This window comes from Cupriavidus sp. 2KB_3 (genome assembly GCF_052115685.1).
In the GTDB taxonomy this organism is placed as follows: domain Bacteria; phylum Pseudomonadota; class Gammaproteobacteria; order Burkholderiales; family Burkholderiaceae; genus Cupriavidus; species Cupriavidus campinensis.
Genome location: NZ_JBFRHD010000018.1, coordinates 56,955 through 150,941, shown reverse-complemented (window position 1 = coordinate 150,941; position 93,987 = coordinate 56,955). Strand labels below are relative to the sequence as shown.

General features: G+C 67.6%; 78 protein-coding genes and 2 pseudogenes (1 of these 80 cut by a window edge). 43 read left to right on the top strand and 37 right to left on the bottom strand.

Annotation, left to right across the window (positions count from 1 at the left end; translation table 11 throughout):
- Both AB4120_RS19885 and AB4120_RS19880 read right to left on the bottom strand, forming a co-directional pair.
- Nucleotides 1–131 (bottom strand): annotated as a pseudogene (locus AB4120_RS19885) (hydrolase); the annotation flags it as partial.
- 218 nt (nucleotides 132–349) lie between these two features.
- Nucleotides 350–1,372, bottom strand: a complete 1,023-nt coding sequence (locus tag AB4120_RS19880) for a DUF1338 domain-containing protein (RefSeq protein WP_149138495.1) — start codon at nucleotides 1,370–1,372, stop codon at nucleotides 350–352.
- A 167-nt stretch (nucleotides 1,373–1,539) separates the two neighbouring features.
- Here AB4120_RS19880 and AB4120_RS19875 point away from each other — a divergent pair, with 167 nt between their 5' ends.
- The 5 genes from AB4120_RS19875 to AB4120_RS19855 all read left to right on the top strand — a co-directional run bounded on the left by AB4120_RS19875 (nucleotide 1,540) and on the right by AB4120_RS19855 (nucleotide 7,844).
- Entirely contained in the window at nucleotides 1,540–2,448 is a 909-nt protein-coding gene (locus tag AB4120_RS19875) for a LysR substrate-binding domain-containing protein (protein ID WP_149138496.1), read from the top strand.
- A 362-nt stretch (nucleotides 2,449–2,810) separates the two neighbouring features.
- Nucleotides 2,811–3,713 (top strand): amidohydrolase family protein, encoded by a 903-nt coding sequence (locus tag AB4120_RS19870; RefSeq protein ID WP_092293967.1) that lies wholly within the window; start codon nucleotides 2,811–2,813, stop codon nucleotides 3,711–3,713.
- A 20-nt stretch (nucleotides 3,714–3,733) separates the two neighbouring features.
- On the top strand, nucleotides 3,734–4,648 hold the full coding sequence (locus AB4120_RS19865) for an amidohydrolase family protein (RefSeq protein WP_092293969.1): 915 nt from the start codon (nucleotides 3,734–3,736) through the stop codon (nucleotides 4,646–4,648).
- A gap of 124 nt (nucleotides 4,649–4,772) precedes the next feature.
- On the top strand, nucleotides 4,773–6,203 hold the full coding sequence (locus AB4120_RS19860; RefSeq protein WP_149138497.1) for a UbiD family decarboxylase: 1,431 nt from the start codon (nucleotides 4,773–4,775) through the stop codon (nucleotides 6,201–6,203).
- A 249-nt stretch (nucleotides 6,204–6,452) separates the two neighbouring features.
- Nucleotides 6,453–7,844 (top strand): nucleobase:cation symporter-2 family protein, encoded by a 1,392-nt coding sequence (locus AB4120_RS19855; protein WP_149138498.1) that lies wholly within the window; start codon nucleotides 6,453–6,455, stop codon nucleotides 7,842–7,844.
- A 19-nt stretch (nucleotides 7,845–7,863) separates the two neighbouring features.
- Here AB4120_RS19855 and AB4120_RS19850 read toward each other — a convergent pair whose 3' ends face one another.
- Nucleotides 7,864–8,781 (bottom strand): LysR family transcriptional regulator, encoded by a 918-nt coding sequence (locus tag AB4120_RS19850; RefSeq protein ID WP_149138499.1) that lies wholly within the window; start codon nucleotides 8,779–8,781, stop codon nucleotides 7,864–7,866.
- 145 nt (nucleotides 8,782–8,926) lie between these two features.
- Between AB4120_RS19850 and AB4120_RS19845 the strand changes: the two genes are divergently transcribed.
- From AB4120_RS19845 to AB4120_RS19815, 7 genes are all read left to right on the top strand, one after another.
- Entirely contained in the window at nucleotides 8,927–9,796 is an 870-nt protein-coding gene (locus AB4120_RS19845) for an FAD binding domain-containing protein (RefSeq protein WP_149138500.1), read from the top strand.
- Nucleotides 9,796–10,287, top strand: a complete 492-nt coding sequence (locus tag AB4120_RS19840) for a (2Fe-2S)-binding protein (RefSeq protein ID WP_149138501.1) — start codon at nucleotides 9,796–9,798, stop codon at nucleotides 10,285–10,287. Before AB4120_RS19845 ends, AB4120_RS19840 begins: the two co-directional genes overlap by 1 nt.
- Nucleotides 10,284–12,575: a xanthine dehydrogenase family protein molybdopterin-binding subunit gene (locus AB4120_RS19835; protein ID WP_441642728.1), complete on the top strand. Its 2,292-nt coding sequence runs from the start codon at nucleotides 10,284–10,286 to the stop codon at nucleotides 12,573–12,575. The genes AB4120_RS19840 and AB4120_RS19835 overlap by 4 nt, the downstream gene beginning before the upstream one ends.
- Nucleotides 12,572–13,198: a UbiX family flavin prenyltransferase gene (locus AB4120_RS19830; RefSeq protein ID WP_149138503.1), complete on the top strand. Its 627-nt coding sequence runs from the start codon at nucleotides 12,572–12,574 to the stop codon at nucleotides 13,196–13,198. The genes AB4120_RS19835 and AB4120_RS19830 overlap by 4 nt, the downstream gene beginning before the upstream one ends.
- Nucleotides 13,195–14,307 (top strand): CobW family GTP-binding protein, encoded by a 1,113-nt coding sequence (locus AB4120_RS19825; protein WP_441642727.1) that lies wholly within the window; start codon nucleotides 13,195–13,197, stop codon nucleotides 14,305–14,307. Before AB4120_RS19830 ends, AB4120_RS19825 begins: the two co-directional genes overlap by 4 nt.
- Before the next feature lie 267 nt (nucleotides 14,308–14,574).
- Nucleotides 14,575–15,918, top strand: a complete 1,344-nt coding sequence (locus tag AB4120_RS19820; RefSeq protein WP_149138504.1) for an epoxide hydrolase family protein — start codon at nucleotides 14,575–14,577, stop codon at nucleotides 15,916–15,918.
- 194 nt (nucleotides 15,919–16,112) lie between these two features.
- Nucleotides 16,113–16,763, top strand: a complete 651-nt coding sequence (locus tag AB4120_RS19815) for a DsbA family protein (protein ID WP_149138505.1) — start codon at nucleotides 16,113–16,115, stop codon at nucleotides 16,761–16,763.
- Nucleotides 16,764–16,806: 43 nt separating this feature from the next.
- Here AB4120_RS19815 and AB4120_RS19810 read toward each other — a convergent pair whose 3' ends face one another.
- Nucleotides 16,807–17,808 carry an AraC family transcriptional regulator gene (locus tag AB4120_RS19810; RefSeq protein WP_149138506.1) on the bottom strand — a complete coding sequence of 334 codons (1,002 nt, stop codon included), beginning with the start codon at nucleotides 17,806–17,808 and terminating at the stop codon, nucleotides 16,807–16,809.
- Between the two features lie 233 nt (nucleotides 17,809–18,041).
- Here AB4120_RS19810 and AB4120_RS19805 point away from each other — a divergent pair, with 233 nt between their 5' ends.
- Together AB4120_RS19805 and AB4120_RS19800 are read left to right on the top strand one after the other, a co-directional pair.
- On the top strand, nucleotides 18,042–19,394 hold the full coding sequence (locus AB4120_RS19805) for a nucleobase:cation symporter-2 family protein (protein ID WP_149138507.1): 1,353 nt from the start codon (nucleotides 18,042–18,044) through the stop codon (nucleotides 19,392–19,394).
- A gap of 3 nt (nucleotides 19,395–19,397) precedes the next feature.
- Nucleotides 19,398–20,807 (top strand): amidohydrolase family protein, encoded by a 1,410-nt coding sequence (locus AB4120_RS19800; RefSeq protein WP_149138508.1) that lies wholly within the window; start codon nucleotides 19,398–19,400, stop codon nucleotides 20,805–20,807.
- 37 nt (nucleotides 20,808–20,844) lie between these two features.
- Here the strand turns inward: AB4120_RS19800 and AB4120_RS19795 are convergent, their stop codons facing one another.
- Nucleotides 20,845–21,621: a DUF899 domain-containing protein gene (locus AB4120_RS19795; protein ID WP_149138509.1), complete on the bottom strand. Its 777-nt coding sequence runs from the start codon at nucleotides 21,619–21,621 to the stop codon at nucleotides 20,845–20,847.
- Nucleotides 21,622–22,024: 403 nt separating this feature from the next.
- Here AB4120_RS19795 and AB4120_RS19790 point away from each other — a divergent pair, with 403 nt between their 5' ends.
- The 3 genes from AB4120_RS19790 to AB4120_RS19780 are packed head-to-tail and all read left to right on the top strand — an operon-like array spanning nucleotide 22,025 to nucleotide 24,850.
- Entirely contained in the window at nucleotides 22,025–22,768 is a 744-nt protein-coding gene (locus AB4120_RS19790) for an acetoacetate decarboxylase (protein ID WP_441642726.1), read from the top strand.
- A gap of 58 nt (nucleotides 22,769–22,826) precedes the next feature.
- Nucleotides 22,827–23,609, top strand: coding sequence for a 3-hydroxybutyrate dehydrogenase (locus AB4120_RS19785; protein ID WP_144200966.1), 783 nt, complete (start codon nucleotides 22,827–22,829; stop codon nucleotides 23,607–23,609).
- A 38-nt stretch (nucleotides 23,610–23,647) separates the two neighbouring features.
- Nucleotides 23,648–24,850, top strand: a complete 1,203-nt coding sequence (locus AB4120_RS19780; RefSeq protein ID WP_149138511.1) for a DUF3734 domain-containing protein — start codon at nucleotides 23,648–23,650, stop codon at nucleotides 24,848–24,850.
- Between the two features lie 9 nt (nucleotides 24,851–24,859).
- Here the strand turns inward: AB4120_RS19780 and AB4120_RS19775 are convergent, their stop codons facing one another.
- The 6 genes from AB4120_RS19775 to AB4120_RS19750 all read right to left on the bottom strand — a co-directional run bounded on the left by AB4120_RS19775 (nucleotide 24,860) and on the right by AB4120_RS19750 (nucleotide 30,197).
- A complete protein-coding gene (locus AB4120_RS19775; protein WP_316248511.1) occupies nucleotides 24,860–25,579 on the bottom strand; it encodes a response regulator transcription factor in 720 nt (239 codons plus the stop codon).
- Nucleotides 25,580–25,811: 232 nt separating this feature from the next.
- Nucleotides 25,812–27,017: an NAD(P)/FAD-dependent oxidoreductase gene (locus tag AB4120_RS19770; protein ID WP_149138512.1), complete on the bottom strand. Its 1,206-nt coding sequence runs from the start codon at nucleotides 27,015–27,017 to the stop codon at nucleotides 25,812–25,814.
- Nucleotides 27,018–27,247: 230 nt separating this feature from the next.
- A complete protein-coding gene (locus AB4120_RS19765) occupies nucleotides 27,248–27,748 on the bottom strand; it encodes an Ohr family peroxiredoxin (RefSeq protein WP_149138513.1) in 501 nt (166 codons plus the stop codon).
- Between the two features lie 19 nt (nucleotides 27,749–27,767).
- Entirely contained in the window at nucleotides 27,768–28,508 is a 741-nt protein-coding gene (locus tag AB4120_RS19760; protein WP_149138514.1) for an SDR family oxidoreductase, read from the bottom strand.
- Nucleotides 28,509–28,657: 149 nt separating this feature from the next.
- A complete protein-coding gene (locus tag AB4120_RS19755; protein WP_262389709.1) occupies nucleotides 28,658–29,629 on the bottom strand; it encodes a GlxA family transcriptional regulator in 972 nt (323 codons plus the stop codon).
- A 4-nt stretch (nucleotides 29,630–29,633) separates the two neighbouring features.
- Nucleotides 29,634–30,197 (bottom strand): hypothetical protein, encoded by a 564-nt coding sequence (locus AB4120_RS19750; RefSeq protein ID WP_441642725.1) that lies wholly within the window; start codon nucleotides 30,195–30,197, stop codon nucleotides 29,634–29,636.
- 286 nt (nucleotides 30,198–30,483) lie between these two features.
- On the opposite strand from AB4120_RS19750, the gene AB4120_RS19745 reads away from it, so the two are divergent.
- On the top strand, nucleotides 30,484–31,098 hold the full coding sequence (locus AB4120_RS19745; protein WP_144200981.1) for a flavodoxin family protein: 615 nt from the start codon (nucleotides 30,484–30,486) through the stop codon (nucleotides 31,096–31,098).
- Nucleotides 31,099–31,151: 53 nt separating this feature from the next.
- Here AB4120_RS19745 and AB4120_RS19740 read toward each other — a convergent pair whose 3' ends face one another.
- On the bottom strand, nucleotides 31,152–32,855 hold the full coding sequence (locus AB4120_RS19740; RefSeq protein WP_149138516.1) for an FAD-dependent oxidoreductase: 1,704 nt from the start codon (nucleotides 32,853–32,855) through the stop codon (nucleotides 31,152–31,154).
- A gap of 213 nt (nucleotides 32,856–33,068) precedes the next feature.
- Here AB4120_RS19740 and AB4120_RS19735 point away from each other — a divergent pair, with 213 nt between their 5' ends.
- Nucleotides 33,069–34,091 carry a LysR family transcriptional regulator gene (locus tag AB4120_RS19735; RefSeq protein ID WP_149139346.1) on the top strand — a complete coding sequence of 341 codons (1,023 nt, stop codon included), beginning with the start codon at nucleotides 33,069–33,071 and terminating at the stop codon, nucleotides 34,089–34,091.
- Here AB4120_RS19735 and AB4120_RS19730 read toward each other — a convergent pair.
- Entirely contained in the window at nucleotides 34,051–34,959 is a 909-nt protein-coding gene (locus AB4120_RS19730; RefSeq protein ID WP_149138517.1) for a LysR family transcriptional regulator, read from the bottom strand. The two genes, AB4120_RS19735 and AB4120_RS19730, sit on opposite strands and share 41 nt — an antisense overlap.
- A 106-nt stretch (nucleotides 34,960–35,065) precedes the next feature.
- On the opposite strand from AB4120_RS19730, the gene AB4120_RS19725 reads away from it, so the two are divergent.
- On the top strand, nucleotides 35,066–35,815 hold the full coding sequence (locus tag AB4120_RS19725; protein ID WP_149138518.1) for an SDR family NAD(P)-dependent oxidoreductase: 750 nt from the start codon (nucleotides 35,066–35,068) through the stop codon (nucleotides 35,813–35,815).
- A gap of 109 nt (nucleotides 35,816–35,924) precedes the next feature.
- Here AB4120_RS19725 and AB4120_RS19720 read toward each other — a convergent pair whose 3' ends face one another.
- Entirely contained in the window at nucleotides 35,925–37,469 is a 1,545-nt protein-coding gene (locus AB4120_RS19720; RefSeq protein ID WP_441642724.1) for a hypothetical protein, read from the bottom strand.
- Between the two features lie 325 nt (nucleotides 37,470–37,794).
- Nucleotides 37,795–38,232 carry an Lrp/AsnC family transcriptional regulator gene (locus tag AB4120_RS19715; protein WP_149138520.1) on the bottom strand — a complete coding sequence of 146 codons (438 nt, stop codon included), beginning with the start codon at nucleotides 38,230–38,232 and terminating at the stop codon, nucleotides 37,795–37,797.
- 118 nt (nucleotides 38,233–38,350) lie between these two features.
- On the opposite strand from AB4120_RS19715, the gene AB4120_RS19710 reads away from it, so the two are divergent.
- A complete protein-coding gene (locus AB4120_RS19710) occupies nucleotides 38,351–39,280 on the top strand; it encodes a DMT family transporter (RefSeq protein ID WP_441642723.1) in 930 nt (309 codons plus the stop codon).
- On the opposite strand, the gene AB4120_RS19705 is transcribed toward AB4120_RS19710, so the two are convergent.
- Nucleotides 39,272–40,156 (bottom strand): aldo/keto reductase family oxidoreductase, encoded by an 885-nt coding sequence (locus AB4120_RS19705; RefSeq protein ID WP_149138521.1) that lies wholly within the window; start codon nucleotides 40,154–40,156, stop codon nucleotides 39,272–39,274. The genes AB4120_RS19710 and AB4120_RS19705 overlap by 9 nt on opposite strands.
- Nucleotides 40,157–40,270: 114 nt before the next feature.
- Between AB4120_RS19705 and AB4120_RS19700 the strand changes: the two genes are divergently transcribed.
- Nucleotides 40,271–41,164, top strand: coding sequence for a LysR family transcriptional regulator (locus tag AB4120_RS19700; RefSeq protein ID WP_441642722.1), 894 nt, complete (start codon nucleotides 40,271–40,273; stop codon nucleotides 41,162–41,164).
- Between the two features lie 46 nt (nucleotides 41,165–41,210).
- Here the strand turns inward: AB4120_RS19700 and AB4120_RS19695 are convergent, their stop codons facing one another.
- From AB4120_RS19695 to AB4120_RS19685, 3 genes are read right to left on the bottom strand one after another with little or no spacing between them, the layout of a single operon-like run.
- Nucleotides 41,211–42,599, bottom strand: a complete 1,389-nt coding sequence (locus AB4120_RS19695) for an efflux transporter outer membrane subunit (RefSeq protein ID WP_262389710.1) — start codon at nucleotides 42,597–42,599, stop codon at nucleotides 41,211–41,213.
- Nucleotides 42,596–43,801, bottom strand: a complete 1,206-nt coding sequence (locus AB4120_RS19690) for an efflux RND transporter periplasmic adaptor subunit (RefSeq protein WP_149138522.1) — start codon at nucleotides 43,799–43,801, stop codon at nucleotides 42,596–42,598. The genes AB4120_RS19695 and AB4120_RS19690 overlap by 4 nt, the downstream gene beginning before the upstream one ends.
- Nucleotides 43,798–47,010 carry an efflux RND transporter permease subunit gene (locus AB4120_RS19685; RefSeq protein WP_441642721.1) on the bottom strand — a complete coding sequence of 1,071 codons (3,213 nt, stop codon included), beginning with the start codon at nucleotides 47,008–47,010 and terminating at the stop codon, nucleotides 43,798–43,800. Before AB4120_RS19685 ends, AB4120_RS19690 begins: the two co-directional genes overlap by 4 nt.
- Before the next feature lie 178 nt (nucleotides 47,011–47,188).
- Here AB4120_RS19685 and AB4120_RS19680 point away from each other — a divergent pair, with 178 nt between their 5' ends.
- From AB4120_RS19680 to AB4120_RS19665, 4 genes are all read left to right on the top strand, one after another.
- A complete protein-coding gene (locus AB4120_RS19680; protein ID WP_144201001.1) occupies nucleotides 47,189–47,866 on the top strand; it encodes a heavy metal response regulator transcription factor in 678 nt (225 codons plus the stop codon).
- Nucleotides 47,863–49,278 (top strand): heavy metal sensor histidine kinase, encoded by a 1,416-nt coding sequence (locus AB4120_RS19675; RefSeq protein WP_149138523.1) that lies wholly within the window; start codon nucleotides 47,863–47,865, stop codon nucleotides 49,276–49,278. The genes AB4120_RS19680 and AB4120_RS19675 overlap by 4 nt, the downstream gene beginning before the upstream one ends.
- Nucleotides 49,279–49,739: 461 nt before the next feature.
- On the top strand, nucleotides 49,740–50,195 hold the full coding sequence (fur, locus tag AB4120_RS19670; protein WP_149138524.1) for a ferric iron uptake transcriptional regulator: 456 nt from the start codon (nucleotides 49,740–49,742) through the stop codon (nucleotides 50,193–50,195).
- 116 nt (nucleotides 50,196–50,311) lie between these two features.
- The gene (locus AB4120_RS19665; RefSeq protein WP_149138525.1) at nucleotides 50,312–50,722 is read left to right on the top strand and encodes a PXPV repeat protein; all 411 of its coding nucleotides are present in this window, start codon (nucleotides 50,312–50,314) and stop codon (nucleotides 50,720–50,722) included.
- Between the two features lie 8 nt (nucleotides 50,723–50,730).
- On the opposite strand, the gene AB4120_RS19660 is transcribed toward AB4120_RS19665, so the two are convergent.
- Nucleotides 50,731–51,642: a DMT family transporter gene (locus AB4120_RS19660; RefSeq protein WP_149138526.1), complete on the bottom strand. Its 912-nt coding sequence runs from the start codon at nucleotides 51,640–51,642 to the stop codon at nucleotides 50,731–50,733.
- Between the two features lie 560 nt (nucleotides 51,643–52,202).
- Here AB4120_RS19660 and AB4120_RS19655 point away from each other — a divergent pair.
- Nucleotides 52,203–52,529 carry a PadR family transcriptional regulator gene (locus tag AB4120_RS19655; protein ID WP_144201011.1) on the top strand — a complete coding sequence of 109 codons (327 nt, stop codon included), beginning with the start codon at nucleotides 52,203–52,205 and terminating at the stop codon, nucleotides 52,527–52,529.
- A 139-nt stretch (nucleotides 52,530–52,668) separates the two neighbouring features.
- Here AB4120_RS19655 and AB4120_RS19650 read toward each other — a convergent pair whose 3' ends face one another.
- Complete coding sequence (locus tag AB4120_RS19650) at nucleotides 52,669–54,162, bottom strand: putative bifunctional diguanylate cyclase/phosphodiesterase (RefSeq protein ID WP_149138527.1); 1,494 nt, start codon at nucleotides 54,160–54,162, stop codon at nucleotides 52,669–52,671.
- Nucleotides 54,163–54,513: 351 nt separating this feature from the next.
- On the opposite strand from AB4120_RS19650, the pseudogene AB4120_RS19645 reads away from it, so the two are divergent.
- Nucleotides 54,514–56,501, top strand: a pseudogene (locus AB4120_RS19645) (diguanylate cyclase domain-containing protein).
- Between the two features lie 64 nt (nucleotides 56,502–56,565).
- Here the strand turns inward: AB4120_RS19645 and AB4120_RS19640 are convergent.
- Nucleotides 56,566–56,937 carry a hypothetical protein gene (locus AB4120_RS19640; RefSeq protein WP_092294150.1) on the bottom strand — a complete coding sequence of 124 codons (372 nt, stop codon included), beginning with the start codon at nucleotides 56,935–56,937 and terminating at the stop codon, nucleotides 56,566–56,568.
- 218 nt (nucleotides 56,938–57,155) lie between these two features.
- Here AB4120_RS19640 and AB4120_RS19635 point away from each other — a divergent pair, with 218 nt between their 5' ends.
- Nucleotides 57,156–57,506, top strand: a complete 351-nt coding sequence (locus tag AB4120_RS19635) for a four-helix bundle copper-binding protein (RefSeq protein WP_149138528.1) — start codon at nucleotides 57,156–57,158, stop codon at nucleotides 57,504–57,506.
- Nucleotides 57,507–57,641: 135 nt separating this feature from the next.
- Complete coding sequence (fumC, locus tag AB4120_RS19630; protein ID WP_149138529.1) at nucleotides 57,642–59,057, top strand: class II fumarate hydratase; 1,416 nt, start codon at nucleotides 57,642–57,644, stop codon at nucleotides 59,055–59,057.
- A gap of 7 nt (nucleotides 59,058–59,064) precedes the next feature.
- Here fumC and AB4120_RS19625 read toward each other — a convergent pair whose 3' ends face one another.
- Nucleotides 59,065–60,882 (bottom strand): OPT/YSL family transporter, encoded by a 1,818-nt coding sequence (locus tag AB4120_RS19625; RefSeq protein WP_149138530.1) that lies wholly within the window; start codon nucleotides 60,880–60,882, stop codon nucleotides 59,065–59,067.
- 228 nt (nucleotides 60,883–61,110) lie between these two features.
- On the opposite strand from AB4120_RS19625, the gene AB4120_RS19620 reads away from it, so the two are divergent.
- Nucleotides 61,111–62,055 (top strand): 2-hydroxyacid dehydrogenase, encoded by a 945-nt coding sequence (locus tag AB4120_RS19620; RefSeq protein WP_149138531.1) that lies wholly within the window; start codon nucleotides 61,111–61,113, stop codon nucleotides 62,053–62,055.
- 34 nt (nucleotides 62,056–62,089) lie between these two features.
- Here the strand turns inward: AB4120_RS19620 and AB4120_RS19615 are convergent, their stop codons facing one another.
- Genes AB4120_RS19615 through zwf form a run of 5 tightly spaced genes read right to left on the bottom strand, consistent with a single transcriptional unit; the run spans nucleotide 62,090 to nucleotide 67,422 of the window.
- A complete protein-coding gene (locus AB4120_RS19615) occupies nucleotides 62,090–63,454 on the bottom strand; it encodes a sensor histidine kinase (RefSeq protein WP_149138532.1) in 1,365 nt (454 codons plus the stop codon).
- Nucleotides 63,454–64,161 carry a response regulator transcription factor gene (locus AB4120_RS19610; protein WP_149138533.1) on the bottom strand — a complete coding sequence of 236 codons (708 nt, stop codon included), beginning with the start codon at nucleotides 64,159–64,161 and terminating at the stop codon, nucleotides 63,454–63,456. The genes AB4120_RS19615 and AB4120_RS19610 overlap by 1 nt, the downstream gene beginning before the upstream one ends.
- A 15-nt stretch (nucleotides 64,162–64,176) precedes the next feature.
- Nucleotides 64,177–65,199 carry a glucokinase gene (locus AB4120_RS19605; protein ID WP_149138534.1) on the bottom strand — a complete coding sequence of 341 codons (1,023 nt, stop codon included), beginning with the start codon at nucleotides 65,197–65,199 and terminating at the stop codon, nucleotides 64,177–64,179.
- A gap of 60 nt (nucleotides 65,200–65,259) precedes the next feature.
- On the bottom strand, nucleotides 65,260–65,940 hold the full coding sequence (gene pgl / locus AB4120_RS19600; RefSeq protein ID WP_149138535.1) for a 6-phosphogluconolactonase: 681 nt from the start codon (nucleotides 65,938–65,940) through the stop codon (nucleotides 65,260–65,262).
- 33 nt (nucleotides 65,941–65,973) lie between these two features.
- Entirely contained in the window at nucleotides 65,974–67,422 is a 1,449-nt protein-coding gene (zwf, locus tag AB4120_RS19595; protein WP_149138536.1) for a glucose-6-phosphate dehydrogenase, read from the bottom strand.
- Between the two features lie 329 nt (nucleotides 67,423–67,751).
- Between zwf and edd the strand changes: the two genes are divergently transcribed.
- The gene (gene edd / locus AB4120_RS19590) at nucleotides 67,752–69,590 is read left to right on the top strand and encodes a phosphogluconate dehydratase (protein ID WP_149138537.1); all 1,839 of its coding nucleotides are present in this window, start codon (nucleotides 67,752–67,754) and stop codon (nucleotides 69,588–69,590) included.
- On the opposite strand, the gene AB4120_RS19585 is transcribed toward edd, so the two are convergent.
- On the bottom strand, nucleotides 69,587–70,531 hold the full coding sequence (locus tag AB4120_RS19585; protein ID WP_149138538.1) for a mechanosensitive ion channel family protein: 945 nt from the start codon (nucleotides 70,529–70,531) through the stop codon (nucleotides 69,587–69,589). The two genes, edd and AB4120_RS19585, sit on opposite strands and share 4 nt — an antisense overlap.
- A gap of 303 nt (nucleotides 70,532–70,834) precedes the next feature.
- Nucleotides 70,835–72,115 carry an MFS transporter gene (locus AB4120_RS19580; RefSeq protein WP_149138539.1) on the bottom strand — a complete coding sequence of 427 codons (1,281 nt, stop codon included), beginning with the start codon at nucleotides 72,113–72,115 and terminating at the stop codon, nucleotides 70,835–70,837.
- A 202-nt stretch (nucleotides 72,116–72,317) separates the two neighbouring features.
- On the opposite strand from AB4120_RS19580, the gene AB4120_RS19575 reads away from it, so the two are divergent.
- Complete coding sequence (locus AB4120_RS19575; RefSeq protein WP_149138540.1) at nucleotides 72,318–74,456, top strand: TonB-dependent receptor family protein; 2,139 nt, start codon at nucleotides 72,318–72,320, stop codon at nucleotides 74,454–74,456.
- Between the two features lie 12 nt (nucleotides 74,457–74,468).
- Here the strand turns inward: AB4120_RS19575 and AB4120_RS19570 are convergent, their stop codons facing one another.
- On the bottom strand, nucleotides 74,469–76,061 hold the full coding sequence (locus AB4120_RS19570) for a peptide chain release factor 3 (RefSeq protein WP_149138541.1): 1,593 nt from the start codon (nucleotides 76,059–76,061) through the stop codon (nucleotides 74,469–74,471).
- A gap of 76 nt (nucleotides 76,062–76,137) precedes the next feature.
- Complete coding sequence (locus AB4120_RS19565) at nucleotides 76,138–77,145, bottom strand: YihY/virulence factor BrkB family protein (RefSeq protein ID WP_149138542.1); 1,008 nt, start codon at nucleotides 77,143–77,145, stop codon at nucleotides 76,138–76,140.
- Between the two features lie 1,275 nt (nucleotides 77,146–78,420).
- Between AB4120_RS19565 and AB4120_RS19560 the strand changes: the two genes are divergently transcribed.
- Nucleotides 78,421–78,741 carry a hypothetical protein gene (locus tag AB4120_RS19560; protein ID WP_149138543.1) on the top strand — a complete coding sequence of 107 codons (321 nt, stop codon included), beginning with the start codon at nucleotides 78,421–78,423 and terminating at the stop codon, nucleotides 78,739–78,741.
- A 202-nt stretch (nucleotides 78,742–78,943) separates the two neighbouring features.
- Here AB4120_RS19560 and AB4120_RS19555 read toward each other — a convergent pair whose 3' ends face one another.
- From AB4120_RS19555 to AB4120_RS19545, 3 genes are all read right to left on the bottom strand, one after another.
- On the bottom strand, nucleotides 78,944–80,317 hold the full coding sequence (locus tag AB4120_RS19555; protein ID WP_144201198.1) for a sigma-54-dependent transcriptional regulator: 1,374 nt from the start codon (nucleotides 80,315–80,317) through the stop codon (nucleotides 78,944–78,946).
- 122 nt (nucleotides 80,318–80,439) lie between these two features.
- The gene (locus AB4120_RS19550; RefSeq protein WP_149138544.1) at nucleotides 80,440–80,895 is read right to left on the bottom strand and encodes a hypothetical protein; all 456 of its coding nucleotides are present in this window, start codon (nucleotides 80,893–80,895) and stop codon (nucleotides 80,440–80,442) included.
- A gap of 435 nt (nucleotides 80,896–81,330) precedes the next feature.
- A complete protein-coding gene (locus tag AB4120_RS19545) occupies nucleotides 81,331–82,704 on the bottom strand; it encodes an NCS2 family permease (RefSeq protein WP_149138545.1) in 1,374 nt (457 codons plus the stop codon).
- A 331-nt stretch (nucleotides 82,705–83,035) separates the two neighbouring features.
- On the opposite strand from AB4120_RS19545, the gene AB4120_RS19540 reads away from it, so the two are divergent.
- Both AB4120_RS19540 and AB4120_RS19535 read left to right on the top strand, forming a co-directional pair.
- A complete protein-coding gene (locus AB4120_RS19540; RefSeq protein ID WP_008646365.1) occupies nucleotides 83,036–83,239 on the top strand; it encodes a cold-shock protein in 204 nt (67 codons plus the stop codon).
- A gap of 1,488 nt (nucleotides 83,240–84,727) precedes the next feature.
- The gene (locus AB4120_RS19535; RefSeq protein WP_144201054.1) at nucleotides 84,728–85,822 is read left to right on the top strand and encodes a replication protein RepA; all 1,095 of its coding nucleotides are present in this window, start codon (nucleotides 84,728–84,730) and stop codon (nucleotides 85,820–85,822) included.
- 104 nt (nucleotides 85,823–85,926) lie between these two features.
- Here AB4120_RS19535 and AB4120_RS19530 read toward each other — a convergent pair whose 3' ends face one another.
- Nucleotides 85,927–86,130 carry a cold-shock protein gene (locus tag AB4120_RS19530; protein WP_006159056.1) on the bottom strand — a complete coding sequence of 68 codons (204 nt, stop codon included), beginning with the start codon at nucleotides 86,128–86,130 and terminating at the stop codon, nucleotides 85,927–85,929.
- Between the two features lie 391 nt (nucleotides 86,131–86,521).
- Between AB4120_RS19530 and AB4120_RS19525 the strand changes: the two genes are divergently transcribed.
- Both AB4120_RS19525 and AB4120_RS19520 read left to right on the top strand, forming a co-directional pair.
- Entirely contained in the window at nucleotides 86,522–87,178 is a 657-nt protein-coding gene (locus AB4120_RS19525; RefSeq protein ID WP_144201200.1) for an AAA family ATPase, read from the top strand.
- A gap of 6 nt (nucleotides 87,179–87,184) precedes the next feature.
- Nucleotides 87,185–88,213, top strand: a complete 1,029-nt coding sequence (locus tag AB4120_RS19520; protein WP_149138546.1) for a ParB/RepB/Spo0J family partition protein — start codon at nucleotides 87,185–87,187, stop codon at nucleotides 88,211–88,213.
- Nucleotides 88,214–88,285: 72 nt separating this feature from the next.
- Here the strand turns inward: AB4120_RS19520 and AB4120_RS19515 are convergent, their stop codons facing one another.
- On the bottom strand, nucleotides 88,286–89,881 hold the full coding sequence (locus tag AB4120_RS19515) for a phage integrase family protein (RefSeq protein WP_149138547.1): 1,596 nt from the start codon (nucleotides 89,879–89,881) through the stop codon (nucleotides 88,286–88,288).
- 589 nt (nucleotides 89,882–90,470) lie between these two features.
- Between AB4120_RS19515 and AB4120_RS19510 the strand changes: the two genes are divergently transcribed.
- From AB4120_RS19510 to AB4120_RS19490, 5 genes are all read left to right on the top strand, one after another.
- A complete protein-coding gene (locus AB4120_RS19510) occupies nucleotides 90,471–91,361 on the top strand; it encodes a helix-turn-helix transcriptional regulator (RefSeq protein ID WP_149138548.1) in 891 nt (296 codons plus the stop codon).
- 324 nt (nucleotides 91,362–91,685) lie between these two features.
- Complete coding sequence (locus tag AB4120_RS19505) at nucleotides 91,686–92,222, top strand: DNA-binding response regulator (RefSeq protein ID WP_441642720.1); 537 nt, start codon at nucleotides 91,686–91,688, stop codon at nucleotides 92,220–92,222.
- 98 nt (nucleotides 92,223–92,320) lie between these two features.
- Nucleotides 92,321–92,623, top strand: coding sequence for a hypothetical protein (locus tag AB4120_RS19500; RefSeq protein ID WP_262389712.1), 303 nt, complete (start codon nucleotides 92,321–92,323; stop codon nucleotides 92,621–92,623).
- A gap of 302 nt (nucleotides 92,624–92,925) precedes the next feature.
- Nucleotides 92,926–93,654, top strand: a complete 729-nt coding sequence (locus AB4120_RS19495) for a phosphatase PAP2 family protein (protein WP_149138549.1) — start codon at nucleotides 92,926–92,928, stop codon at nucleotides 93,652–93,654.
- A 36-nt stretch (nucleotides 93,655–93,690) separates the two neighbouring features.
- Nucleotides 93,691–93,987 carry the beginning of an undecaprenyl-phosphate glucose phosphotransferase gene (locus AB4120_RS19490; protein WP_149138550.1) on the top strand. It continues 1,110 nt past the right edge of the window, so only the first 297 of its 1,407 coding nucleotides appear in the window; the start codon lies at nucleotides 93,691–93,693; its stop codon lies off the right edge, out of view.

Below are 93,987 nucleotides of genomic sequence, written 5' to 3'. Positions count from 1 at the left end.
ACGTTGTTCTTCATGGTCTGGCGGTCCATCGACTGCACACCGAAGGCCATCTGCGGCTGGTGGTCGATGATGATCAGCTGGCTGTTGCGCGGGGTCAGGACTTGCAGCTTGGCGTTGTTGGCGTTCGACATGGTGGTTTCTCCGGTAAAAAGATATTCAATAAGTTTGAGGTTTTCTTGGTCAGCACGCTGTTCGCTTCTTGGCGTTGCTGCGCTGTCCATGTGCTGAACTATAGCGATCAACCCGCCACCGGAAGCGGGCTATCGCTGTCATAGTTATTCAAATTTATTGAATTATCGAAACCGGCGCCTTGCGGCGCCTTCCTGCCGTCGCCTCCACCTAGAGCCCCCTAGGCTGCCGCCGTCATCTTGAAGATGCCCTGCGCGTTCCCGGCGTCAAACCCGAGATCCACACGGCGACGGGCCGCGGCTTCGTCCTCGAAGCTATCCCGCGTGATGAACTCGTAGAACGACCCCGGCACCTGGCGCGTGACGGTCTCGCCGTTGGCGCCCACGAACTCGCGCGTCACGGGGTCGGCGCGGAAGGCGGTTTGCTTGACGCGGCCGCTGCCGGAGACCTCGACCTTGTCCTTCATCGGCCGGCCCAGCGCCTTCTGGGCATCGGCCAGGGCGAAGACGTCGGCCACGCGGTCCGTGGCGTGGTTGAAAGCGTTGCCTTCGGTGGAGATCCACGCCATTTCGGCCGATTCCTTGAGCAGCGTCTCGTAGTCTTCCAGACGCGGCACCGGGTGCTGGCGGGCAAAGCAACGCGCCAGCAGGCCGACCAGTTCGGCGCCATCCGCCACGGCCAGCAGGCCGTCGCGTTCCAGTTGCCACAGCAATGTCTGGGCGCGCGGGGTCAGCGGGTCGGCGGACGCTTCGGTCACACGGGTCACGGCGGCGCGAAAGGCGTCGCTGTAGCGCTCGCGCTCCGGGTGGAACTCGCTCAGGAAGAACTGCGCGATCTGCTCGGGGGCGTCGGCATGTGCGTACGAGCGGCCGGTCATGCCGATGCGGTCGAGCGGGTAGGTACCGTTCAGCACGTAGCCGAGCGGGCGCAGGATGCGCGTGAAGGCGGCCTCGCCTTCGGGCAGCGCGCCGCTCGCCCACTTCACCGTGCGCAGTGCGCCATGGTCGAAGGTGACCTTGCCGCCGGCGCGGGCCACGTCGTCGGTGTAGGCGCGGCCGGTGGGCACGCGGTCCAGGATGTCGCCGAACAGCACGACATTGAGCGCCTGGGCGATCTCGGCACGCGTGGCACGGCCTTCGATATCGGCCGGCAGCCCTTCGGGCATGGTGACCAGGGTCAGCAGATGGGCGGCACGGGCGGCGCCCAGGTTGGCGTTGAGCAGCTTGGCGATATTCGGATTCATGGGAACGTAGTCACGGTAGGGTTGCGCCGCAGCATAGCGGCACCGCCGGAGGTGTCACAAGCGACGAATGCTCACAACGTTGTGCGCCGCGCGCACGATGTCCGTCTCGCTATACTCTCCCCCTGCCGCCCCCAAGTCGCCCCAACCTGCTGTCGCCCCCGCCCGCCATGAGAAAGGACATCCCCAACCTGAACGCGCTGCTCGCGTTCGAGGCCGCCGCCCGGCTGGGCAGCTTCACCCGTGCCGCCGACGAACTCGCGCTCACCCAGAGTGCCGTCGGCCGGCAGGTGGCGCTGCTGGAGCAGCGGCTCGGCGTGGCGCTGTTCACCCGGGTACGGCGCCGGCTGGAGCTGACCGAAACAGGCCGGGAGTACGCGGCGCGCGTGCGGCGCCATCTGGACCATATCGAACGGGACACCCAGGAGATCAGCGCCGGCCGCACCCAGGGCTACACGCTGGAACTGGCCGTGGTGCCGACCTTCGCCACCCAATGGCTGATTCCCCGCCTGCCGGACTTTGCCCGGCTGCACCCCGAGATCACGGTCAACCTGAGCGCGCGCTCGCAGCCCTTTTCGTTCCAGGATTGCGCCTACGACGCGGCGATCTACTTCGGCGACCAGTTCTGGCCCGGCACGCGCGGCCGGGTGATCTTCCGGGAAGGCGGCATGGTGCCGGTGTGCAGCCCGGCCTTCCGGGCGGCGCACGCACTGGCCGATGCCGAGGGCTTCGCCCAGTGCCGCCACCTGCACCTGAGCACGCGCCCGCAGGCGTGGCGCGACTGGTATGCGGTGCAGGGCTGGGACTACAGCGTGGCGGCGGCGCGCGGGCCACGCTATGAGCTGTTTACGATGATGACGGCCGCGGCGGCGGCCGGGCTGGGTGTCGGCCTGGCGCCGCGCCTGCTGATCGAGCGCGAGCTGGAAACCGGCCAGCTGGTGATTCCGGTGGAACGGGTGCTCGACGTGAGCCAGGGCTACTACTTCGCCTATCCGGAAGACGGCCCCCACGCGCCCGCGCTGGACGCCTTCCGCGACTGGGTACTGGGCCTCTCTCCGGACGCGGCGCGCGAGCCCTGAACCGCCGGACCCGGCTACGGCTGGCCGGCCCCATCCAAAGAAAGCGTTCCCGGCGCCCGAACGCATTGTTCCGCATAGGCTTCATCGGCCCCGCCGATATATGGATCTGCGTTCCAGATCAATGCCGCCGCGGCGCCGGCTATCCTGTATAACGAACGCGTGGGTATAAGCGGTCGATTGGACACCAGCGGCGCAACGCCGCCCCGTTCAACTGGAGATTGCTCACTGACGGAGTCGTTCGTCAGTGGCGCCATGCATCCAGCCGCACCCGCCCCCTGACACGACTCCCGCAAGCGGCATGACCAGCGTCCCCGAACGCCGGCATGCACGTCTTCCACCTGAGTCATCGTTAGGGGATCTCAATGATCATCGACACCAGTTGCTATCCGACGAACCTGGTCGACCTGGCCTGGCGGCATGACGGCGACCCGTTCACGGGCGAACGCCTGATCCGCATGATGGACGGTCCGTTCACCATCAACGGCAAGCCGCGCCGCATCGACAAGGCCTTCATCCAGCCGCCTCAGGGCAACACCATCTACACGTACACCGACGGCGAGCGCAGCGGCGCGGAGTCCATCGACATGTACATGGGCTACACGCGCGAGATGGTGGAGAAATACCCGGAGCGCTTCATTGGCTGCTACGTCTATAACCCGCGCTGCGGCGTGGAGAACGGCGTGAATGCGATGGAGCACTACGTGAAGCGGCTCGGCTTCAAGATGGTGCAGTTCCAGGCCAACATGCACGCCTACCGGCCCGACCGCGCGCTGGACTGGCTGCGCCCGGCGCTGCAGAAGTGCGCGGAGCTGGGCGTGCTGGTCAAGCTCCACACCGGCGACGGCCCGTACAGCATTCCCACCGAGTGGGTGCCGATGATGAAGGAGTTCCCGACCGTGAACTTCATCATGGCCCACTTTGGCGTGCAGACCGGTGGGGTGTACTGCTTCGAGCCGTTCCAGATGGCCATGGACATGCCGAACGTGTATTGCGAGTCCGGCTGGTGCCTGCAGTCGCGCATCGTCGAGTTCGCCAAGGTGCTGCCCAAGCACAAGATCCTGTTCGGCTCCGACACCCCGCCCAACGAGCCCGGCATGTGGCTGCGCCTGCTGGAGGTGCTCTGCTTCGAGCCGCCGCAGGGGCTGAACCTCGACGAAGACACGCTCGAGGACTACCTCGGCAACAACGTCGCCCGCATGATCGGACTGGAGCCCACGCCCGTGCCGCGCACGCTGGAAGAAGCCCGCGCCCGCCTGGCCGCCTGATTCCGCACCCGGAGCCACACATGATTATCGATACCCACCTGCACCCGACCAACCTCGTCGACGAAGCCTGGCGCCATACCGGCGAGCCCTTCACCGGCGAGCGCCTGCTCAAGATGATGGACGGCCCCTACATGATCAACGGCAAGCCGCGCCGCATCGACATGGGCTTTATCCAGCCGCCGCCCGGCAACACCGGCTACCGCGACGGCAACCGCCGCGGCCGCGAAGGCATCCGCGATTACATGGCCTACGTGGCCAGCCTGTGCCAGAAGTACCCGGACCGCTTCATCGGCAATTTCACCTTCAACCCGCGCTGGGGCCCGGAGGAAGGCGCGCAGGAGCTGGAGTTCCACATCAAGGAGTACGGCTTCAAGATGCTCAAGCTGCACGCCAACATGCACGGCTACCGGCCTGACCGTGCGCTGGACTGGCTGCGCCCGGCGATGAAGGTCTGCGCGAAGTACAACATCGTGGTGCTGATCCATACCGGCGACGGCCCCTACACGATCCCGACCATGTTCTACCCGGTGATCCGCGAGTTCCCGATGGTGAATTTCATCATCGGGCACTTCGGCATCCAGACCGGCGGCAACTACTCGTTCGAGGCGTTCTGGATGGCAATGGACACGCCTAACGTGTATTGCGAGTCTGGCTGGTGCTTCCAGTCGCGCATCGTCGAGTTCGCCCGGCAGCTGCCGCGCAACAAGATCGTGTTCGGCACGGATACGCCGCCCAACGAGCCCGGCATGTGGCTGCGCGAGCTGGAAATGCTGTGCGGGCCCGCCCCGCAGGGCATGGACCTGGACGAGGACGGCCTGGAGGGCTACATGGGCAACAACATCGCCCGGCTGGTCGGTATCGAGCCGACCGCACCGCCCAAGACCCAGGAGGAAGCGCAGGCGCGGCTCAAGGACACCTACGCCAGCACGCGCTGATCTCGCTCATCGCTCAAGCCTGACATCCGTCTGGTCACGCGCGGGCCGCCCTCCCCGGCCCCACCCGCGCGCGGCAACGGACTCCCGATGGTTGTACCAGCCTGTACCCAAGCGGAGCCATGCCATGACTGCCTCACCGACATCATCCACGCCATCGGCCTCGCCGCCGGCGGGGTTCGATGACACCTCGCAGGACTTCCACACCTTTCTGGCCGCGTACCGCGCGGCGTATCCCGACGACGTCCTGACCGTGCGCGAGCCCGTGGCCGCCGACCAGGACCCGACCGCGCTGGTCTGGACGCTGGCCGCGCAGAACCGCCATCCGGCCATCGTGTTCGAGAACGTGGCGGGCCTGGCCACGCCGCTGGTCACCAACCTGTTCGCCTCGCGCGAGCGCGTGGGGCGCATGCTCGGCGGGGTTTCGCCGGCCGGCATCCATGCCGAGTACCAGGCGCGCAGCCGCCGCATGCAGCCGCCGCGCGTGCTGGCGAGCGGCGCGGTGACGGACATCGTGCAGGAGCAGGTCGATCTGTCGACGATTCCCGCGATCCGCCACTTCGCCACGGACCGGGGTCCGTACATCACCAATGCGATCCTGATTGCCGAAGACCCCGAGACCGGCATCGGCAACGCCAGCTATCACCGGTCGATGCTGCACTCGCCCACCGAGATCGCCACCAGCCTGCATTCGCGCGGGCACCTGTGGCGCATGCTCCAGCGCGCCACGGAGGCCGGCAAGCCACTGCCGGTGGCGATGGTGATCGGCGCCCATCCGCTGTTCATGCTGGCCGGCGCGGCACGCCTGCCGTACGGCGTGGACGAGCGCCACGTGGCCGGCGGGCTGTTCGGCGCGCCGCTCGAGGTGGTGCGCACGCCGCACTACGGCATCGCCGTGCCGGCGCATGCCGAGATCGTGCTGGAAGGGGTGATCGACCCGGCGGCGCGCGTGGAGGAAGGGCCGTTCGGCGAGTTCACCGGCTATTCGTCCGATCGCTCCACCAACAACCTGCTGCGCGTGGAGACGGTGATGCGCCGCCGCGATGCGTGGCTGGTCGATGTGGTCGGCGGCAATTCGGCCGAGCACCTGAACCTCGGGCGCATTCCGCGCGAGTCGGAGATGGTGGAAAAGCTGCGCGAGCGCTTTCCCGGCGTCACGGCAGTGCACTATCCGAGTTCCGGCACGCACTTCCACGCCTACGTGGCGCTGCGCCAGTCGCGCCCCGGGGAGGCGCGGCAGGTCATGCTCGGCCTGCTCGGCTGGGACCCCTACCTGAAGACCGTGGTGGCCGTGGACGAGGATGTGGACATCACGCGCGACGAGGAGGTGCTGTGGGCCATCGCCACCCACCTGCAGCCGCATCTGGACGTGGTGGTGGTGGACGGCCTGCCCGGCAGCGCGCTCGACCCCTCGGCGTCCGGCGTGGGCACCACCTCGCGCATGGGGCTGGACGCCACGCGCGGCCCGGCCTTCGACGGCATCCGTGCCCGCATCGACCCCGCCGCCATGGCCCGTGCCACGGCACTGCTGGCGCGGCTCGATACGGGAAAACACTGACCCGCCGCCTTAACAAGCCCAACCAGCACCCACCAGCCCCTAGATAGCGCGCCGTAGGGGCAGATTGATCGGCTTTGCCGATCGATTCATCCGTGGCGCCTGTTTACCCACTGACCGGTGGCTGGCATGCTGCCCTGACAACGACAACGCAGGTGGCGGAAGACGTGGCAACAGACCACGGGGGGCGGCTACAGCGACTCCCTTCCCGCCAATCATGCGGCGACCGGCCTGGAAGACCAAGGAGACAGCATGACCCCCCACCACGCCCCCCACGGGAAACCGCCCGTGCATCCGGTCGATGAAGTCCTGCCCCCGCTGCGCCTGGCCGCGCTCGGGCTGCAACACGTGCTCGTGATGTACGCGGGCGCCATTGCCGTGCCGCTGATCATCGGCGGCGCGCTGAAGCTGCCCAAGGACCAGATTGCCTTCCTGATCGCCGCCGACCTGTTCTGCTGCGGGCTGGTGACGATGATCCAGAGCGTCGGCATCTGGAAGATCGGCATCCGCCTGCCGGTGATGATGGGCGTCACCTTCACCGCCATCGCGCCGATCATCGCCACCGGATCGAACCCCGCGCTCGGCCTGCCCGCCGTGTTCGGCGCGGTGATGGTGGCCGGCGTGTTCACCTACGTGGCGGCGCCCTACGTGAGCCGGCTGATCCGCTGGTTCCCGCCCGTGGTCACCGGCACCGTGGTGCTCATCATCGGCATCTCGCTGATGCGGGTGGGCATCAACTGGGCGGCGGGCGGCAACCCGACGATTGCCAGTCCGACCGGCCCGGTGCCGAACCCGGCCTATGGCCTGCCCGCCAACCTGGGCATCGCGGCGGCGGTGCTGCTGACCGTGCTGGTCATGATCGCCTTCTTCAAGGGCTTCCTGTGCAATATCGCGGTGCTGATCGGCATCACGGTGGGCTTTGTCATCGCGCTGTCGATGGGCAAGGTCAGCTTCGCGGGCGTACACACGGCGCACTGGGTGGAGCTGATCACGCCGTTCCATTTCGGCTGGCCGACCTTCGACGCCATGACCTCGGTCACGCTGTGCGTGGTGATGGCGGTGATCATGATCGAGGGCGTGGGGCAGTTCCTGGCGCTCGGGGAGATCGTGGAGCGGCCCGTCACGCCGGATGACCTGGCGCGCGGGCTGCGCGCCGATGGCGTGGGCGCGCTGGTGGGGGCGGTGTTCAACACCTTCACCTACACCTCCTACGCCCAGAACGTGGGGCTGGTGCAGGTGACCGGCGTGCGCAGCCGATGGGTGTGCGCCACGGCGGGCGGCATGCTGATCGTGCTGGGCTGCCTGCCCAAGCTGGCGTTCTTCGCGGCGTCCATCCCGCAGTACGTGCTGGGCGGGGCGGCGCTGGTGATGTTCGGCATGGTGGCGGCCACCGGCGTGCGCATCCTCGGCCATGTGGATTTCGTCGAGAACAAGAAGAACGCCTATATCGTGGCGGTCAGCATCGCCATGGGGATGATTCCGCTGGTGGCGGACAGGTTCTTCGTGCAGCTGCCGGAACTCGTCGCCAAGTTCTGCCAGAACGGCATCCTGCTCGGCACGCTCTGCGCGGTGCTGCTGAACCTGCTGTTCAACGCCCGGGCGGAGGCCGGGGCGCCGGAGATGCTGGCGAAGAAAATCGCCTGACACCGGAGCCTGCCCGGACTTACTCGCCCAGTTCCTTCCTGTGCTTCATCAGCAGGTCGCGGAAGGACTGGGCGGGCGGCGAAAGCGAGCGGTCGGCGTGGACCAGCAGCGAGATATCGCGGTGGATCGCCGGGTCGCGCGGCGCCACCGTGACCAGGCCCAGCGCCGAGGTCAGGCGGGTCACCGCCGTGCTCATCACGGCAATGCCCAGCCCCGCATCGACCATGCCGACCATCGTCAGCGGCAGGAAGACCTCGTGCACGCGTGACAGCGTGATGCCGCGCGCCGCCAGTGCCGCATCGAGGCAATCGCGGATCGGGTTGCCCCGGTGCGGGCCGATCACGGGCAGCTTCGCCACGTCCTCCCAGGTCAGTTCCCGGCGCCGCGCCAGCGGGTGATGCGGCGGCATCACGATCACGAAGGCATCCGACGAGAGCCGGTGCGCGGTCAGGTCCGGCTGGCCTTCCGGAATCGTGCCGATGCCGAAATCCACCTCGCCCGAGCTGACCATGCGCGGCACCTCGTGCTCGGACACATCGTGCAGCTCCACCTTAACGCCCGGGTGCCCGACGCAGAACTCGCGGATGAAGCGCGGCAGCATCAGCGCCGCCTGGATCGACGACGCCGCGATCGACACCCGCCCCCGGCCCAGCGAGCGCAGTTCGTTGGAGTTCTCCAGCACGCTGTCGATGTCGGCCACGGCCTTCTTGACCATCGGCAGCAGCTCGGCACCGGCCTGCGTGATCTGCATGAGCCGCGTGTGGCGGTCGAACAGCTTGAGGCCGAGGTTGCCTTCCAGCTCGTGGATCAGCGCGCTGACTGACGACTGCGACAGGTTCAGCTTCTCCGCCGCGCGCGTGAAATGCAGTTCCTCGGCAACGGCGATAAAGGCGCGCAGTTGCCGCAGCGAAACGTTCATGTTGCTGAGGTTGGCCATGTCTCCCCCGTGCTTTCTGTTGAAGCGTGGTGTGGTGGTCGATTCAGAGCGTAACACGATCAATAAATCCGGTTATGGGTATTTACCGATGATCGTGCGCCAACCATCATGGTTTCACCGACACGCCGCCCCCACAGGAGCCACGATGAGAGCGTTTGAATATCTCGAACCTGCCACGCTTGCCGAAGCGTCCGCGCTGCTCCACCGCTGCGGCGGTCGCGCCAGCGTATTGGCGGGGGGCACCGACCTGCTCGTGCAGATCAAGGAGTCGCACCGCCAGCCAGCGCAGGTCATCAACATCAAGAAGATTCCGGGCATGAACGTGCTGACGTTCGATGCCGTCGAGGGCCTGCGCATCGGCGCACTGGTCACCACGCGGGAGGTGGAAACCTCCGACATGGCCCGGCGCCACTACGCCGGCCTGGCCAAGGCCGTGACCGACTTCGCCTCGATCCAGGTGCGCAACCGCGCCACGGTGGTGGGCAATGTCTGCCGCGCGTCGCCATCGGCCGATACGCTGGCGCCGCTGATCGCCGACCGCGCGCAGGTGCACCTCTACGGCCTGTCTGGCTCGCGCTCGATGCCGGTGGAGGCCTTTGTCACCGGCGCCGGCAAGACCGCGCTGGCTGCCGACGAACTGGTCTCCCGCCTGAGCGTGCCGGCGCCCCGGCCCCACACCGGCAAGGCCTACCTCAAGCATGGCCGGCGCGTGCAGATGGAGCTGGCCACGGTGGGCGTGGCGGTGTCGATCACGGTGGAACGCGGGCAGTGCCTCGACGTCGGCATCTTGCTGGCGGCAGTCGGCCCTACCCCGATCCGCGCCGTGCATGCCGAAGCCATGCTGCGCGACCGCCCCATTTCAGCCGGGCTGGTCCTCCAGGCCGCCCACGCGGCGATGGCGGATGCCCGCCCGATCAGCGACGTGCGGGCCAGCGCCGACTACCGCCGCGAGATGGTGGGCGTGCTCACGCGCCGCGCCCTCGAACTGGCCCTGCAGGAAACGGAGACCCACTGATGCGCCAACTCATCGCACTCACCATCAACGGCGAGCCCCGCGAACTCGCGGTGGAGCCACACAGCACGCTGCTCGACGCGCTGCGCCATGACGCCGGCCTCACCGGCACCAAGAAGGGCTGCGACGTGGGCGAATGCGGCTCCTGCACGGTCCTCATGGACGGCAAACCGACCAACGCCTGCCTGGTGCTGGCGCCCGAGGCGCACGGCTGCACGCTGGTCACGATCGAAGGCATCCAGCCCGACCCGGACACCGTGCACCCGGTGCAGGACCAGTTCATGCGCTGCGGCGCGGCCCAGTGCGGCTTCTGCACGCCGGGCTTCGTGGTCATGGCCAAGGCGCTGCTGGACGAGAACCCCCAGCCCACGCGCGACGAGATCCGCTTCGCCATCGCCGGCAACATCTGCCGCTGCACCGGCTACACCAAGATCATCGAGGCCATCGAGCAGACGGCCGAAACCCTGCGCCACGCACCGGAGGCCACACGATGACCCACGCCGTGATCGGACACAGCGTCAAGCGCACAGACCTGCTCGACAAGGTCACCGGCAACGCGAAGTACGTCGCCGACATGCCGCTCGCCGGCCTGCTCCACGCGAAAATGAAGCGCAGCAATGTGGCCCATGCGCGCATCCGCCGCATCGACACCTCGGCCGCACTGGCGCTGCCCGGCGTGAAGGCCGTGCTCACCCATGAAAACGTGCCGCGCGTGCTACATGCCGGCTCGCCGCACCCGCGCTCGGCCTCGGTCACCTGCGACCAGTACATCCTCGACGACAAGGTGCGCTACTGGGGCGAAGGCGTGGCCGCCGTGGCCGCCATCAGCGAGGAAATCGCCGCGCGCGCCGTGGAGCTGATCGAGGTCGAATACGAGCCGCTGCCCGCCGTGTTCACCGTGGACGCCGCCGCCGCGCCCGGGGCCCCGCTGATCCACGACCGCGAACCCGGCGGCAACCTCGTGCTGCCGCCGGTGCGGATCGAGCGGGGCGATGTGGAGCGCGGCTTCGCCGAGGCCGACTTCATCCTCGAAGGCGTCTACGAGGGCGGGCGCCCCACGCCGGCCTACATGGAACCGAACGTGCTGACCTGCAAGTGGGACGGCAACGGCAACCTGACCGTGTGGATCTCCACGCAGACCGCCTTCATGGTGCGCGGGATCATGGCCGAGGTGCTGGGCCTGCCGCTGCACAAGGTGCGCGTGCTGGTAGACCACATGGGCGGTGGCTTCGGCGCCAAGCAGGACCTGTTCCAGAGCGAGTTCCTGTGCGCGCTGCTGGCCCGCGAGACGCGCCGCCCGGTGCGCATGGAATACACGCGCGAGGAGACCTTCCTTGGTGGCCGCACGCGCCACCCTGCCCGGATCTGGCTGCGCCAGGGCTTCCGCAACGACGGCACGATCACCGCACGCGAGGCCAGGGTGGTGTTCAACTCGGGCGCCTATGGCTCCCACGGCCCCGGCGTGACCAACGTGGGCACCGCCGCCATGGTCTCGCTCTACCGCTGCGAGAACGTGCGGCTGGAGGGGCGTTGCGTCTACACCAACAGCCCCATCGCCGGCGCCTTCCGGGGCTACGGCGTGGTGCAAACCTACTACGCGCTGGACATTCAGATGGACGAGGCCGCCGCCCATCTCGGCATCGACCCCGCCGAGCTGAAGCTGCGCAACGCCGTGCGCGAGGGCGACATCGCGCCCTCCAACCATCCGCTGATCGGCCACGGCCTGGAAGCCTGCCTGCGCAAGGGTATGGAGGCCACCGGCTGGGCGCAGCGGCGCGCGCAGACGCGCCAGCAGCAGGGCGTGATCCGGCGCGGCTGGGGCGTGGGGTGCGAGATGCACGGCAGCAGCGCCTACCCCGGTATCAAGGAGCAGGGCAACGCCATCGTCAAGATGAACGAGGACGGCACCGTGGTGCTGCTGACCGGCGCCGCCGGGCTGGGCACCGGCGCGCACACCGCGCTGGCGCAGATCGTGGCCGAGGAGCTGTGCATCCCGTTCGACTGCGTGAGCGTGGTCCATGGCGATACGGACGTGGTGCCGTGGGATATCGGCGCCTTTGCCAGCCACACCACCTATATGGTCGGCCGCGCGGCGCAGATGGCCGCCGGCGAGATCAAGACGCAGCTGCTGGCCCGCGCCGCCGCGCAGATGGAAGCCACGCCGGAGCAGCTGGTCATCGCCGACGGCGTGATTGCCGTGCGGGGCCGCCCCGGCCCCGCGCTGACCGTGCGCGAGGCCGTGATGCCCCGCAAGGGCCTGCCTGCCGCGCAGTTCGTCGGCACGGCCACCTATCACCCCACCAAGTCGTACTCGTTCGCCGCGCATTTCGTCGAGGTGGAGGTCGATACCGAGACCGGCTTTATCACCGTGGCGCAGGTGGTGCCGGTGCACGACATCGGCAAGGTCATCCACCCGGTGGCGGCGGCGGGCCAGATCGAGGGCGGCATCCAGCAGGGCATCGGCCATACGCTGTACGAGGACTACCAGATCGACATGCAGACCGGGCGCTCGCTCAATGCCAATTTCGTGGACTACAAGATGCCGCTGGCGATGGACATGCCGCCGATCCACACGATCCTGCTCGAAGCCGCGCCGGACCCCGGCGGGCCGTTCGGCGCCAAGGGGGTGGGCGAGGACCCGATCGTCGCCATTGGCCCGGCCATCGCCAACGCGGTGTATGACGCCATCGGGGTACGCTTCCGCCACTATCCGATCCGGCCCGAGCAGGTGCTGCAAGCGCTTGCCGCCAGGTCCGCCTTGCCCAGCGAGGCCCGGCCATGAACGCCCCGCGCAGGCTGGTCGTTGCCATCACCGGGGCCAGCGGCGCGGCCTACGGCGTGCGGCTGCTCCAGGCGCTCGGCACGGCGGAGGGCTGGGAGACGCATCTGGTCTGCTCGCCCTCCGGGCTGCTGACGATCCATCACGAACTCGGCATGCAGCGGCCCGAGGTGGAGCGGCTGGCGGATGTGGTGCACAACGTGCGCGATATCGGCGCCACCGTGGCGAGCGGCTCGTTCCGCTGCGACGGCATGGTGGTGGCGCCCTGCTCGATGCGCACGCTGGCCGCCATCGCCACCGGTGTAGCGGACAACCTCGTCACCCGCGCGGCAGACGTGATGCTCAAGGAGCGCCGCCGGCTGGTGCTGCTGGCGCGCGAGACGCCGCTGCACCTCGTCCACCTGCGCAACATGACCACGGTGACCGAGATGGGCGCCATCGTCATGCCGCCCGTGCCGGCGTTCTACGCCCATCCGCAGAGCGTGGACGACATTGTCGGCCACACCGTGGGCCGCGTGCTGGACCTGTTCGGCGTGGAGCACGCCGGGCTGGTCTCGCGCTGGCGCGGCATGCGCGCCACGCTGGCCGCCGTGCATTCGGACTTTCCCACCCAGGAGACACCATGACCCTCCCCCAAGCCACCCGGCAAGCCACCCCCGAGACGCTGCCGCCCGTGCCCGTGACCATCCTCACTGGCTTTCTCGGCGCCGGCAAGACCACGCTGCTCAACCACATCCTCACGCAGAAGCACGGCCACCGCATCGCGGTCATCGAGAACGAGTTTGGCGAGGTGGATGTCGATTCGGATCTGGTGATGACCTCGGACGAGGAGATCTACCAGATGACCAACGGCTGCATCTGCTGCGTGGTGGATGTGCGGACCGACCTCGTGCGCATTCTCCAGAAGCTGCTGGCCCAGCCGGAGCGCTTCGACCATATCCTCGTGGAAACCAGCGGGCTGGCCGACCCCACGCCGGTGGCGGCCACCTTCTTCATGGACAACGACGTGGCGAAGCAGGTGACGCTCGACGGCATCCTGACGCTGGTAGATGCCTTGCACATCGAGTCGCACCTGGACGACCCGCAGCTCTCCGGCTTCGACAACCAGGCGGTCGACCAGATCGTGGCGGCGGACCGCATCATCCTGAACAAGTCCGACCTGGTGAGCGCCGAACGGCTCGATGCGCTGGCGGCCCGGCTCCATCACCTGAACGAGGGCGCGCAGATCCTGCGCTCCAACCACGCCCAGGTGGATCTGTCCCGCATCCTCGGCATCGGCGGCTTCACGCCCGGCGTGGCCACGCTGCCCGCGGACGACCTGCATGCGGGACACGGGCACGAGCACGAGCACGATCACGAACATGTTTGCGACGAGACCTGCGAGCACGGCCACGCTGACGACGACGCCCACGCTCATCGCCACGATCCGTCGGTGACGTCGGTTTCCCTGCTGTTCGACACCCCCTTCGACCGCCAGCGCCTGGAGCACGCGCTCAAGGCCCTGCTGGCCGCACAGGGCGACGACGTCTTCCGCATGAAGGGCATCGTGGCCGTGCAGGACGACGACCGCCGCCACGTGTTGCAGGCGGTGCACCGGCTGATGGACTTCCATCCCGCCGACCCGTGGGACGCGCGCCCGCGCGAGAGCAAGTTCGTCTTTATCGGCCGCAACCTTGACCGCGCACGGCTCCAGACGCTGCTGCGCGTGTGCCAGCCCGCCCAGCTGGCGGCCTGATTGGTGGCCTGATTGGTGGCCTGATTGGCGGCCTGATTGGTAGTTTGATACCGCTCTGGGACCCGTCTGCCGGACAGTCGGGTGTTTGCCGGTGCAGTGCGGCGTGACGCCGCCTGCACCGTTTTTTTTGCGAAGGATTGTTCCTGCCCCGCACAAGAGTTGTACGCGGGCTACCGTTCAAGTCCTGCTCCGACTTTTCCATACTGCTGCCAAGACCTGGCGGCGTCTGCGCCGCCAACCGGACTCAATGGACAATCAGGAGCTTGTATGTCAAACGATGCACTTCCCCAGGCGCCATCGCGCCGCCGCTTTATCGGCTATTCCGTGGGTGCGGCAGCGGCAGCCGTCGCCAGCGGGTCCTTAAGCGAATTCGCCTTTGCCGGCGAGAGCCCGTCAGGCGCCGGGATCGCCAGCCCGTCCGGCAATCCAGCCGGCGGCACGGCCATCCGCCCGCTGCGCGTGCATGTGTCGGAGTCCCGTCTCGTCGATCTGCGCCGGCGCATCCGGGCGACGCAGTGGCCCGAGCGCGAGACGGTCACCGACGCCACGCAGGGCGTGCAACTTTCTACGGTGCGCAAGCTCGCGCAATACTGGGAGGCGCACTACGATTGGCGCAAGATCGAGTCCCGGCTCAACGCGACGCCGCAGTTCGTCACCGAGATCGACGGTCTCGACATTCATTTCATCCACGTGCGCTCGAAGCACAGCCACGCGCTGCCGATCATCATCACGCATGGATGGCCCGGCTCGATCATCGAGCAGCTGAAGGTCATCGGCCCGCTCACGGACCCCACCGCGTATGGTGGTTCGGCGGCCGACGCCTTTGACGTGGTGATTCCGTCGCTGCCGGGTCACGGCTTCTCGGGCAAGCCGACCACCACCGGCTGGGATCCCGCGCGCATCGCACGCGCGTGGGTCACCCTGATGCAGCGGCTCGGCTATACGCGCTTTGCGGCACAGGGTGGCGACTGGGGCAATGCGGTCACCGAGCAGATGGCGCTGATCGCGCCTCCGGAACTGATCGGCATTCACACCAACATGCCGGCCACCATTCCGCAAGACATCGCCAACGCGCTCAAGGCGGGCGGGGCCGCGCCGGGTGGACTGGGACCCGACGAGCAGCATGCGTACGCGCAGCTCGACACGTTCTACAAGCATGGGCTTGGCTATGCGCTGGAGATGGCGAATCGCCCGCAGACGCTATATGCGCTCGCGGACTCGCCGGTCGGCCTCGCGGCGTGGATGCTCGACCACGACGCGGCCAGCCAGGCACTGATCGCACGCGTGTTCGACGGACAGCCGGAAGGCCTGACGCGCGATGACGTGCTCGACAACGTCACGCTGTACTGGCTGACCAACACTGCGGTGTCTTCAGCGCGGCTGTATTGGGAGAACAAGCTCGACTTTTTCGCGCCGAAGCACGTCGCCATTCCGGTTGCCGTAAGTGTGTTCCCCGACGAGATCTACGCCGCGCCACGAAGCTGGGCGGAGCGGGCCTACCCGAAACTGATTCACTTCAACCGCCTGCCCAAGGGCGGCCACTTCGCGGCGTGGGAACAACCCCAGGCGTTCACGGAGGAAGTCCGCACGAGCTTCAGGTCGCTGCGCTAGCGCAGGCGCGTAAGCGATGAGGCTCAGGGCGCGGACTTGTTCCACCATGTATCAATTCAAGTTCACCTGGATGGCTTCATCGGGCCAGTCCGCGCTTCTATAGTCTTCTTCATTACCGAAAGCACGATCCGCGTCGGAAGGCGCATCTCCACCCGGTCGCCACCGCGCGACCGTCTAACGATCAAAGGCAAGAAATGGAACTGGTCTATGTTGGCGACCCGATGTGCTCGTGGTGCTATGGATTCGGCAAGGAATTGACCGAGGTTCGTAAGCGCTTCCCCGATCTGCCGTTGCGCATTGTCGTGGGTGGCATCCGCGCTGGCGCCACCGACATCCTCGACGAGGCCGGCAAGCGCTTCCGGCTCCATCACTGGAGCCGGGTGGAAAGCGCGAGCGGTCTGCCGTTCAATCGCGAAGGGCTGATGGCGCGCGAGAACTTCGTCTACGATACCGAGCCCATCTGCCGTGCCGTCGTCACGGCTCGCCTGCTATTCCCCCAATCCGACCTCCTGGCGGTATTCCGCGCCTTGCAGGCAGCGTTCTACGTCGATGCGCTCGACACCACGGACGGCAAGGTACTGGCGGACGTCGCGGCGCAGGCGCTGAATCGCCAGGGTCACGACGTTTCCGCGCAGACGTTCCTGGACCAGTGGCTCAGCGACGCAGCCATCGCAACCACCGTGGAAGACTTCCGCACCGCGCGCGGCTGGGGCATTTCCAGCTTCCCGGCGCTGGTCCTCGATCACGGCGGCCGTCTTTACCACGTCTCGGGCGGCTACGCACACGCCAGCGATGTAGCCCAGCAGTTAAAGCATGTGATGGAAGCTGCCAGCGCGGCCGCCTGAGGCCGCCGCCGTGCGGCATCGTGCGGCGATGCCCCGCATCCCCTCAGCGCCGCAACGTGGCCGAAGGTAGTTCGCCGAACTCGCGCTGGTACTCGCGCGAGAACAGGCTCAGGTGCGTGAAGCCGTGCCGCAGGGCGATGGCGGAAACCGCGCCGCGCCCCGGCGTGGCGCGCTGGAGGTCCGCGCGCGCCGCCTGAAGGCGCAGCACGCGCAGGTACTCCATCGGCGTGGTGTTCTTGGCCTTGCGGAAGCCCAGTTGCAGGGTGCGTTCGCAGACGCCGCAATGGGCGGCCAGCGCGCCGAGCGTGACCGGCTTGTCGAGGTGGGCACGCAGATAGCGGATGGCGCAACGCACGTAGGCCGGCAGCGCGGCCCGGAAGCCGCGCGGCAGCAGGCTGCCGTCGTGGCCGAACTGGTCCACCAGCAGCGTGCCGAGCACCAGCCGCTCGATGGCGGCGTCGGTGATCGCCTCCGTGCCCAAGGCGGCGCCTTGCGCGCGGGCATCGAATTCCGTACGCAGCCACGCCATCATCGCCTGCCAGCGCGCCGTATCCGCCGCGTGGAAATCGAAGACCAGCGGCGCCGGCGCGTCGAAGCTGAAGCATTCCAGAAACGCCGCCTCCAGCGCCTGCCGGCGGATGACCACGCTGAAGCGCTCGCAGTCGGCGTCGGGCTGTAGCCGCACCGGCAGCGACGGCGAAAACACGCGCACCGCGCCCACCGGCATCTCGGCGGCGCGGCCTCCCGCCACCAGCCGGCAGCGGCCCGCCGTCACGGTCTGGATCACGAATTCGTCCTTGCCAACGCGCGGCTCGATCTCCATCGCCCGGCCATAGCGCGTGGTGGCCAGCGTCAGGTGACCGATCTGGCACGTGCGCAGCTGCACGTCCGGCGTGGCGTCTTCGGTAGCGTCCCCCGTAGCGTCCCCGATAGCGAGCCGTGTGGGCCCGAACACCCGCGCGGAGAGCGACTGCACGTGGTCCAGCGCCCGTGCGCGGCCGGCGTGGGCCGTGTTGCCTGTCTGCGATGCGGCGCGCTGCGTCATGGCACGTCTCCGGTGAGGTGCGGCCATCGTAGGAGCCGCGACCCATGCGGGCAAGTCAGGGAAACCCGCTGTGCTGTGCCTTTTCGTTTCCATGCTGGCGGCTTCGCATCGATGCTACGGCCGCCGCGCCGCGCTCGCTACTGTCAGTGCAGGCGGCCACGCGGCCCCCGGCGGCAGCACGGCCCGACCAAGATCGGCCGGCCCGCCCTTCCAACATGGCAGGAGACGCCCCCATGCAACCCCCAGTCCACCCCGTCGACCAGATGCTGCCCGCCCGGGCGATGGTCTCGCTCGGCTTCCAGCACATGCTGGTCAGCTACCTCGGCGCCATTGCGGTGCCCATGATCGTGGCCGGCGCGCTCAAGATGACGCCGGCCCAGACCACGCTGCTGATCAGCACGGCGCTGTTTACCTCGGGCATCGCCACGCTGCTGCAAACCGTGGGATTCTGGAAGTTCGGCGTGCGCCTGCCGCTGATGCAGGGCGTGGCGTTCGGCTCCGTGGGGCCGGTCATCGCCATCGGCAGCGACCCCGCACTGGGCTTCAACGGCGTCTGCGGCGCGGTGATCGGCGCTGGCGTCATCACGCTGTTCCTGGCGCCGGTGATCGGCCGGCTCAAGCGCTTTTTTCCGCCCGTGGTAAGCGGCTGCATCATCACCGCCGTGGGGCTGTCGCTGTTTCCGGTGGCCTATCAGTGGGCCGGCGGCGGGCACGGCGCCAAGGATTTTGGCTCGCCGATGTTCTTCGTGGTGGCGTTCGGCACCGTGGCGCTGATCCTGTTCGTGAACAGCCACGGCGGCAAGCTCGTGCGCAGCCTGGCGGTGCTGATCGGCCTGCTGATTGGCGGCGTGGCGGCGTGGCTGCTCGGCATGGGCAATTTCGACGAAGTGGCGCGTGCGCCCTGGTTCACGCTGGTCACGCCGTTCGCGTTCGGGCTGCCGACCTTCAATGCCGGCGCCATCGCCACCATGGTGATCGTGATGGTGGTGCAGATGGTCGAGTCAATGGGGCTGTTCGTGGCCATCGGCGACATCGTCAAGCGGCCCGTCACCGAGCGCGAGGCCACCAACGGCCTGCGCGCCAACGGGCTGGCCAGCGCCATCGGCGGCATGTTCGCCGCGTTCCCGTTCATCGCTTTCATGGAGAACGTGGGCCTGGTCATCGTCACCGGGGTGCGCAGCCGCTGGGTGGTGGCCACCTGCGGCGTGATGCTCTGCGCGGTGGCGCTGGTGCCGAAGATCGGCGCGCTGTTCTCGTCGATCCCCTCGGCAGCGCTCGGCGGCGCCACGCTGGTGATGTTCGGCGTGGTGGTCGCGGCGGGCATCCGCACGCTCGGCCAGGTGGACTACGAGCGCAAGCCGGCCAACCTCAGCGTGGTGGCCATCACGCTGGGCTGCGCGCTGATGCCGGTGATCATGCCGTCCCTGCTTGCCAGGCTGCCCGCCGCACTCCAGCCGTTCGTCCACAGCAGCGTGATTATCGCCTGCGTGGTGTCGGTCTTCCTCAACCTGCTGCTCAACGGCATTCCCGCGCGCGACGAGGAGCCGGAGCTGGCCGTCACGCCCGAACACATCGCGGAGATGTAAGCCATGACCACTCCCCTCTCCCCTTCCCTTCGCCACGCCCCGCAAGGCAACCTGCTGGTGCGCGGCGCGGCGGCCGTGATGACCGGCCGGGCCGGCGCCGCGGCCCGCGCGGGCGCCGTCGATATCCGCATCCGTGACGGGCGCATCGCCGAACTGGCCGCCGGGCTCGTGCCGGGCGCCGACGAGACGGTCATCGACGCCACCGGCTGCGTGGTCTATCCCGGCTGGGTCAACACGCACCATCACCTGTTCCAGAACCTGCTCAAGGCGGTGCCGGCCGGCATGAATGCCGATCTGCAGGACTGGCTGGCCAGCGTGCCCTACCCCCGGCTGGCGCGCTTCACGCCCGAATTGTTCCGCACGGCGGTGCGGCTGGGCATCGCCGAACTGCTGCTGTCTGGCACCACCACCTGCGCCGACCATCACTACCTCTACCACCACGGCCATGGCGCGGAGACCGGCGACGCGCTGTTCGAGGAAGCCGAAGCCCTCGGCATGCGGCTGGTGCTGTGCCGGGGCGGCGCGATCCAGTCCGCCGGCGACCATCCCGGCATGCGCGCCACGGCGCTGGTGCCGGAGACCCTAGACGAGATGCTCGGCGATATCGAACGTCTGAAGGCCCGCTACCACGATGCCGCGCCTGACGGCCTGCGCCGCGTGGCGGTGGCGCCGACCACGCCCACGTTCTCGCTGCCGCCCGTGCTGCTGCGCGAGGTGGCCGGCTTCGCCCGTGGCATGGGGCTGCGGCTGCACACGCATCTGTCGGAGACCGACAACTACGTGCGCTTCTGCGCGGAGAAGTACCGCTGCACGCCGGTGCAGTTCGTGGCCGACCACGACTGGCTCGGCCCGGACGTCTGGTTCGCCCACCTCGTCACCGTCACGCCGGACGAGATCCGCATGCTCGGCAGTACCGGCACCGGCCTGGCGCACTGCCCCGTCAGCAACGCGCGGCTCGGCAGCGGCATCGCGCCGGTGCGGGCGATGGCCGATGCCGGCGTGCCGGTGTCGATCGGCGTGGATGGCGTGGCATCGAACGAGTCTGGCAGCATGGTGCACGAGGCCAATTTCGCGTGGCTGGTGCACCGGGCGCTGGGCGGCGCGGCGCAGACCCGTGTGGAAGAGGTCATCCACTGGGGCACCGCCGGGGGCGCGCAGGTGCTGGGCCTGCCCGGCGTGGGCACGCTGGCGCCGGGGCAGTCCGCCGACCTGGCGATCTACGACGTGGGCGGCCTGCGCTTTGCCGGCTTCCACGACATCGCCACCGCCCCGGTGGCGGCGGGCGAACCCACCCCGGTGCGCGACGTGTTCGTGCGCGGCCGGCACGTGGTGCGCCAGGGCGAGGTCGTGGGGCTCGACGTGGACAAGCTGCGCCGCGAGGCGCGCGCGGCGCTGGAAGTGCTGATGGCGTAACCGCCCTGGCCGAAGGCTTCCAGGGGGGGGGCGGCGCTCAGGGCTTCCTGTCCGCCGCCGAGGCTTCACGGAATGCCTTCTCGCCGGCGGTGGAGATCTCCACCCATTTCTTGTCGGGCGGCGCGCCGGCCACGTAGCTGTCGTGCCAGTTCCACCACTTGTAGGTGGGCGTCTGCGGGTAGCCCTCGGGCGAGTCCTCCCAGAGCTCCTGCCGCCCCAGCGGGGTGATGTCGAGGTAGTTCCAGGTGTTGCCCATCTGCTCGTCGCCGCGATTGTTGAGGAAGTAGGTGCGGAAGATGCGGTCGCCGTCGCGGAAGAAGACGTTGGTGCCGTGCCATTCGTCCACGCCGAAGTCGGCATCGAAGCGGTCCGTGATGGTGAACCACGGAATGTCCTCCCAGCCCATGCGCGCCTTCAGCCCCGCGATCTCCGCCTGCGGCCCCCGCGAGACGAACACCAGCGTGGTGTCCCGGGCGTTCAGGTGGGACAGATGGGCGATCTGGTCGGCCACCAGCGAGCAGCCCCGGCAGGCGTGCCCGGGCCAGCCATGCACGCCGGGTTCGTAGAAGGCGCGGTACACGATGAGCTGGCGCCGGCCGTCGAAGAGTGCCGCCAGGCTGACCTGGCCGGCGGGCCCCTCGAATGTGTACGTCTTGTCCACCGCCATCCACGGCATGCGGCGGCGCTCGGCGGCCAGCGCATCGCGCGCGCGGGTCTGGGCCTTCTCCTTCACCAGCAGCTGCTGGCGTGCCGCCTCCCAGGCATCCGGCGATACCACCGGCGGGGTCTTCATGTCCTTGCTTGATGTCGTCATGGTTCGCAATCTCCTGTGCGTCCTGTGCGTCCTGTGCGGGGCGATCCCAGCCTAGTTTGGCACTCGGCACCGGGATTGGGGAGTAACAAGGCTGACGGGATTCCGTAGGGCCGCTGTCCGTTCGTACGCCCGGCTGTGTCGGCGTCGTCACAATCCATCACCCGTCCGGCAGCATCGGGTACGCCTCCGGGATGATCGCGCCGCCATCCGGTATAGCGCCGGACCGCCCGACAGCCGCCTCCATCCGCCGCCAGCCCTTGCCAGCACTGGCCGCGCGGCGATCGATACCCACGTCTGATGGATTCCCCCCCGCCGGCCTTCCAGAATGAACCGGACCGTCACGGCTCGCTGTCATGGGGACAGCGGGGCCGCGGCACGGACCGCCTTCAGGAGGCACAAGCACATGGACGTCCAGACCATCCGGGCGCGCGCGTTCGCCGCGCCGTTTTGCAGCCCGGCCTATCCGATGGGACCGTACCGCTTTCTCCAGCGGGAATTCTTCGTCATCTCCTACCGCACCGATCCCGCGCGGCTGCGCGCCGTGGTGCCGGAGCCGCTTGAGATGGCCGAGCCGGTGGTCCACTACGAGTTCATCCGCATGCCGGACTCCACCGGCTTTGGCGACTACACCGAGTCCGGCCAGGTGATTCCGGTGGTGTACCAGGGCCGGCGCGGCAACTACACCCATGCGATGTTCCTCGACGATCACCCGCCGCTGGCAGCCGGGCGCGAGCTATGGGGCTTTCCGAAGAAGCTGGCCACGCCGCGCCTGGAGGTGGAGACCGACACGCTGCTGGGCACGCTCGACTACGGCCCCGTGCGCGTGGCCACCGGCACCATGGGCTACAAGCACACGGCGCTGGACCCGCAGGAGGTGCGCGACGCCCTGGCGAACACGCCCAACTACCTGCTCAAGATCATCCCCCATGTGGACGGCACCGCCCGTATCTGCGAGCTGGTCTGCTACTTCCTCAAGGACGTGGATGTGAAAGGCGCCTGGAGCGGCCCGGCGGCGCTGTCGCTGTTCCCCCATGCGCTGGCCCCGGTGGCCGACCTGCCCGTGCTCGAAGTGCTGGGCGCGAAGCACTACGTGGCCGACCTGACCATCGGGCTGGGCGAGGTGGTCTACGACTACCTCCAGCGCTAGCCCCAATCCCTCCCCCCCTTTCCCTTTTTCCCCTTCCTTCTTTTGCGGAGAAACAAACATGAAGCTCCAAGGTAAATCGGCCATCGTGACCGGCGCGGCAAGCGGCATCGGCAAGGCCATCGCAGAACGGTTGGCCCGCGAGGGCGCGGCCGTGGCCGTGGCCGACCTCAACGCGGACGCCGCGCGCAAGGTGGCCGCCGGGATCGAGGCCGCTGGCGGCCTGGCCATGAGCGTGGCCATGGACGTGACCAACGAGGACGCCGTCGAGTCCGCCACGGCGGCGGTGGCGGACCGCTTCGGCGGTGTGGACATCCTGATCTCCAACGCCGGCATCCAGATCGTCGCCCCGATCCACGAATACAGCTTCGCGGACTGGAAGCGCATGCAGGCCATCCACCTCGACGGCGCCTTCCTGACCACGCGCGCGGCGCTCAAGCACATGTACCGCGACAACCAGGGCGGCACCGTGATCTACATGGGCTCGGTCCACTCGCACGAGGCCTCGCCGTTGAAGTGCGCCTACGTGGCGGCCAAGCACGGGCTGCTGGGCCTGGCGCGCGTGGTGGCCAAGGAAGGCGGCGAGCACAACGTGCGCTCGCACGTGATCTGCCCCGGCTTCGTGCGCACGCCGCTGGTGGACAAGCAGATTCCGGAGCAGGCGCGCGAGCTGGGCATCAGCGAGGAAGAAGTGGTGCGCCGCGTGATGCTGGGCGGCACCGTGGATGGCGTCTTCACCACCGTGGAAGACGTGGCCGAGACGGCGCTGTTCCTGTGCGCCTACCCTTCCGCCGCGCTGACAGGACAGTCGTTCGTGGTCAGCCACGGCTGGTACATGCAGTAAGCGCGGCGCCAACACGTCAATTGAAGCGAGGAGGAGACATGTTTCTCGACAAGCAGCACCTGCAGGGCAGCTCCGGCGCCGCGCGGGCAAGCATCGAAGTGGATCGCGGCTATGCCGTGCGGGCGCTGGTGCTGCAAGGGGGTGGCGCGCTGGGCGCCTATCAGGCGGGCGTCTATGAGGGGCTGGCCGAGGCCGGCATCGAGCCGAACTGGGTGGCGGGCATTTCCATCGGCGCGCTGAATGCCGCCATCATCGCCGGCAACGCGCCCGAGCACCGGGTAGCGCGGCTGCGCGATTTCTGGGCCCATATCTGCCGCCAGCCCTGGCTGCCCAGCCTGATCCCGTACGAGACGATTGCCGACAGCGCCCAGCACTGGCCAGACCCGTTGCGCATCTGGTTCGATGGCATCGAGGCCGCGCGCGCACTGGTCGAGGGCCAGCGCGGTTTCTTCTCGCCGCGCCTGTGGCGCGCGCCGGGCGTCCACAGCGCGAGCTACTACGACACCTCGCCGCTGAAGGCGACGCTGGAGCGCTTTGCCGACTTCGACCGCATCAACCGCCATGCCGAGATGCGGGTCTCCGTGGGCGCCGTGAACGTGCGCACGGGCAACTTCGTCTACTTCGACAACACCACGACCACGCTGCGCGCCGAGCACTTCATGGCGTCCGGTGCGCTGCCGCCCGGCTTTCCTGCCGTGGAGATCGATGGCGAGTTCTACTGGGACGGCGGCCTGGTCTCCAACACCCCGCTCTCGGCCATCCTGCAGGCCAAGCCCCGCCGCAATGCGCTGATCTTCCAGGTGGACCTGTGGAGCGCCCAGGGCGCGCTACCGGAGGACCTGATGGCGGTGGCCACGCGCCAGAAGGACGTGCAGTACTCCAGCCGCACACGCTTCATCACCAACTACATGAGCGAGCAGCAGAACTACCGGCGCCTGCTCAGCGACGTGCTGGCGCTGGTGCCCCCGGCGCGCCGCCAGAGCGAAGCCTACCTGCGCGCAGCGGAAAGCGCCTGCGACGCGCGCCGCAACGTGATCCAGCTGATCTACCGGGACAAATCGTTCGAAGGCAGCGCCAAGGACTTCCAGTTCGGGCCGCTGACGTTGGGGGAACACTGGACCAGCGGGCTGGACGATATCCGCGGCACGCTAAGCCACCCGGAGTGGCTGGCCATGCCCACGCACGAGACGCCGTTCGTGACGCACGACATCCATCGGCGCCAGGCCGAGGGCGCTCGGTAACTCAGTCACTCAGTAGCCCATCGCCGCCGGCCGGGCCGCGCCATCCCCCGGGCGCGACCCGGCCGAGCTGATCTCGCGCGGCGGGCACAGGCCCAGTTCCAGCGCCATCTTCACGAGATCGGCAAAAGTCCGCGCCGCCATCTTGCGCATGGCCCGGGCGCGATGGATCTTGATGGTGACCTCGCTGATCCCCATCTTTCCGGCAATCTGCTTGTTCATCAGGCCCGAGGCGGCCAGCGTCATCACTTCGCGCTCGCGCTCGCTGAGCGTGGTGTAGCGCGCGCGCAGGTCGTCGCCACATTGCAGCGCCTGGCGCTTGCTGCGATCCATGGCGATCGCCGCCGACACCGCGTCGAGGAAATCCTGGTCGCGGAAGGGCTTGGTCAGGAAGTCCACCGCGCCAGCCTTCATCGCCCGCACCGACATCTCGATATCGCCATGGCCGGTGATGAAGACCACCGGCAGGCACACGCCGCGCTGGTTCATCTCGCGCTGCACCTCCAGCCCGTTGGCCACCCGCAGGCGCACGTCCAGCACCACGCAGCTGGGCGAGTCGTCGATGGGCGCCGCCAGGAACGCCTCCGCAGTAAGGAAGGAGCGCGAGCGCATGCCGACCGAGCGCAGCAGGTTCACGAGGGCATCGTTCATGCCGGGATCGTCATCGACGATGTAGATCAGCGGTTCGGGGGCGGCGCGTCCGTGAGGGGACTTCGGTGGCAGGGGGTTCACGATGGGCTCCGGGGCTTGCAGGCAACAATTCTCAGTTACCGGAAGTCTAGGCAGACCGGCGATGCCCAACAAGACGCATGCCGGGGAGGCCGCGTTTCCAAGTCCGCACCAATCGCCCGGATAAACAGGACGAAAAACCCCGAAGGACGAAAAAAACCGACGGCCCCGGAGGAGGAAGCCGTCGGCTAAACGGGATGGAGGAGACGGGACGGAAAGAAGAGGAGCGGGAGGCTTAGTACGTGATGTTCGGGTCCCCGGCGGCCAGCGCCTGCTCGCGCACCGGGGCGGGCGGGTAGATCCACTGCGTGTTGATCACCATCTTGCGTTCCTTGCCTTCGGCGTGGGTCAGCTTGACCTGGCGGTCCCAGCCTTCGGTGTAGACCGCGCCCCAGCTGCCCAGGTCCAGGCAGGTGGCGTAGAACGGCTGGCTGTAGTCGAGGGTCGGCAGGCCCAGCAGGTCGGCGGCCACGTTATGGCCGGCAAAGCGCCCCATGAACAGCGCATGCTGGCAGGACATCAGCGAGTAGTGGTCCTGGTCGTCGGTGAGCGCGCGCGCCACGTCGCCGGCGCCGAAGATGCCCTTGGCGCCAATCACGCGGAGGTCAGGCGTCACCTCCATGCGGCCCTGGCGGTCCAGGTTCGGCGACACCTGCCTGGTCAGCGTGCTGGCCACCATGCCGCCGGTCCAGATGATGGTGTCGGTGTCGATGCGCTCGCCGGTGGCCGTGACCACGCCGGTGGCGTCCATCGACACCACGCCGGCGCCCAGGCGGGTTTCGATGCGGAGCTGGTCGAGGGCTTCCAGAATCTGCGGACGCGGGCCCGGGCCGAGGTCGGGGCCGATGGCCTCGTTACGCTCCACCACCACGATGCGCGGCTGGTAGTCCTTGCCGAAGATGGCGCGCAGGCGGCCCGGCAGCTCGGTCGCCACTTCGAGGCCGGTGAAGCCGCCGCCGACCACCACAAAGGTATCGCGGGCGGCCGTGCGCGGGCGCGCGGCCAGGCCATGCAGGTGCTCGCGCAGCTTCACGGCCTCGTCGATCTGGTCCACCGCGAAGGCATGCTCGGTCAGGCCCGGCAGGGGCGGACGGAACAGGCGGCTGCCGCTGGTCAGCACCAGGCGGTCATAGCCCACCGATCGCGTGTCGCCGGAAGTGGTGATCACATCGACGCTGTGGTCGCCCGGATGAATCCGGTCGACGGTGCCTTCGATGAACTTCACATTGACCGCGTTCAGCAGCGGCAGCAGCGGCACGGCCATCTGCTCGGGATGGGCTTCATGCAGGCGGGGTCGCACGTGCAGCTCGGCCTTGGGCGACACGAGGGTGATCTCGACCACGGTGTCCGCGCCGCGCTCCATGTCGACGACGCGCGCCGCGCCGAGTGCGGACCAGACGCCGGCGAAGCCGCCGCCCACAATCAGAATCCTTTGTTTCATGGTCGTTTCCTCTTTGTTTCAGCCAGGGGTGCCGCCGGGCACGGCAGCGATGGGATATCTACGGCAGGGCAGGGCACCGCCGCAGTGCGGGGACACTGCGGCGGTGCGGCTTGGTTGCCGTCCTGCTTGGGATGAATCGTAGGTGGAGGCGCGCTTGGCCGGAAGTGCCGCCACGGTACGCACGCTGTTGTCGCGCAGGCACCAATCGGCGGTGTACTCGGGCGGTGTACTCAGTGGGCGACGGCGATGACGCTGCGCATCCCCTCGCGGGCCATCTTGGCGTAGGGGCACATGCGCTCGGTGTTGCGCACGAGTTCCTCGGCCACATGCCGCTCGACTCCCGGCATGCGGATGCGGACGTCCGCGATCAGCGCGTAGGCGCCATCGGCCGGGTCGCGCCCGAACGCGACCTCGACGGCCACGGTCATCGCCGCGACATCGACGTGCGCGCGCTTCGCGATCAGGCTCAGCGCGCCGTGGAAGCAGGCGGCGTAGCCCGCCGCGAACAGCTGCTCGGGATTGGTGCCGCTGCCCGGGCCGCCCAGCGCGGCAGGCAGCCGCAGGTCGAGCATGAGATTGCCGTCATCGGATCTCGCCACGCCGGACGCACGGCCGTGCCCTGCCGGGCCGCCCGACACCGTGACCGTGGTCGTATAGAGCGCGGTGAAGCCCTGGCCCCGGTATCGGTCGAGCAGCGTCAGCGGTGGAGGTTCCAACCTCTCGTTTTCCATCGTGTCTCCCGGATGGTTATTAACGATGCATCCAGTCGCTGAAGCTGATGTGGCCGAGCCGCGCCTCCCCTTCCGGCACCAGGGTGCCTTCCTGGAGTTCTGCACCGAAGTAGCGCGCGGCCGGATCGGCCACGGCGATCTTGGTGGCGCCAGTGGCCTTGAGGTAGCGCTGCACGAGGTCGCTCATCTGGAAGCGCTCGGGGCCGGCGATATCGACGATGCCATTGACCGGCGCAGCCAGGGCGGCATCCGCCACGGCGTCTGCCACGTCATCGGAAGCAATCGGCTGGATCAGCGCGGGCGTGATGCGCAGCGTGTCGCTGTCCCCCGCCGACTGGACGATGGCGCCGAGGAACTCGAGGAATTGCGTGGAGCGGACGATGGTGTAGGGGATGCCGGCGCCGCGGATCAGCGCTTCCTGGGCGATCTTGCCGCGGAAGTAGCCGCTCTGCGCGAGCTTGTCCGTGCCGACCACCGACAGCGCCACGTGATGGGCGACCCCGGCGGCCTTCTCGGCAGCGGCCAGGTTGCGGCCGGACGTCTCGAAGAAGTGCAGCACCGCGTCGTCCGCGAACGACGGCGAGTTCGCCACGTCTACCACCACCTGCGCACCAGCCAGCGCCGTGTCCAGCCCTTCGCCGGTGAGCGCGTTGACGCCGGTTTTCGGCGAGGCCGCCACCACGTCATGACCTTGCGCGACGAGCCGCGCCACGACCTTCGCGCCAATCAGGCCGCTACCGCCAATGACCACAATCTTCATGATGCTTCTCCTTGCTGGATGCTGCGTTGCCGAGGGGGGATGAATCCACCCTCATGCTAGACACCGGCACCGCGCCGCGCCAGCCCGACGCAAAGCGCACGGTGTTTCCAAATTCGCACCAATCACAAGGAGACGTACAAGGGGAAAGGCTAGCGGTTCACCTGCAGGCGGTATTCGCTGGGGGAGAGGCCGAAGTGGCGCTGGAAGGTCACGCGCATGCGCTCCTCGCTACCAAAACCGCATTCGTGGGCAATCTGGTCGATGGCGCGGTTCTGGTCCTGGAGCGCCCGCCGGGCGGCTTCGAGCCGGAACAGCTCCACGCCCTTGGCCGGCGTGCGGCCGGTCTTCTGCTTGTAGACCCGCGCGAAGTTGCGCGGGCTCATGCCGACATAGTCGGCCAGCTGCTCGACGGAAAGTTCGGCCCGGGACAGGTTTTCCACGATCCACATATGGAGCGACTCGAACACCGGCACCTGCCGGCTCTGCGTGATCAGCATCTCGCTCAGCTGCGGCTGCGCACCGGGCCGCTTCATGAACACCGCGAGTTCCTTCGCGGTGTTCAGCGCCACCTCGTGGCCATAGTCGGCCTCCACCATGGCGAGCGCGAGGTCGATGCCGGTGGTGACGCCGGCCGAGGTCCAGAGATGCTGCTGCTGCACGAAGATGGCGTCGGCGTCCAGGTCCACGCTGGGAAACAGCTCGTGGAAGCGGTCGCGCATCGCCCAGTGGGTAGTGGCACGCTTGTCGTCGAGCAGGCCGGCGAAGCCCAGCAGGAAAGCGCCGGTGCACACGGACGCCACGCGGCGCACCTTGCCCGGCGCGTCGTGCAGCCAGGCGATCAGCGACGCAGAGTGCTGGGCCACGTCGATGATCCTCGGGGAGCCGGGCACGACCACCGTATCGACCAGACGCAGATCGAACGTTTCCAGCGATTCGACATGCATCATCGTGCCTTCCACCGACAACACCGCGCCGCCCTCCAGGCTGGCGGTGTGGCAACGGTAGCCCGCCAGTCCGCGCTCGCGCGCGTAGCGGGAAGCGGCCCAGAACACGCCTTGGGGGCCGGCCAGGTCGAGCAGACTCACCTCGGGATAGACCACGAACAGAATATTGCGTGGCATCTCTTCAATGTTCCCTGCGGGTGGCGGAGTTGTCTGGCCCATGGCTCGTAGCGCTGAAATCGGTGGATGTTAGGTCATGCGGGCAATCTGATGCAAGACCGTGACCGGCTGATGTCTGGCTGCCTGGCGGACCCGGCGGCACGTGGCGCAGGTCGATGACGGCCTGCACCAGCGCAGGGCGTTCGACCATGCCGAGGTAGGCACCGTCCCGGGTCACGACCAGCGGGTCCGCCGGGTGCCGGTGCAACAGCGGCGTCAGCGCCCGCGCCAGCTCGATGACCGTGGCATCGATGCAGAGCCGGTGCGGCGCCTGCGAGACGAACTGCGCGCAGCATTCGCGATGGATCCAGCCCCGGTAGCACGGCAGCCGCACCACATCGCCAATCAGCTCGCGGCAGATCACCCCTACCGGCACCTCCCCCCTCAGCACGGCCACCGCGCTGGCGGCGGGGTGCTGGGCGAGGATGCGCAGCGCGTCGCCCAGGCACTGGGTGTGCTGCACGGCGGGAATTCGGCGCAGGAGGGTCGGCAGCACAGCAATTGGCACGCGATACGGGTCTTGTCTCATCGGGGAGTCTGGGGCCCACGCTGACGCAGGCAAGATCGGGACACTGTCAGACCGAGTCTAGTCAGGCGCGGGATGCTGAACAAGACACCTGGCGCGTCCAACGGCGTTTCCCCGTACGCACCAATCGCCCGGCCGATGCCCGGCACGTGCCGTGTGCGGCTGGCAGCTTGGCAGTAAATCTGGGAACGCTGTCATTTACGGCACATGGGGCGCTAATTACCATCGAAGCAAGTCCTGAACAGGCCGAAAATCCGGCCCGCATCGAAGTCTTTTGTGAGAAGCAAGCATGAATAACGCAGTACGCGTCGCGGTGGTGTACCACAGCGGATATGGCCACACGCGCCGACAGGCGGAAGCCGTGCACGCGGGCGCAGGCAGTGTCATGGGGGTACGGAGCGTGCTGATTCCCGTGGAGGAGATCGACGCGCATTGGAAGGACCTGGAATCGGTCGACGCGGTCATCTTCGGCACGCCCACCTATATGGGTAGTGCCTCGGCGCAGTTCAAGGCGTTCATGGATGCGTCCTCGCAGACCGTCTTCGCCACCGGCGCCTGGAAGGACAAGGTGGCCGCCGGTTTCACCAACGCGGCCTCGCGCTCCGGTGACAAGCTGAACACGCTGCAGCAACTGGCGATCTACGCCGCGCAGCTGGGCATGCACTGGGTCAACCTGGGCCTGCCGCCCGGGCACAACCATTCGGGCTCCACCGAGGACAGCATGAATCGTCATGGCTACTTCCTCGGCGCGGCGGCCCAGAGCGATGCGGATGTCTGCGCCGATGACGGCGCCACCGCGGCGGACCTCAAGACCTCGGCCTACCTGGGCGCGCGCGTGGCCCGCGTGGCCCTGCAACTGGCAGCCGGACGGGCGGAGCTGGCCAAGCTGTCGCTGGCGGCGTAGTCACCGGCGGCGCGCGCGGCGCCTGCCGGGCGGGCGCCCTCAGGTGGGCGCCTTCAGGCCGCTTCCTGCGCGGCAGCCAGGTAGCCGTGAATCTGTGACACGACCACGGCCCCCTCGCCCACGGCAGTGGCTACGCGCTTGGTCGAGCCGGATCTGACATCGCCGATGGCGAACACACCCGGCACGCAGGTTTCCAGCGTGTTGGTCAGCTGGCCGGCCTGGGTGCCCGTCAGCACGAAGCCCTTTTGATCGAGCCCCACCTGGCAACCGCCCAGCCACGCCGTATTCGGCTCGGCGCCGGTGAACAGGAACACATGTTGAATCGCTTTCTTCTCTTCCACGCCCGTTTCGCGGTTGCGGAGCACCACGCCGGTGAGCCGGGCGTCACCGCTCAGGCCCGCCAGTTCGGTGTGCGCATGCACCGTGATGTTGGGCTGCGCGGCGATTCGGTCGATCAGGTACCGGGACATGCTCTGTTCGAGGCTCGGCCCACGGATCACGATATGCACATGGGCGGCGTGCGCGCCAAGGAACACGGCGGCCTGGCCGGCGGAGTTGCCGCCGCCCACCAGCACCACTTCCTGTTTGGCGCAGAGCTTGGCTTCCACCGGCGAGGCCCAGTAATAGAGTCCCCGGCCCTCGTACGTCGCCCGGTTCGGGATCGGCGGGCGACGGTAGGCGGCGCCGCTGGCGATGATCACCGAGCGTGCGCGCACCGTCTCGCCGGCCTTGGTGCGCACCTTGAGCACCGTGCCGCACTCCAGCCGGTCGACTTCGACAGGACTCGCGATATGTGCGCCGAATTTCTGCGCCTGGGCATACGCATTGGCGGTCAGCGCATGGCCGGAAATGCCCGCCGGAAAGCCGAGGTAGTTCTCGATGCGCGCGCTGGCGCCTGCCTGCCCGCCGGGCGAGAGGGCGTCCAGCACGATCACGCGCAGGCCTTCGGACGCCGCGTAGACGGCGGCGGCCAGTCCGGCCGGGCCGGCGCCAATGATGCCGACGTCGTAGACGCGGTCCTTGTCGAGTTCGGGCAGCAGCCCGAGGCAGGCCAGCACCTGCGTGGCATCCGGGCGGCGCAGCACCGTGCCGTTGGGGCAGATCATCAGCGGAAGATCAGCCTCGTGGGCTTCGAACTTGCGCAGCATGCCGGCCGCGTCTTCGTCGGTGTCGAGGTCGAACACCGAGTAGGGGTAGTTGTTGCGGCGCAGCAGCGCCTGGAGTTCGACCATGGCGGCGTCGCTGCCGTGGCCGACCAGCGACGGGCCGCGCCCGCGCTGGATCATCGCCGAGCGGCGCAGGATCAGCGCCTGCATGATCAGTTCGCCGAGCACCGCCTCCGCCACCATCAGGGAGCGCAGGCAGGCCGGGCGCACGACGATGGCCCGCACATCCTCCATGGCGATGCCGTCCACCAGCTCCGGCATGCCGGAGAGCTGGCCGATCTCGGCCAGGAAGTTGCCCGGGCCGTGCTCTACGACCAGCGTGCTGTCGCCGATGCCGTCACGCTGGACGATGCGCACGCGCCCTTCCAGCACCAGCACCAGCCCGTTGGCCGGGTCGCCGGTGCGCACCACCAGTTCGCCGGCACGCCAGGTCCGTTCACCGCCATAAGGTGCGATCCGGGCGATGTCGGCGGGGGTCAGGTGCGGATACATCTGCCGACGATGAAACGCGATGACCGGTGCGGCCGGTTGCTCTCCCGACGCATCGCCAGCGGCGGCGGCGGAAGTGAGGGGGGTCGGGAGGGTGTCCATGGCGGCTGAGGGTGAGGTGGTCTTGGATTGCAGAGTAGCAGTCCGGCCCCGGAAACTCAGTCATGCACTGGGCGACTCCCGTACGACTTACGTATATCGATCCGCAACCGCTTTGACTGGGAAACAGCAGGAATGAACCGATCCGACACATTGGACCCGGCGGCAGACGCGGCATCGATGGTCCCGACAACGCCCCTGGCGCCGGTGGCGCCCATGGAGGCCGTGGAACGTGGCTTCCGCGTCAGCCTGCCAAATCGCGCCGATGCGCTGTCCACGGGCTTTGCCGCAAGCTACGCGGGCATCATGGCCTTCATGGCGGTGGCCAGCGAAGGCAGCTTCGCCAAGGCTGGCGAGCGCCTCGGCATCGGCCGCTCGGCGGTGAGCCGCAACGTGCAGAAGCTGGAGACGCAGCTCAGCACGCGGCTGTTCCTGCGCACCACCCGCACCACGCAGCTGACGCGCGAGGGCCAGCGCTTCTTCGAGAATTGTCATCAGGGCGTCACGCACATCGTGGAGGCCATGAACGACATGCTGGAGCTGCGCGAGGGCCCGCCGCGCGGCATGATCCGCATCAGCGCCACCGTGGGCTTTGGCCGAAAGGTGGTGGCGCCGCTGCTGGAGCGCTTCATGGCGGCCTATCCGGAGATCGCCATCGAACTGCTGCTCGACGACCGGCCCACCGACTTCGCCTCCGAGCAGGTCGACGTGGCCTTCCGCAACGGGCGCATCGAGGATTCGAGCATCATCGCCAAGCAACTGATTCCGATGCAGATCGCGCTGTGCGCGTCGCCGGCCTATGTGGCGCGGCACGGCCTGCCCGATACGCTCGAGGCGCTGGGCCGGCACGCCTGCATCAATTTCCGCTTTGCCAGCGGGCGGGTGGTCGAATGGGAGTTCAAGGTGGATGGGCAGGTGCGCAAGGTCATGCCCACCGCCCGGCTCACCTTCAACGATTCCGATCTGGTCCTGCACGCGGTGCTGCAGGGCTGGGGCATCGCGCAGCTGGCCGGGTACCAGATCGCCGAGCCCCTCGCCGCCGGGCAGCTGGTGGTGGCGATGGCCCGCTACGCGCCCGACGACCGCGGGCACTACCTCTGCTACCTGAGCCGGCAGCATCTGCCGACGCGCATCCGCGTGTTTATCGATTTCATGACCGACGCAATCCGCGCGCAGGCGCTGAACTGCCTGACCGACTTCAATCCGGAGCCGGCCCTGTCTCCGAGCCCGATCGCCTGAGCGCCGCCGCCACGAAGTCGATGAACACCTTCGCCCGGGCAGGCAGGCGCCGCCCGAAGCCGTGCAGCACCTGCAGCGGCACGGGCCGCAGGGCCACGTCCGGCAGCACCACGCGCAGCCGGTTGGCGTCGAGATCGGCCTGCACGGCGGTGCGCAGGATCTGGGCGATGCCGAGCCCGTTGACGGCGGCGGTGCGCAGCGCCTCGCCACTGTCGGAGTCGAACGCGCCTTCCAGCGGCACACGCGCGCCATCGGCAAAGGCAATCGGCACCACCTGCCCGGCCAGCCGGTAGCGCACGTGCCGGTGCGCGGCGAGATCCGCCACCGTGCGCGGCACGCCGTGCCGCGCCAGATAGTCCGGGGATGCCACGAGCACTAGCGGCAGGTCCGACAGCGGCCTGGCAAACAGCCCGCTGTCGGCCACCTGCCCGGCGCGCAGGGCCAGGTCGAAGCCTTCGCGGATCAGGTCGACATGCTGGTCGCTGACGCTGACCTCCAGTGCCAGCCGGGGATGGCGCGGCATCAGGATCGCCGTGACCGGCCCCAGCAAGGAGCGCGCAAGGTCGCTCGGCATGCTGATGCGCAGCTTGCCCACTGCCGTGGACGGGGTGCCCAGCACCTCGGCGGCCTCCTCCAGCCCCCGCACCAGCGATGCCACGCGCCCGTAGTAGGCCTGCCCCTCGTCGGTCAGCACACAGGCGCGCGTCGAGCGGTGGAACAGCTTCACGCCCAGCCGCGCCTCCAGGCGCGCAATGCTCTTGGACACCGCCGAAGGCGTGGTGCCGAGCCGCCGCGCGGCGGCCGTGAACGAGCCCGCTTCCACGGCGCGGACGAAGGCGGAGAGGCCATGCAGGCGTTCAATCGACATGGATGACAGATTGGCACAAGTGAAGGGCCCATTGTAGGGCTGGGACGCCCCGGACGGCTCTGGCTAAATGCGTGGGCAAACCCATCAGGGCTATCCAGGAACGCATATGAACACGCTAGCAGGAAAGGTTGCCGTCGTTACCGGCGGCAACAGTGGCATCGGCTTCGCCATCGCCCGGCAATTCGTCGACCAGGGCGCGCAGGTAGTGATCGTCGGGCGCCGCAACGATGCCGTGGAGACCGCCGTGGCCGAGCTGGGCGCCAGGGCGGTTGGCCTGACCGGCGACATCGCCGATCTCGCCACCCATGACCGCGTGGCCGCCCTCGTCGCGGAGCGCTTCGGCGGCGCCGACATCTACGTGGCCAACGCCGGGATGAACATCATCACCGAGTCCGCACAGGTCGGCATCGACGAGTACGACACCCATTTCGCCACCAACACCCGGGCGGTATTCTTCGGCGTGCAGAAGATCGCCCCGCTGCTGCGCGACGGCGGCGCGGTGCTGCTGGTCAGCTCGATTGCCAGCGGCAAGGTGCTCGACGGCCACGCGGTCTATGCCGGCAGCAAGGCGGCGATCGAAGCCTTCGCGCGCAACTGGGCGCTGGAGTTCAAGGGGCGCGGCATCCGCGTCAATGTGATCAGCCCGGGCCCGACCGAGACGCCGATCCTGGCCAAGCTTGGCGTGGGCCCGGCCGAGCGCCCCGGCTTCGAGGCTGCCATGGCTGCCGCCATCCCGCTGGGCCGGCTGGGCCGCGCCGCCGAGGTGGCATCGGCCGCCGTGATGCTGGCGGGCGCTGCCGGCAGCTTCATCACCGGCGTGAACCTGCGCGTGGACGGCGGCATCTCGCTGACCTGAAGCGGCTACTCCGGGCGCAGGAACGCAGAAGCCCGCCGGTAGGCGGGCAGCAGAATCGAAGAAGCCCGCCGGGAGGCGGGCTTCGGTCATGCGTACAGCGGGGGGACGCTTACTGCGGACGGTTCACCGAGATGTCGAAGAACGGCACCGGCGCGCTGAGGCTGATCATCACGCCCACGCCGGTGTTGTTCAGCGTCATGGCAATCCCCTCGCGCACGCTGTTGGCGGCCGCGCGATAACGCAGGCCCGGCAGCGGGCTGTTCTGCGTCCAGGTGTCCGGACGGCCGTCGTTGCGCAGGCGCGAGTAGACGCCGGTCACCGGATCTGCCGCAGTGATCGTCGTCGATGCCGTTTCCATCAAGATCGTGTTGTCGGCGAAGGCCGTGAGGTCCCAGTACGAATTCTTCGTGCCGACCACCGGCATCGCGCGGGCGATCGCCTTGGTGGCGATCAGGATGCCGTTGGTATGCACGATCACGGCGGTAATCTGGCCATCCGTGCCCTTGAACGCCACGGCACGCGCCACGCCCGAGGAGTCCGTCAGGTCGAAGCCGCCAACGGGGTTGGCCGTGATCGTGCCCAGTTCCTCGGCGGGCCATGGCGAGCAGGTGCTGGTACCCGTGCAATCCGCGCCGGCGGTCATCTTGCCGGTGGCATCCAGGGTGAACTTCACGCGCGAGGGCGCATACGGCGCGCTGGCGTCATCGCGCTCGAAGCCCAGGCCATTCCAGTCGCCAGCCAGCTCGGCCACCGGCAGGGTCTGCGCCGGGACGAGCAGCGGCGGGAGCATCGGGGGGGCGCTGACACCCGGGTTCGGCACCACCAGCATGCTCATGCCCGACTTCGCCACCATCATGTCGAACACCATCGGGGCGGTGCCGCCCGTGAAGTGACAGGCATCGCCATCAACCGGAGTCAGCGGCGTGGCGGGACCAAATTCGGCACCCGCGTCGAAGCTGGCCACGGGAACGATCGACGTCGTGTCGGCGTTGAACTTGACCGTGCCGACGATGTTTGCCGTCGCCATGACCATGAAGTAATTGCCCGTGCGCAGGCCCGCGCAGGTGGCCGAGGCCGGCTGCAGGATCGTGCCGATGGCGGTCGTGCCGGCGTTGCTGCCCACCGCCGTCGACAGGTCGGCCAACGTCGTCTTGGCCGTGGCCAGGCGCGCCATCAGCTGGTCCAGCAGCTTGTCCAGCGCATTGCCGGCGTTGCTGCCGTTGGCGGCCACCAGCGGTGCCTTGAGCGGGTCGATGCCCGTGAGGTCCACCACGCCGGTCAGGACCAGGCTCACGGCGTTGTTGGCCTTGGTCAGGCCGTCCGTGGTGACGAGGCCCTGGGCGCTCTTGTCGAACTGGGTGAAGAAGGTCGTGGTGCTGCCACCCGCCAGCGCGGCGGTCAGCAGTTCGGTCAGCGGGGTGATGTTGGCCACGGCGCTGGTGCCGGAGCCGGGTTCCACCACCGAGTGCATCGTCGTGCCGTCCGGCGTGGTCACGGCCAGCACGCACGGGCGCGTGGCGTTATCGATATTGATGGTGAACGTGCCATCAGCCGCCGTGGTGGCCGTGCCGCTGCCCGTGGCGCACTTCGCCTGGACCGTGGCGCCGGCCAGCGCCGCGCCGACCGCAGCCGTGCCGCTGATCTTGGTAGTCACCGGCGCGCTGCCCGAACCGCCGGCCGGCGTCGTAGTCGTGCCATCCCCGGAACCGCCGCCGCAGGCGGTGAGCACCGCAGCCGCCAAACCCGTCAACAAAATCCTCGATTTCATCCCTGACCTCTTTCTTATGATGTCTTTCCCGCGCAGCGACCCGCAGCGCGTACCCGCGGGCAAATCTATGATGCCCGGCCGCGTGGAGTGTCAGGGAGTGCCTTTGCGCCGGCCAACCCGCTATGGGGGGATTGACAACACAACGCGAATGACGTGTTTCGGCGATTTTGTCGAAAAAAACAGTAATGCTTTCACCGTCACTCGAAGCATTTCAAAGCGGCGGCAGCCGCCGCCTCACCGGCTGGGATTTGACGATGGCCGAACTGGTCTCCGCCATATCGGTGATCCGCTCGAGAATATGGTCCAGGTGTTCGATGGAGCGCAGATACAGCCGGCCGATAAAGCAGTCGTCGCCGGTCACCTTGTCGCATTCGCCGAATTCGGGGATCGACTCGATCAGCTTCTGCACCTGCTGGAGTTTCCCCGGCAGCGGCCGGATGCGGACGATGGCCTGCATCGGATAGCCCAGCGTGCGCGGCTCGGCATCCACCGTAAAGGCGCGGATCACCCCGCGCTCCTCCAGCCGCCGCAGCCGCTCCGACGCCGCCGGCGAGGACAGCCCCACCTGCTCCGCCAGCGCCTTCACCGGCATGCGCGCGTCCTGTTGGAGCAGCGCCAGGATGCGCCGGTCCAGATCGTCGATCGACATAGGAAATTTCCCCCTTTCGCCTAATTAAGTAAGGAATATAGGCCGATTTCCTACATTTCGGCATGGGCATCAGGCGGGCGACCTCGTAAACTGCCAAGCCTCGATAGGAGGATTCGCAGTGGACGAGCGCAAGCGGGGGATGATGGAAATGGTGGCGGCGATGGTCATCTCCGGCACCATCGGCTGGCTGGTGGTGGTGTCGGGCCGCCCCGTGACGCAGGTGGTGTTCTGGCGCTGCGCGTTCGGCGCGGCCGTGCTGCTGGTGGTCTGCGCCGCAAAGGCCTACCTGAAGCCGGGCACGCTCAACCGGCGCCAGTTGCTGCTCGCGGTGGCGGGCGGCGTGGCCATCGTCGCCAACTGGCTGCTGCTGTTTTCGGCCTACGCGGGTGCGTCCATCTCGATTGCCACGGCGGTCTACAACACCCAGCCGTTCATGCTGGTGGCGCTCGGCGCGGTGTTCCTGCGCGAGCGGCTGACGCTGGCCAAGCTCGGCTGGCTGCTGCTGTCCTTCGGCGGCATGCTGCTGATCGTGCAGGCCAGGCCCGGCGCTGGCGCGCCGCATGGCGACTACCTGGTCGGCATCCTGCTGGCGCTGGGCGCGGCATTCTTCTACGCGCTGGCCGCGATCTTTGCGAAACAGCTCAAAGGCACGCCGCCGCATCTGATCGCGCTGATCCACGTGATCGTCGGCACCGTGATGCTGCTGCCGATGGCCGTGTCCTCGGATCTGCCGTCCGGCCTCGTGCCGTGGGCCACGCTGACCACCATGGGCGTGGTCCACACCGGGCTGATGTACATCCTGCTCTACGGCGCGATTCAGAAACTGCCTACGCACCTGACCGGCGCGCTGTCGTTCATCTATCCGATCGTCGCCATCCTGGTGGATCGGCTCGCGTTCGGCCACCAGTTGCACCCAGCCCAGTTGGTCGGGGCGATGCTGATCCTGGTGGCCGCCGCCGGCATGACGCTGGGCTGGCCATGGCGCAAGCCGGCGGCAATGTTGGAGGCGGAGGTGAGGGCCGAGGCGGAGGGCAAGTCCTCAATGTGAGGCGGCGGCCGGCGCCTCGATGCGGTCCAACTCGGCAAGCACGTCTGGCGACAGCGCCAGCGTGGCCGCCTGCAGGTTTTCGCGCAGGTGGCCTACCGACGAGGTGCCCGGAATCAGCAGGATATTGGGCGACCGGTGCAGCAGCCAGGCCAGCGCCACCTGCATCGGCGTAGCGCCCAGCGTGCGCGCGATGTCCGCCAGCGCGGTGGACTGGATCGGCGAGAATCCACCCAGCGGGAAGAACGGCACGTAGGCAATGCCTTGCCGCGCCAGATCGTCGATCAGCGCTTCGTCGTGCCGGTGCACAAGGTTGTACTGGTTCTGCACGCAGACAATCTCCGTGATGCGCTGCGCTTCCGCCACCTGCTTGGCGGTGACATTGCTCAAGCCGATGTGGCGAATCAAGCCCTTTTGCTGGAGTTCGGCCAGCGCCACCACCTGCCGCTCCAGCGATCCTTCCGACGGCGCGTGGATATCGCCCATGGCACGCAGATTGACGATATCCAGCGTCTCCAGCCCAAGATTGCGCAGGTTGTCGTGCACGCCGCGCGCCAGGTCCGCCGGTTCCAGCGCCGGAATCCATGCGGCATCCGCGCCGCGCACCGCGCCCAGCTTGGTCACAATCAGCAGATCGTCCGCATACGGGTGCAGTGCCTCGCGGATCAACTGGTTGGTGATATGCGGGCCGTAATAATCACTGGTGTCGATATGGTTGACGCCCAGTGCCACGGCTTCACGCAACACCGCGATGGCGGCAGCGCGGTCCTGCGGCGGGCCGAACACGCCGGGGCCGGCCAGTTGCATGGCGCCGTAACCGAGGCGGCGAACCGTCCGACCGGCCAGCGGAAAGGTGTTAAGGGGTTGGGATGCCGACATGACGCGCTCCTTTGAAATGGGTGAAGCGAGTATGGGAGCGATTGCGCTGTTCGATAATCCCATCTAGATTGCACGGGTTGTTCAATAATCTGCACAACCCGTGCCCTTGCCGCGATGGAATTCAACGACCTTGCCGCCTTTGTCTCAGTCGCCCGTGCCGGCGGGTTCCGGGATGCCGCGCGCAGCGGCGGGGTATCCGCCTCCAGCCTGAGCATTGCCGTGCGGCGGCTGGAAGCCCGGCTCGGCCTGCGGCTGCTGAACCGCACCACGCGCAGCGTGGCCCCGACCGAAGCCGGACTGCGCCTGCTGGAGAAGCTGACGCCGCTGTTCAGCGAGATGGAAGCTTCGCTCGACGTGCTGAACCTGTTCCGCGACAAACCCACCGGCACGCTGCGGCTCAACGTGCCGTCAAGCGTGACCACGCTTGAGCTGGCCACCCTGTTGCCGCGCTTTCTTGAGACCTATCCCGATATTCGCGTCGAGGTAATCGTCGAGGACAGCTTTGTCGATCTGCTGACGATTGGCTGCGACGCCGGCATCCGCTATGACGAGCGGCTGGAGCAGGACATGATCGCCGTGCCGATTGGCCCGCGCGTGCAGCGCTTTGCGACGGCTGCGGCGCCGTCCTATCTGGACCGCCACGGCCGGCCCACCCATCCGCGCGACCTGCTCGGCCACGCCTGCCTGCGCGGCCAGTTCGCGGGCGGCGCCAAGCCACCGTGGATCTTCGAGCGCGATGGCGAGGTGGTGACGCTGGACCCGCCCGGGCCGCTGATCGTGAAGCCGGCCGCCGCCTTCCACCTCGCCTTCGAGATCGCCCTGGCGGGCGGCGGCGTGGTCCATTTTTTCGAGGGCGGCCTGCGCCGCTACCTCGACAGCGGCGCGCTGGAGCCCATCCTGGAGCCATGGTGGCAGACCTTCTCCGGGCCGTTCCTCTATTACCCCGGCCATCGCCACGTACCCGCCCCGCTACGCGCCTTTATCGATTTCGTGAAGACGGCGGGGTGAAGGCTGCAACGACCGGCAGCAACGACCGTCCTGATGGTTTTTTTCCTCAATCGGCAGGTTGCCAGCCGCCGCCCAGCGCGCGAAACAGCGAGACGCTGGCCGACAGCTGGCGCCGCCGGATTTCCTCGAGCGTCCGCTCGTTGGCGAGCGTCGTCGCCTCCACCACGTTCACGTCGAGATAGGCGGACGCCCCCTTCTGGTAGCGGTCAGTGGCCTGGGCCAGGGCCAGACGGGAAGCGGTCACTGCCGACGCCTGGCTGCCCGCCTCCTCCTTCAGCAGGCGGATCGCCGCGTAGTTGTCCTCCACGTCCTGCACCGCCTTGAGCACCGTCTCCCGGTAGTCGGCCGCACTGGCATCGAACTGCGCCCGGGCGCTATCGACCCCCGCCCGCCGCTTGCCGCCATCGAACACGGTGGCGGCCAGGGCCGGGCCGACTGCCCAGAAGCGGCTGGGCGCGGTGAGCAGCCCGGCCAGGCCCGAACTTTCTACCCCGCCGCTGAGGTTCAGCATGAGGCTCGGAAAGAACGCGGCCCGGGCGACCCCGATCAGGGAATTGGCAGCCGCCACGCGCCGTTCCGCTGCGGCGATATCGGGGCGCCGCTGGAGCAGGTCGCTCGGCACGGCGGATGGCGCGACGGGGAGCTGCGTGTCATAGCTGTCCTGCCGGACGACGGAGAACGTGCTCGCCGGCTCGCCCAGCAGCGTGGCCAGCGCGTGCTGCAACTGGGTGCGGGCGAGGGTGAGGTCGGCCAGCTGCGCACGCGTGCTGTCGCGCTGGGCCTGCGCCTGCGCCACATCGCTCTCGGCGGCGATGCCGCCCCGATAGCGGTTCGTCACCAGTTCGAGCACGGAGGAATAGGCCTCCACGGTCTGCCTGAGCAGGGCCGACTCGCGGTCCAGCGAGCGGATGCCGAAGTAGTCCACCGCCACCTCCGCCTGCAGGCTCAGGCGAACCGCCGCCACATCGTCGGCACTGGCTTGCACGCGCGAATCCGCGGCATCCACGTTGTTGCCGATGCGCCCGAACAGATCGGGCTCCCAGCTGGCGCCGAAGCCGATCAATCGGTCCGGCGTGGTCTGGCCAGCGAGCGAGCGCCCGACCACGTTTGCCGATACATGGCTGCTGGTGGCGCTCACGTTGGCGCCGATCGTCGGGAAATACGCCGCGCGCGCCGCGTCGCGCTGGGCGCGGGCGTCACGCAGCAGGGCCAGCGATTTCCCGAGCGTCGGGGTCGAAACGTCGATACGACGGATTAGCGCGTCCAGATCCCGATCCTGATAGACCGCCCACCAGTTGGCGGGAATCCGTTGGCGCGCCACGTCTTGCGCCTCCGTGTAGTGCGCCGGCAGCGGCATGGCCGGCGCATGGTAGTCGGGCGCGGTGGCACAGCCTGCCAGCCATGCGCACAGCAGCACCATCGCAAGCCGTTTCACGTTGCACCTCCCTGACCGGCGGCGGGCCTCGCCGGCACCACGCGTACGGTGGTGCCGCTGGTGAGCCCGTCGCCCGGATTGACGATGACCCGGTCGCTTGTCGTCAGTCCGCTCAGCACTTCCACGTGCGATCCGAAATCCCGCCCCAGCGCGATGCGCCGGATCGCGATCTTGCCGTCCTGCCCCACGATGGCCACCGACGGGCCGCCGGCCGGGAACATCAGCGTGCTGGCGGGCAGGTCCAGTCCGGGGCGCCCCGCTTCGGGCTCGATGTGCACTTCCGCATAGGCGCCCGGGAGAATCCTGCCGCCCTGGCTGTCGACGTCGAGTTCCACGCGCAGGCTGCGTGTCACGGTGTCGATGGCCCCGGCCGTGCGCGTCACCGTCGCCGGGTAACGCTCGCCCGGCGCCTGGGGAAGCGTCAGCCAGCCCTTCACGCCCGGGCGCACCGCCGCGCTGACGCCCTGCGGCACCTGCACATAGACCCGCAGCCGGCTGCCGGCGGAAATGTGGAACAGTTCCCGGCCCTGGGCCGGCGCGCTGCCCGCATCGATCAGCGCGCCCGCGTCCACGTTGCGCGCGGTGATCACGCCATCGAATGGCGCACGGATCTGCGTATAGGACGCCAGTTGCGCAAGCCGCGCGGTATTGGACCGTGCCGAGGCCAGAAGCGCCCCCTTGGCCGCCATATCGGCGACCTTCTGATCGGTTTCCTGCTGCGCCACGGAGTGGGTGGTCTGGAGGTCCTTCCAGCGGTCGGCGGTGGTCTTGGCCAGCGCGTAGTTGGCGGCGGCCGTGGCCTCGTCGGCGCGGGCCTGGCGCAGTTGGTCCGAAACTTCCGGTGCGTCGATCTCCGCGAGCAACTGGCCCGCCTTGACCTGCGCGCCGATATCGACATACCACTGGCGCAGATAGCCGCTGACGCGCGCGTGGATCGCGGCGTCCTGATAGGCCTGGACATCGGCCGGCAGCGTGATGTCCTGCGCCGCGGACGCCGCCTTCGGATTGACGGTGCTGACGGCTGGCACCTGCGCGACAAGCGCCCGGGACTGCAAGGCGGCTTCGCCGTTCACCCGGGGAACGATGCCGGCGCTCAGGGCAGCAGCCACCACAGCGGTGACCACGGCGGCCACGGCGGCGATCCTGAGCCGGGGCCGATGGGACACGGGTTGCCGCGCGATAGGGGGTTCGTTCGAGGTCATACGGGGTCGTGTACCTGAGTGAGGGTTGCAGAGGCGCGCGCCCGCTTCTCCATCCAGCCATGCAAGGCGGCAAAGAAGACCGGGACGAGCACAAGCGTTGCCGTGGTGCCGAATGCCAGTCCGCCGATAACGACGCGGCCCAGCGGGGCGTTCTGGGCGCCGGCGCTTCCCGCGCCCAGCGCCATGGGAATCATGCCGAAGAGCATGGCCAGCGCCGTCATGATCACGGGCCGGAAGCGCCCGACGCCGGCGTCGAAGGCTGCGGCGAGGGCCGTCTTCCCCTCCAGAAGCAGTTCCCGCGCGCGGCTGACCACGAGGATGCTGTTGGCCGTGGCGATGCCCACGCACATGATCGCGCCCGTCAACGCGGGGACGCTGACCGTGGTGCGGGTGGCGAAGAGCATCCACGCCATGCCCGACAGGGCAACGGGCAAGGCCCCCACGATGGCGGCCGGGTCCAGCCATGACTGGAAGTTGACGACCATCAGCAGGTAGACCAGGACGATCGCCGCCGCCAGCCCCACCATCAGGCCGGAAAACGAGGCGTGCATGGTCTGCACCTGTCCGCGCACCGCGATGCGCGAGCCGGCGGGCAGCGTGGCACGGACACTATCGACGGCATGCTGGACGTCAGCCGCCACGGCACCCAGATCGCGGCCACGCACCGAGCCGAACAGATCGAGCACCGGCTGCACGTTGTAATGCGAGACCACGCCGGCCTGGTTGCCGCGACGGATCGTGCCGAACTGGCCCAGCTGCGCCGCGCCGCCCTGCTTCAGGCTTTCGGCGCCGATGCCGAGCGGAATGTTCGACAGCGTCTGGAGCGAGTCCATCGCATACTGGGGCACCGACACCAGCAGCGGATAGCTCACGCCGTTCTTCGGATTGAGCCAGAAGTTCGGCGTCGTCTGCCCGCTGCCTGACAGCGAGATGAGCAGGTTCTGGGCCACATCGCGTTGCGACATGCCGGCCTGTAGCGCACGGGTGCGATCCACGTTGACGGTGAGTGCGGGCTGGTCGTCGGGCTGCTGGAGGTGGAGGTCGCTCAGGCCGGGAATCGCGGACAGCTTGCGCAGCAGCTGATTGGCGACGGCGCGGTTGCCTGCCGCATCGTTGCCGACGATCTGGACGTCGATCGGCGCCGGCAGGCCGAAGTTGAGGATCTGGCTCACCATGTCGGCCGGCAGGAACGAGAAGCTGATGCCCGGGAAGGCCAGTGGCAATGCGGCGTCGAGCTTGTCGACCAGCGCGCTAGAGCTGCCAGCCGTCGGCTTCAGGGAGACAAGAATCTCGGCATCGCCGGTGCCGATGGGCAGCGCGGAGTCGTAGGTCAGGTTGATGCCGCTGACGGGCAGACCGATGTTATCGACGATGCTCGCGACATTGGCGGGGCCGACGACTTCCCGGATCTTCCCCTCGACCTGATCGGCCAGCCGCGCCGTTTCCTCGATCCGCGTGCCGGTCCGTGCCCGCAGGTGCAGGCGAATCTCGCCGCTGTCGACGGCCGGGAAGAAGTCCTGTCCCAGGAACGGCACGAGCGTCATGGAGAGGATGCAAAGCAGCGCGAACAGCGCCATCGCACGGCGGGGCGCGCCCAGCGCCGCACCAAGCAGCGCCGAATAGGCTTGCCGCACGCGCTCGAAGCCATGCTCGAAGGCGGTGTGGGCACGGTCGAATCCGCGAGAGAAGCGGCCACCAACGCGGCCACCCGCGCGGCCACCCTCCGCCCCTTCCCCACGCAACAGGTAGTGCGCGAGCGTGGGAATCAGCGTCCGGGAGAGGAAGTAGGACGCCATCATCGCGAACACCACGGCCTCGGCCATCGGCACGAACAGGTAGCGCGCCACGCCACTGAGCATGAACATCGGCAGGAAGACGATGCAGATGCAGAGCGTGGATACCAGCGTGGGCAGCGCGATCTGCGCGGAGCCATCGAGAATGGCCTGTTCCAGCGGCTTGCCCATCTCGCGGTGATGGGTGATGTTCTCGATGGCGACCGTGGCGTCGTCAACCAGCACCCCCACGGCCAGGGCGAGGCCGCCCAGCGTCATGATGTTGAGGGTCTCCCCCAGGGCGGACAGGGCGATGAGCGCCGCCAGCACGGAAAGCGGGATGGTGATGGCGATGATCAGCGTGGCGCGCCAGCTCCCCAGGAAGAGCAGGATCATGGCGGCGGTCAGGCACGCGGCGATCAGCGCCTCGTGCAGCACGCCGTCGATCGCCGAGGTGACGAAGACCGATTGATCCGAGATCGGCTGCACGACGAGCGACTTCGGCAGCCCGGCCGTCACGCCGGGCAGCAGTGCCTTGATCTGGGAAATGATCGCCAGTGTGGAGGTATTGCCGCTCTTCTCGATCTCCAGCAGCGCGGAGCGCTTGCCGTCCTGCCGGACCACATTCAGCTGCGGGGCGTAGCCATCGCGCACCTGTGCCACATCGCGCACATAGACCGTGCCCTCCGGGCCGCTGCGGATCGGCAGGTCATTCAGGGCGGCGATGGTGTCGGTGCTGCCGTTCAGGTCCACCCGGTACTCGAGCGCGCCGATCTTGGCCGTGCCGCCGGGCAGGACCAGGTTCTGGGCGTTGATCGCGTTGACCACATCGAGGGGGGACAGGCCTCGCGCCTGCAACGCCGGCACGTGCAGGTCCACCATGACCTGCCGCACCTTGCCGCCGTACGGCAGGGGAATGGAGGCGCCCTGCACCGTGGCCAGCTGGGTGCGGATGAAGCTGTTCCCGAGGTCATACAGCTCCTGCTCGGGAAGCGTGTCGCTCCCGAGCGCCAGCCGCAGGATGGGAACGGTGGAGGCGTTGTAGCTCAGGATCAGCGGCGCCGTGGTGCCGGGCGGCAGCAGCTTCAGCAGCGACTGCGCGCCCGACGTGGTCTGCGCAATCGCGCGATTGATGTCCGCGCCCGGATGAAAGAAGACCTTGATGACGCTCACGCCCGGCAAGGACTGGGATTCGATGTGCTCGATGTCATCGACACTGTTGGTGAGCGAGCGCTCATAGCCGGTGACGATGCGCTGCGCCATGTCCTGCGCGGACAGGCCGTTGTAGCTCCACACCACGCTCACGACCGGAATGTCGATCGACGGGAAGATGTCGGTCGGCGTGCGCAGGATGGCAACCGGCCCGGCCAGCAGGATCAGTATTGCCAGAACGACGAAGGTATAGGGCCGACGTAAGGCGAGCCGCACAATCCACATAGTTCACTCCAGGCGCCAGCACGCGCAAATCAGCCATGACAGGGCCTGATTCTAGAAATCCAACCCCCTCCGCATCGCGGTCAAATTGATTACAGTGTTGTCATTCAAGCGGGAGGAGCGCCCGGCTATCATCGGCCCCAAGGTTGGGCTGCGATCGCTGGGCAGCCGGGGACGAAACATGAAAATTCTGGTCATCGAGGATGAACCCAAGACGGGGGAGTACCTCCGCAAAGGGCTTACCGAGTCGTCGTTTGTTGTCGATCTGGTCACTACGGGGCGGGATGGCCTGCACCACGCACTCGAGGGCGACTACGACCTCGTCATCCTGGACGTGATGCTGCCCGGCATGAACGGCTGGGAAGTGCTGAAGCAGTTCCGGGAGCACAAGGACACGCCCGTGCTCTTCCTTACCGCGCGGGACGAAGTGGAGGATCGGGTCAAGGGGCTGGAACTGGGCGGCGACGACTATCTCGCCAAGCCCTTCGCGTTCGTGGAACTGCTGGCGCGCGCCCGGACGCTGCTGCGGCGCGGGCCGGTCCGGGAGGCGGACCGCATCGAGATCGAGGACCTCGACATCGACCTCCTGCGCCACCGCGTCACCCGCGCGGGCGCGCGCATCGACCTCTCGCCCCGGGAATTCGCGCTGCTGCACTTCCTGGCCCGCCGTCATGGCGAGGTCCTGAGCCGGACGCAGATCGCCTCGCACGTCTGGGACATGAATTTCGACAGCGACACCAACGTGGTGGATGTGGCGATCCGGCGCCTGCGCGCCAAGATGGATGACAGCTTCGCGCCCAAGCTGATACACAGTGTGCGCGGCATCGGCTATGTGCTTGAGAGCCGAAAGCCCGGATGAAGACGCGCTCGCTGACAGCCCGCCTGGCGCTGGCCTTTGCCTTGATCGCCGGCGTCTCCTTTGGCGGGGTGGGTATCTACCTGTATCGCGCGCTGGCCACCCAGATCATCGAGCGTGACAACGCGGAACTGCTGCGCAAGGCCACGCGGGCCGGGCACGCGCTGGCCGAACTCTCCCCATCGGACCAGCCTGGCAGCCCCGCCTGGAACGAAATACTGGGTGTGGTCAAGGGCAATGACGAATACGGGATGCGGGTACGCGCCGCCGACGGCGCGTTGCTGGCCGCCAATGGCGCGAACTACGGCATCAGGCCCGAGCACCCCGATCTTGCGAGTGAGACCGGGCCGGACATGTTTCCCGTGGCAATGTGGAACACCCCCGGCGGCACCCCCGTGCGCCTGATCACGTTGCAGGTTCGTGCCGGCGTGGTCGCGGCACCGGTCACGCTGGAGATCTTCCAGTTGGCCAGCAGCCGGGTGGCGCTCCTGCGCGCCTATCGCTGGAAGGTCTTCGCCGCGGCCTGCCTTGGTGCGCTTGGCGCCGGCATCCTGGGATTCGCCGCGCTCCGTGCGGGCATGGCGCCGCTGCGGCGCATCGCAGCCGGAACCGAGTCCATCACGTTCACCAGCGGCACCCTGCCGATCGATCCTTCCACCCTGCCGGCGGAGCTGGACGACCTGGCCGGCGCGCTACAGAAGATGATCGATCGATTGCGCGAACGCTACGACCGGCTTTCCCACTTCTCGGCCGATCTTGCGCACGACTTCCGCACGCCGATTGGCAATCTGCTGGGCCAGACACAGGTCGCGCTCGGCAGCGACCGCTCCGCCGACGAGTACCAGTCCCTGCTCGCCTCCAATGTGGAAGAGTACGAACGGCTCTCCCGGATGATCGAGAACATGCTGTTCCTCGCCCGCGCCGACAATGCGCGGGTGGCGCTCCATCTGGCGGAACTCGACCTGAAGGACGAACTGCTGCGTCAGGCGGACTATTTCGAGCTGCTGGCGGAGGCCCGCGCGGTGACTATCCGGGTCGACGCCCACGGCAGGGTCTTCGCCGATGCAACACTGCTGCGGCGGGCGCTGGGCAATCTCCTTGCCAATGCCGTACGGTACGCGCACCAGGGCTCCGAGATCCTGGTGCGCGGGCGCGCAGGCGCCAGCCACGCCGCGATCGAGATCACCAATGCCGGGCCCGGCATCGACCCTGCGCACTTGCCGCTGCTGTTTGACCGCTTCTTCCGCGCGGACCCGTCGCGGGCGAACTCCGTGGAGTCATCCGGCATCGGCCTCGCCATCGTCAAGACCATCATGGACCTGCACCAAGGCGCCGTTTCGGTCCAATCCGAGCCGGAAGCGCTCACCTCGTTCCGGCTCGAGTTTCCCGACCGGCACAGCAGCCCCCTCGCTTGAGGCCCCCCGCAGATTTCTCTTGAAATGAGATCGATTCCCATTTACACTGCTTTCACTGTCTGACGACGGCACCGCCGCCGCAGACAAAACAGATTTCAGGGCGTGGCAGCAATGCGGCGCCTGTCACCGACTTTTGTGGGGACCGCTCCGACACACGGAGCGTTTGGTAGTAGCCAGTCGCAGGAAGATCGGGAAAACATCCAGACCCCGTTTTCCCGATCGCGTCATCCAGCGACAAGCCAGGCCACCTTTTTATTCCGCGCGCCGTCAGGCACGGCGCGCCGCCCGGGACGGGGCTGCCAGCCTGCATCGTCCGGCCCGGGTGCTTCCCGCCTGATTTCCCGCACGCCTCGGCCGGTGGGCCATCGATGCCTCAATGCTTCGATACCCGCGCCCGCCGCCCTTCGGAATCCTCGTGGAGTCAACTAACTGAGCGCACCCCGCCCGGTGCGAGCCACCGCATGCCCTTGTCATCCGTGAAGTCCAGCCCTACCCCTCTCCAACGCGCCGGCCTCAAGGCCACGTCGCCCCGCATGCATGTGCTGGAGGCGTTCCGGCGCAGCGACCGCCGTCACCTGAGCGCGGAAGATGTCTACCGGATCCTGCTGGCGCAGGAAGTGGATGCGGGGCTGTCCACGGTCTATCGCGTGCTGAACCAGCTGGTGCAGGCCAACGTCCTGCTGCGGCGCACGTTCGAGGCCGACCATGCCGTGTTCGAGTTGAACGAGGGTGGCCACCATGACCACCTGATCTGCGTGAGCTGCGGGCGGGTGGAGGAATTCCGTGACGAGGGGATCGAGCAACGCCAGCGCAAGGTGGCGGCCGAGAACGACTTCGAGCTGCGCGAGCACATGCTGGTGCTCTACGGCCTGTGCCCGGCCTGCCAGGCGGTGCCGGGAAGCGAGTCATCGATCTGACAGAAGTGCCGGTCAGATCTCTTACAGAATTGGCCGATTCTGTTACAAATGTGCGTGAATCGTAATACGCCAGATGGGTAGAGTGGAGTCATAACCTCTCACCCCCGGTGAATACGATGAACAAGCGTCCCCTTTCCTTCCTGGTTTTCGTCGCTGGCGCCGCTGCGCTGGCGGCCTCCACTGCCGCCATGGCGCGCGTCGATATCGACGTCAACCTCGGCGCGCCGGCCCCGGTCTATGTGGCCCCCGCTCCCGTTTATGTCGAGCCGCGTCCGGCGCCCGTCTACGTGGCGCCGCCGCCGGTGGCCTATCGTCCGGCGCCGGTGGTGGTGGCGCCGGTCGTGATCGGCTGGCATGGCGATCGCTATTGGGATGGCGGCCGCTGGTATGACCGCCGCCAGTACCAGGCCTGGCATCGTCACGACAACGGCCATGGCCATGGCTATGGCCGCGACCGCTACGATGACCATCGCGGCCATGATGACCACGGCGACCGCGGGGACCGCGGCGACCACCATCGCCACTGAGGCGGCGGTCAGGAGCTTGCCGCTGCCGGTTTGACCGCCGGCGCGGCCGGCTTCAGCACCAGCCAGACCGCCGCGCCGATCAGCAGCATGCCGGCGGCATGCGCCCACGACAGCGCCTCGCCCAGGAACATCCAGCCCCAGACGATGCCGAACGGCGGAATCAGGAAGGTCACCGTGAGCGACCGCACCGGCCCAAGATCCGCCACCAGCCGGAAATACAGCACGTAGGCGATGGCCGTGCAGACCATGCCCAGGCCGAACATGGCCGCCCACACCCCAAGGCCAGCCCCCGGCAGCGTGTTCTCGCGCACCAGCGCGGCCAGGCTGAACGGCAGCAGGAACAGCGTCGCGCCAACCATGCTACCCGCCGCCACGAGCCGGTTATCCAGGCCGCCGCGCGCGGTGATCCAGCGGCGCGTCAGGAATCCGGCCAGGCCGTAGCACGAGGTCGCCACCAGGCAGGCCAGCGCGCCGAGCAGCACGTCGTGCGAGAACACCACCGGGCCGGTGCGCGTAAGCACCGCCACCCCGGCCAGTCCGATCAGCACCCCCAGCGCCTTGGCGCGCGTCAGCTTCTCGGCAAAGAACAGGCTGCCGATCAGCACGCCCATCAGCGGCGTCATGGCGTTGAAGATGGCCGAATAGCCTGCCGGCAACCACAGCGCGGCCACCGAATACATCACGAACGGAATGCCCGAGTTGATGATGCCCAGCGCGATCACCGGGCGCCACTTGCCGCGCATGTCCCATTTCACTTTCATCAGCATCAGGCAGCCCGCCAGCGTGACAGCGCCGATCAGTACGCGGAAAAACGCCGTTGGCAGCGGCCCGAGCACCGGCGCACCGATGCGGACAAACAGGAAGCTGGCGCCCCAGATGGCGGACAGCGACAGCAGACGAATCAGGTCGGAAGGTTTCATGGCCTTGGTGAGAAGCAACGATTCGGGCGCGCGCCGCGAAACTGTTGCGCATTGGATACAAAACGACGAGAAATCGATCGGAATGCCGCGTGTCGCGCGTTGATCGAACAACACGCCCCGCGACCCCGTACTGCCATTACACCGCGCCCGGCGGCAGGCTGCGCGCTGGAATCGGACCTGATCCTGACCACGGAAGGGGTCGAAGAACACGCGCTAAAAGTCCCAAAACTTGCCCAAAAGTGGGGCAAAGATCACCATTGTTGCGGATTGGCCGCAATATCGCTTTCGGATGCCTTACATACCTACCCCCCATTTGTGGGGAGCCTTAGCACAGGGCGTGACATCGCGTATTCGATTCCGCTAAACTCTGTTCTGCGCCAGAGTTAATTGACCCCTCCGACGCATTCCCGACAAGCCGCCAGGCAACCCTGGCGGCTTCTTTTTTTTCTGCCGTCGGAAAGTGCCTATCGTATGCGACTTCGGCGTCTCACGGGCAGCGCCGCAGCGCGCGCGGTAAAATCCGCGTCAACCGTCAGTCCCCCCTTTGCGTTGCCTGCCTCATGAAACGACAGTTCCTTGGCTTGTTAGCCCGCGTCTACGTCTTGCAATTCGCCATGGAGGTGCCCGCCACCGTGGCCATGCTTGCAGAAATGCTGATGGAGTACGGATTCCAGGTGGATATCGGCACGGTGCGGCCTTTGCTGCGCGCGTTGCAGATGGATGGCTATCTGGAAAGTGTATTGCGCGACGGTATCGGGCGGGTCTATCAACTGACCGAGCAGGGACGTGAGGAACTGGCCAGCAGCCGGTTGCGTATCGACGAACTGTACCGCCGGCTCCATTCGCCCAACGGCGAGGATGCGGCGGCGTCCACCGTCAACGGCTGAGCCCCCCAGATAAGACAAACCCGGCTGTGCGCCTGAGCGCCAGCCGGGTTTTTTCATGGCCAGAACGTACCTGAGGCGTACCTGAGGCGTACCCGTTTCTGCGGCGCCGCGTGGGTGCCGGGTAGGCGCCGGATGTCCCTCAGGCGACGCGCGAGAAGCCGTTGCCGGCCAGCAGCAAGTCGCGCAGCGCGCTTAAGCCCAGCGGCTGGGAGAACAGGAAGCCCTGCACCGCGTCGCAGCCCTCGCCACGCAGGAATTCCAGCTGCGCCATCGACTCCACGCCTTCCGCCACCACGTGCAGGTGCAACTGATGGCCAAGCGCGATGATCGCGGCCGCCACGGCACGGTCGTGGCCGGGCATGGCCAGATCATCGACAAATGACTTGTCGATCTTGAGCTTGCTGATTGGCAGCCGCGTCAGGTAGCCCAGCCCCGAATAGCCGGTACCGAAGTCATCGATGGACACGCTCACGCCCAGCTGGCGCACGCGCCGGAACGACTCAATCGTGGTCTCGCCGCCATCCACGAGAATGCCTTCGGTGACCTCGATGGTCAGGCTCGGCGCCGGCAGGCTGGCCGCTTGCAGGCAGCGCGCGACGGTCTCCGGGAAGTCCGCCCGGCGCAGCTGCAAGGGTGAGATGTTCACCGCCACGTCGATATCGCGGCCCAGTTCGGTGCGCAGGGTCTGGATCTCGCGGCAGGCGGTGGCCAACGTCCACTCGCCCAGCGCGTCGATCATCCCGCACTGCTCGGCAATCGGGATGAATTCGGACGGCTGCATCACGCCGCGCTCGGGGGTTTCCCAGGCGATCAGCGCCTCCACGCCCACCACGTTCAGCGTGGCGAGGTCGACGATGGGCTGGTAGCGCAGCCGGAACTCCTGCTCGGCCAGCGCGCGGCGCAGCAGCGCCTCGATCGTGAAGCGGGTCAGCGAGGCCTCGGCCATCTCGCTCGCAAAGCGCCGCAACTGCGCCCGGCCGCCGCGCTTGGCCGCGTACATGGCCGAATCGGCGGATTTGAGGAGGTCCGTCAGCGTCTCGCCATCGTCGGGATAGACCGCCATGCCGAGCGAAGGCGTCACGCGCAGCGGCTGCCCGGCGAGGTGCCCGGCCAGCTGCAAGCCCTCGGAGACGCGCGCCAGGATCTTGGCCGCCGTCAGCTCGGCCTCGCTGTCATGGCGCAGGCCGCCCAGCACCACGGCGAATTCGTCGCCCCCCATGCGCGCCACCACGTCGCGCGGCTGCACCGTGCCACGCAGGCGCTGGGCAATCGTGCGCAGCACATCGTCGCCCACCGGGTGCCCGAGGGTTTCGTTGATGTGCTTGAAGTGATCGAGGTCCAGCAGCAGCAGCGCCACACGCCCGCCCTGGCGGCGCGCATCGTCGAGGACGGCCTCGGTGCGGCTGTGCAGCGCGGCGCGGTTCAGCAGCCCGGTCAGCGCGTCATGCTGGGCCAGATGGCGGATGTACTCGTCCACGCGGCGGCGCTCGGTCTGGTCCTGCGTCGCCTGTGCCGCGCTGACCTGCCCGGAAGCCCGCCGGCTCCACCACGCCCGTGCCGCCCAGCCGACCAAGGCGCCGCCCGCTGCAACCAGCAGCCAGGACAGAACGGGCAACCACGTGGACAAAGTCATGAAGGCAGGATAAAAGACGGTGCAGACGATGGAATCGGTGAATATCCCCGGGCTTGCATAGCGTGCCGGGTGGCGCCGGCTCCCCTCGTTTGGGGGGCAAACGCGATACGCCGGGCGCACTATACCGTGCCGGTCCAACGGCGCACAGTGCTTCCGCACACACATGCGCGTCGCGGCGGGCAGCAACCCATGGGCTTTGTCAACGCCGTTTGCCCCGGCTGACTCAAACGGGTGATGCGTGGTAGGTTGCCCCCGCTGCCGCACCCCGCAATCAGGCATGGGAAGTGCGTGAGCAGCATTGTTCTCCACTCCTGCGTGCCCTCGCCTTTCGTCTTGCCCGCGTTTGTCCGCATGCCCCGCCTCCAAACCTCCCTGAAAGCGCGCATCGCGCTCATCACCACGGTGCTGGCCGCCGTGCTCGGGACGGGCATCGTGCTCGGCTCGCTGTATTACGCGCACCGGGACCTGGAGGACGCGCTCCAGAACCAGCAGGACTCCATCGTCAAGCTCTCCGCCGACCAGCTCGACACCGCCATGGACGACCGCATCGTGATGCTGGCCCACATGGCGCCGCAGATTGGCGCAGTGCTTGAAAGTGCACACGGCCGGGCCCGGGAGGACGTGCGGGCGGATCTGCTCGACGTCATCGGCAAGACCATACCGGTGCCGGCCGCGTTCAATTCGGTGGTGGTGACGGATGCCAATGGCAGCGTGCTGACGTCATCCGGCCCGCCGATCGAAGTGGGCGACCGCGACTACTTCCGCGAGGCGGTGCGCACGCTGAACCCGGTGGTGGACGCGCCAATCCACGCACGCGTCGATGGCACGATTGGCGTGCTGGTGGCGATGCCGGTGGTCTCGGCGTCCAGGCAGTTCCTCGGCCTCGTGGGCGGCTGGGGCTCGATCTGTCGCGCTCGAACTTCCTGGTCGAGATCGCCCATAGCCGGCTGGGCAACACCGGGTTCTATTGCCTGGTGTCGGCAGGCGCCAAGCCGGTCTACGTGCAGCATCCGGACACCCGTCAGGCACACCAGCCGGCCCGCGCCGTGGGTGACACCTGCGGCGAGACGGACCAGCCCGCGACGCTCGAATTCCTGATGCCGGAGCGGCCCGTGATTGCGCGCCACCTGATGGCCACCACGGGCTGGGAGCTGATTGCCGTGCTGCCCGCGCGCGAGGCCTACGCGCCCTTGCGCCAGATGCAGCGGCGATTCCTGATGATGGCCGGGCTGGTGCTGGGCGGCGTGGCGCTGCTGATCTGGCTGGCGGTGCGGCGGCTGCTCATGCCGCTTTCGCGGCTGCATCAGGTGGTGCAGGCCAGCGCCGACGATGCCGACGCCTTCGAGCGCCTGCCCCGCCGCCCGCAGCGCGATGAAATCGGCGACGTGACCCGCGCGTTCATCCGCCTGATGCGCGATGTGCGCCAGCGCGGCCAGCAACTGGCGCGCAGCGAGCGCCGGCTGCGCGCGGTCACGGACAACCTGCCCTCGCTGCTGGCCTTTATCGACAACGACGAGCGCTACGTCTTCAACAACATCGCCTACGAGCAGGCGTTCGGCATGCGGGTGGAGGAGATCCGGGGCAAGACCGTGCGCGAGGTGCTGGGCGAGGCGCGCTACGCGCTGGCGCGCCCCTACCTGCAACAGGCGCTGGCGGGCGCCGTGATCACGTTCGAGAGCGAATACCGCGCGCCGCAGCCGCACTGGATGGAAATGAGCTACCGCCCCGAATGGAGCGAGGATGGCAAGCAGGTGGTGGGGGTGCACATCCACGTGCAGGACATTACGCAGCGCAAGCTGGAGCACCAGCGGCTGGCGCGGATCTCCCGTACCGATCACCTGACGCAGCTCGAGAACCGGAGCGCCTTCGAGAGCCAGCTCCACGCCGCCATGGCGCGCAGCCGCGATGAGAATCGTCTGATGGCGCTGCTGTTCCTCGACATGGACCGCTTCAAGGCGGTGAACGACGCGCACGGCCATGCCACGGGCGACATGCTGCTGCAGTCGTTCGCCCTGCGCCTGCGCCGCTGCGTGCGCGACCAGGACCACGTGGCGCGGCTGGGCGGCGACGAGTTCGCGGTCATCCTGGAAGACATCGCCTCGCCCGCCACGGCCCAGCGCGTGGCCGAGTCCATCCTCGACGCCATCGGCCAGCGCTTCTACTTCGACGGCGTGATGGCCGACGTGGACGTCAGCATCGGCGTGGCGCTCTATCGCGGCAGCCCGATGACGGACGAGACCCTCAAGCACTTGGCCGACACGCTGCTCTACCGCGCCAAGGCGCTCGGCCGGGGCCGCTACGAGATTGGCCCGGCGGAGCTGATGGCGCTGGAAGCCTGAGGGGCGGCCAGGACCTGCCCAGCCGAGGCACTTTCGGCGCTGAAAGCGCCACCCGCCCGGCGGCTCAGTGCTTGGTCGAGTCGTCGGACGCGTCCGATGCCTGCGGCGCGGCCTCGTCGAACGGCACGTGCCGGCCATCGGCCGACTGGTAGCCCAGCCGCGCGCTCTCGCCCATCATCCTCTCGTAGGCCAGCATGGCCTCGGCCACCGCCTGGGGCTCGCCCTTGAATACGACCACATCGTTGCCGCAGCTCGGGCACTCGCCGCCGAACACGGCGTCGATGCCGCGCAGGCCGGGGGCCGGAATCGCATCGAAATTGGTGAACGAGGTCTTGCACGCGCCGCAGACCAGTTGTGCGGGCCGCAGGGCGTCGATCCGTGCCTGCGCCTGCTGCGCCCGTTCCTCGGGCGTGCCCCGCCGTTTTGCTTCACCCATGATGCCGTCCTTTCTTGCAGCCTATCGCTGCCAATTTTCAACTTCTTCACGCTTCTCCGCCCATTCGAATGAATGGACCGGAACTATCCAACGCTGACGGCGCCGAACCTGAGGCGGCCATTGTAGACCACGCCACATTGCGGCAGGACGCCGAGGCGCCTGCTATTGTGGATAACGGTTGCTGGTTGTCGACCACCCACCCCCAAGGAGGACACCCGATGATTCGACCCACAGTGCGAGAGAATTTTGACCGGTATGCCGACTGTATCGCCGCCTGCAATGCCTGCGCGGCGGCCTGCCTGAAGTGCGCGGCCGCCTGCCTCGAGGAGCAGGACGCCCGGAAGATGACACGCTGCATCGCCCTGGACATGGACTGCGCCGGCATCTGCACCCTCGCCGCCTCCTACATGCTGCGCAATAGCGAATTTGCGCCCCTCGTCTGTGAAGACTGCGCCGAAGTGTGTAAATGGTGCAAGGAAGAATGTGAGCGACATGACCATTGGCACTGCCAGGAATGCGCCGCGGCGTGCCAGGCCTGCATGGAAATGTGCCTCAAGATGACCGCCTGACCTGCCGGCATCGCCGCAACATGCACAGCAATCTAACCGCCTGACGGCGACAGGGGCTTCGGCGCGAATGTGACGCGGGAAGGCTATGCTAGCAGTCCTGCCTGATCCTGCAGCCTTCCCTCAAGGAGTCCGTCCATGTCCGCCAAGCCCGCAAACCCCTCGTCAGCCACCCGCATCGAAAAAGACAGCCTCGGGGATGTGGCCGTACCGGCCGATCATCTCTGGGGCGCCCAGACCGAGCGCTCGCGCCAGAATTTCCGCATCGGCAGCGAGAAGATGCCCCCGGCCCTGATCGAGGCGTTCGCCGTGCTCAAGCTCTGCGCGGCCCGTGCCAACCGCGACCTGGGCGTGCTGAAGCCCGAGATTGCCGAAGCCATCGAGCAGGCCGCCGAGGAAGTCATCGCCGGCAAGTGGCCGGCCGAGTTCCCGCTTTCGGTCTGGCAGACCGGCTCGGGCACGCAGACCAACATGAACCTCAACGAGGTGATCTCCAACCGCGCCATCCAGCTGCTGGGCGGCGAGGTCGGCAGCAAGAAGCCGGTTCACCCGAACGACCACGTCAACGCCAGCCAGTCGTCCAACGACAGCTTTCCCACGGCGATGCACATCGCCGCCACGCGCGCCATCCAGCAGACGCTGCTCCCCTCGCTGGAGAAACTGCAACAAACCTTCGCAAAGAAGGTGGAAGCGTTTGCCGACATCGTGAAGGTAGGCCGCACCCACCTGCAGGACGCCGTGCCGCTGACCCTCGGCCAGGAGTTTTCCGGCTATATGACCCAGGTGGCGGACGCGCAATCGCGCCTGCAACAGGCCATGCTGCGCGCGATGCCGGTGGCGCAGGGCGGCACCGCCGTCGGCACCGGCCTGAACGCGCCCCCGGGATTCGCCGCCGCCTTTGCCCGCTCACTGGCCGGCTACACCGGCCTGCCGTTCGAGCCGGCAGCCAACCGCTTCGCGCTCCAGGCCGCGCACGACGCGCTGGCCGACCTCTCGGGCGCGCTGAACACCACGGCGTCGTCGTTCCTGAAGATCGCACGGGACTTCATGCTGCTCGGCTCGGGCCCGCGCGCCGGGTTTGCCGAACTGCAACTGCCGGCCAACGAGCCCGGTTCGTCGATCATGCCGGGCAAGGTCAATCCGACGCAGGCCGAAGCCCTCGCCATGGTCTGCTGCCGCATCATCGGCAACCATACGACGGTCACGCTGGCCAACAGCCTGGGCACGCTCGAACTGAACGCCTACAAGCCGGTCATCGTCTATAGCCTGTTGCAGTCTGTGACACTGCTGGCGGACGCAGCGTCGAGCTTCGCCGAACATATGGTCGAAGGCGTGGAGCCGGACCGCGCACGGATTCAGGAACTGCTCGAACGCTCCCTGATGTCCGTGACGGCCCTGAACCCGCATATCGGCTACGACAAGGCTGCCGAAATCGCCAAGCTGGCCGTGAAGAAGAATCTGTCCCTGCGCGAGGCCGCGATTGCCTCCGGCCACGTCACGGACGAACAGTTCGGCCAGTGGATCGACTTCAAGGGGATGACGAAGGAGGTGTGAGGGCGGATTAGCCCACCACCGTCACCAACCCCGCCACCCCCAGCGCCAGCGCCGCCAGCGCGTCGCCGGCGATCAGCCCGCCGCCCACCAGCGAAGTCGTGCTCATGTCCTCGGGCAGCGCGGCATCGCGGGCGGGCGCCCCGCGCTTCTTCGCCACGCTATTCACCACGCTGGCCAGCACGCCGCCCGCCGCCATCCACGCGGCGGCCGGCAGGTTCACAAACCCACCGAACGACGACGCGTACGGCGACGGCAGCACCACTGCATCGAGCAGGAAATCCACGGTCTTGCCGGCGCCGCCCGCCTGCGCGAAGCGCCGGTAGCGGGCCGATGCGCGGATGGCCTTGCGCGCCACCTCGGTCACCAGCCCGATGCCCACCCCGATCCACACCGCCAGGCGCTGGTAGGGCCGGTCCTCGGTCATGCTGCGCAGCGCGCCAACGATCTTGTAGGTCATGGCGGAGGTCCAGCGCGCTGGCTGCTGGTCCGCCGGGAGCAGGGTCTGGTCGAGCCGCAGCACCGGATACGCCTGCATGAACAGCCGCGCCAGCAGCACCGCCAGCACCGCGCCCACCACGATGCCGGCCACCTGATAGCCGAACTGCGTCATCCGGTTGGTGCCCAGGCGCCAGCCGGTGGAGCGGTCCTGCTGCATGTCGCACGCCTCGGCCGTGGAGACCAGCAGCACGGTCGCGGCGATCAGGCCGATATGGGGCTCGCGCAGCCCCACGGCGGCCATCAGGATCACCGTGAGCACAAAGGCCGACGAGATCGGATTCGCATCCACCATGCCGACCGAGATGCCATTGACCAGCGCGAACACCAGCACCAGCGCCACGGCCAACAGCTGGTAGCCCACCGGCTGGTCGAACCACGCCGCGCCCGTTGCCACCACGGCCGCGCCCCAGACCACCACCCAGAGCCAGATCCAGCGCATCGGCAGGCCGCGCTGGGCGGCGGGGACAGGGGACGCGGGGACAGGGACGGCGGGCGCCGGCAGCGGCGTGGCCGGCAGGCGCTCCCGCCAGGCCCGCGCGAGCAGCAGTGACACATCGACCAGCGCCGCGCCCATGATCATGCCCAGCGCGATCAGGAAGGTGATCTTGCGATAGGGGTCGCCCGCCGCGAGCCAGCCAATCGACACGAAATACGGCGTCAGCGCCCATCCCGCCAGCCCTCCGACCAGCGCCGCGATGCCAATGCGCGCGCCGACGATCATGCCGGCGCCGAAGGTCGACGCGGACAGGTCGATAGCGCCCAGCCACGCCACGCGCGTGACCCCCACCCCGGCCACTGCCCCGAGCGCGATACCGCCGCCCAGCCGCGCCACCGAGCGCCGCAGCAGCACCGGATCGGTCAGCGCCCGCAGGATGTTGGCCACGGCCAGCCCGGACGGAAACGTCAGCTGCATGCGGTCCACCAGCAACGGCGTGTAGAGCATGCCCACGCCCACGCCATACATGCCGATGCACAGCATGTAGCCGATCAGGTGCCAGAGCGGCGGCGCACCCATGCCCATCCAGCCCATCGCCTGGATCACCACGACCATCCCACCCATGCCGGCCACGGACGCCGCCGCCGTCTGGATATAGTTGGCCCCATGCCGCCCGGCCGCGCCATATCCCGCCGTCACCGCCGAACCCAGAATGCCGGCCAGCACCTGCCCGCCAATAAAGAACCCGAGCGAGAAGTTCATGTAAGCCGCCGCCACGCAGCCAAGCGGCCCCAGAACCAGCATCCCCGCCGCGCCAAGCAGGGCGTGGTATTGCCAGGTATCCGGAGCAGGAAGCCAACGCCAGCGGGGGGGAGTGAGGAGGGTGGACATGGTCGGCTCGGGTGGATGACCGAGCATAGCGGCGAATTGGCGAAACAGGCCAAAGCGTACCCGTTTCTGCGCGGCTTTTTCCGCTGCCTGATGCCGCCCCCGCCGGCAAAGCGTACCCATTTCTGCGCGCCCCAACCCTTGCGGGGTCAAGCATTGATCCGGTGTCGGGCATAGAATGGCGCGTCGGTTCGCCGGCATCCTCCTTTCACTTCCCCTCGCCGTTACGTCATGAAGCCCGCCCTGCCCGCCCTACTTGTCCTGATCCAGCTCGAACCCGCTCATCTTGAACTTGTCTCCGCCCAGTACGACGTCCGCTACGCCCCCACGGCCGAGGGCCGGGCGGCGGAAGTGGCGGCGCACGGCAAGGCCTTCCGCGCCGTACTGACCAATGGCACGGTCGGCCTGACGGCCACCGAGATCGCGGCCATGCCGGCCTTGGAGGTGGTGTGCGCGCTGGGCGCCGGCTACGAGAACATCGACCTGGCCGCCTGCCGGGCGCGCGGCATTGCCGTGGGCAACGGCGCGGGCACCAACGACAGCTGCGTGGCCGACCACGCCATGGCGCTGCTGCTGGCCACCGTGCGCCGCGTGCCGGCGCTGGACCACGCCACGCGTGACGGCGTCTGGCGCAACGCGCTGCCGCTGCCGCCGAATTTCTCGGGCAAGCGGCTCGGCATCGTCGGCCTTGGCACCATCGGGCGGCGCATTGCGCAGCGCGGCCAGGGCTTCGACCTGGAGATCGGCTATCACAACCGCCGCGCGCGCCCGGACGTCTCGTTTTCGTACTTTGCCGATGTGGGCGCGCTGGCCAAGTGGGCCGACTATCTGGTCATCGCCACGCCGGGCGGCCCGGAGACGCGCCATCTGGTCGATACGCCGGTGCTGCGTGCGCTCGGGCCACACGGCTACCTCGTCAATATCGCGCGGGGCAGCGTGGTGAACACGGCAGCGCTGGCCGATGCCTTGCGCGCCGGCGAACTGGGCGGCGCCGGCCTGGATGTCTATGAGAGCGAGCCGCTGCCGCCCAAGGAACTGTTCGATTGCCCGAACGTGGTGCTGACCCCGCACATGGCCGGCTGGTCACCGGAAGCGGTGCTGGCGTCGGTCAGCCAGTTCCTGGAGAACACACGCCGGCACTTCGCGGGCGAGCCGCTGTTCGCCCCGGTCGGCTGAGGCACGACCAGGGGACGACTAAGAGACGACTGGCTCAGGCCGCGACGGGGAAGGTCACGCGCACGCGCAGCCCCGGCGCGGCATCTTCCAGTGCCACGCGGGCGGCGTGCGACTGGGCGATCTCGGCCACGATGGCCAGCCCCAGCCCGCTGCCGCCCGTGGGCGCTTCCGGTACACGGTAAAACCGGTCGAACACGCGCGTGCGCTCGGCGGCGGGAATGCCCGGGCCGTTGTCGCTGACCTGCAGTTCCACGCCACCCTCGCTGCCGACACCCGGCAAGCTTGCCACCCGCACATCGATCCGCCCGCCGGCCGGAATGTAGTGCAGCGCGTTGTCGATGAGGTTGGTCAGCAGGATGCGCAACGCGTCCGCATCGCCCCGCACCGTGGCGGGGCCGGTTTCAGCTTCCGCGTCATCGGACTCCAGTCCCAGGTCGATATCGCGGTCGATGGCCGCCTGGGACATTTCCGCGATCACCCCCGCAGCCAGCGCGCGCAGATCCACCGGCTCATGCGGCGGCGGCGCGGCGCCGGGCTCCTGCCGCGCCAGCGTGAGCAGCTGCGCGACGAGGTGGGTCAGCCGCTCCAGCCCCTGCCGCAGTTGCGATACCGCTTCCTGCCGGGCCGGCGCGCTGTCCGCGCGCTCCACCAGTTGCGCCTGCAATTGCAGCGCCGCCAGCGGCGTGCGCAGCGCGTGGGCGGCATCGGCCACGAACGCCCGCTGGGTGTCGATGGCCTGCGCCAGCCGCGCCAGCAACTGGTTCAGCGCGTCGGAAAGCGGGGCGATTTCGTCCGGCATCTGGCGCAAGGCCAGCGGCGCCAGCGTGTTGGCGTCACGCGCGCGCACCTCGGCAGCAATCTCGCGCAGCGGGCGCAAACCCCGTCCTACCGCCATCCAGATCAGCCACGCCAGCAGCGGCAACAGCAGCAGCAGCGGCGCCACCGTGCGCAGCGCCATGTGCGCGGCCAGCGTGCGGCGCGCGCTCATCGGCTGGGCGATCTGGACCACGGCCGGCCCCAGCTGCACGCTGTAGATGCGCCATTCGCCGGAATCCGTGCGCACGCTGGAGAAGCCAAGTTCCGCGCGCGGCGGCAGCACCGGGTGGGAGTGCGACAGGTAGAGACTGCGGCCCGTGCCGTCCCAGATGTGGATCACCACGTCCTCGTCTGCATGGAGCAGGTCCGCGCTGGCGCCGCTGCCATTGCCACCGTCGAACGGGGGCGCGATCGGGCTCGGGAACTGGCTCGGCAACGCCGCCGCCACCTGCTTCATCTGATAGTCGAACAGCGCGTTGGCCTCCTGCCGGGCCTGCGCGTAGATCAGGCCGGTGGCCACGGCGATACCCGCCGCCAGCCCGGCGGCCAGCCACCACAACAACGTACGTTGGATCGAGCGCATCAGGACGGGCGCTCCTCGTCGGCGCCATCGCGCTGCGGCACCACGTAGCCCACGCCCCGGATATTGCGGATCAGGGCGGCGCCAAACTTGCGGCGCAGCGCGTGGATATAGACCTCGACCGTGTTGCTGCCCACCTCGTCGTCCCAGCCGTACAGGCGCTCCTGCAACTGCGCCACCGACCAGACCTTGCCGGGGCGCGCCATCAGCGCGGAGAGCAGCGCGAACTCGCGCGCGGACAGCCGCACCGCCGTGCCGGCCTGGGTGGCCTCACGCGTGGCAGGGTTGAGTACGATGTCGCCGTAGCGCAGCAGCGGCTCGGCGCGGCCCTCGGCCCGGCGCGCCAGCGCGTGCATGCGCGCGGCCAGTTCCTGGAGGTCGAAGGGCTTGACGAGGTAGTCGTCCGCGCCGGCGTTGAGGCCGGCCACGCGGTCCGCCACGGCGTCCCGCGCGGTGAGGATCAGCACCGGCGTGCGCACGTTGCGGGCGCGCAATGTCTTCAGCACGTCCAGGCCCGAGCGGCGCGGCAGGCCCAAGTCGAGCAGCACGAGGTCGTAGCCGCCGTCCGCGCGGGGGCCGTGCTGGTCAGAGGCGGCGTCGAGGCCGGCATCGCCATCGCGCACCCAATCGACGGTAAAGCCCTCCTGGCGCAGTGCCACCTTCACGCTCTCGCCAATCATGGCGTCATCTTCCACCAGCAATACACGCATGTCAGGATCGGTCAGTCAGGGTTGGGCGGCGGCGCCGTGGCGCATGTCGCCCTCGAGGCGGTCTGCCAGCGCGCGCGCCAGCCCGGGCAGCGCCGGATAGGCGGCCGTGATCACGCAGACCGGGATGTCGGCCAGATAGGCGCCCATGCGGCCCTTGGCGGCAAAGCGCGCGGCGAACGGCGAGGCCCGGAAGGCATCGACGAAACGGGGCACGATGCCGCCGCCAAGGTAGACCCCGCCGCGCGCGCCGAGCACCAGCGCAACATCACCCGCCACCGAGCCGAGCAGGCCGCAGAACGCCGCAAAGGCGCGCTGGCACAGCGGGTCGCCAGTCTTGATCGCGCCGTCCGTGACCTCGGCCGGGGTCAGCGGCTGGGCCAGGGGCGTACCCGTTTCTGCGGCCAGCGCGGCGTGGATCTGGGACAGGCCCATGCCCGACAACATGCGCTCCGCCGAGACCCGCCCCAGATGCTGATGGGCGTATCGCCAGGCGATCCACTCGTCGTCGGTGTCCGGCATGATCTCGATATGGCCGCCCTCGCCAGCCAGTGCCACCGCGCCGCCGCCGGGCGCGGGTACCAGTCCCGAGACGCCCAGCCCGGTGCCCGGCCCCAGCAGCGCACGCGGCGCCGTGGGCACCGCCGTGCCGCTGCGCACCAGCGCGAGGTCTTCGGCGGGCAGGTAGGGCAGCGCCAGCGCCAAAGCGGTGAAATCGTTGATGGCCACCAGCGTGTCCAGGTCGAGCGCGCGGCGCGTGGCGTCGATCGAGAACGCCCAGTTGTGGTTGGTCAGCTTGACGTGGTCCCCGGTGACCGGATTGGCCAGCCCGATGGCCGCATGGCGCGGGCGCGGCAGGTCGTGCAGGCCGCGCAGGTACTGCCGCATGGCCGCTTCGAGCGACGGAAAATCCGCCACCTTGAGCGCGGTGACCGCGCCAATCCGCATCGGCGCCGTTTCCAGCGCCATCCGCACGTTGGTGCCGCCTACGTCGGCCAGCAGGCGGGGATACGAGTCGGCTTGCGCATCAGGTGGAGACATCGGGGCCCTTTGTCGAAAACTTTGTCGAAAACTTTGTCGAGAACGAACGTTGGCGAGCGATCAGGTGCGGAACACATCCACGCCGTGGTGGTGGCGCGCCAGCACCAGGCTCACCGGCAGGGCCGGCGTGGGCGCCTGGAGCGCGCGGGCCAGCACCTCGGCCTTCTTCTCGCCCGAGATGGCCAGGAAGGTGCGTTCGGCGGCCAGCAGCGCGGCGAGGTTCAGCGTCACGCGAGCATGGTTGGCGCTGGTCGGATGGGTGACCAGGAAACCGGGCTTCGGCTCGGACAGCGCGGTCTGAAGCTCGGGCGCCTCGGGAAACAGCGACGCCGTGTGCCCATCCTCGCCCATGCCGAGCACCACCACGTCCGGCTGCTGGAAGCGTTCGTTGAGCCGCGCCACGGCGCGCTCCGGCTGGGCGGCCTCGGCGGCATCCTCCACCAGCGGCACCCAGGCCGCCACGCCCGCTGCCTCGCGCAGCAGGTTGTGGCGCACCAGCGCGCCGTTGCTGTCGGGGTGGTCGGGCGACACCGCGCGCTCGTCCACCAGCGTCACGGTCACGGCATCCCAGCGGATGGGCCGATAGCGCAGCCGCTCGAACATCGGCACCGGCGAGCGCCCGCCGGACACCGCCAGCACCGCCCAGCCCTTGGCCTGGATCACCAGTTCCAGCGCATGGCCGATCGAGAGGGCCAGCGATTCGGCCTGATCCATCACGGAGGCATGTTCGTACTGGCGCATGATCGGTCCCTTTCGATATAGACAGGCGGTGGGTCAGACTTCCTCGTGCCAGAGCGCGTTGTCGCGCGACATCAGCGCCGACGACGCCGCAGGCCCCCAGGTGCCGGCGGTATACGGCTTGGGCGGCACGGTACTGTTGGCCCAGGTGTCGATGATCGGCTCCACCCAGCGCCACGCCTGCACCTGCTCGTCACGGCGCACGAACAGGCCCAGCCGGCCGCGGATCACGTCCAGCAGCAGGCGTTCGTAGGCGCCGGCGCGGCGCACCTTGAACGAGTTGGCGAAGTCCAGGTCGAGCGAGGTGGGCGTCAGTTCGAGCGTATCGCCCGGCTGCTTGACCAGGAAATACAGCTTGATGCTCTCCTCGGGCTGGAGCTGGATCACCAGCCGGTTCTGCGGCGACAGCGTCAGCGGCTTGGGGAAGATGGCGTGGGGCACGTCACGGAAATGGACCACGATCTCGGCCACGCGCGATTGCATGCGCTTGCCGGTGCGCAGGTAGAACGGCACGCCCTCCCAGCGCCAGTTGGCTATCTCGGCCTTGATGGCGACGAAGGTCTCGGTGCGGCTGTCCGGCGCGATGCCCGGCTCCTCGAGATAGCCCGGCACCGGCTTGCCGCCGACCGCGCCGGCGCGGTACTGGCCACGCACGGTCTTCTCGGCCACGTCCTGCGGCTGGATCGGCCGCAGCGCCTTGAGGATCTTGATCTTCTCGTCGCGGATGGCGTCTTCCGAGAGGCTTGCCGGCGGCTCCATCGCCACCATGCACAGCAGTTGCAGCAGGTGGTTCTGCACCATGTCGCGCAGCGCGCCGGTGCGGTCGTAGAAGTCGCCGCGCTGCTCCACGCCCAGTTCCTCGGCGATGGTGATCTGCACCTCCTGCACCCATTCGCGGCGCCACAGCGGCTCGAACAGCGCGTTGCCGAAGCGGATCGCCATCAGGTTCTGGACCGATTCCTTGCCCAGGTAATGGTCGATCCGATAGATCTGGTCTTCGCCGAAGAACTTCGCCACGGAGGAATTGATGGCCTCGGACGAGTCCAGGTCGTGCCCCAGCGGCTTCTCCAGCACCACGCGCACATTGGGCGTGTTCAGGCCGGTGCGGCCCAGCTGCTCGCAGATCGGCACGAAGATATGGGGAGCGGTGGCCAGGTAGCAGACCACCACCTCGGGCTTGCGGGCCAGCACCTTCTCGGCCAGCGCGTCGAAGTGGGCGGGCTCGCGCGCGTCGGCCTGCACATAGCAGATGCGCTGCAGGAACGAAGCCCAGGCGTCGGGCGGCGCGTGCTCCAGCGCGGGCCGCACGGTGTCTTCCAGCGTGGCGATGTACTGCTCGGTGGTCTGGGCGTGGCTGCCCGTGGCGAGGATGCGCGCGGACGGATGCAGCACGCCGCAGCGGTGGGCGTCGAAGAGGGCCGGCAGCAGCTTGCGCCGCGCCAGGTCACCGGTGCCGCCAAACAGCACCATGTCGAAATCGGGCATGCTCACCCTGGGCTCCTTGCGGGGGGAAGTGGGCGCCCCGGCAACTACTGAGTGCCGGCGAGGGGCGGATAAGTTCCGGCCATGTTACGTCACTCGCCGGGGATTGGGCAGTGGGCGGGGCGGATTCGGCCGGCACGCGGACCCCAGGCTGACCCCAAGCGTACCCATTTCTGCGTAGCGTCGCGGACTGCACACCGGGGGTTCACGTCGTTGTCACAGGCCGGCGCGGAACATCCGGGCGTGTGAGCGATCCGACCTGTATCCGCCGATTTGGACTACGCTGATGGAGCGCCGCACGAAGCGCCCCACGCCTCACAGGAGAAGACTCCATGCCACGCCACCCTGTCCTGGAGCGGGTTACGGCCCGCATCGTGACCCGCAGCCGCGCCACGCGCCAGGCTTATCTCGACCGCACCCGCGCCATGGCCGGGCAGAAGGTCGAGCGCGCCAACCTGTCCTGCACCAACCTCGCCCATGGCGTAGCCGCCATGCCGGACGACGCCAAGATCCGCCTGAAGGCGCAGGAGCGCCCCAACCTGGCCATCGTCTCGGCCTACAACGACATGCTGTCCGCCCACCAGCCGCTGGAAGCCTTCCCGCGCTGGATCAAGGAGGCCGCGCTGGCGGCCGGCGGCACGGCGCAGTTCGCCGGCGGCACCCCGGCCATGTGCGATGGCGTGACCCAGGGCCAGGACGGCATGGACCTGTCGCTGTTCTCGCGCGACGTGATCGCCATGGCCACCGCCGTGGCGCTGTCCCACCAGATGTTCGATGGCGTGCTGTACCTGGGCGTGTGCGACAAGATCGTGCCCGGCCTGGTGATGGGTGCGCTGTCCTTCGGCCACCTGCCGGCCGTGTTCGTGCCGGGCGGGCCGATGACCACCGGCATCGGCAACGAGGAGAAGGCGCACATCCGCCAGCTCTACGCCGAAGGCAAGATCGGCCGCGCGGAGTTGCTGGAAGCCGAGACCCGGTCCTACCACGGCCCCGGCACCTGCACCTTCTACGGCACCGCCAACTCGAACCAGATGCTGATGGAGATCATGGGCCTGCACCTGCCCGGCACCGCCTTCATCAACCCCGGCACGCCGCTGCGCGAGGCGCTGACGCGCCATTCGGCCACCCACGCGCTGACGCTGGTGCATGGCGGCGAGCGCTACACACCGGTGGCCGATGTGCTCGACGAACGCGCGTTCGTCAACGGCATCGTCGGGCTGGTGGCCACGGGCGGGTCCACCAACCACACGCTGCATCTGATCGCCATGGCGCGCGTGGCCGGCATCCAGCTGACCTGGGACGATTTCGACGAACTCTCCGCCGTGGTGCCGCTGCTGGCGCGCGTCTACCCGAACGGCAAGGCCGACGTGAACCAGTTCCAGGCGGCGGGCGGGCTGGCGCTGGTGATTCGCGGCCTGCTGGCGCTGGGGCTGCTGCACGACGACGTGACCACCATCGCCGGCAAGGGGCTGGCGGACTACACGCGCGAGCCGGTGCTGCGCGACGGCAAGCTGACCTGGATCGACGGCCCCACGGCCTCGCTGGACGAGACCATCGTGCGCCTGCCCGAGCAGGCGTTCGCGCCCGATGGCGGGATCAAGCTGCTCGACGGCAATCTCGGGCGATGTGTTATCAAGACATCCGCTGTGAAACCCGAACACCAGGTGGTGGAGGCGCCCGCCATCGTCTTCGAACGGCAGGATGACCTGCTGGATGCCTTCAAGCGCGGCGAACTCGAGCGCGATTTCGTGGCGGTGCTGCCGTGGCAGGGGCCGGCGTCATGCGGCATGCCCGAGCTGCACAAGCTCACGCCCACGCTGACGCTGCTGCAGGACCGTGGCTTCCACGTGGCGCTGGTCACGGACGGGCGGATGTCGGGGGCGTCGGGCAAGGTGCCGGCCGCCATCCACGTCTGCCCCGAGGCGCTGCTGGGCGGCGCCATCGGCAAGGTGCGCACCGGCGACATCGTGCGCGTGGACGCGCCAGCCGGCGTGCTGACCGTGAAGCTGGCCGATGCCGACCTGGCCGCGCGCCAAGCCGATCGGCCCGATCTCTCGCGCAACCGGCACGGCGTGGGCCGCGACCTGTTCGGCGGCTTCCGCGCCCATGTGAGCACGGCCGAGACCGGCGCGTGCTCCTTGTTCGCGGAGGAAGAGGCCGAGCGGGGCTAGCTTGGCCGGCGCGGCGGGGTGCGGCGGGCATCGTAGCGGTCCGCCTTGCCGCCGCCATCGGCCCCTTCGGCCCCATCGGCCAGCGTCGCCTCGTCCCTCTCGTCATCCATTTCTGGCACCAGCACTTCCTGCACCGGCACGGCAATCCGGCAGCCGGCGGCCTCGAGCGTCGGCTTCAGCTTGCTGAAGAAGCCGAACTGCACGTTCCAGAAGTCATCGTTCGAGGTCCAGTAGCGCGCGTTCAGCGCGATGCCCCGGTCGGTGTACTTCGTCACCATGACCTCGGGCCGGGGCTCGGCCAGCAGCCGGAGCTCCTTGGCCAGCATGGCCTTGAGGGCGTCCAGGCCGGCCTGCACAGGGCTGTCGAAGGTCACGACGATCTCGATATCCATGCGTCGCGTGACGTTCTCGCTGTAGTTCATGATCGCACTGCCCCAGAGCTTGCCGTTCGGCACGCGCAGGCAGACCCCGTCGAAAGTCGTCAGCTCGGTCATGAACAGCCCGGTCTCGCGCACGGTGCCGGCCACGCCCTGGGCGTCGATGTACTGACCCACGCGGAACGGGCGCAGCAGCACCAGCATGATGCCGGCGGCGATGTTCTGGAGCGTGCCCTGCAGCGCCAGGCCAATGGCCAGGCCGGCGGCGCCGAGCATGGCGATGATGCTCGCGGTCTGCACGCCGAACTGCGACAGCACGAGCACCACGGTCAGCACGCGCACCACCCACTGGGCCACGCTGGCCAGCATGGGCCGCAGCGTGTCGTCCACGTGGGTGTGATGGAGGCCCTGCCTGACGGCCCGCGCGGCGCGGCCGGAGAGCCACCAGCCGGCAATCAGGATGGCCAGCGCGGCAAGGCAGTTCAGCCCCTGGCTGACCGCAAACTGGGTGAGATAGGCCCAGGTGGCCTGGACTTTATCGGCGTCGATATACGGCAGATCCATGCGTTCGCTCCTCAGTGCAACCTCCGTGCAACCCGGGCCGACTTGCGAAGGACGTGCCAGCCAACCCGGCGGGCAATCCCAAAGCGTACCCGTTTCTGCGTGGGCCGTTGCCACGCAAAGGCGCACGGCGGCCCGCGCGGCGCGCCGTTTACATCACAGCCGGGGAGAAAAAAAGCAGGGGGAGTGCAGTGATTACAACTTTCGGCCGTGAGCCCTTGTAATCCCTGCACGGAGCGGGCGGGCAGTCAGGCCCGGGGGGCAGGCGTGCGCAGAAACGGGTACGCCTTGCCCCGGGTGGCGGGGTTAGCGCGCCGGGGCGGGGCGGTCGTGGTGGTGATCGTGCGAATGGTCGTGCAGGCGATCACGGTCAGCCAGCGCCGGGAACAGCCGCATCCACGCGAACACCACCAGCACCGTGCCGGCGCCGCCGAGCAGCACCGCGCCAACCGGCCCGAGCAGCGCCGCCGTGACCCCCGATTCGAACTCGCCAAGCTGGTTGGACGCGCCGATGAACACCGAGTTGACCGCGCCCACGCGGCCCCGCATGTCGTCGGGGGTATCGAGCTGCACCAGCGTCTGACGCACCACCACGCTGATCATGTCCGATGCGCCCAGCACCACCAGCGCCCCCATCGAGAGCGGCAGCCAGTTGGAAATGCCGAAGACCATCGTCGCCACGCCGAACAGCGCCACCGCGCCGAACATCACGCGGCCCACGCGCCGGTTCAGCGGGTTGCGCGCCAGCCAGAGCGCCGTGACCAGCGCGCCGATGGCCGGCGACGAGCGCAGCAGCCCCAGCCCCCAGGGGCCGGTGTGGAGGATGTCCCGCGCATAGATCGGCAGCAGCGCGGTGGCGCCGCCGAGCAGCACCGCGAACAGGTCCAGCGACACCGCCCCCAGCAGCACCTGATGGCTGCGGATATAGGCAAACCCGGCGAACAGCGTCTTGATGCTGACCGGCGTGGTCAGCCGCTGCGCGGCCTGGCGCAGCTTGAGCGTGGCCACCAGCACGGCGGCGATGGCAAACAGCACGGCGCTGATCGAATAGACCACGCCCGGCCCCGCCACGTAGGCGAAGCCGCCCAGTGCCGGGCCGATGATGATGGCGGTCTGGCCGGCGGAACTGGCCAGCGCCACCGCGCGCGGCAGCTGGCGCGGCGTGACCACGCTGGGCAGCAGCGCCTGGAGCGTGGGCGTCTCGAAGGCGCGGCAGGCACCGATGGCCGCCACGAACAGGAAGATGTGCTCGCGCGTGATCCAGCCCGAGAAGCTCGCCACGGCCATCGACACGGCAATCACCGCTTCCAGCGCCTGGCAGGTGCGCACGATCAGCCGGCGGTCGAAACGGTCGGCCACGTGCCCGGACATCAGCAGCAGCACGATCGACGGCAGGAACTGCACCAGCCCGACCATGCCGAGCATGAAGGGGTCGCGCGTGAGGTCGTACATCTGCCAGCCCACCGCCACCGTGAAGATCTGGTAGCCGATGGTGGTGCAAAGCCTGGCGAACCAGAAATGTCGGAAAGCGGGGTCGCGGAAGACGGTGTCCGGCTCGGCGGCCGGCACGGGTGTGGCGGTGGACATGGGGGCGGCGGGAAGGGAACGATGCGGCGTGCGGGACGCCAGTCATCGTACAAAGCTCAGGATTTTAGCCGAGCCGGACCCCGGGCGCCGAGGTGCTGGCGTATCCACCCTGACGCGTGGATGCGACATTGAGGTACATTGGTACAGTGTTGAGAATGATTCGTATTTAGACTGCGGACACTTTCATTCCCGGTTGTCTGACATGCTGTCCGCTGCATCCCGCCTGACCCTCGCCGCCACCGGCGTGGCGCTCTACACCCTCTCCGTGCCCGCCGTGGCGCAATCCTCACCCCCTACCCTCCATGCCGTCACGGTGATCGGCAACTGGCTCGAGGCGCCCGATGAAGAAAAGGTGCTCGAGCATCCGGGCGCGCGCACCATCGTTGATCGGGAAGTGATCAACGAGACCGGCGCCAACAACGTGCGCGACGTCCTGCGCCGCATTCCCGGCGTACAGGTGCAGGAGAACAACGGCACGGGCGGCAGCGACCTCTCCCTGAACGTGGGCGTGCGCGGCCTGACCTCGCGGCTCTCGCCGCGCTCCACCATCCTGATGGACGGCGTGCCGCTGGCCGTGGCGCCGTACGGGCAGCCGCAACTGTCGATGGCGCCGCTGTCGCTCGGCAACCTGAGTGCGGTGGACGTGGTGCGCGGCGCCGGCTCGGTGCGCTACGGCCCCCAGAACGTGGGCGGCATCATCAACTTCGTGTCGCGCCCGATCCCGCAGGCGTTCACGGCCGAGGCGGCGATCCAGACCGACGTCTACAGCCATGGCGGCAACGCCAAGGCCAACCCGACTGCGTTCCTCGGCGGTACCGCGGACAACGGCCTGGGCGGCGCGCTGCTGTACTCGGGCGTGCACGGCAACGGCTACCGCGCGGGCAACGACTATGTCGATATCGACGACATGATGCTCAAGGGCGCCTACCGGATCTCCCCGGCCGACTCGCTCGCGGCAACGTTCCACTACTTCGAGGGCCGGGGCGGCCTGCCGGGCGGGTTGACACAGGCGCAGTACGCCGCCGATCCGTTCCAGTCCACGCGGCCCTACGACAACTTCGCCGGCCGCCGCTCGGACTTCTCGCTCAGGTACGCCCACGACGACCGTGACCGGAAGGTCGAGGTGCTGACCTACTACACGGACAGCTTCCGGGGCAGCGAGATCGAGAACCAGCGCGGCGCCGGGAGTGGGGTGCAGCGCCGGCTGACCACGGCGCCGCGCAACTATCACGTGTTCGCGATCGAGCCGCGTTACGCACAGATCTTTCGCACCGGCAGCGTGGGGCATGAGATCGGCATCGGTTACCGCTACCTGCGCGAGGCAAGTGCCGAAAAAGCAACACGCACAGCGTTCTATGCGCCGGGGTCGGTCGATGCGCCCGGTCTGCCGGCGCCCGTCTACCAGTCGCGCACGGGGGGCACGACGGCCACCGCCGTTTATCTCGACGACACCATCCACGTGGGCGACTGGACGATCACGCCAGGGCTGCGCTACGAATTCATCCGCACGCACCTGGAAGACCATGTCACCGGTAACCGCCCGGCGTTGTCATCGAACGAGCCACTGCCTTCACTGGCCGTCATGTACCGTATTCGGCACAATTGGACGATGTTCGCCAACGCGGGCGTGTCGTACGGCCCGCTGCAGTACTTTCAGCTGGCCCAGACCACCAACGGCCTGGTGCCCGAAAAGGCCAAGACCTACGAAGTGGGTACCCATTTCGACAGCCTGGGTGGCTGGGGCGGCGAACTGACGCTGTTCAACATCGACTTCGATGACGCGCTGCAACTGCAGGGTGGCACGGTCGGGGCGCCGGATGCGTGGACGAATCTGGGGGCAACCACCCACCGGGGGCTCGAATCGGGCCTGCGCTACGACTTCGGCACGCTGTCGAAGTCCCTCGCCGGGCTGAGCGCCTACGCCACCTACACGTTCACGGAAGCCACCTACAAGCAGGGGGCGTTTGCCGGGCGCGACCTGCCGTTCTACTCGCGCCACGTGGCCACGCTGGGCCTGCGCTACGCCCGCAACCGCTGGTCGGTCAACGTGGATGGTTTCGGACAATCGAAGCAGCGCTCGCCCGGCGTGCCGCGCACGGCGAGCGCGGTGTACCAGACCCGGGAGTCGGCCGACGGGCGGTACGGCGACATCCCTGGCTACGCGCTGATGAACCTGCGCGTGGGCTACGACTTCGGCAAGGCGGCGCAGAACCTGAAACTGGCCGCAGGCATCAAGAACGTGTTCGACCGGCGCTACTACACGCGCTCCACCGACAACAACTTCGGCAAGTACGTGGGCATGCCGCGCACGTTCTATGTACAGGCGTCGCTGGCGTATTGAGGCGCCGCCGCGTCAGACGATCTCGCGCGTTTCCAGGAACTGGAGGTTCGGGAAGCGCTCCTGCGTCAGGCGCAGGTTGACCATGCTGGGCGCCAGGTAGACGTGGTCGCCGGCGCCGTCCAGCGCCACGTTGTGGCCGGCTTTCTCGATCAGCTTCTCGATCTCGGCGGCATCGCCACGCAGCCAGCGCGCCGTGGCGCATTCATGGGATTCGAAGATCGCATCCACGCCGTACTCGTGCTCCAGCCGGTGCGCCACCACGTCGAACTGCAGGATACCGACCGCGCCGAGCACCAGGTCGTTCGAGGCCAGCGGGCGGAACATCTGCGTCGCGCCTTCTTCGGCCAGTTGCTGCAAGCCCTTCTGCAACTGCTTGACCTTGAGCGGGTTGTTCAACCGCGCGCGGCGGAAAAACTCGGGCGCGAACGACGGAATGCCGGTGAACTTGAGCGGCTCGCCCTCGGTGAACACGTCGCCGAGGCGGATCGTGCCATGGTTGGGCACGCCGATGATGTCGCCCGCGTAGGCTTCCTCGGTGGTGTTGCGATCCTGCGCCATGAAGGTGATGGCGTTGTTGATGGCCACGGTCTTGCCGGCCGAGACGTGCAGCAGCTTCATGCCCCGGTCGAACTTGCCCGAGCACACGCGCACGAAGGCGATACGGTCGCGGTGGCGCGGGTCCATGTTCGCCTGGATCTTGAACACGAAGCCGGTGAACTTGGCTTCCTCCGGCACCACCACGCGGCTCTCGGTCTGGCGCGCCAGCGGCGGGGGCGACAGCTCGCACAGCGCGTCCAGCATCGACTGCACGCCGAAGTTGTTGATCGCCGAGCCGAAGTAGACCGGGGTCTGCTTGCCGGAGAGGAAGGCTTCCTTGTCGAAGGTGTGCGAGGCACCGCGTACCAGTTCGATTTCCACGCGCAACTCGTCGGCCTGGCTGCCCAGGATGCGGTCGAGTTCGGGGTTGTCCAGACCGTCCAGGATCGCGGCGGTGCCCTTCTCGCCCTTGGGGTCGAACAGCTGCACCTTGTCGTCGATCATGTGGTACACGCCGCGGAACGCCTTGCCCATGCCGATCGGCCAGGTCATCGGCGCGCACTGGATCTTGAGCACGTCCTCGATTTCATCGAGCAGCTCGATCGGCGAACGGCCTTCGCGGTCGAGCTTGTTGATGAAGGTCAGGATGGGCGTGTCACGCAGGCGGCAAACGTTGAGCAGCTTGATGGTCTGCGCTTCCACGCCGTTCACCGAGTCGATCACCATCACCGCCGAGTCGACGGCAGTCAGCGTACGGTAGGTGTCTTCGGAGAAGTCCTCATGGCCCGGGGTATCCAGCAGGTTGACGATGTTCTCGGGCACGTCCGGCCGGCGGCGGTACGGGAACTGCATGACGGACGAGGTCACCGAGATGCCGCGCTGCTTTTCCAGCTCCATCCAGTCGGACGTGGCATGGCGGTCGGCCTTGCGGGCACGCACTTCGCCGGCCACCTGGATGGCGCCGCCGAACCACAGCAGTTTTTCGGTCAGCGTGGTCTTGCCCGCGTCGGGGTGGGAGATGATGGCAAAGGTGCGACGACGCGCAATTTCGGAAACGAGCGAGCTCACGGCAACGGAATCTGGTGACTGACAGGCAGGATCGGGTGGAGGGCCCCGGGCGGGGCACAGGGAATGGGGCGGTATTTTACCGGTTCGCGGCCCCCGGCGGGGTGGCACCGCGCGCGGTACCCGGCTCCGCGCGGTTTTCCTTGGCCGGATCGTGTCCGCGCAGGCTACCGAACTGCAACGCGTACTGGCGCGTCAGCTCGGCCCCGAAGAAGAATATTTGTGCTGAATAGTACACCCACAACATCAGCGCCACGACTGAGCCGGCCGCCCCATAGGACGACGCCACCGCGCTGTTCCCCAGATAGAGCCCGATCAGCCGCTTGCCCACGGCGAACAGCAGCGCGGTGATGATCGCTCCCATCGTCACATCCCGCCAGGCGATGCGGGCGTTGGGCAGCATCTTGAAGATCACCGCGAACAGGGCCGTGACCACGGCGAACGAGAACGCCGTAGAGATGGCGTCCGCCACCGGGGCGAACCAGGAGGCGGTCCAGAGCGCGCCCCAGAAGCGGTCGACCACGGCCAGCGCGGCGTTGACGACCAGCGAGACCAGCAGCATGAAGGCCAGCGCCAGCACGATGCTGAACGACAGCACCCGCGCGCGCAGCAGCTTCTTCCAGCCGGCGCCGGCCGGCGGCGGCGCGTGCCAGATATCGTCGAGACTGCTCTTGAGTTCGGCGAAGGCACTGGTCGCCCCGGCCAGCAGGATGCCGAACGCGATGGCCGCGGCCACGCCCCCGCCGCCGGCGCGGTGCGTGGCGGCCAGGATCTCCTGGATGGCGGCGGCGCCCTGCTCCCCCACCAGGCCGTTGATCTGGGAGAAGATCTCGCCGCGCGCGGCTTCGGCGCCGAAGAACAGGCCCGCGATCGAGATCACGAGCACCAGGATCGGCGCGAGCGAGAACAACATATAGAAGGAGAGTGCCGCGCCCTTGCTCGCTGCGCGGTGCTCGAACCAGGCCTGGACGGCGGCCGAGACCACACGGAAGGTGCGCGAGGCCGTGTGGCGGTCTGGCAGGAGGCGTCCACGCTGGGGCCGGGGCGGCGCGCCCTCGGGCGGCCGGGAAGCTTGTTCAGGAGACATGCCGGATCTCGGGTGGTGGAGGGTGATGGCCTCGTCACGTTCAGAGCATGGACGACGCAGCCGGCGCTGTCTGTCAGCGCGCGTCCGACCTGCGTTCATGATAATGCGCTTCCGGAGCGGCACCGGTGCAACCTGCTACAGTAGGTTCAGGCACAACCCGCCGGCGCGCGGACCCGCCGCGCCGGCCAGGAACAGGAGACCTCCGTGATCCGCACCTCGATCAGGCGCCCCGTTGCCGCGCTCTGCCTTGGCCTGCTGGCACTGGCCGGCTGCGAACAGCAGCGTGGACAGCCGGGGCCCAAGCCCATTTCCGGCGCCACCTCGAACGCCACCCCCGGCGACCGACCGGCACCGATGGCGCCGGGAGCATCGGTGCCGTCGGGCACCCCGCGCTAGCCGCCCGCACCGCGCTCTCCGCCTCCCTGCCCGGCCACGCCGACCTGCGGTCAGGCGGGCGTACCCGTTTCTGCGTCGATCCTCCCCGCCAGACCCATGTTTCAGCCCTGCAACCGGGTGCACACGCGTGCCGCACCCCGGCGCGAGGGCGCCCGGGTCGCGCGTCAGGACGCGCCATCGGCCCTGCCGCCCCACCGGCACGCGCAACGGCGTGGCGCCGGGCGGTCATTCAGGGGCGACATCTGCCGCCGCCTCCCACCTTGGCAGCGCTGCCGGGGGGCCGGGCGCCGCGCGATGACGCGCCGATCCCCCCAACCGCCCTGCGACATGTCACGCGACCACGCGCGCCTCCGTCCGCTTGCGTTACAGCGGCGAAACCGATCGACGCCGCCTGACGGCCCGCTCCGGGGCCGGCGCACGTGTCGATGTCGCGCAACCCCTATAAAACAAGCGTTTCGCGCGCATTGGCACACTTGTCGCTCTGTACCGGGCAGGGAGAAGCACGCGCCTTTGACAACTATTCGACAGACCACGCAGGAGGACCCCCCGCCATGCGTCATCCGCCCGCACGAATGACGGCACGCAGGCGCGCCCATCGATTGGCGGGCCCCGCACCGTCCGTGATTGACCTGCTGTCGCCGCCCCTGCTTCCGTCGCCCCGCCAGCCACTGCGCCCGGTCGCCTCGTATTGCGCGGCGGCCAGCCGCACGCTCGCGGTGTCCGCCAGCCGGCGCCGCAACGGGTTGCCGGCATGCTGAGGCCACGTCGCAAGGACAACAGTGGATGACAGCCGACAACGGCATTGCTTGCAGTATTTGAAAGCTTTACGTGCTCCGTCCCCCGGCGGGCACCTTTTTCCAGCAAGGGAGTGAGCCACCCATGAACGCCAGAGTCCCCGCCATCATCGCGCTGGCGCTGCTCTCGACCGCGACGACTGCCGCGTTCGCCGGCAACTACGCGTACTTCGACCGGCCCGACTGCGCCAACCTCAACAGTCACGCCGCCCTCAGCAACGACAGCTATGTGCGCAGCTTCGCCTGGGCCTGGGGCGACCTGACCTTCGCGCCCGACCAGAGCGCGCCCCACCCCGACGCGCGCCAGGCGCGCGAGAGCGCCGAGCCGCGCGACCCGCTGCCCACGCGCGGGCCGGCCGACGCCACGCCGCCACGGCACCGGCGCGACAAGATCAGCATGACTTGAATGGCATGACTTGAACGACGAGGGAGGCGCCAGGAACGATTCTTGAAAGGGAAGGATTGAGAGGGAGGGATTAAGGACGATCTCCGCGCGGGCCAGGCCGCGCTAGCCTGCCGCTGCTGTCCGGGCGATGGGACGAAGGGGGTCCGGCGAGCGGACGTCGCCGGGTTCCCCCTGGCACTTCGGTAACTTACTCCGCGGCAACCTACTCCGCCACGGCGCCTGGTTGCGAATCGACGCGGATGTTGTGCTTGTGCATGAGCCGGTACAGCGTCACGCGTGAGACATTGAGCTCCCGCGCCGCCGGCACCACGTGGAAACCGTGGCTGGCCATCACCGTGCGGATCGCCTCGCGCTCCGCCTCCTCGCGGATGGCATCGAGCGTCTTGCGCGGCACCTCCACACCCCCGTGCAGTTGCAGGTCTTCCGCGGTGATCTTGCGGTTGTCCGTCATGACGATGGCGCGCCGCACCCGGTTGATCAGCTCCCGCACGTTGCCGGGCCACGCGTACTGCATCATCGCCTGCGTGGCGCACGCCGAGAAGCCGCGAATGCGCCGGTGGGCCTCGTGTCCGTGCTCGGTCAGCACCGCGTTGGCCAGCAGCAGGATGTCCTCGCCGCGGTCGCGCAGCGGCGGAATCGTCAGCGTCAGCACGCAGAGCCGGTGGAACAGGTCGGAACGGAAACGGCCGTCGGTCTGCGCCAGCACCAGGTCCACGTGGGTGGCCGAGATGATGCGCAGGTCGAGCGGAATCGACTGATGGCCGCCCAACCGCGTGATGCAGCCCTGCTGCAGGAAGCGCAGCAGCGCCACCTGGCTCTCGAGCGGCAGGTCGCCGATTTCATCGAGGAACAGCGTGCCGCCCTGCGCCTGCTCGATCCAGCCGATCTTGCGCGCGTTGGCGCCGGTAAACGCGCCTTTCTCGTAGCCGAACAGTTCGGACTGCACCAGGTGCGAGGGGATGGCGCCGCAGTTGATCGCCACGAACGGGCCCTTGCGGCGGCTCGACGCCTCGTGGATCGCCTGCGCGGCCAGCTCCTTGCCGGTGCCGGACTCGCCCGAGATGAAGACCGGCGCGTCGTTGTGGGCCACCTTGGCCAGCGAGCGGAACATCACGCGCATGACGTTGCAGTCGCCGATCATCGGGCCGTGCGGCACATGCTCCGGCGCGCGGACGCCATGCAGGCTGGCCATGCCGTGGGCGTGCTTGAGCGTGTACGCCAGTTCGTCGAACGAGAACGGCGTGCGCACGTAATCCACGCAATAGTCGCGGATCATGCGGCGGATGCGCTCGTCCTCGATCATCTCGTTGGAGGTGATGGCCACCCAGGTCACGTGCAGATGCTGGAGGCCCTGCTCCAGTTGGGTCAGCTCCGCATCGGAATAGCTCGATTGCAGGTCGAGGATGCCCGCCATGGGCGCACTGCCGCGCACGACGCGCTCCAGGTCGCGCACCTGCTGCACGCGCCGGATCTCCCACCCCTGGCCGAATTGCTCGGCACTGAATCCAAAATCTTCGTAACGCGACACCAGCACGATCTGTGCGGAGCGTGTCGACGCTTTGCACAGTCGGTCCATGCCGTTCTCCCTGACGTTTGTCTTCTTGTTCGCGGCGGTGCCGGCAATCGCGCCGGAAGCGGGCCACATGGCCCGGCTGGGTTCCGCCGGCAGGGGGAGTTCCCCCGCACTCAACGTCGGTATCACGGTCTGGACAGACTGCGAGACTGTTCTTCGAGCACGCTGTCGTAGTCACGGCCGGCGTGCAGTTGGTCGCGGATGCGGCGGCGCACCATGTCCTTTTCGCGCATCAGGTCCACGCTGGGCGCTTCGGGCGACTGGCCGGAGTACTGGAAGTAAAGCGCCTTGTAGGTGAGCTGGCTCAGGATCCATTCCTGGAGCAGGGTGCGCTGGCGCGCAAGTTCCTCGGCCAGCATGCGATGGCGTTGCAGCAGGGCCTCCACGGCCTGGCGCGTGCGTGGCGAAATCTCCGTGTCCTCGGCGAGCAGCACGGCGACTTCGGTGTCCGGGCCGCCCAGGTCGGCATCCCGTAGTGAAATGGCGGACGCGTCACTGGCCAATGGCGCGCGGTGAATCGATCGACTGGCGGATGCACTGATGGGCCCGAATTCGGGACGCCGGATCTCTCCTGCGGTCATGATTTGTTCCCCGTTGAACAACACCCCCGGCACTGCGTACGATTACCACTGTCTATGTTTGGTCTTGAGCTGTCTGTTGTCTGCCACACGTGTCGGCCGTGTGGTCTGTTTATGACTTCCGTGATCTCGTGGTGGCCCCGCCGCCGCTGCAAGACGGTCTCGTCGGATGCTCTCGGCCGATGACGGCCGCCGCGCGCGGGGCGCGGCCTCGTCGTAGGCCGGAGTCAAGAAAGGGCGCTCTCACGCGCCCTTCGTCTACTTCGCCTCTAGTTCAGTGCATTTGAGACGGTTTGTCCAGCCCGAAGTGATCGTTTTCATTCATGTCTCATACTTTAGTGTGAGATCAGAATCGCACACCGCAGGCGACCCATCAGGTTAATGAGCGCTCACATTTAACGCAGAATCGGGTACGCCATCGGGCGGTTTCGTGCGGTTTCAATGCCCCGGCAGGTAATAGAACTTGAACAAAAACACGGCGGCGATGATCCACGCCATGAGCGGCACCTCGCGCGCGCGGCCGGTCAGCAGCTTCAGCACTGCGTAGGCAATAAAGCCGAACGCGACGCCATTGGCCACCGAGTACGTGAACGGCATGCCGAGGACGGTGAGCACGGCGGGCACGACTTCGGTGACATCGGTCCAGTCGATGTCGACCAGCTCGCGCAGCATCAGGCAGGAGACGTAGAGCAGCGCCGGGGCGGTGGCATAGGCCGGCACCGTGCCGGCCAGCGGCGCGATGAACAGGCAGGCCAGGAACAGCACGGCCACGGTCACGGCGGTCAGGCCGGTACGGCCACCGGCCTGCACGCCGGACGCGCTCTCGATATAGGCGGTGGTCGACGACGTGCCGAGCAGCGAGCCGGCCATGATCGCCGTGCTGTCGGCCATCAGCGCCCGATTGAGCCGGTGCATCTTGCCGGCCTTGAGCAGCCCGGCACGGTTGGCCACGCCCATCAGCGTGCCGGTGGCATCGAACAGTTCGACCAGGAAGAACACCAGCACCACGTTGATGATGCCGATGGACAGCGCGCCGGCAATATCGAGCTTGAACAGCGTGGGCGCGATCGACGGCGGCGCCGAGAACACGCCGTGGAAGGTGTTGCCGCCGAACAGGAAACTCAGCACCGTGGTGAGCAGGATGCCGATCAGGATCGCGCCCTTCACCTTCAGGCGGTCCAGCGCAACGATCACGAAGAAACCGATGGTGGCCATGATCGCAGGCGGCTGGTGCAGATCGCCGATGGTCACCAGCGTGGCGGGGCTGGCCGCGATGATGCCGGCGTTCTTCAGTGCGATGATCGCCAGGAACAACCCGATGCCTGCCGTGATCGCGCCACGGATCGCATGCGGGATGCCTTTGACGATCATTTCCCGGATGCGGAGCAGCGTGACCAGCAGGAACAGGCAGCCGGAGATAAACACCGCGCCGAGCGCCGCTTCCCACGGCAGGCCCATGCCCTTGACGACCGTATAGGCGAAGTAGGCGTTGAGGCCCATGCCCGGCGCCATTGCGATCGGATAATTCGCATAGAGCCCCATGATCAGCGTGCCGATGGCTGCGGCCAAGCAGGTGGCGACGAACACCGCGTCCTTCGGCACGCCGGCATCGCCAAGAATGCTCGGATTGACGAAGATGATGTACGCCATGGTCAGGAACGTGGTCACGCCGGCCAGCACTTCGGTGCGCACATTGGTGTTGTGCTCGGCCAGGCGGAACAGGCGCTCGGCGATGCCGGCGGTGGCCTGGCTGGCGTGGAAGGCGGGCGCGGCATCGCCGCCCGGCCGCTCGGCGGGGTCCGGTAGGGACATGTGGGGGTCTCCTGGAATCTGTTGCGCGTCTGCTGCGGCTCGGCTCGCCCGGCCCGGGCGGCGTCATGGGCTGCATGACAGACAATAGGCAAAAGGCGGGATGATCCCATAGGCCCACGTGACGGTGCCAGCCCCTGGCGGGGAATCCCTACCTTGACGGGGCGGCGAATCCCCCGTATAAACCTCAGCTAGATTCAAGCGACGAGGCAACAGTTCATTCGTTAGCCACCGTTGGTACTTCGGTTGTCCATGGTGTCCTTTCCTTGAGTTGGCAGTGCGATGGTGTGTGCACCATCGGTTTCTTTTTTATCTTTTTTTGGAAAGCAATACCATGCAAACCGGTATCGTCAAGTGGTTCAATGACGCCAAGGGCTTCGGCTTTATCAAGCCGGACGCAGGCGGTGATGATCTGTTCGCCCACTTCTCCGAAGTGCGCGCCGACGGCTTCAAGTCGCTGCAGGAAAACCAACGCGTGTCGTTCGAAGTCAAGAACGGCCCGAAGGGTCTGCAAGCTGCGAACATCACGCCGCTGTAAGCCAAGGTAGCTCCGGCACGCCGCAAGGTGTGCCAGCACCGAAAAAGCCCCGCCATCACTGGCGGGGTTTTTTTTCGCCTGTTTTTCGTCGGATCGGCCTTTCAGGTCTTCCGGCTTCGTTTTGTTGCGTGTCTTCCTCCGTACCCCGCGCAGTCGCGCCGCAGAAACGGGTACGCATTCCTGACTGATCTCCGCAGAATTGGGTACGGTTTGCGACGGATTGCCGCGCCGCGCATCGCGCCCTCCCGCAGAAATGGGTTCGCCATTCGCCCGGTTCTTCCCAGGGCGGGAGCCATCTATCCGTCGTCTTGGGCTCGCCGGTGCCGGATTTCGCGCCGAGTTGTCCCCGCAGAATCTGGTACGCGGCAAATTCACGATGTATACGCCCGATCCCTGCGATTGGGACGCAGAAATGGGTACGCTCGCCGACGGCGCGTGTCGGGAACGACATCGATGTGCGCGCAGAAATGGGTACGTTCCCCCACGACGCCCGTGAGGTATACGTCTGCGACCGCGCTGCGGGAGCCAAATAGAACGCAGAAATGGGTACGGCCGGAATCTCTACACACCGCCAGGTATACGTTGAGAGTGAGTACTGGCTTTTTCTATAGGCTAATGCTAGAGTCGCTTGGTTTCTGCAGGCTGACGCTATGCGCCTCCGATTCACGCAGATTTGGGTACGCTCCTGGAAATTGAGGCATGCTGAACCCGCGCAGAAATGGGTACGGTGCTGGGCGCCGCAGCAAAATGACGCCGTTTCGCAGAATCGGGTACGCCGCAGAAACGGGTACGCACAGGATGTGGTCGACCCCGAACCTGCCAGACGCAGAAACAGGTACGCTTTGGGGCGGCCGGCCCGCAGAATCGGGTACGCATCGCCTGTCACGCAGTCCGTCCGCGCACCCATTTCTGCGGGGATAACGCGGTTGTTCACAGGGCTTCCGAGCAGGGAAACGGCCACCGGACACGCTGCACGCAGAATCAGGTACGCTTTTAGCGCATTCTGTTGTGGAAAAGCCTGTGGGATCAGTGAGTTATCCCCGCAGAATCCGGTTCGCGGTTTCCGCTGAAACGGGTTCGCCCAGCCGCAGATTCGGGTTCGGGGCTTCGCAGAATCGAGTACGCTTCCCCGCAGAATCGGGTTCGCTGGGCGTTCTTTTTCCTTTTGAAATCAAGCCCGTTTTCCCTCCGTATACGGTTTACAAGTAGTTAACCCGTATCGGTATCGTTTACTTGTAGCTGATGTGCCGCCAACCGTGGACAACCCTGCCGGGTTGCCCACCGTATGCCGGACATCCTGCCAGTCTTGAGAAACCCGAAACCTCAAACAGCTGGCCAACAGACGAGTTGGCGATGTCACGCCGTGACCGCAAGCAAACGTCAACGGCACTCAGCACCTGAAAACACAAAGTACGTATACGTACCTGTTTCTGCGTGACAACGTTTACGGGTTCGCGTAAAAAGGCGGGTAATCCGAAGCCCGTCAATATGCCCATCAAACGCTCCCTGGCCACCGAGGGGGACCGCTCCGTCCTGCAAGGGGACCACGAGCCTTCCCGCATCATCGTTCCCGGAAACGAGAACGTCCTGGTTCCGTCCGAGAAATTCCAGCGCCTCTTCGACGAGGCTCAGGCGATGGAGCGCGAGGACGCCTGGCAAAGCGGCGAGGTGGGCTTCCTGAGCCGCGCCAGCGTGCAGGTGACGCTGCCGTACCGGGCGCCAAAAGGTGCGCCGCCCGTATGGACGCGCACCAGCGGCAACATCTCGCTGATGATCCAGCCGGGCTACTTCACCCAGCAACGCTCCGAACGGGCGGCCAATGGCCGTCAGAAGCTCGTGTCCGAAACCGTTTCGCTAGGTTATCCATACGGCTCCTATCCACGCCTGATGCTTGCCTGGATTGGCAAGGAGATCATGGCGAAGAAGAAGCGCGGCGAGTTTACCGGCACGGTCGAAGACCGCCGTATCTCGCTCGGCAATTCGCTGTCGGAGTTCATGTACAACCTCGGGATTCCGATGGCTACGGGCGGCAAGCGCGGGACCATGACGCTGGTGCGCCAGCAGATGATCCGCCTGTTCTCGGCGACGATTGCAATCGTGCAGAACAAGTCGACACCGACCCCCAATCAGACGCCCAATCACGAGCCCCTGTCGATCGATCGCGTGGGTTACCTGCTGGCCGACCAGCTCTCGACGTGGTGGGACCCGATGCAGCCTGGGCAGGGTTCGATGTTCGAGAGCTTTGTGGTGCTGTCCGAGCCGTTCTTCAACGAGCTGGTAAACCGCCCGGTACCGGTGGATATGCGTGCCCTCAAGGCGCTCAAGCAATCGCCGTTTGCGCTCGATGTGTATTCGTGGCTGACGTACCGGTTCTTCACGATCCAGCGCCGCACCGAGATCCCGTGGGAAGCGCTGCAAATGCAGTTCGGCACGGAGACCGAGAGCGAGCGCAAGTTCCGCGCGCTGTTCCGCAAAGCACTCAAGGACGTGTTGGTGGTCTATCCGGGCGCGAAAGTGGACGCTGATTCGTCAAAGGCCCTGATCCTGCAGCCGTCACGCACTAGCGTTCGCAAGCTGGCCTGAAGGCGATCTGACCGCCGGAACGAAAAAGGCAAGCGACGAGCGCTTGCCTTTTTCTTTACCCTTCACGCGCTTGCGCACGTGGCGGGGCGTTCAGTGAAACAGGGTCAGGCGGGCTTGATTGCCGATGCCTGCAGACCCTTGGGGCCCTGCTTCACTTCGAACGTCACACGCTGACCATCTTTCAGGGTCTTGAAACCCGAGCCCTGGATTTCCGAGAAGTGCGCGAACAGATCTGCACCACCGTCGTCCGGGGTAATGAAGCCGAAGCCCTTGGTCTCGTTAAACCACTTGACCGTACCGGTTGCCATAGGAATTTCCTTTCGAAGCAAGTTCTTGTACACAACGCAAACAACCGTTCAAGCACGTTGAGGTCTCGTAGATACCGAACGGAAGCCAACGAGGTTGACACGACTTGACTCGACTGTAGCGCGCATCATAACCAGTTTGTTCTGCTGTGTCATGTGCGGGGTAATGCGCACTATCTTTACTTTAGGCGGATTCTCTGCCTCATTTCAAGAGGAAATATCCCCAAGTTTGAGGTAGGCCGTGTTTACCCTTCGCCGTCGCGTGGTGGCGTGACATTACGGCACATAAAATTTGAATAATGAAAAATGGGTTGTAGCGCACTGCCGATTTGGCTACAGTTCCGCCTGTAGAGAACTCGTCATGTGCGCTTTCAGCGCTGAAAGTGAGGCCAGTGTGGCAGCAAAAATCATTACCGTGTTCAACCAGAAAGGCGGCTGTGGCAAGACCACGGTGAGCATGCACCTGGCTGGCACGCTGGGCCTGCGCGGCGCCCGTTCCATGCTTGTCGATATGGACGAGCAGGGCACTGCCACGCGTTGGGCCGCACAGGCGAGCGACGAACGCCCGTTTCCTGCTTCCGTGATCGGCCTGGCGCCCTCCGGCGGTGCGATGCACCGCGAAGTCCGCAAATTTATCCACGACTACGACTACATCCTTGTCGACTGCCCGCCCGCCGTGCATTCGGCCGCGCCGTCGAGCGCGCTCCTGATTTCCGACCTCGCGATTATCCCGGTCGTCCCGTCGCCGCCCGATCTTTGGGCGGCAGTGGCGGCGAAGACGCTCGCGCAGCACGCCCAGGTCCAGAATGAGACCTTGCAGATCCGCGTTATGGCCAATATGGTCCAGCGGCGCGTCTCGATCGCCCGTCAGGCCATTGAGATCCTGGGCGATGACGGCGATGTGCCGCTGCTGAATGCCATGATTGGCTCACGCTCGGCGTTCCGGGAATGCCAGGCCATTGGCTGCACCGTGCACGGTGTGCCGGGTGCCCGCGAGGCCATACAGGAGGTTGACATGATGGTCGACGAAGTCCTGTCCCTGATCGAGTAATTCCCCATGGCAACAAAATTGAAGAGCCTCAAGGCTGGCATGCTGGCCGGCATGGCGGCGGAGAAGACCCGCAACGACACGATGGATCGCTTCGCGAGGGCGGAGGCGGCAATCTCCCAGCATCCGAACGGGTTGCTCCAGACCCAGCGCGCCGAGCGTCCGCCGGTTGCCGAAATCCAAACTTTCAGCGCTGAAAGTGCGGAATCGTCGGAAACGGGCCGTACGCTGATCAAGATCCCCATCGCGCAACTGCACGACAATCCTTTCAATGCGCGTCGAATTTATGATCCCGCAGTGGTCCAGGAACGTGCCGCGTCGATCGCCACGCATGGGCAGAAGACACCCGGTCTGGCGGCTCCGGACCCCGTGCGTCCCGGGCACTACATCCTCATCGACGGTCACTATCGCAAGCGGGCCCTGGCCTCGGCCGGCAAGCTCGAGATGGAATGCTTCATCGAGAGCGACCTCAGCGATCTCGATTTCTACCGGCTGTCGTTCCTGCTCAACGAGCAGCGTTCGGACCAGTCCGCACTCGATAACGCCATCGCCTGGCGTCAGCTGCTGGATGAAGGCAAGGTCCAGAAGGAAGAGGAGATCTGCGAGCTGACCGGTATGTCGGCTGGCACGGTCAACAAGACCCTGGCGCTGCTAAAGCTGCCGGACTCCGTGCTCGGCGTGATGCGCGAGCGGCCGAGCGCCATCGGGATTGCGGCCGGCTACGAGTTGACGCTGTTCTGCAAGATCGCCGGCGAGGACCGCACGCGTGACCTGGCAACGCGCATCATGAACGACGGCCTGTCCAGCCGCGAGGTCGAGGCGATACGTAAACAGGCGCAGGAAGGGAAGTCGCGCAAGGTCAAAGAGATCAGTCGGCAGTACAAGATCCGGACCGAATCCGGTCAGCTACTGGGCACGATCAAGGAGTGGGATTCGGGCCGGGTGATGCTCGATGTTCAGCTGTCCGATCGCAATGCCCGGGAGGACCTGCTCGAGGTACTTAAGGCACGCTTCGGACTGGATAAAACGCTACTCTGAGTTTTTTGCAGTCGCTTCGCTAACTCATTGTTTCATCGAACATTTGGATCGCAGCAAAAGGTACGCTCGGGGTCATTTCGGGGTGTCCGGCAGCGGACGCCCGGCGAGCGCCAGCAGGCGCGGTGTGAAGTCGATTTCGGCCAGTTCACGACCCGCTGCGAAGCGCTTCCAGGTGCCCCGCAGCAACTGATCCAGACCACTCGCCGCGTAGCCTGCACTATCCTGCGCCTGCTTGGCGCGCCCCCGCGCCGTGGCTGGAAATTCGCTCGGCGCGAGCAGGGCGGCATCTGCGTTCCAGCCGGCCTCCACCTGAATCCCCCGATCGGCCCAGTGCGCACGCAGCGCCATCCAGACCTCTTCATCGAGCAGCAAACCTGAATCTTCGGATGCATTTCCGGCCCCGGGCAGCAGCCGCGCGCTGCGCCCGGCGAGCCGGACATCCCTGAGCCGCATTGCCGGCAGCGCCGAGATCCGCACCCCGTGCCGGTGCACCAGCAGGGCTGTTGCCCGGGCCGCCCGGTGTCTAGGGGAGGGATCCACCGTCTCGAGCCAATCCAGGAAATCATCGACGACACCGGCCGGAAGCAAATTCGAGCGATTCGTTTCGATAGATTCCGACGCAGCAACGGGTACGCTACTGGCCACCACCGCCTGACCACCTTGCCGCAGCCCCGACCGCGCCATGGCTCGGAGCAAGGCCCGAACCACGCGCATCGAAGCCTCGATCGAACTCGCGCCAAGCGGCCTTTCGAATGGCCGCCAGTGCGCGCGGTCCCGGGCGCCCGCCGGGCCGCACCAGAAGCTCGCCGGCTGCGGGTCGGCCAGGAAGCTGCGGTAACGTGCAAGGTCGTCCGCGTCCAGCGCCCGGACTGCCCCCCGCTGTTGAGCAACCCATAGCAGCAGCCGCTCGGCCTCTCGACGGTAGCCGGCGGTCGTATGCGGGGAGCCCCTGTGGCGAGCCACCCAGTCGCGCACGAACCGCAGGTCATCCCCCAGCAAGCCCGCACCGGGGTAGTCAGGCGCTGGCGCCAGCATGTGTTCGAGCGGGATGGGATCGCGCATCCCCGGCCCCAGCCGCGCTGGTACGAGCGCAGGCCGGCCACGATGTTGTGACGGTGAAAGCACATATGGTCGGACTGCCGTAGCAATTTCCGACTGCTGCTGACGCAGCCAGCGTGTGATGATTTCGGCAGATTGCTGGCCGATGCGGGGCACGGCGCGCCACCAGCTACTGCCACGCTGGTTCGCCAGATCGGTCAGATCGGCAATGGTGCGTACGCCACCCGTGGCCAGCCGGCGGGCGAGGCTGGGGCGGAACCACAGCGACACCTGATGCCCGGGCAGCGGCCGACCCTGGCCGAGCCGCTCGATGGACGACAGCGCGTCCACCCGGCGCGTCATCCCGGCGTCAGACCGCCCGCGCAGCGCCTCGAACATGGCCGCGATATCGGGCCGGTCATGCTGGAGCGCGAACTGCACGAGCCGATCCCGGAGCGTCAGGATGCGCTGCACCGCCTGATGCTCGGTCAGCACATCGTCATCGTCCGGATCGAGCAGGTAACGATTGGCGATATCCACTGGCCGCATGCCCTGGGCATAGGCCCGGACCACGGCAAATTCGGTTCGGGTGAGCTTGGTGGCGGCCAGCGTGTCGGGATCCGTGCTCATGAAGAAGGGACGATAAGTGCTTGAGTTATAACAGTTTTAGCGGAGTGCCAATCCGTACCAGGCACTTTTGAATATCAAAATGCAATGTAAATTATTTTCGATGGGAAGCCAAGCCGCCTCTATCGTCCTCACCTATATAGATGGCTGGAGATCAGGGATCGGGATGTGAAGCATACGTGGCAACCATTCACGTCATACGCGTGCCGTATGGAAAACAGTCGCCAAAAAGCGCCCGTTAATGCACTTTACGCCGTGAGCGACCTCGCAAAAACCCCACACGGGAAAACCCCCGCAATGCAGCATTTGCTTGCAATCACTCGGCGTGCTTCCTATGCTGAACACCAGAATTCAATTTAATTTGAATCTGAGTTGCGAAGCATCTAACGCGTGAATACGCGAAACGGGGCGGTAGGCATCCTCCGAGGGAGGGCCGGCAGGACAGCAGCGAGCCAGGACGGGAAACGCTGCAAGGCTCAGGAGGCGATACCTATCGTATGGGCGTGCAGCCGTGCCAAAAGCGGAGCATGTCCAATCAGCGCGCAGTGGATTGTACGCGGCATCCGCGCGCGCCAATAAGAAGTGAGCGGCCATGGCCACCATCCTGTTGCTCGAGCCACATCCTTTGCTCCGCCTTGGGCTGCGCCACCTGTTGGCACAGGCGCATGTTCCCGGCGATCTGGTCGATATCGATCCCCAGTCCCTGCATGAACCGGATCCGTGGACGCACCACGCCGATCTGCTGATCTATGGCCTGCCCGCCGATGCGGAAGCTGGCTGGCTCGGCCTTGCCGGCCTGTGCCAGCGGCTGGAGCCGCAGCGCGTGCTGGTGCTGGCCGAACACGTGCCGGCACCCATGCCCGAATTCGGCCTGCCCGAGACCGTGCGCGGCCTGCTCGCGAAAGCCTGCTCCGCCGAGGCGCTCGAAGCGGCCATCCGCCTGGTGCTGGCCGGAGGCGAATGCTTCCCGTCGCCCGTCGCCGTAATGCGCGGCGCCGAGGCGGCCGCCAATCAGTTTGCCCAGCCTGGCCAGCCGCTGCCCGTGGTTCACGCCGCGCCGGTACCGGTGCCGGCGGCCCACGCGGACGGTCGCGACGGCCGCCATGCCGCGGCGCCGATCGTCGTGCCGCTGCATGGTGTGCCGAGCCACGGCCCGCAGTCGCACGCCACGCCGCTGGAAACCCCGACGGCGGGCGCCCATCTGCTCAATATCACCGAGCGACAGTACGAGGTGCTGGCCCTGCTCGCGCGCGGCTATCCGATCAAGACCGTCAGCCGGCTGCTCAATATCTCCGTGGCCACGGCAAAGACCCACGCATGTACGCTCTATCAGCGCCTGCACGTGCGCAACAAGGGCGAGGCGGTCTACGTCGCGCTCCAGCGCGGGGCCACGCTAAACTGGCCGGGGCCTGCCGTGACCGCGCCGGCCTCGATCCGCTCGTCCGCCGTCCTGCAGCCCCGGGAGGCCTGTGAGGCCGCCTGAGCGCGGTCGCGCGGCCTGCCACTCGCGTCCCCCATCTGCCGGCCCGCCCTCATCCGAAAGCATGAGGCGGTGACCGGCTGCGCTTGCTAGCGTTATTGCAGGCCGATTTGCAGACCGATTTGCGGACTGCGTCACCAGACGCGTGCCGCCACCGTCATCCATCCCCAGCCTGCCATCTGTTGCCTTCCCGGCTGCGCCTGTCGCGCGGGCAGGTCGTGCGCGTACCCGTTTGGCACGCGTTGAGTGAACCGACGTCCGATAACCGTCGCGCCAGCGGTACGTAACGCCGCGCGGTGCAGACGCCCAACATGCCGATCTCTGTCGATGACGACCTACCTGATCGCCAGCAACGAAATGATGTGCCGCATCCTCGCCAGACGCATGGAGGGGCAGGACATCTCCATGCCCGTGCGATGGCACGCGCCTGACTGGCTGCTCGATACCCCGGATGCGGAGGCGCGTGCCGCCACCATCGACAATCCGGACGCCTCCGAAGCCGTGCCGCACGCCCCGGTGGACATGGCAGTCATCGACTGCAGCGGCGTGGAGGGCGACCCCCGCGCGCTGCTGGACCGCGTGCGCGAACGGCTGGCTCCACGCCGCTGGCTGGTGCTGTCCGACTCGCTCGATGCCGCGCTGATGGTCTACGCCGCCCAGATCGGCGCCAGCGGCTGCCTGGCCGTGCCCGCCCCGATCGAACTGGTCTGTGCCGCCGCCGCGCTGGTATGGGCCGGCGGCCAGTGCTTCCCGCGCGCGGCCCTGGCGATGCTGCGCGCCCAGCCGCGCCATGCCGGCGCAGCGCCCGTCTCCCACCTCTACCCCCACCCCCACTCCGCTGACGGCACTACGGCAACCGGATGAAGGCGCGGCCGCGTCGCGCGACCTATGCTTGCGAGAAGTCCACGGTCTGAAGCCGGTGCCTTTGAGAGGCCGGCCGCCGTGGCCAAGCAGGGGGTCGTATGGAACGGGGCGTCAATATCCTGGTCGTGCATGGCTTTGCCGTGCGCGAGGGCCGGGGCAAGTGGGCATGTTGTTTCGAGATTCGGCTCGCCATCGCAGGAGGCGGGCCGTTGTTGTTTCGGGGCGAGCTGCATGGCCGGTGCTTTGCCACCGAGGCGGCGGCCGTGCTCGCCGCGTGCGAGTTCGGCGAGCGGGAGGCCTCCCGGCACATGGCCACCGCGCGCGCGATGATCGCGGCGGACGATGACGAGGCGTCGCGCCAAAAAAGAAGCCCGCCGACCGGGGGACCATGCGGGCTTTGAAATGACGCCGTCCTGGACGTGCGCCATTCATGTGACGATAGCCAAACGCGGGCAACGGGCGTATTGGCCAGAAGCATCACGCGCCGCATGGGGCGCACGCCGCCACCGCCAGGCTCCACCTTCCCGCGCAAACGCATGCCCCGCGCCGGGCGCGCGCCCGGCCGCAGCGCGCCGCGCGGCGCCGTCTCCACCTTCTGGCTGGTTGAGGCGGCTGAACATTGCGTCGCACACTGCGGGCGCGACGGTGCGAACCTCCGTCTGCCGGCCTAACCCCGTCATCCTTTTCTGTGAGCTGCCGCACCATGTCTGCCTGGCCCCTTGTCTCGCGCGTTGGCGAAAGCGCACTGCTCATGCCGTGCGCGCTCGTCGTGTTCGCGTGGCTGCAGTCGAGCCGCGCCCCGCACGACCGCGCCAACGCCGTGCGCTGGGCGCTCACGCTCGGCTGCGCCGTGGCGCTGGTCGTGGCCAGCAAGCTGGCCTACATGGGCTGGGGCATCGGTAGCCGCGCCTTTGACTTCACCGGTATCTCCGGGCACAGCACGATGGCGGCCGCCGTGCTGCCGGTGCTGGCGCGGCTGCTGGTGCCGGAGCGCCATCGCGCGATGGCGGCGCTGGCTGTGGCGGCGAGCGTGGCGATCGCCATCGTGGTGGGGGTGTCGCGGCTGGCGCTGGAGGTCCATTCGCCGGCCGAGGTCGTGGCCGGGCTGGCGCTGGGCTTCAGCGCCAGCGCCACCTTCCTGGCATGGTCGGCCCGGCCGCTGCGCGCTGCGCCGCGCGTGGTGGCGGGCGTCGTGCTGCTGCTGGCGCTGGCAGCGCCGCATCCGTCCGTGAGCCTGCCGACGCATGGCATGCTCGAGCGCATCGCCAGCCATCTGGCCGGGCGGGAGGCGCCGTACCGGCGCGGCGAGTGGCACGATGGGCAGGGCAGGCATGAAGCGCGACAAGAACGGGATGCGGCGCTGACCGGCGATGCCACACGCTGTGTGCGCCACCAAACAGACCCGCCCGCCCGGCAGCACGACGATACCTGACAGGGTGGCCCGCTCCGCCCCGGCAGGAGAACCAACATGTCAGCAGTGCGCGCCTTCGTCGCTGGGCGACAGGGAACCTTCCAGTACCTGTACCGCGTGACCGACGCCCTCATCATCGGCGCCACCGGCTTTGCCATCGGCGAACTGGTCTTCCCAGACGGCCTGCGCGGCGCCACCCCGGTCCACGGCTTCCTGACCGCCTTCTGCGCGCTGGGCGCGCTGCTGATCTTTCCTGCCTGCGGCCTGTACGGGTCCTGGCGCGGACGCAGCAAGGCAGGGCTGGCCGTGCGCGTGCTGGCGGCCTGGAGCGTGGTCTGCCTGCTGGCACTGGTC

Coding starts and splice junctions, on each gene's coding strand:
- AB4120_RS19880 (WP_149138495.1), bottom strand. CDS start 1,372: ATGAATCCGAATATCGCCAAGCTGCTCAACGCCAACCTGGGCGCCGCC.
- AB4120_RS19875 (WP_149138496.1), top strand. CDS start 1,540: ATGAGAAAGGACATCCCCAACCTGAACGCGCTGCTCGCGTTCGAGGCC.
- AB4120_RS19870 (WP_092293967.1), top strand. CDS start 2,811: ATGATCATCGACACCAGTTGCTATCCGACGAACCTGGTCGACCTGGCC.
- AB4120_RS19865 (WP_092293969.1), top strand. CDS start 3,734: ATGATTATCGATACCCACCTGCACCCGACCAACCTCGTCGACGAAGCC.
- AB4120_RS19860 (WP_149138497.1), top strand. CDS start 4,773: ATGACTGCCTCACCGACATCATCCACGCCATCGGCCTCGCCGCCGGCG.
- AB4120_RS19855 (WP_149138498.1), top strand. CDS start 6,453: ATGACCCCCCACCACGCCCCCCACGGGAAACCGCCCGTGCATCCGGTC.
- AB4120_RS19850 (WP_149138499.1), bottom strand. CDS start 8,781: ATGGCCAACCTCAGCAACATGAACGTTTCGCTGCGGCAACTGCGCGCC.
- AB4120_RS19845 (WP_149138500.1), top strand. CDS start 8,927: ATGAGAGCGTTTGAATATCTCGAACCTGCCACGCTTGCCGAAGCGTCC.
- AB4120_RS19840 (WP_149138501.1), top strand. CDS start 9,796: ATGCGCCAACTCATCGCACTCACCATCAACGGCGAGCCCCGCGAACTC.
- AB4120_RS19835 (WP_441642728.1), top strand. CDS start 10,284: ATGACCCACGCCGTGATCGGACACAGCGTCAAGCGCACAGACCTGCTC.
- AB4120_RS19830 (WP_149138503.1), top strand. CDS start 12,572: ATGAACGCCCCGCGCAGGCTGGTCGTTGCCATCACCGGGGCCAGCGGC.
- AB4120_RS19825 (WP_441642727.1), top strand. CDS start 13,195: ATGACCCTCCCCCAAGCCACCCGGCAAGCCACCCCCGAGACGCTGCCG.
- AB4120_RS19820 (WP_149138504.1), top strand. CDS start 14,575: ATGTCAAACGATGCACTTCCCCAGGCGCCATCGCGCCGCCGCTTTATC.
- AB4120_RS19815 (WP_149138505.1), top strand. CDS start 16,113: ATGGAACTGGTCTATGTTGGCGACCCGATGTGCTCGTGGTGCTATGGA.
- AB4120_RS19810 (WP_149138506.1), bottom strand. CDS start 17,808: ATGACGCAGCGCGCCGCATCGCAGACAGGCAACACGGCCCACGCCGGC.
- AB4120_RS19805 (WP_149138507.1), top strand. CDS start 18,042: ATGCAACCCCCAGTCCACCCCGTCGACCAGATGCTGCCCGCCCGGGCG.
- AB4120_RS19800 (WP_149138508.1), top strand. CDS start 19,398: ATGACCACTCCCCTCTCCCCTTCCCTTCGCCACGCCCCGCAAGGCAAC.
- AB4120_RS19795 (WP_149138509.1), bottom strand. CDS start 21,621: ATGACGACATCAAGCAAGGACATGAAGACCCCGCCGGTGGTATCGCCG.
- AB4120_RS19790 (WP_441642726.1), top strand. CDS start 22,025: ATGGACGTCCAGACCATCCGGGCGCGCGCGTTCGCCGCGCCGTTTTGC.
- AB4120_RS19785 (WP_144200966.1), top strand. CDS start 22,827: ATGAAGCTCCAAGGTAAATCGGCCATCGTGACCGGCGCGGCAAGCGGC.
- AB4120_RS19780 (WP_149138511.1), top strand. CDS start 23,648: ATGTTTCTCGACAAGCAGCACCTGCAGGGCAGCTCCGGCGCCGCGCGG.
- AB4120_RS19770 (WP_149138512.1), bottom strand. CDS start 27,017: ATGAAACAAAGGATTCTGATTGTGGGCGGCGGCTTCGCCGGCGTCTGG.
- AB4120_RS19765 (WP_149138513.1), bottom strand. CDS start 27,748: ATGGAAAACGAGAGGTTGGAACCTCCACCGCTGACGCTGCTCGACCGA.
- AB4120_RS19760 (WP_149138514.1), bottom strand. CDS start 28,508: ATGAAGATTGTGGTCATTGGCGGTAGCGGCCTGATTGGCGCGAAGGTC.
- AB4120_RS19755 (WP_262389709.1), bottom strand. CDS start 29,629: ATGCCACGCAATATTCTGTTCGTGGTCTATCCCGAGGTGAGTCTGCTC.
- AB4120_RS19750 (WP_441642725.1), bottom strand. CDS start 30,197: ATGAGACAAGACCCGTATCGCGTGCCAATTGCTGTGCTGCCGACCCTC.
- AB4120_RS19745 (WP_144200981.1), top strand. CDS start 30,484: ATGAATAACGCAGTACGCGTCGCGGTGGTGTACCACAGCGGATATGGC.
- AB4120_RS19740 (WP_149138516.1), bottom strand. CDS start 32,855: ATGGACACCCTCCCGACCCCCCTCACTTCCGCCGCCGCCGCTGGCGAT.
- AB4120_RS19735 (WP_149139346.1), top strand. CDS start 33,069: ATGGAGGCCGTGGAACGTGGCTTCCGCGTCAGCCTGCCAAATCGCGCC.
- AB4120_RS19730 (WP_149138517.1), bottom strand. CDS start 34,959: ATGTCGATTGAACGCCTGCATGGCCTCTCCGCCTTCGTCCGCGCCGTG.
- AB4120_RS19725 (WP_149138518.1), top strand. CDS start 35,066: ATGAACACGCTAGCAGGAAAGGTTGCCGTCGTTACCGGCGGCAACAGT.
- AB4120_RS19715 (WP_149138520.1), bottom strand. CDS start 38,232: ATGTCGATCGACGATCTGGACCGGCGCATCCTGGCGCTGCTCCAACAG.
- AB4120_RS19705 (WP_149138521.1), bottom strand. CDS start 40,156: ATGTCGGCATCCCAACCCCTTAACACCTTTCCGCTGGCCGGTCGGACG.
- AB4120_RS19700 (WP_441642722.1), top strand. CDS start 40,271: ATGGAATTCAACGACCTTGCCGCCTTTGTCTCAGTCGCCCGTGCCGGC.
- AB4120_RS19690 (WP_149138522.1), bottom strand. CDS start 43,801: ATGACCTCGAACGAACCCCCTATCGCGCGGCAACCCGTGTCCCATCGG.
- AB4120_RS19685 (WP_441642721.1), bottom strand. CDS start 47,010: ATGTGGATTGTGCGGCTCGCCTTACGTCGGCCCTATACCTTCGTCGTT.
- AB4120_RS19680 (WP_144201001.1), top strand. CDS start 47,189: ATGAAAATTCTGGTCATCGAGGATGAACCCAAGACGGGGGAGTACCTC.
- AB4120_RS19675 (WP_149138523.1), top strand. CDS start 47,863: ATGAAGACGCGCTCGCTGACAGCCCGCCTGGCGCTGGCCTTTGCCTTG.
- fur (WP_149138524.1), top strand. CDS start 49,740: ATGCCCTTGTCATCCGTGAAGTCCAGCCCTACCCCTCTCCAACGCGCC.
- AB4120_RS19665 (WP_149138525.1), top strand. CDS start 50,312: ATGAACAAGCGTCCCCTTTCCTTCCTGGTTTTCGTCGCTGGCGCCGCT.
- AB4120_RS19660 (WP_149138526.1), bottom strand. CDS start 51,642: ATGAAACCTTCCGACCTGATTCGTCTGCTGTCGCTGTCCGCCATCTGG.
- AB4120_RS19655 (WP_144201011.1), top strand. CDS start 52,203: ATGAAACGACAGTTCCTTGGCTTGTTAGCCCGCGTCTACGTCTTGCAA.
- AB4120_RS19650 (WP_149138527.1), bottom strand. CDS start 54,162: ATGACTTTGTCCACGTGGTTGCCCGTTCTGTCCTGGCTGCTGGTTGCA.
- AB4120_RS19640 (WP_092294150.1), bottom strand. CDS start 56,937: ATGGGTGAAGCAAAACGGCGGGGCACGCCCGAGGAACGGGCGCAGCAG.
- AB4120_RS19635 (WP_149138528.1), top strand. CDS start 57,156: ATGATTCGACCCACAGTGCGAGAGAATTTTGACCGGTATGCCGACTGT.
- fumC (WP_149138529.1), top strand. CDS start 57,642: ATGTCCGCCAAGCCCGCAAACCCCTCGTCAGCCACCCGCATCGAAAAA.
- AB4120_RS19625 (WP_149138530.1), bottom strand. CDS start 60,882: ATGTCCACCCTCCTCACTCCCCCCCGCTGGCGTTGGCTTCCTGCTCCG.
- AB4120_RS19620 (WP_149138531.1), top strand. CDS start 61,111: ATGAAGCCCGCCCTGCCCGCCCTACTTGTCCTGATCCAGCTCGAACCC.
- AB4120_RS19615 (WP_149138532.1), bottom strand. CDS start 63,454: ATGCGCTCGATCCAACGTACGTTGTTGTGGTGGCTGGCCGCCGGGCTG.
- AB4120_RS19610 (WP_149138533.1), bottom strand. CDS start 64,161: ATGCGTGTATTGCTGGTGGAAGATGACGCCATGATTGGCGAGAGCGTG.
- AB4120_RS19605 (WP_149138534.1), bottom strand. CDS start 65,199: ATGTCTCCACCTGATGCGCAAGCCGACTCGTATCCCCGCCTGCTGGCC.
- pgl (WP_149138535.1), bottom strand. CDS start 65,940: ATGCGCCAGTACGAACATGCCTCCGTGATGGATCAGGCCGAATCGCTG.
- zwf (WP_149138536.1), bottom strand. CDS start 67,422: ATGCCCGATTTCGACATGGTGCTGTTTGGCGGCACCGGTGACCTGGCG.
- edd (WP_149138537.1), top strand. CDS start 67,752: ATGCCACGCCACCCTGTCCTGGAGCGGGTTACGGCCCGCATCGTGACC.
- AB4120_RS19585 (WP_149138538.1), bottom strand. CDS start 70,531: ATGGATCTGCCGTATATCGACGCCGATAAAGTCCAGGCCACCTGGGCC.
- AB4120_RS19580 (WP_149138539.1), bottom strand. CDS start 72,115: ATGTCCACCGCCACACCCGTGCCGGCCGCCGAGCCGGACACCGTCTTC.
- AB4120_RS19575 (WP_149138540.1), top strand. CDS start 72,318: ATGCTGTCCGCTGCATCCCGCCTGACCCTCGCCGCCACCGGCGTGGCG.
- AB4120_RS19565 (WP_149138542.1), bottom strand. CDS start 77,145: ATGTCTCCTGAACAAGCTTCCCGGCCGCCCGAGGGCGCGCCGCCCCGG.
- AB4120_RS19560 (WP_149138543.1), top strand. CDS start 78,421: ATGAACGCCAGAGTCCCCGCCATCATCGCGCTGGCGCTGCTCTCGACC.
- AB4120_RS19555 (WP_144201198.1), bottom strand. CDS start 80,317: ATGGACCGACTGTGCAAAGCGTCGACACGCTCCGCACAGATCGTGCTG.
- AB4120_RS19550 (WP_149138544.1), bottom strand. CDS start 80,895: ATGACCGCAGGAGAGATCCGGCGTCCCGAATTCGGGCCCATCAGTGCA.
- AB4120_RS19545 (WP_149138545.1), bottom strand. CDS start 82,704: ATGTCCCTACCGGACCCCGCCGAGCGGCCGGGCGGCGATGCCGCGCCC.
- AB4120_RS19540 (WP_008646365.1), top strand. CDS start 83,036: ATGCAAACCGGTATCGTCAAGTGGTTCAATGACGCCAAGGGCTTCGGC.
- AB4120_RS19535 (WP_144201054.1), top strand. CDS start 84,728: ATGCCCATCAAACGCTCCCTGGCCACCGAGGGGGACCGCTCCGTCCTG.
- AB4120_RS19530 (WP_006159056.1), bottom strand. CDS start 86,130: ATGGCAACCGGTACGGTCAAGTGGTTTAACGAGACCAAGGGCTTCGGC.
- AB4120_RS19520 (WP_149138546.1), top strand. CDS start 87,185: ATGGCAACAAAATTGAAGAGCCTCAAGGCTGGCATGCTGGCCGGCATG.
- AB4120_RS19515 (WP_149138547.1), bottom strand. CDS start 89,881: ATGAGCACGGATCCCGACACGCTGGCCGCCACCAAGCTCACCCGAACC.
- AB4120_RS19510 (WP_149138548.1), top strand. CDS start 90,471: ATGGCCACCATCCTGTTGCTCGAGCCACATCCTTTGCTCCGCCTTGGG.
- AB4120_RS19505 (WP_441642720.1), top strand. CDS start 91,686: ATGACGACCTACCTGATCGCCAGCAACGAAATGATGTGCCGCATCCTC.
- AB4120_RS19500 (WP_262389712.1), top strand. CDS start 92,321: ATGGAACGGGGCGTCAATATCCTGGTCGTGCATGGCTTTGCCGTGCGC.
- AB4120_RS19495 (WP_149138549.1), top strand. CDS start 92,926: ATGTCTGCCTGGCCCCTTGTCTCGCGCGTTGGCGAAAGCGCACTGCTC.